Origin of the sequence: Paenibacillus sp. FSL R5-0908 (genome assembly GCF_038006245.1) — a bacterium.
GTDB lineage: Bacteria > Bacillota > Bacilli > Paenibacillales > Paenibacillaceae > Paenibacillus_AQ > Paenibacillus_AQ odorifer.
This window is the reverse complement of record NZ_JBBOUV010000001.1, coordinates 6746377-6861719: the sequence shown is the minus strand read 5'-3', so window position 1 is coordinate 6861719 and position 115343 is coordinate 6746377. Positions and strand designations below refer to the sequence as shown.

The following is a 115343-nucleotide window of genomic DNA, read 5'->3' as shown; positions in this document are numbered from 1 at the left end:
TCTTGATAAAAACAGGTCACTTTTGCTTATTACATATCATCCTGAAACACATGGAGATAGGGATGGAATTCATCCGTTATTAAGGGCTTTAAGTGAATATACAAATGTGAACTTGCTCTTTACAAAAGCGAATGCCGATAATGGTGGACGTTATATTAACGAAGAGATCGAAAAGTATACTAAACAAAATGAGACTGCCTTCTTGTTTGATTCGCTTGGGCAATTGCGGTACTTGAGTGCAGTTAAACATGCTGAATCTGTTATTGGTAATTCATCCAGTGGGCTTATTGAAGTCCCCTATCTACAAACGCCTACTGTAAATTGTGGTAATAGGCAGGCGGGGAGACAAAGACCGTCATCGGTTTTTGATGTTGAGTTAGATGAAGAATCTATTAAAAATGGCATTGAACAAGCTCTGCAATATGCTGGGCCGTATGAACAGCTCTTTGGTGATGGAAATGCTTCTCGCAAAATAGTGGAAATTCTTAAAGATATACCTTCCTATTTGATTCAGAAGGAGTTTTATGACTTATGAATAATCAAGTATATATAATCGCCGAAGCTGGTGTAAATCATAATGGTTCTCTTGATCTTGCTTTTAGACTAGTTGACGCAGCAGTGCAAGCTGGAGTAGATGCGGTAAAATTTCAAACCTATAAGACAGAAAATCTTGTCACCAAAAATGCAAAACAGGCAGAGTATCAAGTGGAGAACATTGGAGAAGAGACCTCACAATTTGCAATGTTAAAGAATCTAGAACTTTCGTATGAAGAGTTTTTTCGAATTAAGGCTTATTGCGATGAGAAAAAAATTGAATTTCTATCTACACCCTTTGATCGTGAAAGTATCGATTTTTTAGTAGATGAACTCGCGATTCGTACTGTGAAAATTTCGTCTGGTGAATTAACAAACACACCGTTCGTTCATTATATTGCTACAAAACGTAAACCAATAATTTTATCAACAGGTATGGCAACTATTGAAGATATACATGAATCTTTGTCCTTCATTGCCTACGGTCTGGCGTATCCAACATATGAAGTGAAAATAGAAGCTGTGCAAAAGTTTTACCCCTCCTCTGAGGCAAAGAAGTGGTTGAAGGATTATGTAACGGTATTGCACTGTACAACTGAATATCCAACTCCATACGGAGATATTAATTTGCAGGCGATTGATCATTTAACAAGGGAGACCCAATTAGACGTGGGGTTATCTGATCATTCAGAGGGGATATACGTGCCTGTAGCTGCGGTTGCCCGTGGTGCTCAGGTTATTGAAAAACATTTTACAACAAGTAGGCTGTTGCCCGGTCCAGACCACCTCGCATCCTTAGAGCCAGATGAATTACAAGAGATGGTGAAGGCAATCCGCATTATTGAACTCTCATTAGGAGATGGAAATAAAAAGCCAACTATTAAAGAGCAGACAAATCAAATCGCTGCTCGTAAAAGCTTAGTAGCTGCGAAGTCAATTATGATTGGAGATACTATTACTAAAGAAAATTTAACTGTCAAAAGACCGGGAAGTGGGATGGCTCCTTCGCAATATTGGTCACTAATCGGTAAAAAGGCATCGAAAAGCTATAGTGAAGATGAGCTAATTGATGAGTAAGCCTGTCATCCTTATTGGAAACGGTGGCCACGCAGCTGTTATAACTGATATTCTGTTACAGCAAAAACGGTCAATTATGGGTTTCACAGCACCGGAAAAACAAGAGAATCGTTTTGGACTTTCATATCTTGGCACAGATAAAGTCATTGACTCATACAATATTTCTGATATTGAACTTGTACTTTGTTTAGGTTCTATTGGAGTACCTTATATTAGAGCGGATATATTTCAGCAATTTAAAACAAAGGGTTATACATTTTCCTCAGTCATTCATCGAAATGCAATTATTTCTCCTTACTCAAAATTAGGAGAGGGTGTGCAAATTATGGCGAGTGCTGTTATTGAATCTTTTGCAAGTGTTGCCGATAATACTATTATAAACACATCTTCAAGTATCAACCACGACTGCTCAGTTGGAAGTAGTTCTCACATTGCGCCCGGAGTTACACTTTCTGGAAACGTGATAGTCGGTGATTTAACACATATTGGAGCAGGATCGACAATTATTCAAAACGTTCAGATTGGAAGTCAAGTAATAATTGGAGCAGGATCGCTAGTTTTGCAGACGATAAGGGATAGAAGCAAGGCATACGGAACTCCCGCTAAGGAAGTGTAGAATAATGACAAAGTGGAGAAAAATTTTGATAAGCCCTCAAGTAACGATTTTGCAAACTATGAAATTAATTGATGATTCTGCATTACAATTCGCAATAGTCGTAGATGAAAACAGGTGTTTACTTGGGACCGTTACAGATGGCGACATTCGCCGAGGACTCTTAAAGGGTTTATCTTTAGATACTTCAATTCAAAAAGTCATGAATGAAACTCCTATATACGAAAACGCTGGAAAGAAGCAGTTTTATTATAAAGAAGTAATGAAAAAGCTGAAATTAAAGCAGCTGCCGATTGTAAATCAAGAAAAGCAGATTCTTGATGTTATTTTTGTGGATAATATTGTAGAAACGTCGCAAAAAGAAAATACCGTTATATTAATGGCTGGCGGTCTTGGGACGAGACTTCGTCCTTTGACGGATCATGTGCCGAAACCTATGTTGAAAGTTGGAGACAAACCTATTTTAGAAACAATTATTGAAAGTTTTAAAGGTTTTGGATTTACTAATTTCATTTTGTCGGTAAATTATAAGAAGGAAATAATTAAAGATTATTTTCAAGATGGATCTCATCTCGATGTGAATATATCATATATAGAAGAAACAAAGAGGCTCGGTACAGCAGGTGCATTGTCACTTATAGTGGAGAAGCCCGACCATCCTTTTTTTGTGATGAATGGAGATCTTTTGACTAAAGTTAACTATGAGCAACTACTCAATTTTCATAGTGAAACCAATTCTGTTGCGACAATGTGTGTAAGGGAGTATGAGTATCAGATACCATATGGTGTTTTAGAGATGGAGAATCACCGCTTGTTATCGATTGAAGAAAAACCGATTCATAAAAGTTTTGTTAATGCAGGTATTTATGTGTTAAGTCCTGAGGTTTTAAGTGAGATTCCCCAAAATGAATTTTATGATATGCCAGATCTTTTTAAGAAATTGATGAATGAACAAATAGACGCGTCAGCTTTTCCCTTGAGAGAGTATTGGCTTGATATAGGACGATTGGATGATTATGAAAAGGCTAACTATGAATTTTATGGAGGCTTAGTATGATAAAAAATAAAAAAATACTAGCCATTATCCCCGCACGCGGTGGCTCAAAAGGGCTTCCAAGAAAAAATATTCGTGAATTAGCAGGGAAACCTTTGATTGCATGGACGATAGAGGCTGGGCGAAAATCTAAATATATAGATAGGTTAATTGTATCATCAGAAGACTCCGAAATAATCGAAGTAGCAAAGGAATATGGAGCAGAGATCCCTTTTGTTCGCCCGAAGCATCTTGCAGAGGATGAATCCTTAGGATTGGATCCGGTATTTCATGCATTGGGAGAGTTGCCTGGCTATGATATTGTAGTTCTACTACAACCGACATCACCGTTGCGCTTAACTGAGGATATTGATGCTTGTATTGAACAACTAATAGTTTCAGGGGTACCTGCATGCGTCAGTATGTCAGAGACAGAAATATTACCCTATTGGATGTATACTTTGCAAGATAGTGGATTAATGAAACCTATTATTACAAAAAAAGAAATCGGGATTAGGCGGCAAGATTTACCACCTGTTTATATTTTGAATGGTGCAGTTTATGTTGCAGAGATAGAATGGTTGTTTAGAGCAAAGTCATTTATAACAGAAGAAACTTCAGCATTTATTATGCCTAATAGCAGATCTTATGATATTGATACCGAAGAAGACTTCTTGTTGTGTGAGTGGAAGATGAACAAGGATTAGGTATATTGTTTTTTTTGAGAGCATTATGTTTAAGAATAATATATATCTAATCACCTTTTAAGGCTTCTCTACGGAGAGGCTTGTTTTGTTTTGCTCGTTTAGTTTGAAAAATAAGCTCGCGTAAAAAACTAATAACCTTAACAATGAAACTAATATTCAGACTAGGGTCTCGGAGGCTATAAGCATTTGAAGCATAATCGAGAGAAACTTATATTTCTTTATTCTCAAGGATAAGTCCTAAAGTATCCCAGAAATCAACCGATATATAGAGTATAATATGAGCGCTGTTGGAGGTCGGGGTATATGAATGTACAGTTTTCTTTATCTGCCAGTTCTATGTCTTTCGGACAAAGCAGACATGAGGTAACATCTGGAGCTTTACCGGAGAAGGTTCAAAGTAATACGGTTACTATTCGCGATGCTAAAGATATCAGTCTGAAAGAAAAGCAAGGTGAGAATATAACCGTTGCTGAGGAACAGCTTATTCGTACGATTGAGCGAGCAGTGAAATCTCTACAGGGTCCCCAAACCGCACTAGCAATCAGCATCCACGAGAAAACGCATGATATTATTGTAAAAGTGCTTAATAAGGAAACCGGAGAACTTATTCGTGAAGTACCACCAGAGAAGACTCTGGATTTAGTAGCTAAAATGATGGAAATTGCAGGTATTCTTGTAGACGAAAAAATATAATGTAGGGGGTACTAATTTGGTTACAAGAATTAATGGGTTTTCAGGGATGGACATAGATAGTATGGTCAAGAGTATGATGGCCGTCAAGCGTGTCCCACTGGACAAACTATACCAACAAAAAGAAATTTTGAATTGGACCAGAGATAGCTACCGTGAAATCAGTAGTAAACTATATGACTTTCGAATTAATAAGTTATCAGATAAATATAATTTATCATCTGCATTAAACTCAAATAAAGCTGTTGTTACTGGTAATACCAGTGCAGTCAAAGCCGAGTCGACATCCACCGCTAACGGAATAGATATGGATGTCACAGTAAAGCAGTTAGCAACCAGTACTACGTTAGAGACAAATGGAGTAGGGCTAAATAAAACTGGGAAAACAACACTGGCAGAACTTGTAACAGGTAAAGCTTTTAACGATCTTACTGATGCAGAAAAGGAAAAAGATTATACTCTAAATATTAACGGCGTCAGCTTCAGTAGCGTGAATGATGCAACGAAATCTTTATTTACTGGAGCTACGTCTATTTCTACTTTAGTATCAACAATTAATGCTGACAGTAAAGCCGGTGTTATCGCAAGTTTTGATGAGATCACAGGGAAATTGATTATTCGATCTAAGACAAGTGGTGCTCCGAGTAATGATCCGACAAGTATGGATGGTAAAATAGTATTAGGAGCAGATAACACCATACTAAGTAATGTTTTTAATGGTATTAAGCAATATACCAATTCAGATGGAAGTTTGTCGGACACAAAACCTGGAGTAGATGCTGTTATCAGCATAAATGGTTCTAGCGACATAAAACAAAAGAGTAATACGTTCACTATAAATGGAGTACAACTTACATTGCTTGCTGAAACTGGTGGGAACGGAACAACCAAGATCAGTAATCAATCTGATCCAGATAATGCTATCAAAAATATAAAAAGTTTTATCGAAGACTATAACAGTCTACTTGAATTGTTTAACAAGAAAGTGAATGAAGCTAAGTATAGTGATTTTACTCCTCTTACTGATGAGCAAAAGAAGGAAATGAAAGAAAGTGAAATTCTAACTTGGACTCAGAAGGCTCAAAGCGGGCTTCTTAAAAATGATGACATCTTAAGATCAACCATATCGTCCATGCGTATGGTTATCTCTGAAAAAATGGGTAAACTAAGTGAGTTGGGCATTACAACGGGGAATTATTCTGAGGGCGGAAAATTAATAATTAATGAAGCGAAACTCAAATTAGCGATTAGTAATAATCCTCAAAGTGTAATAGATGTATTCCAAGGTTCTGCTAGTGAACCAAATGAGGGGCTTTTTGATAAATTGGGAGATACATTGGCTAAACCATTGGAAAGTATCTCTATACGTGCAGGTACTAACAAGTATACTGCTGACGTCACTAGTACATTTAAAGAAGAGAGTGTTATGGGTAAAAAGCTCAAAGATTACAATACTCGAATAAACAATATGCTGACAATATTAACAAATGCTGAGACACGTTATTATAAACAGTTTTCAGCGATGGAGACAGCTATGAATAAGCTAACGACACAATCTTCCAGTCTGTTATCCAGTTAATACAATTATTATAAAGAGGGTGAGTTTTTTTGATTAGATCTCCATATGAGACATACCGCAAGTCTTCAGTCCAAACCTCAACCCCTGCGCAGTTGGTGATCATGCTGTACGACGGAGCGATCCGTTTTGTGAGAACAGCAATTGATGGACTTACAAAAAACGACTTTGAGAAAACAAATCTTAATTTTGGGAAGGCCCAGACAATTATGAGTGAACTAATGTCTACATTAGATCATTCTTATGAAGTTTCTAAGAATTTATTCTCACTTTATGAATATACTAATCATCTTTTAATTGAAGCCAATATTCGCAAAAGCCCAGAAAAAGCAGAAGAGGCTATTGGCTACTTAACTGAGCTTCGGGAAACTTGGTTACAAGCATCGAAGATCGCTGTGGGTCAGGGACAGGCTGATAGTGCTCATGGATGAATTAATCCGGAGTTTGGATCAACTCACCCGGGAGATCGAAGAGCGTCTTCAAGAGACCATCTATGAGGAGTTGGAGGCTTTTGTGGACGAGCGCCAGAAACTTGTCGATTCAATTGCAGAAGAAGCCAAAATTTGTCGAGCAACGCCTGCACAAAAGCAAGAAATTAATCGAATTTTGGAACATGATAATGTGATCTTAGAGAGAATGAACGCTCTTCGCTTCGAAGCTCAAGACTGGCTGCAGAAGCGGAATCAGGCCAAAACCCAACGCAACGCCTATGAGGCCGCCTACACCCCAGACAGTTTTCTTATGGATCGCAAAAAATAATTTATCAGTGTTTCACTATAGGAGTAGACGGGTATTAAATACCGTCTGCTCCTTTTTTTGATCTTTGTACCGAATCTATTTCTTGTTTATGGAAAATTTAATAGTTTATTTTACGTGGTAAATTATTGAATGTAAACATTTTCTTTTCCAATTGACAATAAAGAAGTTACGGTGGTATAGTCGAATTGTGAGCAAGACTCACGTTCATCTGATGACGAAGGGAATGTTTAATCAATGGAAGGTAAAGTAAAATGGTTTAACGCAGAAAAAGGTTATGGTTTTATCGAGACTGCAGACGGTGGCGACGTATTCGTACACTTTTCCGCGATTCAAACTGATGGTTTCAAGACATTGGATGAAGGTCAATCCGTAGAATTCGATATCGTTGAAGGTGCACGTGGACCACAAGCAGCTAACGTAATCAAATTATAATCATCCGGCGAAGCCGAACTACATATAAGTAGATGGTTAGCAATTTAGACAGCGCTAGCAGGGATCTTGGAATCTTCCAAGATCCTTTTTTTGTGCGTTCATATGTGTCTAGTATAGCCAATCCTAGTAAAGAAAATAGCCTATTTTGTAAATTCATTTTATGGAAAATGTTAGAACTCTGCAAAAGGTGGGTAATAGATATACGTTGAGCTGTTTATCTTACCTCGACACACACTATGTTAGCCTAGGTTACTACATTCACGAAGAAATTCAATATAGCCTAAGCTATCAAAACAATTAGGAGGGTGATTAGCAGGATGAAGAAGATGTGGCGCGGTCTTATGACCGGAATATTAGGTACTAGTATGTTATTGGGGTCTCTCGGCAGCGTATCTGCTGCAACTGTACCTAAGGATATTCAAGGCCACTGGGCGCAAGGTCAGCTGCAGGAATGGCTAGATAGAGGTTACCTTGGAGGCTACCCAGATGGAACGGTGAAACCAAACAAAGCAATTACGCGTGGTGAGTATGTGACTATGGTAAATCGCTTGTTAGGGTTTACAACTAAAGCAACAGTAACTTTCAAAGACATGAAGAGCACAAACTGGAATTACAGTGAAGTGGCTAAAGCCGTGGAAGCTGGATATATCGGAGGATACGAGGATAATACGTTCCGCCCTAATAATCCGCTTACAAGAGAAGAGGCAGCTGTAATTACTGCAAAATTACTTAAATTGAGCACTAATACAACTTCGAACAAATTTAAAGACAATGCACAAATTGCAGCATGGGCAAAAGGTGCTGTAGCAGCCGCAGTGGAAAAGAAGATTGTTAACGGTTATCCAGATGGAACCTTTGGTCCTAAGAGATCGTTAACACGTGCCGAGGCTGTAGGTATTATCAATACTTCAGCTATCTATTATCCTGGTAGTGGCACAGGTGGTGGTGTAACACCTACACCAACTCCAACGGCGACTCCGACACCAACAGCTACACCAACCCCAACTGCTGCTCCAGGTGGTAGTACGGGCGGAGGTTCTGGTGGTGGTAACGGTAGCGGCGGAAGTAGCACAGCGCCAACAGTAAGTGGGGCAACCTACGGTAATGTTGGTTCGGTCACAGCGGATGTATACCTGACACCTTCCGTAACTGGTGCAGTATACTATGTTGTAGCTCCTTATAATGCTGATGTAACTGCTCCAACTGCATTGCAGGTGGAAAAAGGACAAATTAGTAACGGGACTGCAAGTGGTATCCATGGTAGTGTTGCGACTGTAGCTAACACAACGGTTACATTTTCTGTTTACGGATTGAATCCTGGTACAGAATATGCAACATATATCACGCTGGCGGATGCAGCTGGTAACTTGTCTACTGTAACGACAGTTCGGTTGACTACTGCTCAAGCTACTGCTAGCTCGATTTCGCTTTTTGAGCCGGGACAAGTTAGTACAGTTACAGCAGATGTATATGTTAAATATGGTGTGACAGGTGGCACTACAACCCCAGTTAGATATGTAGTATTACCAGCAAATGATAAGGCACCTACTGCAGCGCAGATTGCTTTAGGTCAAAATGGTAGCGGTACTGCATTGGCTGCTCCATGGACTGACACACTTACGTTTGCTCCTGGTGTAAAACGTACACAGACCCTAACTGGTTTAGCAGCAAATACTGCCTATAAGGTATATGTTATTGCAGGATCGGGTTCTCAATGGTCCCCTGTAGAAATCATTCAAATTCATACCAAATAGCCTGACCTTATGTGATTTCATTCGGAGAATATAAGAGTGGAATCCGTACTATAATAACGACAGGTTTACTTTTGGTCCGGTAGGGCGATTGGTTGCTCTTACCGGACTTGTTTTATTTGTGAACGCTATGACAACATTTGTTATCTAAATGTAAGGGCTGTAAGGAATTGCTTTTTACTTAGCGCTTACAATTTGGTATAATGAAGGTGTAACTAAAGGAGGAGTGGCCATGCAATTCACCATTCGAGGTCAACAAATTGACGTGACCGACGCTTTGAGAGAGTATGTTGATAAGAAGCTCAGCAAACTTGAGAAGTATTTCGAAGCACCCCCTACCTCTGAAGGGTCTGTGACGCTTGGCGTAGTTCGCGGCCTTCATACGGTGGAAGTAACCATTCCGCTTGCTGGCGTGACGCTTCGTGCGGAAGATCGCAGCGATGACATGTATGCTTCCATAGACGCCGTTGTGGACAAGCTGGAACGCCAAATTCGCAAACACAAAACGAAGCTGAACCGGAAGTTCCGTCAAGAGGGACTCAAGACGCTGTTTGTGGATGGAGCTAGTGCCGCTGTTGCTGTAGAAGAACAAGATTATGATGATTTAGAAGTGGTTAGGAACAAACGCTTTACGATGAAGCCGATGGATGTGGAAGAAGCGATTCTTCAAATGAACATGGTAGGACATAATTTCTTTGTGTTTTCCAATATCGACACCTCGGAAGTTAGCGTAGTTTACAAACGTGATGATGGTAAATATGGACTGATTGAACAGGGCTAAGATACAATGATGCCAGTTATGCTCTAAGTATAAAGGGCCTCGAGAGTTAGTCAGAACCTAGGAAATTTAAACCGAGCCCCTATTCGCTTATAGCGAATAGGGCTCTTGTGCGTATATATGAAAAATGTGGCTGTTACACCTTGTATTGCGGCATCTCTTACAAACTGTTACAATTTATGAAGCAGCGGAATCGAATTTATAAATGGCCCTTTCAATTTTGTGAGGATGGGCTCGGTTCCACCATCTGTGTTGCATGAAAGGGGTTAACCATGCTAGGACTTGTAAAGAAAATATTCGGAGACACAAACGATCGTGACGTTAAACGTCTCATGAAGACAGTCGATGTAATTAATGGATTGGAGCCGGAATTTGTAGCACTATCCGATGAAGCTTTAAAAGCTAAGACGGAAGAGTTCCGCGCCCGTATTGAGAAAGGCGAAACCTTGGAAGAAATTCTTCCTGAGGCGTTTGCAACCGTACGTGAAGCTTCCAAACGGACGCTTGGCATGCGGCATTTTGATGTACAATTAATTGGTGGTATGGCTCTGCATGAAGGCCGAATCTCCGAGATGAAGACTGGTGAAGGTAAGACTCTAGTAGGAACATTGCCGGTTTACCTGAATGCTTTGCTTGGTAAAGGCGTACATGTAGTAACAGTCAATGACTATTTGGCTCAGCGCGACAGCGCACAAATGGCACAAATCTATAACTTCCTGGGCATGACGGTTGGGGTTAACCTAAGCGGTATGGACCATGCTGATAAACAAGATGCTTACGCCTGCGATATTACGTATGGCACGAACAACGAATTTGGTTTCGATTATTTGCGTGACAACATGGTGCTTTATAAAGAACAAATGGTTCAGCGCCCTCTTTATTTCTGTATTATTGATGAAGTGGACTCCATTCTTATTGATGAAGCCCGTACACCTCTTATCATTTCCGGACAAGCTGAGAAGTCTACTGAATTGTACTTTGCAGCAGACCGTTTTGTGAAAAAGCTTAAAGCTGAAGAAGACTACACAGTTGATATCAAAGTGAAGTCCGTAGCCTTGACTGAAAAAGGTGTAGCTACTGCTGAACGCGCTTTTGGTATTGAGAACTTGTATGATCACAGTCATGTAACCTTGAATCACCATATCGTCCAAGCCCTGAAAGCAAACGTAATTATGCGTCGTGACGTAGACTACGTTGTTAACGAGGGTGAGGTCGTTATTGTTGATGAATTTACGGGACGTTTAATGTCAGGCCGTCGTTATAGTGACGGTTTGCACCAAGCGATTGAAGCGAAGGAAGAAATCGAAGTACAGAATGAGAGCATGACGCTTGCTACGATTACTTTCCAGAACTATTTCCGTATGTATCGCAAATTGGGCGGTATGACAGGTACAGCTAAAACTGAGGAAGAAGAGTTCAAGAAGATTTATGGTCTTGAAGTTCTTCAAGTTCCTACGAATAAACCAAATCAGCGCATAGATATGCCAGATGTCGTCTACAAGAGTGAGAACGGTAAGTTCAACGCTGTTGTGGCAGAAATTGTAGAGCGTCACAAAAAGAACCAACCTGTACTTGTTGGTACAGTATCGATTGAGAATTCAGAGCTCGTATCTGAAATGCTGAAGCGCAAAGGCGTTAGACACCAAGTGCTTAACGCGAAGCATCACGCTGCTGAAGCTGAAATCATTACACATGCAGGTCAGCCAGGTACAGTTACGATTGCTACCAACATGGCAGGTCGTGGTACGGACATCGTTCTGGGCGAAGGTGTGACAGATCTTGGAGGTCTGCATATCATTGGTACAGAGCGTCATGAATCGCGCCGGATTGATAACCAGCTGCGTGGTCGTGCGGGTCGTCAAGGGGACCCAGGTTCTACACAATTCTACTTATCCCTTGGGGATGAGTTGATGAAGCGTTTTGGCGCTGACAACGTTTTGAGTATGATGGATCGCCTTGGGTTTGAGGAAGATCAGCCGATTGAGAGCCGCATGATTACGCGTGCTGTGGAATCTGCTCAGAAACGTGTTGAAGGTAATAACTTTGATATTCGTAAAGTCGTATTGCAATATGATGACGTGATGAATCAACAGCGTGAAATTATTTATAAACAACGCCGTGAGATTCTGGAGTCTGAAAATATTAAAGATATCGTACTTGAAATGATCAAGCCAGTTATTGAACGTATTGTTCACGCACACTGCAGTGACGATATTCCTGAGAACTGGGAGCTGCAAGAAGTTGCTGATTACGTAAACAGCAAGCTGCTTGAAGAAGGTGCTTTGACTCGCGATATTCTGTGGGGCAAGGAAGCAGAAGAGATCATTGAGTACATCTTTGAACGTGTACTTGAGAAATATGCTGCTCGTGAAGAACGCCTGGGTTCAGAATTGGTACGTGAATTCGAGAAGGTAATCGTGCTGCGCTCCGTAGATAGCAAGTGGATGGATCATATCGATGCGATGGATCAATTGCGTCAAGGGATTCACCTACGTGCTTACGGTGGTACTGATCCACTTCGCGAGTATCAATTCGAAGGTTTCGAAATGTTTAATACTATGACGGCTACGATTCAAGAAGAAGTAGCTACTTATATTATGAAGGCTCACATCGAGACAAATCAGGAGCGTCAATCCGTTGTAGAGGAAAATAAAATTTCCACTAACAGCGAACCTGCTGAGAAACGTCCGGTACATGTTGAGGCGGCAGCTGGTCGTAATGATCTTTGCCCTTGCGGAAGCGGCAAGAAGTACAAGAACTGCCACGGTCAAAACGCATAAGACAAACGTTTAGTAGCGCTCATATTCAGGTGTTGAAGATGTAAGTCTTTAACCCTGATCTCTATGGGTATACTAACCATAAAGAGCGGCTGGGCCCGGGGGGATCCCCCGTTTACGGCCCAGCCGCTTTTTTTGGGTATTTAGCACTTGAGTGAATGTGGAATGAAGAGAAGGTTTGGAACTGGAGAAACGGAGTGTTCACCTTAGTTTCGGGATTCCAACCACTATGCGGTTATCAATTCAAGGAATCTGGAAACAACAGCGATCGGAAGTCCAATCCTTCTCGGAATGGCTGAACATTCACTCATTACTAACTTTCCAATAGCGAAGACCGTAACAACCAATTTTGAAAGGTGAAGTGACCTATGATAGAACCAAATGTAAAGCAGGATCTGCGTGAAATAGGCAAGAAACTAACTGACCTTAGGGGGTCTCTTTGACTTAGATCTTAAGCAAGAGATGATCTCGAACTTTGAAGAAAAAATGGCTGCTCCAGGCTTCTGGGATAATCCAGAGCAGGCACAGAGCGTGATCGGCGAGATGAATGCCGTGAAATCGTCCGTGGATCAATACGAGAAGCTGCAACAAGAATACGACGATGCTGCGATGATGGCGGAGCTTGCGGATGAAGAGGGCGATGAAGATCTTGCGGCAGAGATTGGGGAGACGATCAGCAGTTTAGGCAGCAAAGTGGATGAATTCGAGCTGCAATTGCTACTTAACCAGCCGTATGACAAGCTGAATGCTATTCTTGAGCTCCATCCGGGTGCGGGCGGTACGGAATCCCAAGACTGGGGCCAGATGCTGCTGCGGATGTATACCCGTTGGGCTGAGAAACGAGGATTTAAGGTTGAGGTGCTGGATTATCTGCCGGGTGATGAAGCGGGAATCAAGAGTGTTACACTGCTCATCAAAGGCTTCAATGTATATGGATATCTGAAAGCTGAAAAGGGTGTACATCGGCTGGTGCGGATATCCCCGTTTGACTCTTCAGGCAGACGGCATACCTCTTTTGTATCCTGTGATGTAGTTCCGGAAATTACAGATGATGTAGAGGTTGAGATTCGTACGGAGGATCTTAAGATCGATACGTATCGTGCAAGTGGCGCCGGTGGACAGCATATTAATACCACAGACTCCGCGGTGCGGATTACTCACTTACCTACGGGTGTGGTGGTAACCTGTCAGAACGAACGTTCACAGATCAAAAACCGCGAACAAGCGATGAAAATGCTGCGTTCCAAGCTATATGAGCGCAAACTGCAAGAGCAGCAGCAGCATTTGGATGAGATTCGCGGCGAGCAATCCGATATTGCTTGGGGCAGTCAGATCCGTTCCTATGTATTCCATCCGTATAACATGGTTAAGGATCACCGTACTTCCGTGGAAACGGGGAATGTGGGCGCTGTGATGGACGGAGATATTGATGCATTCATTGATGGTTACTTGCGTAGCCAGATCAAGATTGAGGCAGAATAAAAGAGAGTTTCGGAGAAACGGATACCATTCAAGGATTAGGATGGGATGGCCGTTTCTTCTTTCGTAGAGCAAGATGACACTTTAAGGAGAGCCTTTGAAATGCAAAAAGTCAATTCACGTAATAAACCCCCACTGATTCCTCTGAATGGGCCACTCCGACATGGGGTGGATACGATGTTAATTTTGCTCGGATCGTTAGTTACAGCGCTGGGGTTTAATCTTTTTTTTCTGCCTAATCATATTGCTTCTGGTGGTGTATCCGGTCTGTCGGTATTGGCTGAAGCTTGGTTTGGGGCTGAACCGGCATTTACGCAATGGGCGCTTAATATTCCGTTGTTTGTACTCGGGGTAATCTTCTTGGGTAAACAATACGGAGTTCGCTCGCTGCTTGGGAGCTTTGTGTTACCACTCTTTATCTTGTTGACAAAAGATTTGCCTGCACCTACCACCAATCCACTCTTAGCCTCCATTTATGGCGGTATCTGTGTGGGGGTGGGGTTAGGTCTTGTGTTCCGCGGACGGGGCTCGACAGGTGGACTTACTATTTTGGCGCAGATTATTCAAAAGATATCCGGTCTCAGCTTCTCGATTTCCGTAGTGCTGCTGGACGGGACGGTCATTGTGCTGGCTGCTTTTATACTCGGTATGGAACAAGCACTATATGCACTGATCGGTCTGTTTGTTACAGGTAAGGCGATTAATGCGATAGAGGTAGGCTTCCGTTATACAAAGGTGGCTTACATAATCTCGAACAAGACGGAAGAAATATCTGAGGCGATTTTGAATGATCTGGATCGGGGTCTGACGAAGCTGGATGCACATGGCGGTTATACTGGTGATGAGCGTACGGTGCTAATGGTTGTAGTAGGCCAGAATGAGGTTTCCAGATTAAAAGCGATTGTTCAATCGGTAGATAATAGTGCTTTTGTGATTATAACTGAGGCGCATGAGGTGCTGGGTGAAGGCTTTAAAAGAGAAGTGTAATTTCTCCTAAAGGAGAAGCTACGCTTCTCTTTTTTTGTAAATACAATTATATTTAGGAATAAAGAAAGTTAACACTATGTGTTGTATTTATATTAATTGAGTCGTATAATAATACATATTTCTAAGACGGTATGCATTATATTATTTATTATAATTCATGATAAGCAGGAAGTGGGGATGACAGTGGAAGGCAAGCTGAGAGCGGCGATTGTTGGATCAACGGGTTATGGGGGCGTAGAGCTGATTCGGCTGCTACAAAGTCATCCTAAGGTAGAGATTACTTCGGTAATTTCCTCATCAAGTGCAGGGGATGCTATAGAGGAAGGTTTTCCGCATTTGACGGGGATCATTGATCGAAGGCTGGATGGCGTTGACCCGGCTCAGATGGCTGAGCGGGCGGATGTGGTATTTACGGCAACGCCGTCGGGTGTGAGCGCAAAGCTGGTACCGCAGCTGCTGGAAGCTGGACTTAAGGTCGTGGATCTGTCCGGTGATTTCCGATTGAAGGATGGTGCAGAGTATGAGCACTGGTATAAACATCCCGCTCCGGCTGATGAATATCTAGAGCAGGCTGTATACGGACTTTGCGAGGTGTTTGGAGAGCGTGCGGCTGGGGTTGATTTTGTATCTAATCCAGGCTGTTATCCTACAGCTACACTTCTTGGACTAATTCCTGCAATTCAGGCAGGTTGGATTAAGCACGACAGTATTATTATTGATGCGAAATCAGGAGTTACTGGAGCAGGACGCGGAACAAGCCTGATGGTGCACTATGCAGAGATTAATGAGAACTTTAAAGCTTATAAAATCAATAAGCATCAACATATACCAGAAATTGAGCAGACACTAACAGAGGTTGCTGGAGAAAAGGTAACGGTAACGTTCACCACACATCTCGTGCCGATGAGCCGGGGAATTATGAGTACGATGTATGCAGGGATGAAGGACAATTATACGGAGCAGGATTTTGTGAATTTATACCGTGAATATTATGCGGGCCGGCCATATGTGCGGGTGCGTGATGTAGGTGTGATTCCGGCGACAAAAGAAGTTAGCGGCTCTAATTATTGTGATATCGGATTTGCAACAGATGCTCGTACAGGGCGGGTGACCATAGTCTCCGTCATTGATAATGTTGTAAAAGGTGCGGCAGGGCAGGCAATACAGAACCTTAATTTGATGATGGGATGGGAGGAAACCCTTGGCCTCGGCTACACACCTGTGTATCCATAAGGATCAGCGGTACAAATAATATGAGCGAGATTGAGTTATTTACCACCTTGGAGGGTGGAAGCATCACTTCACCTAAGGGTTTTAAGTCCGGAGGATTGCATTGTGGATTAAAAAAAACAGATCGCAACGATCTCGGAGTGATTCTGTGTGAAGTTCCGGCAACGGCTGCGGCTGTGTATACGACGAATGTTTTTCAGGCGGCTCCGCTGAAAGTGACTCGGGAAAGCCTTTCGAACGGAGTATTGCAGGCGGTTATCGTGAACAGCGGGAATGCAAATGCCTGCACAGGCGAACAAGGTGAAGCAGATGCTTATGAGATGCGCGCTGCTGCGGCTCAGCATTTAGGTGTGGCAGTTAATGATGTGGCAGTTGCTTCGACTGGAGTTATCGGTGAACTGTTGAAGATGGACTGCGTACGTACCGGAATTACTGCAATACCAGAGAAGCTGGACGGAGGAGCTATTGGCGCGGAGGAATTCTGCCAAGCTATACTTACCACTGATTTAGTTAAAAAAGAGATCGCCGTGAAGGTGCTCATTGGCGGTGTAGAAGTTACAATTGCCGGAGCTGCAAAGGGCTCAGGGATGATCCATCCTAACATGGCTACCATGCTTGGCTTTATGACCACGGATGCTGATATTGCAGCGGAGGATTTACTTAGTCTTTTACGTTCAGCTACGAATGTTACTTTTAATATGATTACAGTCGATGGAGATACTAGCACCAATGATATGTTAGTGTCGATGGCGAGTGGGCTTGCCGGTAATGGGAAGCTGACACGGCTGCATCCGGATTGGGACGCTTTTGCTGCTGGATTCACTTATGTGTGCCAGACGCTTGCCAAAGCGATTGCTCGAGATGGCGAAGGTGCAACTCACCTGATTGAGGTTCAAGTGAATGGTGCTGTTCATGATGAGGCGGCGGCAGCGATTGCCAAGACAGTGGTTGGTTCTAGTCTAGTGAAATCTGCTATTTTTGGAGCGGATGCGAACTGGGGGCGGATTATTGCTGCGGTTGGACGCGCGGGTGTTCCGGTATCGCCGGAGCATGTGAACATTTCGTTAGGGGATATTGAGGTGCTTTTGCACTCGAAGCCAGTTGCTTTTGACGAGGAAAAGGCTTTGGCCTATTTGCAAAAAAGTGAAACTGTGCTGATCACTGTAGATCTGCATGATGGAAGCGGAAAAGCAACGGCTTGGGGCTGTGACCTAACTTACGATTATGTGCGTATTAACGCCGCATATCGCACTTGATTTATGGCGTGTTAAGCCCATAAGGGAAGGATATCGATTATATGACGCTAAATAGCGAGCTTGAACTTATAGATGCTTTAGATGGTAGTGGATTGTTTGTAATGAAATGCGGCGGCAGTACGCTTGCGGCTCTACCTGATTCTTTTTTTGAGGATTTGCGAGATTTGCAGGAGGAGGGCATTCAGCCAGTAATTGTTCATGGTGGAGGGCCAGCTATTTCCGAGAATCTAGCGAAACTGGGCATTGAAAGCAGCTTTGTGAATGGCCTGCGAGTAACCACCGAGGAAGTACTAGATGTTGTAGAGATGACGCTGGCAGGGAGTATAAACAAGGCGATTGTCCGGCGAATTCAAGGGAGCGGCGGTCTAGCTCTGGGGCTTTCGGGCATCGATGGCAATATGATTATTGCTAAACCAGTGGCGAACAGCGCCGAAGTAGGTTTGGTAGGAGAAGTAACGGAAGTTAAGGCTGAGATCATAACTGGTATTGTTGGGATGGGTTATATTCCTGTCATTGCACCTATCGGAGTAGATGCAGCAGGTCAGCGCTACAATATTAACGCAGATACGGCAGCAGGGGCAGTTGCTTCCTATGTGGAGTCTCCCAAAATGATCGTCGTCACAGATGTGCCAGGCATCATGAGTACAGTGGAAGGTGAAAAGATTGTGCTTCCCTCCGTTACTGTACAGGAAATCGAAGCCTTGATCGAAAGTGGGGAAATCTACGGTGGCATGATCCCCAAAGTGCGGGCAGCTATCGATTGCATTCAGGGCAGCGTATCAGAGGTTATCATTGTGGATGGAAAAGAACCACGGGTGCTTAGTCGAGTACTGCAAGGTGAAGCGATAGGTACACGTATTATTCGTTCGTAGAATCATAGATGAATACAAATTAGAGGCGCAGCCTGTTCACAGGAGCAGCCGATGGGAGAGTGACTTAGAATGAGCAAGCTTACACAAGCGGAGTTGGATTCGCAAGCAGGGGCACAGCAGACCGATACAGTAGGATCAGGTACACCGGATGTTGCAACAAGCAAGCTGAGTGCAGTGTTCCCTTCTTACGCCAGATATGATATCAGCTTAGTTAAAGGCAAGGGTACCTGGGTATGGGATGATAAAGGCAATAAGTATCTGGATTTCACCAGTGGATTGGCTGTGACCAGTCTAGGTCATGCTCCTGAAAAAGTCGGCGCTAAGCTGAAGGATCAGATTGATACGCTCTGGCATGTCTCGAATCTGTTCCATATTCCGGGACAAGATAAAGTTGCCAACCTTCTGACAGAGAATAGCTGCGCTGATCAAGTGTTTTTCTGCAATAGCGGGGCAGAAGCGAATGAGGCTGCTATTAAGCTGGCCCGCCGTTACCATCAGAAGATTAAAGGTGCCGACCGTTATGAGGTTATCACATTCGAACAATCCTTCCATGGACGTACACTGGCAACACTAACAGCTACAGGCCAGCAAAAGGTAAAAGAAGGCTTCCTGCCGCTTCCAGCAGGTTTCAAGACAGTACCCTTGCATGATCTCCCAGCGTTAGAAGCTGCTATCGGAGATCATACAGCTGCTATCATGCTGGAGATGGTACTTGCAGAGGGTGGCGTGCTTGAGGTAGAACCTGAGTTCTTGAACGCTGTAGTGGCCTTGTGTAAGAACCACGAATTGCTTCTGATTGTAGATGAGGTACAGACAGGTATGGGACGTACAGGTAAGCTGTTCGCTCATCAGCATTATGGAATTGAACCGGATATTTTCACCTTGGCTAAGGGGATTGCTAGCGGGTTCCCGGCAGGCTTAATGCTTGGCAAAGGTTATTTGCGTGAAGCCTTCTCAGCGGGCAGCCATGCGTCCACCTTCGGGGGAACACCGCTAGCAACAGCTGTTATGGCAGCGACGATTGAGACGATGCTGGAAGATGAGCTTCCACAGCGCGCCGAAGATATGGGTAAGTACCTGACAGGTCTTTTGAAAGAGAAGCTGGCGGACTGTTCTTTTGTGAAGGATATCCGTGGTAAAGGGCTGTTGATCGGGATTGAATGTCAATCCCCAGTAGGCGATATTGTACTGGCTGGACAAAAGAAAGGCCTGTTGTTCGTGACAGCCGGTCCTAATGTTCTTCGTCTGCTGCCTAATCTATATGTAAGCAAAGAGGAGATCGACCAAGCGGTGGACATCCTATGCGAACTCATTCATACTTATGCTAAACAAGCAAACGGGGAGGTAAGCTCATGAGTCAGGGCGTAAAGAGTAATAAACACACCATTGCGCAGCAACTGAAAGGCCGTGATTTACTGGAGCTGAACGACTACAGCCCGGAGGAAATTACGTATCTGATTGATTCGGCGATTGAGCTGAAGAAGAAACAGAAAAATGGCGAAGAATTTCAGCCGCTGAAGGGAAAGACGATTGGTCTTATTTTTGAAAAATCCTCTACACGTACGCGTGTGTCGTTTGAAGTTGGAATGTATCAGCTGGGAGGGCATGCCCTTTTCTTGAGCAAAAATGATATCCAGCTTGGACGCGGAGAGACTGTTGGTGATACAGCGCAAGTAATGTCGCGTTATCTCGATGGAATTATGATCCGTACCTTCGGTCATGACAAGGTCGAAGATCTCGCTCGTTATGCTTCTATTCCCGTAATCAACGGTCTAAGTGACCTGGCACATCCTTGCCAAGTGCTGGCGGATTATCAAACGATTTATGAGCACAAAGGAAAGCTCAAAGGCCTGAAGCTGGCTTACATCGGCGATGGCAACAATATGGCGCATTCCTTAATGATTGGCGGAGCTAAGCTGGGCGTGGACGTATCTATCGCCGGACCGGAAGGTTATGAGCCAGATGCCGCGGTTGTCGCAGAAGTTCGTGAGATCGCTAAAGAAACCGGAGCGAAGATTGTGGTCACTCGCAGCCCGCAAGAAGCTGTACAAGACGCTGACGTCATCTATACAGATGTATGGGCGAGTATGGGCTTCGAGGAGGAGCAAAAGGCACGTGAAGCGGCATTCAAGGACTATCAGGTCAATGAGGAGCTTGTAAAAGGCGCTAAGAGCGATTATCTCTTCCTGCACTGTCTGCCAGCCCACCGTGAGGAAGAAGTCAGCACAGGCGTGATTGACGGCCCTAACTCGGTGATCTTTGATCAGGCTGAGAACCGCCTGCATGCGCAAAAAGCTTTAATGGCTGCGTTGATGAGTTAAGGAATTATAGATAATTAGGATTGAACTTATATTGGTCTAAGGTTATATAAAATACTATATAAGATGAACTTAATAAGTAGCGCTGGAATTCCGGTGCGGAGCAATGAAGTGAAAGTTTGGAACTGTAGGAGCGTTAGCGTTCGCCTTTATAATCAGATTTCATCTGCGAAGGCAGACTACAATCATAGAAATCTGATTATAACAGCGACCGGAAGTCCAAACATTTCACGTAGTTGCGCTTTATCACCGGAGTTCTATAAGCGCATTTAAGCGAATCTTATACCCCCCCACACGAAAGGAAGTTGCCACACCATGGCTAAAGAAAAAATTGTACTCGCCTATTCCGGCGGATTGGATACATCTGTTATTTTAAAATGGCTTAAAGAAACTTATGACGCGGAGATCATCGCCTTCACAGCCGATATCGGCCAAAAAGAAGAGCTCGACGGTCTGGAGGAAAAAGCACTCGCTACTGGCGCATCGAAAGTATACATCGACGACCTGCGCGATGAGTTCGCTAGCGATTTCATCTACCCGATGTTCCAATCTGGCGCACTTTATGAAGGCCAATACTTGCTCGGAACTAGTATTGCTCGTCCATTGATCGCTAAGCGCATGGTAGATATCGCCATCGCTGAAGGCGCAACGGCTATCGCGCACGGCGCGACAGGCAAAGGGAACGACCAAGTCCGTTTCGAGCTTGGTGTAGCTGCATTGGCTCCGAACATCAAGGTGATCGCACCTTGGCGTCTGGAAGAGTTCCGCAATCAATTCCCAGGTCGTGCGGAAATGATCGCTTATGCGGAAGCTAATGATATTCCGGTACAAGCCTCTGCGGCGAAGCCGTATTCGATGGACCGTAACCTGCTGCATATCAGCTATGAGAGCGGCGTACTGGAAGATCCTTGGTTTGATCCAAGTGCACCAGAGAACAAAGGAATGTTCCTGCTGAGCAATGCTCCTGAGGATGCTCCGGATGAAGCGGAATATTTGGAGCTCGAATTCGTTAAGGGAGACTGCGTAGCCCTGAATGGGGAGTCTTTATCACCCCTTCAAGTTATGGAGAAACTGAATGATCTAGGTGGTAAACACGGCATCGGACGTGTAGATATGGTTGAGAACCGTTTTGTCGGCATGAAGAGCCGCGGCGTGTATGAGACTCCAGGTGGAACGATCCTGTTCGTCGCTCATCGCAAAATGGAATCCATCACGATGGACCGTGAAGTGATGAACCTGCGTGACAGCCTGATCACCCGTTACAGCACTTTGGTGTATAATGGTTTCTGGTTCGCTCCAGAGCGTATCGCACTGCAGGCTCTTGTAACACAGAGCCAACAAAATGTAACGGGTACTGTTCGTCTTAAACTGTACAAAGGCAACATCATAGGCGCTGGAGTGAAGAGCCCAGTCAGCCTGTACAATCCTGAGATTGCAACAATGGAAGCTGATCCTACACAAGCTTATGATCAAGGGGATGCAACTGGTTTTATCCACTTGAACGCATTGCGCCTTAAAGTTTCTACAGGTGTAAATGGTGCTTCTAAATAGTACGATAACATAAACTTAAACGGGCAACCCCGAAGGCCGTTCCTCCCGTCAGGATAGGAGCGGCCCTCTGGCGTCCAAGAGGAGGAAACAACAGGTGAGCAAGCTTTGGGGCGGACGGTTTACTAAAGGAACGAACAAGCTGGTGGAGGAATATACGGCTTCCATTGGCTTTGATAAGGCTTTGGCCAAAGAGGATGTGCAAGGCAGTCTGGCACATGTCACGATGCTGGGCAAATGCGGAATCCTTCCACAAGAAGACGTGGAAACAATCAAACAAGGCCTGAACAAAGTGCTGGACAAGGTCAATGCTGGAGAGGTTGTTTTCTCAGTATCGGATGAAGACATCCATATGAATATTGAAAAACATCTGATCGAGGAAATCGGTCCAGTTGGCGGTAAGCTGCACACAGGACGTAGCCGTAACGATCAAGTGGCGACGGACATGCACCTTTACTTACGTGGCCGTGTAGTTGAGCTAGTTAGTTTGCTGCATGAGCTGCAGGAAGCTTTGATCGAACAGGCAAAAGACAATGTGGAGACCATCATCCCTGGTTATACGCATTTGCAACGGGCACAGCCGATCCTGTTTGCTCATCACTTGCTAGCTTACGTATCGATGTTCCGCCGCGATGCAGAACGTCTGACGGACAGCTACAAACGGATCAACGTGCTGCCACTCGGAGCAGGAGCGCTTGCTGGAACGACCTTCCCGATTGACCGTCATTTTGTAGCGGAACAACTGGGTTTTGACAGTGTGTATGAGAACAGTCTGGATGCTGTCAGCGACCGCGATTTCATCGTGGAGTTTTTGGCGAATGCCTCCCTTATCATGACACATCTATCCAGACTCAGTGAGGAACTGGTGCTGTGGAGCAGCACAGAGTTCAGCTTTGTAGAACTGGATGATGCTTTCTGCACAGGCAGCAGCATTATGCCGCAGAAGAAGAACCCTGACGTACCAGAACTGGTACGGGGCAAAACAGGCCGCGTTTACGGCAACCTGATTGGCTTACTGACGGTGCTGAAATCATTGCCACTGGCGTACAACAAGGATATGCAGGAAGACAAAGAAGGCATGTTCGATACGGTTACTACGCTGACTGGTGCACTACAATTGTTCGCGCCGATGATCTCCACTATGAAGGTGAACAAAGGTCGTATGCGTGAAGCTGTGAACACGGATTTCTCGAATGCAACGGATATCGCCGACTTCTTGGTAGGCAAGGGTCTTCCTTTCCGCCAAGCGCATGAAGTAATCGGGAAAACGGTACTCTACTGTATCAATGAAGGCAAGTTCCTCTTGGATCTGACGCTGGAAGAGTTCAAGCAATTTTCACCGCTTTTCGACGAGAATATCTATGCTGTTCTTCAGCCGGAGGCTGTAGTTAACGCTCGTAACGTTTATGGCGGCACAGCAACCGTTCAGGTGAAGGCTGCAATTGAACGGGCGGAGCTGGCATTGCACGAAGCTAATGAATGGGTTGTACAACACGGGGATGCTATATTGTAAAAATACTATATAAATCCCGCCTAGCATTCTTAATAATGCGGGCGGGATTTTTTTGGAAATATCTTTCAGTTATTAATTAGTATAGCCATATATGCCATTGAGGTGTATTCATTTCTCTTAAGCAATTCAATAACCCCACGTAAGTACAAGGAATCATGCTCAACCGATTTGGCAAAGGATTGAATTAATTTAATTACGTGATCAACCCCGAAATCCTCCTTGTGATGTCCAGCCATGCCAATCAAATGTAATTTGATTGATGAATAGTGTACTACAAGCATAATATAAGATTCGAAAATATCTGTATCATCTGAGCTTGGAAATAGATTTTTGTAAACATAATTCACTAAATAGTTCTCTAATATATATTCGTTAGCTCTCATAAATGGATCATAGTAATCTGTGTAAGCAAGTTGGTATCTATCTGTAATTTCCTCAACTGTTGCATCTTTCGTATATTGAATGCCCTTAAGTACCTCTGCAAAACACTCCATATATCGTGTGCTCAGCACCCCCTGAGATACACGAATATCGGCCAGTGCTTTTAGAAGCTGCATTTGAATGGTTGTTGAGGTGGGGATAGCTGATAAACCTTCTCGGAAGCTACCGTCTTCTAACAAGGTATTATAGGAGGAGATTTGCTGAACAATTTCATCTAATTTTCCTTCTGAAAGGTATCCTTGTACTTTTTGATAGAACATTCCAAGCACAATTAATCTATGTGCTATGGTATAATTTCTATTTTGTAAGACTTGTATTGTGAAAATACGGAGATCCCAAAAATATTCATCAATTCTGTGCTTAGTCTTTTCACGATTAGTGTTTAATAGTCTACTCATGGGATATCTGATATTCATGGATTCTTCAATCTCATTAAATTGAATGCCGTCTGGGTTTAACAAAGCTAGACGAGCCGCTTCAGGACAAGATAATGTGGCGGATTTCTCTAAATTTCCATTTACCTGATTGGTTATACGAGGGTAAGAACTACAAATCTCAGATAAGTAGTCTTCTCCTAGAGACTTTTGTATAGAACACAATTTTTCTTCATTTAGAAGAGGACAAGAGGCATCGGATTTCATCGCTATTTTTGCATAACTAGCTTCTGATGGGTTAGAACGTTTGCGTTTTATATGTTTATTTAGTGATGATTTCATTTCTCTATCGCCTACATTTTTATACTTTTTATAGGTTTGCCGATCAATATCAACATTCCAGCCTATACAACATGTATCTTCACAATCTGATCCAATACAAGAGAATTTCTCCAAATAAGCAGGAATAAGAACGATTCGTTTTTTTTCTGTCATGATCTATTTCTCCTTACGGTGTAGAATGCTATGTAGATTTATTATCGGCAGATATCATGAACAAATGAATGCTTATCTCCTTCTTAAAGGTAGTTCATGTCAGTACATCACGGAATCTCAATTTATCGGTGTATGGGGATCTTTTGTGCTACAGCATTGGTATAGTGCTAGTTTTGGTCCCGTGGAGAGCTTAGCCCTCTCGAGCATACGGAGACGCTATATTGTAAACCGTATCCATATCAAATCTCGCCTCAGACCTTTATAGGTGGCAGGCGGGATTTTTTTTATTATCTAAATGAACTATGACTGGATTAGCAGTGTTCTTTACGGTTATCCTTAGGTTAGGGATAGGAGGGTTCGTAGGTATGAACAGAGAGCAAATCCTAGACGAGCTTAGATCGGAATTAAAAGTAGGCAATCATATTATTGGAGTAGCCACCGGTGCTGGTATAACGGCAAAGTATGCGAAGCAGGGTGGAGCTGATTTCATTCTGATGTTAAACTCGGGTAAATTTCGCCAGATGGGGAGGAGCTCTCTCGCTGGTATTTTACCATTTTGTAATAGCAATGATATGGTGATGGACTTTGCATCTAGAGAGATCATACCGTTGGTCAGAGATATCCCTATTATTTTTGGCCTCAATGCAACTGATCCGACAAAAGATATGGAATCCTATATAAGTGAAATAAAGAATAGAGGCTTCGCCGGCATTAATAATTACCCCACGGTTGGTTTAATAGATGGTCAATTTGGAGAAGCGCTCGAAGAAGAGGGGAATGGTTATCTACTCGAAGTAGAAGCCATAAGAATAGCCCATGAGAAGAATTTGTTTACCATTGCTTTTGTATTTGACGAAATCCAGGCAGCACAGATGATTGAGGCTGGAGCGGATATTATTTGTGCCCATCTAGGTCTAACAGAAGGCGGGTTATTAGGCGCTAAAAAAGTATTCTCTCTGGAAGCTGCCAAGGTTAAAGCGGACAAGATATTTAATACATGCAATGAGCTAAAGCCAGATTTAATTAAGCTGGTTTACGGTGGTCCGGTGAAAACGCCAATTGATGTGCAATATATGTACAGCAATAATCAAAACTTGATGGGATATATCGGGGGCTCTGCTTTTGAAAGAATTCCATCCGAGAAGTCCATTACGAATATAACCAAAGCTTTTAAAGTGTCGGGGACGCTGGATGAAGATGATTTTATGGTCAAAATGTTAGATGGCATCACAAAGCACTATGATTATGTTGAATTTGTAAAAGAATACGTAGCTCAAAATTATAGGAATGAGATCTTGTTTGCAGATTTAGCTAAGGTGGCACATGTATCCCGAAGTTACTTGAGTAGTTTGTTTACCAAAAAAGTAGGCTGTAGCTTTCAAACGTATCTCGTGCAATTTCGGATGGATAAGGCGGCGGAAATATTACATAGAGACCTTATCCAGTTATCTGAGCTAGCGCCATTAGTTGGATACCAGGATTATGCGCAGTTTAGCAAAATGTTCAAGAAGTATAAAGGGTTCTCTCCAAAACAATATAAATCTAACATAAACACAAAAACATAAGACATAAAAGCGTTTTCATCCATAAATCAAAGAAGTATGATTAACTCATAAGTTGATCATGCTTTTTTGAAATATAAGAAAGCATAAGTTTCACATTATACATTATCTTTATATTTCTTGTTGCAGATATTTGAAGAGGAGGTTGAAGAAATGAAGACGATTGCTATTGCCGGAACTTTTGACACCAAGGGTGAAGAATATCTCTACATTAAAAATTTACTGGAAAGCTTGGAGCTGGGTACGTTTACAATTCATACAGGTGTGTTTGAGCCCACTTTTACACCGGATATCTCTAATAGAGAAGTAGCAGCAGCCGCGGGTGTAAGTATAGATGAGCTCGTTGCCAAAAAAGATAGAGCACTAGCAACAGAATTATTAGCCAAAGGTATGGAAAAATTAGTGCCTGAATTATATAAGCAAGGCAAATTTGATGGAATTATCTCCTTTGGGGGCACTGGAGGCACTTCACTTGTAACCCCTGGTATGCGGGCATTGCCTATTGGTGTACCAAAAGTGATGGTTTCGACCGTAGCTTCAGGGAATACTGCTCCATATGTAGGCACTAGTGATATTGTCATGATGCCATCAGTTGTAGATGTTGCTGGTCTGAACTCCATTTCAACAAAGATTTTTACCAATGCAGCTTTCGCCATCGCCGGTATGCTTAAATTTGAGAATAAACAAGTGATAGAGAAAAAACCATTAGTAGCTACAACCATGTTTGGGGTAACAACCCCCTGTGTGACGGCAGCCCGTAACTATCTTGAAGCTAGAGGATATGAAGTGCTTGTATTCCATGCAACAGGTGTAGGTGGCCAGTCCATGGAAGCGCTAATCGAGGCTGGTTTTATTGAAGGTGTATTGGATCTGACCACAACAGAATGGGCGGACGAAATTATTGGTGGTGTGCTAAATGCTGGACCTCATCGGTTAGAAGCTGCTGGTAAACATCATATTCCACAGGTTGTCTCGGTAGGTGCGCTTGATATGTGCAACTTTGGCCCTTATGATACGGTACCAGCCAAATTTGCTGGACATAAGTTTTATAAACACAATCCAACAGTTACTCTGATGAGAACAACAGTAGAAGAAAATGAAGCCATCGGCAAAAAGCTTGTCGAGAAATTAAATATGGCCAAAGAGAAAACGGTGTTAATGCTGCCGCTTAAAGGGATATCTGGCATTGATGTTGCAGGGGAAGCTTTTTATGGCGTAGAGGAAGATCAAATGTTATTTGATACCTTAAGAAATGGTGTAAACAGAAATGTTGTCGAGGTTATCGAAATGGATTGTGCCATTAATGATGTGGAGTTTGCAGAAGCAGCAGCGCAGAAGCTAATAGATCTCATGAGCAAATAAGGCTTTTATAAGATAAATAAATATTTAAATGGAGGCGTTACACATGAACAAAAATACAAGAACTGAAATCATGGCGAAGTTTAGAGAAGAAGTGGCAAATGGAAAGATTCTTTTAGGCGTGGGAGCCGGCACAGGAATTACTGCGAAAAGCAGTGAAGCTGGCGGAGCAGATATGCTGATTGTTTATAATTCAGGAAGATACAGAATGGCAGGCCGTGGATCACTGGCAGGGTTATTATCTTATGGGGATGCCAACCAAATCGTAGTCGAAATGGGCTCTGAGGTATTGCCTGTTGTAAAAAACACCCCTGTATTGGCAGGCGTATGCGGAACGGACCCTTTTAGAGTAATGGAAGTTTATTTAAAACAACTTAAGGAACAAGGTTTTAGCGGCGTGCAAAACTTCCCAACCGTAGGTTTGATCGATGGCGTATTCAGACAGAATCTAGAAGAGACCGGCATGGGATATGGTTTAGAAGTAGATATGATTAGAGCTGCGCATGAATTGGATATGCTCACCACTCCTTATGTATTTGATCCTGAGCAAGCAAAAGCTATGGCAGAAGCGGGCGCAGATATTTTAGTGGCACATATGGGCTTGACTACCAAAGGTACAATTGGAGCTAAGACCGCACTGACATTGGATGATTGTGTAGAAAGAATCGAAGCGATTATTAAAGCAGGGAAAGCAGTAAATCCAGATATTATGGTGATTTGTCACGGTGGACCGATTGCAGAGCCGGAAGATGCGGCGTACGTAATTGAACGGACAGAAGGCATAGATGGATTCTTTGGTGCATCGAGTATTGAAAGATTTGCTGCTGAAAAAGGAATCACAGAACAGACTGGATTATTTAAAAATATCACCAAACAAGCATAATTGCCTTCGGCGTCCTTATATTTTAAAAGAACCCTCCGAAGAGGGCGATCTGAGTAGAACAGATATTAAGGTGCAGCTTATGGCTGCATCTTTTTTGTTGTCTATTAAGTAAAGCTAGTTACTTTTTAAAGGCAGCCATGCCAGCACATCGCGGATTTTGGCATCCCAGTATCCCCATTCATGTGTCCCCGGTCCTTCTTCATAGGTTAAAGAAAGTGAGGTTGCCTGGCAGGCATCGCGGAATCTCAAGTTATCGGTATATAGGAAATCTTCTGTGCCACAGCATTGATACAACGCTGGTTTTGGTCCCGTGGAGCGGTTCACTTCCTCAAGCAGCCAAAGAAGGTCTTCCGGCGTTCCAGCGGTATCTTCTTTTCCGAAGATCATTTCGTATTCTTTGCTTTTAGTGGTAGCACCTTCCCCGTTCAAGAAATTATGCGCCATATCAAGTGCTCCAGACAAACTCGCTGCTGCTGCAAAAGATTCCGGTTTACGCAGTCCCAGCTTAATCGCTCCATAACCACCCATCGACAACCCGGCTACAAAGTTCTCCTCGCGTTTATCGGAAAGCGGGAAAAATGAGCGCGCCAGCATCGGCAACTCCTCACTAATGAAGGTCCAGTAACGGCCCCCCATGGCCATATCTGTGTAGAAACTGCGGTGCACATTCGGCATTACCACAGCTATCCCCATCTCCGCTACATACCGTTCTATGGAAGTCCGGCGCAGCCAGATCGAATCATCGTCAGACAAGCCATGCAGTAAATACAAAGTAGGGTGAAGATCACCTCTTGTTACATTACTCATCCCGATTTGTGTAGTTGTTTTTTGCGGCAAAATTACAGTCATTGAGGTATTCAAACCTAGTACTTCAGAATAAAATTTGCACTCTATTAAAGCCATTTCATTCATCTCCTCTCTTTCCAAATCATAGCATAGACCAAAAGTGAGAGATATTGTAGAAATATCTGAATTATAAGGGTTTTGAGGATTGCTGTAGCTGGATATGAGAGAATATAATGGAAGTAGAAAATTTAGGAAAAACGTGCAAATACGAAAAGTATTTTCATAGGCGAGAGGCGGAAAGTAGGATGAAACCGGGCCTAAAGCAGGAAAAAGGATTTACATTAATCGAAGTGCTGGCAGCTATAGTTATTTTGTCGATAGTTTCTCTGGTGCTTACGTCTTACTTTACTAACGCCATGAGTTTCTCTAAATCGAACCAGAACAAAACGATTATGGTCAATCTGGCGCGGAATGCGCTGTTTTATGTGGAGAAGCAGGATTTTGAGGCGATGAAGGAATTTTTTATAAAGCAGAATCATGATTCGATAGAGGCGGTGAAATGCCAAAAGGATACGGATGATTCTCTGAAATGTGAGGATTACAAGGGGCTTGTTCAGGATACAGAAATCTTAAACCAGGTTTTGAATCCTGTAATAAATGGTGTGAACTATCAGATAGATATTAAATATCAGCGTGATCTACATAACCAAAGCTTGGAATCTAGTGATCCGGAGAAACAGAAGATGGCAGTATATTTGTTGCCTGTGTTGGTCAAAGTCAGCAGAGCGGATTCTTCTGGCGGACCCCAAAGTGAACCTGTTGTGGAGGGATATATCACCGATGAGAAAATTCGTTAATCTTCTTCGCAGAGAAGGCGGCTTTACATTAGTGGAGCTAATTGTGGCACTATCGTTGTTTACAGTTGCAGCGGGAATTATTTCGGGGATAACAATGCTGGGCTTACGAAGCTATCATAAAATATCGATTGAAAACTCATTAAGAGACGAAGGTGATTTGTTAATGTCCGCAATTATAACGGAGTTGTATACATTTGCTCCTGAGAAGGTCACTCCAACTATTCTCAAAAATGATGCAGGGACTATTATTGATAGCTACATTACGTTAGAACGTCAGGATGGAACTAAGTCTCAGATTCGTATTGTTAATGGTGCTCTTACAATAGCAAATCCTAATGTAGTCGATCCACCAGTAGATGCAAGAACTGAGACGATATCTAAATTAGAACAGGGTTCTGCTATAACTTTAGAGTGTCAGAATAGCATCCCTTGTGATAGCGGCTTGATATCTATAGATTTATCGCTAGTTCAGAGCTACGACGGAAGGGATTACCCATTGGAGTTGAAAAGTAAATTCGGATTCTAGGAGGAGCAGGAGGGATGAAGAATAATGAAAGAGGCTCAGCCCTAGTATTAGTTATGTTTGTTGCTCTTCTACTTACTATACTCGGAGTAGCTGTACTCGGGGCAACGATGGGTGGCGCACAACGAACGGAGACAAGGGAAAACGACGTGCAGAGCCTGCATCTGGCTCAAAAGGGGCTCGATGAAGCAGCGGCATACATACAGACGAAGTTGGATGGGCGTACGGATATTGATCCTGATCATATGGAAGATGAGATTAAAAGCATTGTTAATGAGGTGACCACCAAAGTTGTCGACGTTAACAATGGCGTAAGTACGGGGTTATCTGGAGCTGGCGGTACGATCAAAAGCATCACCTATGAGAAGCAGGATAAGCAAAAATATTATGTCGATATTGAAGCACAAGCCACAGTTAATGGCGTCATCAGACAGCTGAGACAAAAGATAGTCATTGATACCTATCCTGATTTTCTTAAATATGCTTTTGGATCGGAAAAAGTATTAACATTAAACGGAGCACCTGGTCTCCATGGCAATATATATGCGGGTGAAGAACTAAACATCAGCGATACGGCTGTTTATACGTATAAGAAAGTGAAAGATCTTAAAGAAAAGACTCAATATCCTAAAGTAGAATTACTAAAAGACCCTGCCAGTCTAGCATCTACGGAACCTCTTCCCGAGGTGCATGTGCAATCACTTGAAAGTATTAAATATTCCGGAAATGGAATTATTAATGCAGCAGTAAATAAAAACAACGCCTCAATTATTCTTCCTAACATACTGGGAGTTAATAAAGAGCAGGTGTTTATCAAACCGCAAAAAAAGTTCGTGCAGATTAATGTGCTGGAATCGTTTCTTGATAAAGTGGAGGAAGCGACAGGGTTGACCGGGAAAAGGTCTGAACTTGAGCAAGCTATTGTGGAAGGAAGATTGGGTGATTACTTAAGTGCAACAGCATTGGATAGACTACCCGATGAGAATCCACCCTACACTGAGCCAGTACTTGAAGATAATCCGACAAAAGAAGAAAAGGATAAGTATGAACTAGAGTGCAGCCAATACGAAGAACAATTGAGAATATATCAGAACTCCTTGTTGGATAAAGATTTAAATAATTCTACGATTTATAACGGTAATATGCTTATCGATGGAATTGATTACAAACAGTTAAAGTTTAGTGATGAAGCCAAAACAGGTAATCCTTCTAATAAGCCCAAATGGCTTATTGTTAATGGTGATCTGGAGGTAAATAACTATAGCCCAGATATAACTGAATTTTTGGAGATTCAAGCTAATATTCTAGTTACAGGTAATGTTACTATTAAAGGTCAGGTGAAATTCAACTCTACTATGTTTGTTTTAGGAGAAACGAAAGTCGAGGACGCCGTGATCCAAGGTTTAAGTAGTAAGGAGTTAGTCCTCATATCTCAAGGAGATGTGCTCATTAACCGGATTGATACTTTTACTAATCCACCTAAGAAAAAAGTTGAGCAGGATTCATTTTATATGAAAGCTTTTTTTTACACGGATAGTGACGCTGATTTGTACGGAGTGGGGTCAATCTTTTGGTTAAATGGTGGCTTCTTTGCCAAAGGGAATCTTACAGTAAACGCAGTACTAGGAGGAGTAACTGAGCCCTTAGATCCGGCTCTCGGCTTTAATTTTGTAAATCAGGATGCGGATCGATATAATTTGGGTCACCGTTTTCAGATTCAATATAATCAGGATGTTTTTACTCATCAGCAGTCTAGCCTCCCGCGTGTGCAGCAGGTGAATGTAACTGTAGGCCCTCTGGAGCTTGTGAGTCATTGAGACCAATTGAAAAAGGGTATCCTTAAGCGAGTTCTTAGGGATACCTTTTTTTCGTTGGAAGTTTCTTATTTTTAAATGTAAAGATTAGTAACGATCGTCATTCTGGGGTTCTACAACCTTAACCGTAATATCTGCTTCTGCTGTTGTGCCTGTGCTTCCGGTATAAGTCACTGTAATGGTGGTTGATCCCTTTTTGACACCTGTAACAATTCCTCTGCTATCAATATTGGTTCCATTATCGACACTGGCGATTCCAGAATTGTCGCTTACCCAACTCAAGTTACCTTTGATTTGCTCGATCGAGATGGAGGTAGGGAATGCCCATAAAATATTGGTTAACGGGAAAGTATGGCCCACTTCAATAGTAATGGACTGTTCTTTAAATCTTAACCCTTTCAAAGCATCAACGATGTTAACCTCGTGTGTTGAAGTCATATCTTTGAATGAAACCTCAATCAGCAGTCCTTCTTTAGCGGTATTACCAGCAGTCAATTTAGCGGTTGAGCCATCACTAGAAGGCGTAAGAGTAGCAATATGATCATTCGTAATAGTGTCATCCGTAATATTTTTATCCGTTGATTTCACGAATCTCCATCTTAGCGTTGCTGGATCAGCATCCGTAGGATTTCTACTTGCGCTTAGATCGATTTGCCCTCCAATCAATACCGTTGTTGGACCTGTAATCGACAATGAGGTTAGTGGGTTAGTAACTGTTATGGTTTTCTCTTGGGTAATTGGAACCGGGTTACTTGAATTTACAGTAAGACTTACTAGGTAAGTTCCTGACTGCGTCGCACTGAAAATCTTTTCGGTATCATCACCGGGATACTCTGGATTGGTATTAATTACAGCAGTGCTTGCCCCAGAGGTAATGTTTTTAACGGACCAGATATAGGTTATGTTGGTCTCAGGTTCTTTACTGTCTTGAACGTACGAGGCAGTTAACGAAATGGATTCATTGATTTGCCCTGTTTCATATCCTTTAATTGATAGAGAACGAGAATTACGTTTTTCTACAGTTATGAATGCAGTACCAGTAACTTCGCTACCATCAAGAGCCTTAACAGTGACTTGTGCTGATCCTTTGGCCAAACCGATAATATCGCCACTGTTGGAGTCTATTTGCACAACTGAAGCATTACTAGTTGTCCAGAGGAATGCAGAATTACTTAAATCTGAAGGCGTAACTATTGGGATTAGTCGAATCTCATCTCCTATATAAATAGTTTTGTCATCCAATTGCAGAGCGTTAATCTTATATTCGGCTGTAAAAGTTAAAGTCTCAAACGAAATTGTAGTCCGCGCTAAATTAGTCGATGAAGGATCTGTTGGGATTGGAACAGGTAGCGGATAGATTTCCGCTGGTAGGCTACCGGCAAAAGGGAAATGGTATAAAGTGGCACTACTCATATTCATTGAAGCTCCAATGATTGTTCCATACACCTGTCCTCCATCAAAGTTTATAGTAGATCGTGGTGCCAGAATGGTTCCGTATACGTTGGCTTGGGAAATTAGCAAAGGCTTGGCGTTAGGGAAGTTGTATAGCACACGGCTACCATCGCTCCCCAGTGGGAAATGTAAGAATGGTTCACTGTTACTGTCTTGTTGTACATTAACAAATACCGTTGATCCTGGCGGAACCTTAAGCTCGGAACTGTTAAGCGTATTTAACGCTGAACTAGAAATATTAACAATATTGATATCTGAGTTACCTGTGACCGTAAGTTTTCCGTATTCATGAGTCGCCGTGGCATTGGAAGGCAGCTTGGCAATAGCATCAGAGAGTCCAAGGAGATAACTCTCTTGCTTGCTGAAATCGAGAAGTTCTCCGTAATTGATGGTACCATTTTGGATAGAACCAGGACGTTGGTCTTTAACGGTGCCTTTAACCATTAGGTTTCCGTAAACTGTTCCTTCGGGAAGGGAAACATCTCCGCCCGTGACAATACCATATGGCACTTGGTCTTTAAATTGTTCATTTACTGTAATACCCGCGTTGTTGAAGTTGACTGTTCCCCCGGAAGCCAGTGGTCCCTTGATAGTGCCTCCACGAAGTGAAGTGGTATGAAGGATAAATGCGTTGTATTTACCTAAGATTCCTAGAGGTGGCAATGTGGCATGAATATCGACATAACTAAGTTTGGAATCATTTAAAATATAGGTTTGGGTCTCGGTCGGTTTAACTGTGATTTGGAACGTTATAGGCTGTTCAGAATCTGGTTTATAGATTTGGGCTCCGTTCACCGTTTTCAATGAATAGGTTATGTTATTTAGATTGCGTGTCAATCTAAACCCACTGGTTGCATTTCCAGTGACGATCGTACCGGCTGGTAATTCTCCTAAAATCTCCAGGTTAGGTGGGAGATTCTCGGTAAATACAATATCCGATATTAATTGTGTGTTAGAGGTCTGGTTAACCGTGCCGACTTTATCAAACGGTACAGATTTTGGGGTGATGGAATAACTAAGAGTGACCGGTTCTCCCTTTTCTATTTTGCCATTCACAACATTCTGAGAGAGAGATCGTGTTACACTCAAATTGGTGTTCGACGGCAGGACATTTACTCTGAGCGTTTTACTTGAGAGCGCCCCATTTTGATCCCAAGCTTTAATTTCGATGTCGAGTAGACCTCCGTTAGGAAGCGGATTGTCAACTGTTCTATATATATTTTGACCGGACTTGATGTCCATCTTGCTTATTTCAATCATAGGAAAGTATGTGTTCCCTGATTTGAAACGGACTTCAGTTGTTAGATCACGATCGTTAAAGTCCAGATCAGTTACTGTATAGTCGACAAGGAGTGTTTCTTGATAAGACGGAATCGATGAATCATTAGCCGGCGTATGCACGGTAATCTCTGGAGCATGATTGGCACCAATAAAAGCACGATACATAGTATTAACGAACAATTGTTGTTCCCAGACAGGGAATTTCTTTAGATTGGCAGGAATATCACTTACTCCAAAAAAGTGACCTGTACCTGAGTAGGTAATATTTCCTTTGGAATATGTGTAATATTGATTCCAGCTATCCTCTGCATCACGTTGGTATTGATTATATTCTCCATTTGGTTTTATCCTCGTACCTGATGCTTCACTTTGAATGTTATACCAAGATACTACTTCAGGATCTTCCAGATTAAGTGTGAAGTACTGGTTATGTGTTGGTGCAATTTGTGGTGTGGAAATATTGATTTGCTGGTTGCTGTCGTCCCTCTTGCTTAGATAAAAAGGATATTGCATCAAAAGCCCGTCATTCACCGGCTTAACTTTGGTGGAAAGATTGATGGCATTATGGCCTAAGTTGGTCTCAGGATTCACCTGACCAGTAATCCCCATGAAATTATTGATCCAGTTCTTTTTATTTGCGTCTAAATTAATGATGGTATCGTGAGTGAACAAGGCGCTTTGCTTGAAGGTACCAGTAAATTGTGTAATAGCGTTGATCGCATTAGTGTTTAAATTAGATTTTTTGTAGTATTCGTCTACAAATCCAAAGATGAGCATGTCATAGGTGCCATTTAGTCCGTAACTATGTGTTGCAGCATAGCTGTCATCGACATGTTTTTTAAATTCAGTCATCGTTTCGATTTTTATATTGAGCTTATAGTCAGATGTATCGAGAAAATTTGGATTCATATTACTAGTGTCCAGGAGGCTACTTTCCGTTAGAGTGTCCGGCATAACCTGAAGAATATTTACTATGGTTTTCTCGCCACGGTAACGAATTACACCGCTGTCGAAGTCTTTTAATTGTGTACTGTGGTAATCATTAACTTCTAGCTTCCAGTAGAGTAACCCAGAGTATGTTTTTGGCAAAGTGTATTCAATAGTTCCGCTGGATGTACTAATCTCAGTTTCAGCAACGACCTGTTTTTCTCCCATTTTGATGGATTTATCAAGACCAACGTACAGTTTGACTGAGAGTGGAGCACTATTTTGTGTAGAGGGTATGGTGACATTGAAATTAAAAGAAAGCTTCTCCCCAGGAACATAGATTTTGCTGTTAGTTGCATTAGGGTCATAGTTGGGAATTCTATTCGTAATTTGTAGACGAGGGCGTTTCTTCAAGTTGCTTATGTATTTGGAGTCTTGTTTTTTTAAATCGGCAAAAATATCCGCGAGTTCACTGTCATCTACAAACTTAACATTTGGGTTGGAGGTGGAAAGACGATAACTGTTAAAAGAGCTGTACAGTATACCTTGCTCAGTTTGGGGTTTTGTATCTTTGTCTTTAAAGGGCTGGTTATGAAAAAAAACATATAATCCCTTGTTGATAAATTCCTTCGTAATTTGATCAGCCTTCAGATGAGTAATGTCATTCTTCATACTTATGGTATTAAGGGCTCTGGCTCTATTTTCCTCCGAGGCGGGTTGTTGATTACTTACCTGTGCAGGATTGTAAGTCCCCCTCCCGATATATACCGCATCATATCTCCCGTCCAGATCATCCCGCAGCGCCACAAAACGCTTCATACTCATCGTGTCAATCGTAAGGTTAGATAACCCTGCTTTGAGAGATGCTAGCTCACTAACCCCATTTTCATTGACCTCCAGCATACGAATTTGGTATTCATTTGAACTGGCATCGACATTCATAAAGTGATTTTTGATCGGCAGAACAAGCAGAAGGAGAAGCAGGGTAGTTACTGTAAAAATAAAAACTTTTTTGTTGCTGGCAAGTTTCATTGTCATCTCTCCCTGATTGTTAACTATTGGCAGATATGGTCGTATTCCGTCTCGTATATGCTAGATTCCGACAGCCTTTTTCATTCCGTATCGTTGTAAAATTATCCAATCTATGTTATATACATTCTAGGACATTCAGCATTGATAGACAACATAAATCTATTGAAATATACCTATTAAATTATAACTAAAGTCCTAGTTAGATTGAAAAATACTCAAAATTGACAAATTTATGGAAGGTGTATTTATGGTAATTATATCTTTCGTTTTTGAGCGAATTTTGCTGGAAGTTTGATTTCTATTTCTATAAAAAATATCCATTATTTCAGCCGGCATAAATAACGGCATACGGAGATGAATAGACTTGGCTATCGCGAAAAAGAGACTGGGAGACTTGCTGGTAGAAAATAATATTATTTCGCAGGACCAGTTGCTTGAGGCTCTCGCAGAACAGCGTAAGAGCAAACGTAAGCTCGGCGATCTGCTAATCTCTCAAGGCTATATCACGGAGCAGCAGCTGATTGAAGTGCTTGAATTTCAACTCGGCATCCCGCATGTCAGTTTATTTAAATACCAGATAGATCCCGCAATCACGCAGATTATCCCTGAAAGTATGGCTAAGCGATATCAGGTGCTTCCTTTCTTAAAAGAGGGCGGCAAGCTGATGGTTGCGATGGCGGACCCGCTGGATTATTTTGCGATAGAAGATTTACGTATGAGTACTGGCTTCCGGATCGAACCCGCTATTTCTACGAGAGATGAGCTGCAGCGGGCGATTGCGCGCCACTATGGCATGCGCGATTCTATGAATCAGATGCTGGTAGAACTCCCGACACAGGAAGAAATAGAAGAGACCGAGATTACAGATGAGGACTCCCCAATCGTACGTTTGGTCAACCAGATGATTCAGCAGGCAGTTGCTCTGCGGGCGTCTGATATACATATGGATCCAGGTGAAAATAATTTAACCATCCGCTACCGCATTGACGGAACCTTACGGACAGAGCGGATTATTCCTAAGCAGATGCAGGGCTTTATCACCGCCCGTCTGAAAATAATGGCCCGCCTGAATATCGCAGAACGGCGTTTGCCGCAGGACGGGCGGATCAAAATGCAGTTCGATTACAAAATGGTAGATATTCGTGTGTCTTCATTACCAACGATGCACGGAGAGAAGATTGTGCTGCGGTTGCTAGATTTAAGCACAGGGGTCAAATCTGTAGATGCTTTGGGATTCAGTGAGGGAAATGCAGAAGCTTTTAAGGAGATGATAGCTCGTCCTTATGGGATTTTGCTGATCACAGGACCTACCGGTAGCGGAAAAACAACAACTTTATATTCAGCATTGAATCAACTTAATGTAGAAAGCGCAAATATTATCACAGTCGAAGATCCAGTGGAATACCAGCTTGAAGGAGTAAATCAGGTGCACGTAAACTCGGCTATTGGACTAACCTTTGCAGCTGGGCTACGTTCGATTCTTCGACAAGATCCGAATATCGTAATGGTTGGTGAAATACGGGATGCGGAAACTGCTGAAATTGCGGTTCGCGCCTCATTAACGGGTCATCTAGTGTTGTCTACTTTACATACAAACGATGCGATTAGCTCTGTCTCCCGATTGCGGGATATGGGGGTAGAACCATATTTGATCGCTTCTTCGCTGATTGGTGTGGTAGCACAGCGGCTGGTCCGCAAAATCTGCACTGACTGCAAAGAAACCTACAAACCATCTGAACAGGAAGCAATTATGCTACGTAGCTTAGGACTACCTGCGGAAGAATTACAGCGTGGACGCGGTTGTGGTAGCTGTAACAATTCTGGCTATCGTGGACGAATAGCGATTCATGAAGTACTCAGTATTGATGATCACTTACGAAAGCTCATAACAAACACTGCCTCAGTAGAAGAACTGCGTGCAGCAGGTAAAACGGCTGGGCTTGTTCAACTGATGGATGACGGACTGCTCAAGGTCAGTCAAGGAATTACAACGCTTCAAGAAGTCATGCGCGAGACGGTCTCACATTAGAGGTTAACAGGGATTTAGCATTCTAACTTAGGGGGAGCGGCTAATGCCAACGTATACGCGGGATATTAGACAACTATTACAAACGGCTTACTCCTCCAAAGCTTCTGACTTACATATTTCCGTAGGATCACCGCCGGTTATTCGGATGGATGGAAAGCTGCACTCGCTTGAGGGTGAGTCCGTGGTTGCTGAAGAAGCGGCAGATATGGCCAAAATGCTACTTGGTAATGAACGAATGGAAGCATTTCGGAATGCGGGCGAGTTGGATTTTTCATATCCGCTTGATGGTGGGGTAAGATTCCGGGTGAACGTTTATCGTCAGCGGGGCGAGGTTAGTATCGCCGCCCGGGCCATTCCTGCAGAGATTCCGAGTCTGAAACAGCTGTCGATGCCTTCAATTTTAACTACTTTGTCGCTTAAGCCACAAGGTCTAATTTTGGTTACAGGTCCCACAGGCAGCGGCAAATCTTCTACGCTTGCAGCTATGCTGAATTATATTAACCAGACGGAGAGCAAACATATAGTGACGTTGGAAGATCCGATAGAATTTCTACATAACCATGGAACCTGTCTAGTAGATCAACGTGAAGTGGGAAGTGATACGGCTAGTTTTGCTAATGGATTACGTGCTGCCTTACGTCAGGACCCCGATGTTATTCTCGTTGGTGAGATGCGGGATTTGGAGACCATTTCAGCAGCGGTTACGGCCGCAGAGACAGGTCATCTTGTGATGGCTACCTTACATACAACAGATGCACCACAGACAATTGACCGAATTATCGACGCTTTTCCGGGCCATCAACAGGGACAGATTCGTTCACAACTAGCATCAGTGCTGCTGGCAGTAGTCAGTCAGCGGTTGTTCCCAAGGGCTGGAGGTCGGGGGCGTTTATGCGCAACGGAAATTTTGGTCAATACACCAGCCGTAGCCAATCTTATTCGTACCGAAAAAACACATCAGATCAAAAATGTAATGCAAACCGGGCGCTCACAAGGCATGCACACCTTGGACATGAGCATCCGTGACTATTTATCGCAGGGGCTTATTGATCCAGCAGCAGCTAAGGCGTTTATGGCGGAGGTGAGCAGCTGATGCCTCTTTTTGAATATCAGGTGAAGACATCCGCGGGCAAATCTATCAAAGGGAAACTAACAGCAACCGATAAACCTACGGCGATGGAGGAGCTGCGCAAGCGGGGACTTACGGTATTTTCACTGATTGAACGCAAAACCACAATTTTATCGATGGACATCTATATTGGTAATCCCGTTAAGCCGCTTCATTTCATCATTTATTGCAGGCAGTTTGCCACGCTTATGCGGGCGGGAGTATCAATTGTGGATGCAACGCGTATTTTGGCAGAGCAGACCGAGAGTAAGCCACTGCGCAAAGCGTTAGTAGATGTTAATTCCAGCCTGATGCGCGGGATATCGTTCTCACAAGCCGTTCAGGATCATAAAAAAATCTTCCCGCAGCTATTTGTCAGCATGATCCGTGCCGGTGAGGAATCCGGTGATATTGAGGGGACGTTGGACAGGCTGGCTATGTTTTTTGAGAAACAGCATACCACGACAGAGAAGATAAAATCAGCGCTTACGTACCCGATTACTGTAGGGGTTATGGCGATTGCCGCGGTTATCTATCTACTTTGGGCGATTGTGCCGCAGTTTGTAACGATGTTTGAATCGATGGATGCCGAGCTTCCGGCAGTTACACAGATGGTCTTGGCACTTAGCAAAAGCATTCAAGGTCAATGGTATTTCTGGATACTCGGAGTACTTCTCCTAGTGATAGCTTTTCAGATTACAAAACGTACGGAGAAGGGTGCTTACGCTCTGGATTATGCCAAGCTTAAGATACCTGTGTTCGGTAAGCTGAATCAAAAAGGCTCGATTGCTCAGTTTACGCGTACTTTTTCTTCTCTTTATGCCAGCTCTGTACCGATCCTACAGTCCTTGGTGATTGTTGAGGAGGTAGCAGGAAATAAGGTCATCGGGAAATTCATCCGTAGTGCAGGGGATTCGCTGAGACAAGGTAATCCACTATCTGAGCCGCTAAAAAAAGCCTGGGTCTTCCCGCCACTAGTTACGCAGATGATAGCGATTGGCGAAGAGACAGGGGCGCTCGACACGATGTTGTCTAAGGTAGCTGATTTTTATGAGATGGACGTGGAGAATACCGTCGACCGTTTGAAGTCGCTGCTTGAACCATTATTGATTGCTTTTCTAGCCGCTGTTGTAGGTGTGATTGTGGCCGCCATTATGCTGCCAATGTTCAGTCTGTACGGTAATATGTGAACCTCTTGGTTCCTTGTATATATTGAGAGGGGTGACGCCGGGGAGGCGGGGCAAGATCCACGAACTTAAGCTGGCGATTAGACGACGATGGACGAGCTGTTTCCGTAAGCACAAGGAAGATGATGCTGGATTCACTGAAATGAAGAATATAGGTTTTATCACTCACACACCACTTAGAGGGGGAAATCAAATGTTAGCACAAGCGATTAAGAAAAGATTGAGCAAAGAGGAAAATCAAAAGGGGTTTACGCTGATTGAGTTGCTGGCGGTTATCGTTATTTTAGGGATTATTGCGGTTATTGCAATTCCTATGATTGGTGGAATTATTAATAATGCTAAAGAAGATTCTGATACAGCAACAGCTCGTCAAATTTATGATGCTACTCGTATGTTTATGATGAGTGAACATAATAGTGATTATTCAACAACAGGTGTAACTAATATAACATTGGCTAATCTACAGGCTGATGGTTATTTAGAAAACCCGCTTTATTTACCTAGTACGAAAACAGTGATATCTGCAATAACAGTTAATTTTAATACAACTGGTCAACTAATAAATAATACAGCAACAGTACCATTTGCTGTATCAATAACCGCTGGAGGTTCATCGACTCCATTTACCTTTACCGCTACTGAAGTATTGCAAGCTGAAAAGAAGAAATAATTTTTACTAGAATCTTCATAATCTCAATGTTTAATATCTATTAATTAATTTTTGATCATATATCCAGGAATATAAAATAAAAGGAATCGGACTTCCCGATTCCTTTTTTAAAATCCAGAAGCTAATAGAGGACAGCCATGACGATATTTATCGCAAGTTACATCACATTACTGGGCCTGATTCTAGGCTCCTTCTATAACGTAGTGGCGCTGCGGGTGCCGGCCAAGGAATCCTTGCTTAATCCGCCGTCACATTGTCCGAACTGCAATACGCGGCTGAAAGCGCGGGATTTGTTTCCGGTGCTAAGCTACCTGCTGTCAGGAGGCAAATGCCGATACTGCGGCACAAGGGTATCGCCATTATACCCGCTTGGAGAAGCGGCAACGGGTTTGCTTTTTTTATGGGTGTATTTGCAATTTGGCTTGACGGGTAAGGGAATCATCGGGTTCATTCTTGTGAGTTTAGCGGTTATCGTGACGGTTGCGGATTTGAAGTACATGCTGATTCCCAACAAGGTATTGTTGTTTTTTCTACCGCTGCTGCTGATTCTTGTACTGCTTTCTGCGGATGGGCCGATATGGCATCATCTGCTAGGAGCTGTGCTTGGGGGAGGGGTTCTTATCCCTTTTGTTCTGTTAGGTGGGATGGGGGCTGGAGATGTGAAGTTATTTGCGCTGCTGGGCTTGGTGATTGGCTTTCCGCATGTGATTTTGGCTTTTTTTGTGGCTTGTCTGTTTGGGAGCGTGGTGGGCGGACTGCTGATGCTGCTCGGTGTAATCAAACGTAAACAGCCGGTACCCTTCGGCCCATGGTTAGCTATAGGAGCTTTAATTAGTTTTGGATATGGTTCACACATCATAGGCGCGTATCTCTCGCTTATCGGATAGGAGGACATTGATCACATGCTTGGATTAGGCTCCAAAGTGGCCGGACTTTCAATTGAAGCTGCCGGAATCCGTTATATTAGTTTTAAGAATAAACAGTCATGGGAAGTCCGTAAAAAACGGTTTCTCCCGCTCCTTCCAGGCATGATCATTGAGAATCAGGTGGCGGATAGCGAGGCGCTTTATGATCGGGTAAGGCAGTGGGTGAAGAAGGAAGGGTTAAGGGGCAGTAAGGTTTCTTTGTCCATTCCACCCTCGCAGATCATTATCCGTAAAATGAGTATTCCTAGTACCAATGACAAACAGGTAGAACAACTCGTGAAGCTGGAAGTGGAGACGGGACTGCATTTACCTTTTGAAAATCCTGTCTACGATTATGTAACGCTCGAAGTGGATGAGGAGCAAAGCCATCTGCTCGTATTTGCTGCTCCGCGAAAATCGATTCAGGATTACGTAGAAATTCTGGAACGGGCGGGTCTTCGGATAAGCAGTGTCGAAATTTCGGCAACCGCCTTGGCGCGTGCTATAACCACTGGGCACGGGGAGAGCTTTGCGGAGACGATGCTGATTAATATGGAACCATCGGTAATGGACATTTATATGTTCAGAAACGGGAATCCGGTCTTTATTCGTACGATAAACTTACTTGATCTACATAAAGGAAGAAATTTAGCGGGAATGGATCTTTTGACAGACAGTGAAACCTTGGCTGAAACAGCTGTCGCTGTAGAAGAACATTTATCACCCGAGCAAATGGTGGAAATCACTGCGGAAATCTCCCGTATGCTCAGCTTTTATCAATACAGCTTGCATGACGGTTCCACTCGTATCAACAATTTAGTGATTACGGGCACTCCCTCGATTCGTAAACAACTGGACCTAGAACTCCAGCAGTCCCTAGCTGAACTTGAAATAACACCAATAAGTCTGGAACAGATGGCTAGTGCTGCTGTTTCTGACCCTGAACTAAATGATTACCGCGTAGCTGCCGGAACCGCTCTAAAAAATAGCATCAACACGGATACGATTGATCTATTGCCGAGAGAAGATCGGGAGACGTTGCTATTTCCTTATGTCACGATGGGGCTTGTAGCGATTTGGCTGCTGGGGATGATCGGAACGGGGATTTATTTTTCTGCCAATAAGGGTCAAATCTCTAACGGTAAAGAACAGCTGCAAGGCCTGCAGGATCGCAGTTTTATGCTTCAAGTAGAGCTCGCGAAGCTTAAGAACAGCGGACCAGGACAGCTAGATCGGAAAGCAGCCATCACAGTGCTTCAGGACAATAAGGTGATTGCAGTCCCTATCTTGGACGAATTAGTGGAAGGATTGCCTAAGGAGGCACTAATCCGTGATATTAACTATACCTACCGGACATCTATAGATCTGACTGTAAATGTATCCACTATGGAGGATGCTTCCAACTATTTAAGACAACTTCGCCAAATGTCTTTTACGGCTGATGCCTCTATTCAAAAGCTTACTGAAGGAGCCGCAGATGCCATTTCATACAATATGTATACGGCTATTTATAAAGTGAACTTAGCAGCGGCTAAGCAGCAAAACAGTGAAACGGATGCCAGCCAAGGGGAGGTGAGCAGCGATGGAACAGATCAATAAATATCGCTCTCCCATTGTACTAGGTGTGTTAATTCTATTCCTGATATTGTTTGCGTTCTATATGCTGGGTGTTCAGCCGGCCAATAAGGAAATTTCCGCACAGAGCAGCGAGATCAGTCAGTTGGAAAAGGAAGCAGAAATGCTCCAAACCAAAATCAATGAGCTGAAGGGCAGCGGCACTGAGGGAGATCTAGAACAGAAGGAATTACTGGGGGAACTCCCAAAGGGCGATGACAGCGAAGGTCTGATTGTTGATTTGCGGGAGGTTAGCACGTCCTCACAAGCGCGGCTAAAGGATCTTAGTTTTGTTTTGGATGAGGCTAACCCGATTCAGCAAATGACAGGTTCAGCTGAGGTGTCATTCCCGACGGTCAAACAGATCAAAATGACTGCAGTGGTGGAGGGGACATATTCGGGGATACGGCAATGGATGGATGAACTACAAGCCTTACCTCGTATTGTGAATGTGGACTCTTTCAATTTTCAGCAATCCTACGAGGATCGTACTAAGAACAATACGGAGAGCATTTTGACTGCTAACGTAGCTTTTACAGCGTATTTTGAGGCCACCGCAGCAGCATCCAATTAGATTTCTTGTACTACTTTATTTAACTATATTACTCCGCTTTTCCTGTGAATCAGGAGGGTGGAGTTTTTTTATATTTTCAAAAGAGTTGTAATACGTTTTCATTCCTCTGTTTATTGGGTATTTTAGCTTGCGGGGTGCATAAGCTGAAACAGTGGCGATCGCCTGTATTTTTTAGATGAAAGAGGAGGAACTTCAGATGAACAAAAAATGGATGCTTGGTTCGTTGGCCCTATCCTTAGGCCTTTTATCAGCAGGTAGCGGAGTTATGGCAGCTTCATCATCAGTGGGAAGCTCGGCAATAAAAAATGTGGCTGTGATTGGCACAGGAAAAGAAGGTCCAGCTACTATAAACAATTTGACGGTAAAAAGTGTGGTACCGCTTGTTGTACATGCCAGAGCGATCTATTTCTATACTAGCCGCGGGGGCAACTTTTTCCCGATGGAAACCTTCATGTATAAAGCGCAAGAGTACCGTTACCTTTCCAATGATATTGGGACAAAGGCGAAGCTGATGAATTACATAAAAAAAGCCTACACGCATAATGCAGCAGCTTATTATGTGCAGACTCAATTTTTGGAGCATGAAGGTAGAATGTCACAGGTGAATGCGGATCTTGGAAACTCATTAATGTTTGAAAAAGCCACCGCCCGAATGCTCTCCAAAACTGCAACAACCGCTGAATTTGACTTAACAGTTCCTTATTCGAGCGGGCAGGAAGGCAGTGAGTCGGTGTATGTGAAGCTGAAAAAGGTGAATGGATACTGGAGAATTGATACGTCACCGGATATTCTTTTTTGAGGAAGGTTTAGGGTAGAAGAGGAAGAGCAAATAGGCTCTACGCTTGGGCGCGGATAAGGTCAGAGGTATATGCAACACCAACGAATTTACCTTTGCGAGTGATAATGACACAATCATTTTTCATAGGGTCCGGGCGGTTCATAGCGAGGCTCAATACCATATCGAGTGGAGTGGAAATGTCAAGAATGAGCGGGGTTTTGTTCATAAGCTTCATGGCAGGTTCTCTGTAGAACAGATCTACTCCGGATCTTCCTGTAGCTTTCAAAAAGAAACGTTCGCTCATCAACATTCCTAGGGGTTCATTCATAGCATTGCAGACGACGATACATTTGGATTCTGGATGCTGAAACATGACGCGAAGGGCTTCTCTGCAAGTGCGTGAGGCAAAAATAGCAGGAGCACTGCGGACAATACCAGTAAGATCATTTACAAGAGCTGTTGTCATAGGATGTTCATCCTTTCTGATTATGGGTCTACTTCTAATGTACCCCTGAATCGTAAATTTCAAAGCCGGGTAACGTAAGCTACAGGTAAAATAGATTGCTGGCAAAAATAACCGATCAGACCTTAGGGGCTCTGACCGGTTATTTGTTGTTAGCTATTCACTACGGACGCCGTCCTCCACCAGCTGCTTTCGGGGGACATCCGGGATTATGGATTTGCTCACGCCTCCACGATTAATGGCGATTAATCGTTTTTGTGCGTAATATACGTCGCGGGACAGTTTATTCACCTCAGTGGATTTACCGTCAACATACTTTGTAATGTAGGTTTCAACAATATATCCGGTTTTCCCATTTTGAATAACGCGTGAGCTGCCACGAGGCAGTGAAGAATCGTTTACGTACTTATCGACTGGAGGGAGCACCTCTACTGTTTTTGAATGAACTTTGTAAGTGACATTTTGCGGAAACGTGCCGAACAGCTTTATGGTCAGTGATTTACCCTGCACAGCTGCTTTAATTATGAGATATTTGCCAGTCGTATTGCGAAAACGAAAGTTGATATAACCTTCAGCGAATGTTGCGTCCTGACCTTTGGGCAAGTAGTTGACGGGCAAGGAATGATTACGGCGTTCCACAATTTCTAGCCCTATACGCAGTGCGGCATTGTAAAGAGTGCTCGACACTTGGCAGATCCCTCCACCAACACCTGCTTGCAGCTTGCCGTTCACAATCACCGGCGCTTCACGGAAGCCGTAATTCACCTTTGCTTTTTCTATAGCTTTTCCATAATCAAAGACGGCTCCAGGCGGGAGAATGGTTCCATCCACAGCTTTGGCAGCAGCTTCCACGTTGTAGCTTCGTCCAGGTCCACTTGCACCTAGAGAGGTGCTGAACTGCATTACTTTTCGCTCGATACCTTGTTCCTTTAATTTCTTTAAAGTTATGTCAGGCTGCAGGATTAACAAAGGGACTTCCATCGTGATTCCCTTTTCCAGCAGGGTATTCAGATGATTAAAGCTGGTGGGGGCAGCTGCTCCTAAGGAAGTCTCCAGAGCTGTCCAATCAACCTCCAGGGAAGTTTTCTCAGAAGTATATACGATTCGATCATCGCCTGTAATTCGTCGCGTAGCGTCCACTGGTTCACCAAAGGACTCCTTCTCCCAAGTAGGACTTAGAATTTTTTGAAATTGTGCGATTTCCAGATGGGTTTCAAGCCTCCACTGCTGAGGGAAGTTATAGCGTGCCTTTACCCGCTCCCAAAGTGTTCCTTCGGCAAGCTCTTTTAAGCCCTGCTGAAAAGCAGAGGCTTCATAGCTCAATCCTGTCTTACTAAGAGTTAGGGGTAAATCTGCATTGCCTTCCACTTTTAGTACTAGAGGGACGGATTCAAGGGCATGCAGCCGTTTATCCAGCTGGGAGCGGACCTCGGTGAGGGTCATGCCTCCGACCTGCCAGCCGGCAAGGGTTGTACCCTTTGGAAGCGTGGTTTTGCTGCCATATAGATGAAGCCCTCCGTAAATACAGGAGCCGATAAGGACGAGTGCGATAACCACTATGAGGGCAGCATGGATTTTTTTCATGATTAATCTCCTTTTGGGGATTTGGATTGCGCTAAGCAGGCGCGGCCCTGTAACAGAACTTAAAGAACACTTCGTGGGATACCGATAATAAATTAGTAAGAAATAAGTAGTCTCTAATAAAGGGAGATACAACATCTGATAACAGGCACCGCTAGGTGCTTTTTTATATGTATATGTCCAGTCACTACAAAACTTTCGAATAGTCGTGCAGTTACGGGGTACTCAATCAGTTACAGATTTGTTACAATAGATACATTGCGGAAATATTGAAGTTTATGGAAACTTGAGGTGGACAATGTCGATTCGCACAAGTGGAAAATGTCATAATTGGGAAGTGAGAAAATGATTGAAATGCAAGATGTATGGAAAACGTACCCTAACGGAACTCACGCACTGCAAGGAGTTTCAGTGAAAATCGACCGCAATGAATTCGTGTACGTTGTCGGCCCTTCCGGCGCGGGTAAATCTACTTTTATGAAATTGATTTATAGAGAAGAAGTGCCTACCAAAGGACAGATTTCGGTGGGAGGTTTCAATATAGGAAAGCTAAAACCACGCAAAATCCCTTATGTCCGCCGTAATATCGGCGTTGTATTTCAAGATTTTCGGCTTTTGCCAAGAATGACGGCATACGAGAATGTAGCTTTTGCTATGGAAGTTATTGAAGCGCCGAAAAAAGTCATCAAGAAACGTGTGAATGAGGTTCTTGATTTGGTTGGGCTGAGAAGTAAAGCGAATCGTGAGCCCTCACAGCTTTCTGGTGGTGAGCAGCAACGGATCGCTATTGCACGGGCTATCGTCAACAATCCTTCTGTTATTATTGCGGACGAGCCTACAGGTAACTTAGACCCCGAGACTTCATGGGGCATTATGCAGCTGCTTGACGAGATTAATTTTCGTGGAACAACGATTGTAATGGCTACCCATAACAGAGATATTGTGAACAAAATGCGCAAACGGGTGCTTGCGATTGAGAATGGAAACATTGTCAGAGACCAAGCGAGAGGGGAATATGGTTATGAGTTTTAAAACCTTCTTGCGACATGTGCGGGAAGGCTTCAAAAGCGTATTCCGTAATGGCTGGATGTCGATCGCCTCAATCACTTCGATTGTTGTTTCTCTTTTTGTTCTAGGTGTATTTATTCTTCTTGTTCTTAACGTAAATTCTGTAGCTGATGAGGCAGACAGTCAGGTACAGATCAAAGTGCATCTAGCTTTGAATACAGATCAGAAGATGCGCGAGACCCTGCAGACTGAAATTGGCAATATGCCGGAGGTCAGCAAGATTACGTTCATCTCCAAGGAACAGGGACTTAAAGATCTCCGCGCAGATATGGGCGAGGAGGCAGCAGAGCTTCTGGAAGGGTTCGATGAAGACAATAACCCGCTTCCAGATACCCTTCAGGTAGAGGTTATTGAACCTACTACCGTTGCTTTTGTGGCTGAGAAGATTCAAGCCCTTAACAAGACACATACCGAGCAGCCTATCTACAAAGTGAAATATGGCAAAGGCTCGATAGAAACATTGTTTAAAATTACGCGTGCCGTACGCAACATTGGCTTTATTTTTGTAGCGGGGCTGGCACTTATGTCTATGTTCCTCATCTCCAATACTATTCGGGTAACGATTCTTGCCCGGCGTAAAGAGATTGGGATTATGAAGCTGGTAGGCGCGACAAATTATTTTATTCGTTGGCCTTTCTTTATAGAAGGGGCATTAATTGGACTCATTGGATCATTGATTACTTCGGGTGTTTTATATGCCGGTTACAACGGTTTGGAATCTTCGGTACAGGGAGATCCTATGCTCGGATTGCAGTTGATCCCTTTCAGTGATATTTGGCTGCTGCTCGTAGGTCTGTTAGTAGGACTAGGCGTGCTGATCGGCGTCTGGGGAAGTACGGTTTCTATTCGTAAGTTTTTGAAAGTTTAATTTAAGAGTGAAGGATGGGGAGTGCGAGTTGAAGAAGATTGCCGCCGGACTAGCCGTAATGTTACTAGCTGTCACTATATTCCAACCCTCTGATGGATATGCCAAAAAAACAAGTGTTGCCGAGATCGATAAGCAATTAAAGCAGCTGCAACAAGAGGTGCAGGAAGCTAAGGCGCAGCAAGAGAAAGCGGAGTCCCAAACGCAGGAAGCGCAGCACTATAAGAATAAGACAAATATTAATTTACAATATGTATTGCAGCAAGTGGATCAAGTTAAAGGCAAAATGACCGAAATCTCTAACAAAATTTCCGATACAGAAGAATCTCTTAACGTTACAGCAACGGAATTGGATGAAGCAGAGGCACGAGTGGCCTCAAGAGAAGAACTCTTAGGATCCCGTGTCCGGTTGATGTACACGGATGGAGCGGTATCTTACCTAGATGTTTTGCTCTCATCGACAAGCTTCTCTGATTTTCTGGGCCGCACCGATTCACTTAAGATGATTGTGGATCAGGATCAGGAGCTGTTAGTCCAACACAAGTTGGACAAGCAGACAGTTGTAGAGAAGAAGCAGGAGCTTGAGGGACAATATGCTCAAGCCAAGCAGTTATACACCTCCTTGGAAAATCAGAGAAGCCTGCTGAAAGAGAAGGAAGCGGAGAAGCAGGAGCTTATCGCATTTTATGATAAGCAGATTCAAGAAAGCGATGATCTAAGTGAAGAGCAGAATGAGAAGCTGGTTAAGCTGGCAAGCGAACGTTCTGCTTTGGAAACCCAAAAGGATAAGATTAAAGCTGAGGAAGCAGCGCGCAAAGCAGCAGCCGCCAAAGCAGAAGCGGCACGCCGGGCAGCAGCTGCTGCCAAGAAAGCCGCAGCCAGCAAGGCAAGCAGCAGTTCAAGCTCCAGCTCCTCAACCGCGTATGCTGGTGGAGATGGACCCTTCCTGCTCCCTGTAGGCTCGGCAAGAATCTCCTCCTCCTACGGACCACGGACACACCCTATTACGGGGGAGAAGGGGAAAGTACACACTGGAGTAGACTTTGCAGTTCCACAAGGAACCAATATTCATGCGGCTGATTCCGGAACGGTAATCGTAGCTGAATGGTATAGCGGCTATGGATATTGTGTAATTATTGATCATGGCGGCGGAGTTTGGACCCTCTACGGACATATCCGTAAAGGTGGTATCAAGGTTAGTCCTGGGGATAGAGTCAATCGTGGGGATGTGATTGCTGAATCCGGTTCTACAGGTAATTCGACGGGCCCCCATCTCCATTTTGAAGTTCGGATCGACGGCAAGACAGTAAATCCGATGCCTTATCTCTAATTTTTAAGAACTTATAACTCATATTATTTGAGCGTACGGCATATACTGGAAGAGATACCGTACCTTTCAGGACGGACTTATGGAGTTGTTTGCGAGATGGACAAGAAGGGACGGTGGGAACATCATGTTAAAAAAAAGCACAGCGGCGTTTATGATTATCGCCGCCCTGCTATGCGGTAGTCTGGTGACCTTGGGCGTGACGGGTTATAGCCATGTTATTGGACAAGCTGCAGGAGAAGGACTGGCCTCGGCATTGCAGGTTACTGGCCTTCAGCAGAAGGAATCCCAGAAGCTTGGAACTGCTCTCAGTCTGATTGAGAGCAATTACTACGAGACAGTAGATCGGGAGAAGCTGATAGACGGTGCTGTCAACGGTATGATGGAAGCGCTGGGCGATCCTTATTCCAACTATATGGGTAAAGAAACAGCTGAGAAATTCGAAGAAAGCATTGAGGGTTCCTTTTCAGGTATCGGTGCGGAGGTCTCTTCGGATAATGGCAAGGTAGTCGTGGTCTCTCCGATCAAGGGCTCACCTGCTGAGAAAGCTGGGATTCAGGCCAAAGATGTTATCTTGTCCGTTAACGGTGAATCGCTGGAAGGTATGGAGCTGAATGCAGCTGTTGCCAAGATTCGCGGTCCTAAGGGCAGTGAGGCCACTTTGAAAATACAACGTTCCGGCTCTGTAGAGCCACTTGAATTTGTTCTTACCCGGGATGATGTGAAGCTCGAAACAGTCTACGCTACCATGGAAAAGGACAATGTGGGCGTAATCGAGGTCACGCAGTTCTCCCTGAATACCGCAGAACGATTCAAGGAAGAGCTGGAGAAGCTGGAGAAGCAAGGCATGAAGGGACTTGTTATTGACGTCCGCAATGATCCAGGTGGTGTTCTTCCGATTGTTATTGAAATGGCAGAGCAATTCGTTCCAGCTGGCAAATCTATAGTGCAAATAGAATACAAAGACAAAAAACGCGAGGTTAGCACCTCTAAAGGATCGAGTAAAGCTTATCCAGTGGTCGTGCTGATGAATAAAGGCAGCGCAAGTGCTTCGGAAATATTGGCAGGTGCCTTGCAGCAGTCGGCAGGAGCTAAGCTAATCGGTGACAATTCTTTCGGTAAAGGCACCGTGCAGACGAGCTTTGACAAACAGCTTGGAGACGGCAGCTTGCTGAAAGTTACCATTGCCAAATGGCTTACGCCAGACGGCACATGGATCCACGGTAAGGGCATTAAACCGGATATCGCGGTAGCGCAGCCGGATTACTTCTCGGTGGCTCCAATTAACAAAAGCGTGGCGCTGCAATATAATATGAACAACGCTGATGTGAAGAGTGCACAGACGATGCTGGACGGTTTGGGTTACAAGCCTGGACGTAAAGATGGCTATTTCGATGCTGGCACTAAGGACGCAGTGAAGAAGTTCCAAAGTGCAGCAAAGCTCCAAGTCACAGGCATAATTGACTCCAAGACAGCGGAGGCGCTGGAAGCGGCGCTGATCAAGGTCATTCAAGACCCTGCTCACGACAACCAACGGAATAAAGGGATTGCTGAGATTCAGAAGGAAATTAAGGCGGCAGCGTCGAAAAAGTAAGAAGGCTGAATTCAGCCTTCTTTTTTTCTTTTAGATAAGAAAATGCCAACCGACGTAGAGGAATTAGAATATATACAAATCAGTCATCGGACGAAAAGGAGTGTGACGAACAGTTTGAATGTGATTCAGGAACTGTTAGGAAGCTTGGGCACTGCGTTCTTACACTTATTGATCCAGCCGTATTACTACATTGCTATTATATTTATTGCGTTATATTACCGTAGGCAGGTGGCATTAGAACGAAAGCTGATACATGTAAAATTACATAGCTGGGGTCAGGAAACGTGGCGGACGGTATGGAGTGGTCTAGTCATGGGCTTGGTCGTCTCTGTAGCAGCCGTTCTGCTAGGAATATCGTTATCAGGTACCGCTGTAGCCTGCATTTGGGTAGTTAGTCTCGTGTTGTCGCTACTGCGTGTGCGGTATTTGTGCTTTGCCTATTCTATAGGCTTGTTAGGTATCATTCAGTTTGTAATTTCTTTCTTTCCAGATGCTTTAGATAGTGGAACGGTAGGGAATATTACCACCGCCATACGGGAGATGGATATTCCTGCTTTGCTAGTGTTAGCTGCGCTGCTGCACATGGCGGAGGCACTGCTGGCCCGCAGACAAGGGGCCAAGCTTGCAACGCCGCTCTTCCTGAAGGGAAAGCGCGGCATGGTCGTCGGCGGCTATCAGCTGCAGGCCTTCTGGCCGCTGCCGCTGTTCCTGCTGCTCCCATCGGGAGCAGGAACGGATTTGCCATGGCACTCGCTGCTCGGCGGAAGCCTTGGCATCGTCTCTTTGCCCGTCATCATCGGCTTCAGCGAGATGACGCAGGGCATGCTGCCCGGGCGCAAGGCGGCCCGCACTGCAGGACGGCTGCTGATCTACAGCATCGTCCTGCTCGGCTTAAGCCTGCTTGCCGCTTGGTGGAGCCCGCTGACTCTGGTCGCGGCGCTCGCAGCCATTGTGCTGCACGAAGGGTTAAGCTGGTACAGCGCTCTGGAAGAGCGCAGCATCAGCCCCATCTTCGTGCATCCACCGCGCGGCCGCAAAGTGCTGGCCGTGCTGCCGGGCAGTCCCGCCCAGGAGCTGGGCATCCTGCCCGGTGAGATCTTACTGAAGGTCAACGGGGTCCTGTTGACCGATGCGGCGCAGCTACATGAGGCGCTGCGCATGAATCCAGCGTTCTGCAAGCTGGAAGTGCTGAACCGTGAAGGGGAGAGCAAATACCTTCAAAGCCCGATCTATGATGGGGATCACCATCAGCTCGGTATTATTTTGGTGCCGGAGACAGATGGGATGATTACCGCTGAGGCGAAGCCTTCCAGCATCTACAGCATCATCGGGATGAAGACAGGCATACGCAGTCGGAACCTTCCGGACGGCCAACTTAAACGAAAAAAAACCACTGAAGCCAAGCAGGAATCAGCGGAAGGATAACTAGAAGATGCCCCATAAGCCATGAAATGGTGAATGGGGCATCTTTGTTTTTGATTAGATGGTAGTTTCGCGTGCGAGAAGTTGCTATCGGACCCAGCTGACCCTAATCGCAGCATTTTCGCTTATTTAGAATGGTAACGGACCCCAAAGCCGCTATTGGCATTAAAAACATCCCAAATGAGCCTCTTTCTGAGGAATAACGTCGCTGGGGTCCGAAACTCTGCTCAAACGCCGATAAAATTGTAAATAGCGTCGCTGGAGTCCGAGCCCGAGCCCAAGGAGTAACGTCACTGGAGTCCGAACCCGCACACAAGGAGTAGTGTCGCTGGAGTCCGAGCCCCCGCCCAAGAAGCAGCGTCATTGAAGTCCGTAAGCCCCCTCGGCTGATTATCAGGGGTCATACGTAAGAAAAACCAACTTTGGCAATGGCCTACTCACAGGCTTTATGTTACTAGTTCAACCCCGCATGTTCTTCAAATAAAAAATTGCAATTTGCGTACGATCGCGGAGCTCTAATTTGCTTAATATATCCGTTATGTAATTTTTGACGGTACCCTCGCTTAAAAAAAGCTGTCCGGCGATTTCTTTGTTGCTATGCCCCTCAGCGATAGAAGCTACTACAGCCAGCTCTGTTTTGGTCAATCCGAATGATTCCAGTGGCTGTAACTGTGGCAATTCTTGCCGTGCCGTAGGCTGCAGAAAGGTTGCCAGCTTGCGGGCGATATCAGGGTGGATAAGCATGTTCCCTTCAAAAACCGTTTTAATGCCCTGGATGATCCGGTCTGGCGGTATGTTTTTAAGCAAATATCCACTAGCTCCGTTACGCAGTGCCTCAATGATATATTCATCGTCGTCGAAGGTGGTCAGCATCAATATCGCAATTTGCGGAAAAGCCTGCTTAATCTTCTCAGTTCCTTCAACGCCACCGCAGCCGGGCATGCGGATATCCATCAGAGCTACATCGGTCTTTAATCCTTTTTGAAGTAATTCCAAGGCCTCGTTACCTTCACAAGCTGCTCCGACAACTTCAATATCTGGGTCCATACCTAGCAATACTTGCAGACTTTGGCGAATAAAGGGGTCGTCATCAACAATCAACACTTTAATCATTAGCATTGGCTCCTTTCGTTATACAATCTCATCTTGCTTATATATGGGCAGCCGCGTGACGACTGTAAAATGTGGCTCCTGCCTTAGTTCGAGTGTTCCGCCGATCAGATGAGTGCGCTCGTACATGCCTTTCATCCCGTCCCCACCACTCCCCAATAATTTGCGGAGCTTCTCTTCTTCTGGAAGTGATCCATTGTTGCTAACCTCCATAGTGATTCCTGCTTGCGCGTAGTCAATTTTGATCCGGATGGAAGTTGCCTTTCCATGCCGCAAGGCGTTGGTTATAGCCTCACGGGCGTTTTTGTACAGGATCACTTGAATACTAGGATAGAGCGGATAAGGTATGCCCTGTACTTGGTATGAGGTCTCGATCCCCGTCTCTCGCCCAATCTCTTCGAGCAGCCGGTCTAATGCATAAGCTCCCTCAAGCTTCGGAGTGTAGTTGATACGTTTAACTGCGGACCGCATATCGTCCATGCTGGCCGACAGCTGGTCACGAATCAGTTCCATCATTTGCATTCCGCTCTCGGGAGAGGTGGGCAAGGTCTGGAGGGCGGCCTCCATCATCATTTTAATCCGGATTAGCCGGTGGCCGATATCGTCATGGAGCTGGCGTGAGATTCGGACGCGCTCTTTGGACTGGGCAGACTCTTCTACTTGCGCGCTGAACTCCAGCAGGCGGTTGCGAGCTTCATCAAGCTCGAAATGCTTTTTGCGCAACTCATCATATAGAAGAAGAGTGTCTTCGCGCCGCTGGCCAGCTTTCAATAATAGCTTATTTAGGTAGGCAGTGAGCAGAAATGAAAGGTTAATGTAAGTCACTACGAGCGATGGAGAATTCTGGAGTGCAACGTTCAAAGCTATCAGATGTACACCTGTGAACACATAAGGCACTGCTTTAGGCTGGAGTCTGGAATAATAAAGCAGTGCTGATATAGCGGGGAAAAGCATCATGCTGCCATATTGATAACATAACCAGGCTGTGAACAAGATTTCAATGATACTAATCAAAGCATGAATGGATCGAGGGAGCTTAGGCACCATGACCACAAGGAATAGAAGCATCAGGATATGCAGCGTGAAGATTCCATAATCGTTATATTGATAGACATAAATGGTAATAAACGCAGGGATTAAGATGAGGCCGTAACGCAATAAGTTTAGCTCTCTGGGCACGCCTTAGTCATCCTTTATGTTTTTTAATAATCTTAGCATATTATCCCACTACTTCAGGAGATGACTTTAGTCACCTTCAAAAAATGACCTTTCGTACATCCGTAAAAATTCAACCTAGAATAAAATTGAAAATATAGAAGCACACACGACAGGGGAGATAAAAGATGGCAATCGCGGTGTTGACCGATGTGGTGAAACGGTATGAGAACAAATTAACGGTAGATCATGTGAATGTTACGATTCAAGCAGGAGAGATCTTTGGCCTGCTAGGCCCGAACGGGGCAGGTAAAAGTACAACTATAAGTATGATTTGCGGCCTGCTAAAGATTGATAGTGGAGACATTGTTATTGATGGGTTATCAGTCTCTTCGTATGCACTGGAGGTTAAGAAAAAGATCGGCTTAGTTCCGCAGGATTTGGCTTTGTACAATACAATGACAGCAGCAGAAAATGTAACTTTTTTCGGAAGATTGTATGGTTTGCGGGGAAAATTGCTGAAAGAGCGGGTGGCGGAAGCTCTTGCTTTCACAGGACTTAGTGACCGGGCCAAAGAAAAACCAGCCACCTTCTCCGGAGGGATGAAAAGACGTTTGAATATCGCTTGTGCCATCATGCATCATCCAAAGCTGATTATTATGGATGAGCCGACCGTAGGGATTGATCCGCAGTCTCGTAATCATATCCTTGAGTCGGTCAAAGAGCTGAATCGGCTTGGCTCAACCGTCATCTACACTAGTCATTATATGGAAGAGGTTGCAGCCATTTGTGATCGTGTAGCGATTATGGATAAGGGACATATCATTGCTTGTGGCACGGAAAAGGAGCTGCGGGAACGGGTTTCTCAAGAAGAAAAAATAGTGGTCAAAGCAACGAACATCACTCCGGAGCTAATCAATGAGCTTAGTCTACACCCGCGGATCACGAGAGTGGAAAGTAAAGAGGGAACGGTAGAAATGTATCTTCCCTCCTCACAGGATGAGCTGCAGGATATCTTATTTATTTTTGCTAAACATGAAGGCGTTATTGGTTCTTTAAATATTGAGGAGCCGGATCTGGAGACACTATTCCTTAGTTTGACAGGACGGACATTGCGCGATTAAAGGAGGGAGAGAACGCTTTGAGAAATATTTGGACAATTATGATTTATGAGCTTCGCAGGCTGTTTATTTCACGCTCAATCATCATCAATATGTTTCTGCTACCGCTGCTTTTGATCTTTCTGCTGGGTGCTTCCCTCTCCAGTGTAATCGGTGATAAGTCAGCGTCTAAGATTGACCCTGTACGTGTTGGTGTAGTTAATCTTTCTGGAGAAGGGTATGAAAGCTCGGCGATGATAGACAGCTTTTTGAAGACGCCGGAGCTTAAGGATATCATTATTCCGGTCAAAGTAGGGAGCCGAGAGACAGCGGAAAGCGGCCTGCGCGCCGGGAAATATGGTTATGCGGTTATTATTCCCCTAGGCTTCGACAAGAAAGTACAAAGCGGTGAAACTGCACAGTTAGAGTTTGTTCTGGGCAAAGATCGGACAGATAATATGGTTGCGGGGACGGTATTCGATAACTTTTTAAACAATATTAACTATAAGCAATCCGTAGCTATGACGTTGGGTCCAGAAGCTTTGACCGCTACTGCACCAAGTTTGGGAGAGCGGCCTTCTGTTAAGGTTGGGGCGCTCAGTGAAGGTAGCCTATCCTATACAGCCTCCCAATTCTATGCGGTATCCATGATGCTGATGTTTCTGCTATATAGCGGTTTGACCGTCAGTAGCTCTCTTTTTAATGAAAAAGAAAATCACACCCTCTTCCGAATAACCTCAATGCCGGTAAAAGGTTCTGAGCTGTTTATTGGTAAAATGCTAGGCGTAGGGGTTGTAAGTGTAGTGCAGTGCGCAGCGATTATTATCCTGACTCACTTGTTGTTCGGCGTAAATTGGGGCAATCGTCCGGGCTTGCTGCTGCTCTTCTGTCTCTTAATGATCATAGCTTCCATGACGTTATCGATTGTTATTTCAATGTTTAGCAAAACTAAAGCAAGTGCAGGGAGTATTGTTAATGTCATCACTGTGGTCATGACCTTCATTAGTGGAGGGATGGCTCCACTTCCGGAATCATGGGTGAACTCGGTCGGGGCATTTACCCTGAATCACTGGGTGCTACAAGCTGTTCTAAAAATGATGCTGCATGCAGAGGTCTCAGAGATTTTGCCGAATCTGTTGGTTTTATCGATCATCTGTCTGGTTCTATTCAGTGCAGCGGTTATCTCGTACCGGAAGGTAGGTTACCATGGATAAGATCTTAACGATTGCTTGGAATATGGTGAAAAGAACGATCGGTTCTCGGAATGGGCTGCTTTCGTATATTCTTCTGCCATGTCTTGTCGTGGCCGGGGTAGTTGCAATTAGTGGAAGTATGGGTGAGAGACCGGCTACTATTTTATATTCGAATATGGACGATGGTGCAGCGGGCAAACATTTGCTTACCGAGCTGGAGAATACCGGTGATTATAAGCTTGTAGAGAAGACAGATGAGGCTAATTTGAGGGAGAGTATTATCGATCAGAACGGAGAAGCCGGTGTTTTGATACCGCAAAACTTCACCTCCGCTCTGCTTGCTGGAGAAGAGCCGCAAATTAGTGTGTATGAGCTTAAGGCTACGGAAACATCAATTATGGTAAAAATGAAAATCAGTGTAATTGCTGATGAAATGCGAAACACTGCTGGACTAATTGGAGCAGCTCGGGCTGAGGCTACTGGCTCGGACTCACAGTTTGCTGCCGTAATGCAGAGAGCAGAGCAACATAGTGTAGGCAGTATAAGAACAGATTATGATTTATATCCAAAAGAGGGCTTAAGCATCGTCACAGGATTTACTTTGATGTTCTTAATGGGGCTGGTTACAAGTTCAGTGTCACTTATTATGGATGATCGAAGAGAACGAACGATGAAACGTATGTTCAGTGCCCCGGTTCGTTCGTATGAGATTGCCCTCGGTAATTTTCTGGGAAGCTTCATCGTTGGGTTAATTCAAATCGTTGTAGTACTTGCCTTGGGCCGTTATGTACTGCAGTTTGACTTTGGATTACCGCTCTACTTGTATTTCTTGGTTCTTGCAGCATTTATGCTAGTTTCCATGGGTTTAGCTAGTACGGTAGCAGGTCTGATTCGCAATCCTAATAATACTGGCATGCTTAATTCGCTGATCCTGACCCCGACCTGTATGCTTGGAGGCTGCTTCTGGCCGTTATCCATTATGCCGGATTATATGCAGAAGGCAGCTAATTTTGTACCGCAAAAATGGGCGATCCAAGCGATCGATATCGCTGCTACAGGTGGAGGCTGGAATGAATTATGGCTGCCCTTTGCCATCTTGGGTCTTATGGCCGCGGTGCTGCTGGCGATTGGTTCTGCTATTCTACGTCCGAGTGAAGCTGGAATTAACGCTTAAGAAATTTGCAGAGTATATAGATATGCATAGCTTGGACTACTCTATTCAGGTACAATAATAGGTATCAAATGTCCCTGGTTCTTAATATGTACAAAAGAGGGGATTTCTAGGAGGATGAGCAGATGAGCAGCAATAAATTGGCTTGGACATGGCGGGTGAAGGAAGAATGTTTAGAGGAGTATGTAGCTATGCATTTAAATCCTTGGCCAGAAATTTTGGAGGAGCACAGTAAGGCTGGTATTTCTAACTATTCCATCTTTCAGAATGGCAATCAATTTTTTTACTGTTATGAGTGTGAGGATAGTAAGGCGGCTTTTGATTACATTGCCAAAAGTGATGCTTGCAACCGCTGGAATGCGATTACCTCTAAGATGGTTGAAGGGTCATTTGATTTCAATGATGAGGTGCCTATGCAGCCCTTACGTGAAGTGTTCTATCTGAAATAAGCAATCGCATTCTAGAACAAATCAAATGTGCATAATTTATATTATCGGCGCATCTGGTTTACAGTTATTTTAAATATAGGTATAATATAATTTATAAAGTTAAATTGAATAATTATTTGTTTTTTGGAGGAGCCTGTCAACAAGGGCTCCTCTTTGTCTTTTTTTGGCTTGGAGAAGCTCCTGGTTGGCAGTTCTTATATACAACAAGGGAGTGGATAGAAAGATGGAGTTTGTTTTATATCTTATGCTGATCATATTGTTCACCAAAGTAGCTGGTGATCTATCTGTGCGGCTTGGGCAACCAGCTGTGCTAGGCAAGCTTATTGTGGGAATCATACTGGGGCCTGCGGTACTGGGCTGGGTTCAGGATGGAGAGTTTATTCATTATATCTCTGAGATCGGTGTTCTACTGTTAATGTTCATAGCGGGGCTTGAGACGGATCTGGATCAATTGCGCAAGAACTGGAAATCAGCTTTTGCAGTAGCCGTCGGTGGAATTATATTACCCTTTTTGGGTGGGTTCGCCTTAGGAGAAATGTTTGGTTTTGCTTATCATAATGCCTTGTTTATGGGCGTTATTCTTAGTGCAACATCAGTTAGCATATCGGTGCAGGTGTTAAAAGATATGAATAAGCTGAACACACGTGAAGGCTCTACAATTCTGGGGGCTGCCGTAGTAGATGATATTCTGGTTGTTATTTTGCTCGCTGTTCTGATGAGCTTTTTCGGTACGGGGGCAGATGTTTCTATTGGTCTTCTAATTGGGAAAAAGGTGTTGTTCTTTGCCGTAGCGATTGTTGCCGGCTGGTTCATTGTTCCTCGGGTCATGAAATGGATGGCTCCGCTGAAGGTGACAGAGGCGGTCATTTCAGCAGCTTTAATGATTTGTTTCGCATTCGCCTATTTCGCTGAAATCATGGGGATGGCAGGAATCATTGGTGCCTTTGCGGCTGGGATTGCTATCTCGCAAACTTCCTTTAAGCATACGGTAGAATCCAAGCTCGAGCCGATTGCTTATTCGATTTTTGTGCCGGTCTTTTTTGTAAGTATCGGACTTAGTGTTTCCTTTGAAGGGGTAGGCAGTCAAATCGGCTTCGTGCTCTTGCTTACGGTGGTTGCCATTCTGACCAAGCTGTTTGGTGGCGGTCTGGGTGCGCGTCTTACAGGCTTTGATAACCACTCGTCTGCCATTATTGGGTCAGGGATGATTTCACGGGGGGAAGTTGCGTTGATCATTGCCGCCACAGGGCTGCAAAGTGGCTTGTTACAGCAACAGTATTTTACTTCGGTCATAATTGTTGTCATTGTAACTACACTTGTAACGCCGCCACTATTGAAATTTATGTTCCGTGATCCAGTACGTGCGGAAGGGAAATAAATCATAACAAAAGGGAGTCCTGTTGGCCATTTATATGGCTAACGGGGCTCTTTTTTTTATGCTCACGTTCAAGTTGCCATCATCAAGAAAAAGGACGGGGATCTGTCTGCAGAAGGGGAAAGTTCCCCGTCTTAAGACTGAGTACGAAACCAGCCGTAGGGCTGTTTTGACTTCAGCCAAAAATGACTAAACTAAATCTCGGGATGGAAATTAATACATAATCAAACAGACATAAGGGGAGTGCCAGAAATCATGTGGAGTGGAAGGGGAAAAAGAAAATGAAATGGTTAACAAAATGGTCGTTCGGTAACAAGGCTGCGGTGGGGCTTTTAGTAGTCATGGCTCTTGTGGTGGGAGGGATGAGCTACACTTCGCTACCGATGGAATTTATGCCAGAGGCGGATAATCCTCAAGTGACTGTAACTGTGCTGGGTCCTGGTCAGGATACACATGCTATGGAGACTAATGTAACGAAGCCGATAGAAGCTGGAGCAGCTTTTGTGAAAGGGAAGAAGGAAATACTGTCCACTTCCGGAGACGGATATGCGCAGGTGAATATTTTTTATGATTCGAAAACGAATATGAAGGATGCTGCGCAGGAGGTCCAGAAGGTCGTCGATTCATTAAAGTTCCCGGAAGGGGTAATGGCTCCTTTTGTACTTCAGTTGAATACCTCCATGATTCCTGTATCCCAGGTTACCCTTGCTTTTGACGAAGGCCTGACTAAAGAGAATCTTAAGCTTGCGGAAAAAACTATCATTCCAGAGATGCAAAAAGCTGAAGGGGTAGCAAACGTTGCTTTATATGGTAAGGTAACTCCGCAGGTAGGTGTTAAGCTGGACCCAAAGTTAATGGCTGAGAAGGGAGTCACGACTCCACAAGTATTAGGTTTACTTCAAGGACGTAATGTATCGGCATCCCTTGGGGAGCAAACGATTGGTGGGCAAACCGGCAATGTTAACGTAGTTTCTACGATAGATAGTATGGATACTTTAAAAAAGCTTCCTGTATCTGTGGGCGTAAAGCTGCAGGATATCGCTGCTGTCGAATTGAAGCAGGATCAGGAAAGTGTCAGCCGTTCGAACGGGAAAGACGTTCTATTCGCCATAGTGACCAAAGAGGCTAATGCGAATGCAGTCAGTGTCGGAGATAACATTCAGGCTGCCGTAGATCATATTAATAAAACCATTCCTAATGCAGAAGCAGCAGTGGTATTCAGTACATCGGATATGGTAGTTACCTCGGTGAACAGTATGATGCGTGAGGTATTGCTAGGTGCATTATTTGCGACGATTGTGATTCTGTTGTTCCTGCGTAACCTGCGGGCTACTCTGATTACGGCAGTATCCATTCCGCTTTCGTTAGCGGTCACCTTGTATCTGCTGAACATTTCCGGCATAAGCTTGAATATCATTACACTCGGGGGAGTCGCGGTTGCGGTAGGCCGCTTAGTCGATGATAGTATCGTGGTGATTGAGAACATTTACCGTAGGCTGCAAAAAGAACCTTTTTCCCGTGAAATGATTATTAGCGCAACTGGGGAAGTGGCTATAGCGATTACCTCATCAACCATTGCTACTGTAGCAGTATTTCTGCCGATGGGTCTCTTGCGTGGTAGTTTGCAAGCTTTCTTACTGCCGTTTGCTTTAACAGTGACCTATTCATTGCTTACTTCACTCGTAGTAGCTTTGACGGTTGTTCCTCTTTTAAGCTCATGGCTGCTGAGAAGAACATCAATGAAAGAACACGAACCTTCTAAATGGTTTATCCGCTTTCTGGACTGGAATCTTCGCCGTAAATGGGTTAGCTTATCGTTGGGTCTCCTGCTTCTGATTGGCTCCATTGCTGCTTATGTGACTATGCCCAAAGGGGCGCTCGATGCTTCGGATGCCAGCTATGTTTCTGTTCAGATGAATTATCCGAAGGATGTTCCTGTCAAAGATATTTTGGAAAAGGGAAAGCAGTTAGAACAAGATTTGATGAAGCAGCCACAAGCAGAAACGGTAATCATGCAATCAGGAAATAGTGCGGACGCCGCTAAGTGGGGGAGTGTTACCTCTGAAACCTTAGTGGACTATACCGTTGTTATGAAAAAAGGTGCAGATGCCCAGGCTTTTATTGATCATGTTCGTGAGGTAAAAGATTCATACACTGGAGCAACACTTGTTGCTAACCAAATGAGTATGATGGGATCCAGCTCTACCAGTGAATATATTGATATTGTCGGAGATAATCTTGCGGATATTACTACTGTAGCAACAGAAGTCACCGCTAAGCTGAAGACCGTAGAGGGAATTCAAAAAGTCAGCAGCAATATGGAGGACACGAAACCTGTATTTTCCTTTAAGGTAGATCCGGCGCAAAGTAATGCGCAAGAGATTTCAATGCAGCTGTCAGCGATGCTTAATCCGATTCCAATGGGGCAAATTGAGCTCGATGGTGACGCAGCAGGTGTAGTGTTAGATCCTATGGTTCAGCCGCAAACGGAGCAGGATTTAAAAGCGCTGACGCTAATGACGGCTGAGGGGCCGAAGCTACTGTCTCAGCTCGCAACTTACGAGGTTCGGAATGAACCGGCAATGTTGTTCCATAAAGATGGGAAGCCGTATGTACGAATTACAGCAGAGGTTGATCCGAAGAAGGTGTCTGAGATCGGTGCGAATATTAAAAAAGAAACCGATAGTCTTACACTTCCGAAAGGCGTGACCTTATTTGCAGGCGGAGCGTCAGTTGATCAGTCAGAGGATTTCAACGACCTGGGTATGACGGCATTGATCTCCATCGGGTTGGTGTATCTGATCATGGTACTCACCTTTAAAACCCTTCGGGCTCCACTGGCGATTATGTTCTCCTTGCCACTCGCGGCGATTGGTGCAATTGTTGGACTTATCGTGTCCGGTGTAACGCCTGACTTCACAGCTCTATTTGGGGCGTTGATGTTAATAGGTATTGTTGTTACGAATGCCATTGTGCTCATTGACCGGATTAAGCAAAATGAAGCCAATATGAGTATCCACGAGGCTATTCTAGAAGCTGCCGGAACACGGATGCGTCCGATTCTCATGACGGCGATTGCCACCATCTGCGCCATGACGCCGCTGCTGTTCGGCCATGCCGAGATGGGCAGCATCGTCTCGCAAAGCTTGGCGATTGTGGTCATTGGCGGCTTAACCGCAGCAACACTGCTTACGCTGATTGTAGTGCCGGCGATTTACGAGTTGTTCTACTTCCGTAAATCGGCAAAAGAGCGTAAAGGAGCAGAAAAAACTAATGCTCCGGCGCTTTAAATAAGCAAACGGCAAGCCTCCGGGTTAATGGGGCTTGCCGTTTTTTTTGTTTTGTTACAAATCCTTATAATTATGGAATCAGCTTGTCTACACATAGCCAAAACTTTGTTTAGGAAAGGCTGAAAGGCGCTTCGCTAGATTGCAATATCCCCTCTGAAATAAATATTTATTTTTTAATTTTAAATATTGCTATTTTTACAACAATGTACAGAGCATTTAACATAATTATTAAAAAAGATATTATTGGGAATATTCTATTTATCGCAGAAAATGCCAATATAAATAATGAAAACAAAAGTAAAAATGGAATAGACTTTGTATACTTTCTACTGAAAATCCCTACTAAACTCTTGATGAAATTCATTCCTTTCAGAGTAACAGATATAAATATGTTGAGCATGATTTCTCGCTAGTCTCAGACCCAATGTAAAATTTTTTTCTATTCAACGAATATCCCTATTTTCATAGAAAAAATGGATTTCGTATATATTCTAGGTAGGATATAGACAAGTGGTAATTGTTATGCTCTATTCTTTTTTGACGAAATTTAAAGAATACAGGACAGGTGAAAAGTTCTTATAAAATAATCGGCCATAGAAAAATAACCCAAACAATGTTATTTCAATTCTTACTAATCTCCCACAAACCTAACGACTTATGTCATTGTTTTCCTTTGAAGGGAGTGATATGATATGCCCTGTTTCATTAATACCATAAGTTGGGAGAATGGATTGTTTGAATATTCTTGAATGCGAATGAGCTTGGTTTACAGTAGATGATGTAGATAAAAATTTTAATAATTCCTTGTGTGAATTTTACCAACCCTGGAATAACCTCAAAACAGAAAAATCCTTTTCTATAGAAGAGCTGGTTCCCTACGAGATTTTGGTTGAAGTATTACATTCAGAATTGGCGAAAGTAACGGAATTTCTCTTATTGCCCTTTGTCTTTTTCTTAACAGATCGAGCCGGTAATATTATTAATATTGTCAGTCCATTCGAAACGTTTCAGGAGAAAGTAGATCATTATGGAATTAGGAGTGGAACTAATCTTTCGATGCAAGTCTCTGGAGTGAATGCAGTTTCTTTAGCGATGGAGGTTGAGTCAATTGCAGTAGTGCGTGGAGAAGAGCATAGTATGCCAATGTTTAAAGAGTGGAATTGTGTATGCGCTCCTATAATGATAAATGATTGTATATGTGGATATATAGACATCTCATTCGAAGCCGAGAGGCAACTTGGTTTTTCGATTCTCTTTATTAAACAATTATCCGAAAAGATTGTGTTGAAGTTGAAGGAACAAAGCCCGAAGTTAATTGAGTACAGATTTCAGGAGAAGTGTGACACATATGGATTATCTCCTAGAGAGAGAGAGGTAGCGTATCACTGGTCGCTAAGAAGAGGGGCACTGCAAATTTCCAACGATCTTAATGTGAAAGAGGGAACTGTGCGGAATATCGTTAAGAGTATTTACAGTAAGATGAATATCAGCGAGAGATGGGAATTGATAGAGATACTTAAGTTATAAATTTAGATAATAAACATCAAATATTCATTTGTACATAAGATGTAAAAGCCATCTTCCGAAATTATCAACAACGGAGGATGGCTTTTATCTGTCTAGAACATTTTTTGAAGAATGTTTACCCGCAAGAACAATTCAAAACTGGCTTGCGCGCGGCCTGTGTCTCATCCAAACGGCTAATCTCTGTGGTATGCGGTGCGTTGATTACGATTTCCGGTGTCTCCTGCGCTTCTTTCACAATCTGAATCATCGTATCGATGAAGCCGTCCAGTGTTTCTTTACTTTCGGTTTCCGTCGGCTCGATCATCATGCATTCCTCAACAGTCAGAGGGAAGTACACGGTTGGCGGGTGGTAGCCGAAGTCGAGCAATCGTTTAGCAACGTCTAAGGTGCGCACGCCATATTGCTTGAGGTTTTTGCCGGACATCACGAATTCATGCTTACATACACCCGGATATGGGATTTCAAAATACGGTGCCAGACGGTGCATCATATAGTTCGCATTCAACACGGCATTTTCGGATACCTCACGCAGTCCGTCTGGACCATAGGTGCGGATATAGGCATAGGCACGTACCAGAATACCAAAGTTTCCATAAAAAGCTTTCACGCGTCCAATGGATTCAGGACCACCGAAGTGAAGTGAGAAGCTGCTATCTTCATTCTTCACCACAGTAGGTTGTGGCAAGAATGGAATGAGGATAGATTTTACGCCGACTGGTCCGGCTCCAGGGCCGCCACCGCCATGTGGGGTACTCATTGTCTTATGCAAGTTCAGATGTACAACGTCAAAGCCCATGTCGCCAGGTCGGGTAATGCCCATAATGGCATTGGAGTTGGCTCCATCGTAATAGAGTAGGCCGCCTGCTTCATGCACGATCTCAGCAATCTCGACGATTTGGGTTTCGAACAAGCCGAGTGTGCTTGGATTAGTTAGCATTAGTGCGGCTGTGTCGCTACCGACGGCTGCTTTCAGTGCTTCAAGATCGACCATTCCTTTATCTGTGGAAGGGATCGTGATCGTTTCAAGTCCTGCTGCTGAGGCACTAGCAGGATTGGTTCCGTGCGAGGAATCCGGCACGATAACCTTAGTGCGGGTCTCACGGCGACTTTCATGGTAGGCGCGGATCATCATGAGGCCGGTCCATTCACCATGAGCACCTGCGGCAGGCTGTAAGGATACTGCATCCATGCCCGTCAGCGCGGACAGATCATTTTGCAGGGTATACATTAATTCCAGTGCGCCTTGAATACTTTCTTCTGGTTGGTAGGGATGAATTTTGGCGAAGCCGGAGAAGCGGGCAACATCTTCGTTAATCTTCGGATTGTATTTCATCGTGCATGAACCGAGTGGATAGAAGCCATTGTCTACACCAAAGTTGCGACGTGAAAGAGAAGTGTAGTGGCGAATGACATCCACTTCCGATACTTCTGGAAGTACGACGGGTTCGCTACGGAGTAAACCTGATGGAATCAGGGACTCCAAGGTTTCTTCCTGTGGCACATCGCATAGTGGCAAAGAATAGGCCGAACGGCCGGGACGGCTTAATTCAAAAATTAGACTTTGCTCCGGTTTCATAAACAGCCCTCCAGTGCGCTAGCGAATTGGTCGATTTCGGTTTTGCTTCTTTTTTCCGTTACGGCAACCAGCATATGTCCAGCAAGTTCAGGATAATCACGGCCCAGATCATAACCCCCAAGATAACCTTTCTTCAGCAGCTTCGAATTAATAGAGGTCACACTGCTGCCTTCAGGAAGCTTCACGACAAATTCGTTAAAGAATGGGGAGGAGAAGGCAAGTTCAGCACCTGTTAGTACGCTAAGTTTATTAGCAGCGTAATGGCTTTTGCGAATATTTAGCTCGCCTACTTCACGCATGCCTTCTTTGCCCATAACGGACAAGTAGACGGATGCGCAGAGAGCCAGCAGCGCCTGATTGGAGCAGATATTCGATGTCGCTTTTTCACGACGAATATGCTGTTCACGCGCTTGAAGTGTAAGAACGAAGCCACGTTTACCGTTACGGTCTACCGTTTGGCCAACGATCCGGCCTGGCATGCGGCGCATCAGGTGATCAGCTACGGCAAAGAATCCGCAAGTTGGACCCCCGAGAGCAGCTGGAATACCGAGTGGCTGAGCGTCACCGACTACGATGTCGGCTCCAAGTTTGCCCGGAGTTTCAAGTACACCAAGAGCTATTGGGTTCGCGCTGACTACAAGAAGACCTTTAACCGCGTGAATCAGCGGCTCAACCGAGCGAAGATCCTCGATGCTGCCGAAGAAGTTAGGCGATTGAATAAGCACTGCGGCAGTATCTTCATCGATAGCTTCAGCAAGTTTAGCTTGATCGGTAAGACCGTCTTTATAGTCAATCTCCACCACCTCCAGACCCCAAGCATTAGCCGAAGTACGTAGCACTTGGCGAGCCTCAGGATGAACGGTACGGGAGACGATTAATTTTTTGCGTTTGGTAGCGCCAGCCGCGAGAACCGCTGCTTCGGATAAAGCTGTAGCGCCATCATACATACTGGCATTGGCAACTTTCATACCGGTTAGTTCGCAAATGTAGGATTGGAATTCGAAGATCGCTTGCAGCTCACCTTGGCTGATCTCCGGTTGATACGGAGTGTAGGCAGTGTAGAATTCAGAACGGGAAATGACATGGTTGATGACCACAGGGATGTGATGATCGTATAATCCGGCGCCGAGGAAGCTGGCGTGAGAATCAAAGTCGGCATTTTGGTCAGCCAAACCTTTCATGTGGCGCAGCAGGGCGTATTCATCGAGTGGTTCAGACATCGGCATAGTGCCTTGGTAACGTACCGCTTCAGGAATATCGGAGAACAGCTCATCTAAAGACTGAATCCCGACGGCCTCCATCATCTCTACGCGGTCCTGTTCTGTCATGGGCAGATAACGGTGCTTCATTAAGGTTTCACTCCTTGGCTTTTTTAAAATATAAGAAAGTACAATTTTCACGCTATACTTTATTCTTCTATTTCTCGCTTAAAAGCTCACCGTCCTTATATGGACGCTAAAGGCGTTTATACTTGTAAAAAGGGGCCTTAATCACTACAGCCTTAAGCTGCTTACCGCGTATCTCCACGTAAACCTCTGTGCCTATTTCACTGTAATTAGCATCAAGCAAAGCCAACCCCAGGTTACGTTTCAGCGTAGGGGACTGTGTTCCGGTTGTGACCTCACCAATCTTAACGCCATCTGCCCAGACAGGATAATGGGAGCGTGGAATGCCTCGATCAATCATTTCTAGGCCGATAAGGCGTCGGGGAATGCCAGCTTCTTTTTGCTGTATTAGTGCATCGCGTCCGATAAAGTCTATTTTGTCCAGCTTCACGAAGAACTGTACTCCTGCTTCAAGCGGGGTGATGTCAGCGGATAGCTCCTGACCGTACAGTGGTAATTTTGCCTCAAAACGCAGGGTATCCCGTGCACCCAGTCCAGCAGGTGTTAATCCGTGGGGCGCGCCTGCTGCAAGCAGTCCGTTCCATAACGTTTCTGCACCTTCCAGCGGAGCGTAAATCTCGAAGCCATCTTCACCGGTATAACCCGTACGGGAGATAAGTACCTCTACACCGCAAACGGTGGCGCGTTCGATGAAATGGAAAGGCTTGAGTGTTGAAATAGGAGCATCAGTAACTTCCACGAGAATGGTTTCTGCCAGAGGACCCTGCAAGGCGAGCAAAAGCGTCTCGTCAGAGACATTAGTAAGCGTGACTTCGCCGAATTCAGAGGTCAAATGCTCTTGCAGCCACTGGAAGTCTTTGTCGATGTTGGAGGCATTAACGACGAGCATATAATGCTCTTCGCTTAGGCGATACACGAGTAGATCGTCGACAACTCCGCCATTTGGATAACACAGCAGCGTATATTGCGCAGCACCATCTGTGAGGCGGCTGACATCATTGGTTGTCATTTTTTGCAAAAAGGCTTCTGCACCGCTCCCAATCACCATGAATTCACCCATATGCGAGACATCGAACAGCCCAGCCTGCTGGCGAACGGCTTCATGCTCTTTTACGATACCTGTAAACTGTACTGGCAGCTCCCAGCCACCGAAGTCAATGCATCTGGACTCCGCATAAGCGGAATAGAGATCATAAAAAGGTGTTCTTCTCAAAGCATCCATGTCGTCACTCCCTTTGAACTGATTACATACGAAAAAAGGACAGGCAGAAGCAATCATGCATAAATGCACAAATCGCTTTCTGCTCTGTCCTTTGTACCTGAGAGTTACCCTGCCGTAACTAGCTTGCAGGTTTCCCCGTTGGTGATCTGACGCATCTAGCCTTGCGTCTGATGCTCTCCAGAGATACGTCCGACAAAGGTCCTTTTGCCTGAGAGATTCACCCCTGTTAGGGCTTACTCCTTCGGCGCCGTCTTCAAGTGAGACAGTCTCTCCCTATGCCATCATCCGCAACTATATTTATTTCAAATATAAGAAAGTATATGGTTCACATTATACATTATCCTTATATTTCTCCGAGAAACGGCGATTGCCTATAAAAAGACGACAACGTCGTTTCTTCTTGTATGTCTCCATTAAACGGGTATAGTCGGGCTCTGTCAACAAGAAAAAGTCGAAAAAATGACAAATTTTAATTTCCTGTTAGTAATATTGACATTGTGAGCCGGGATAACTTAGGCTATAACTAAATTTAGAACTCCAAATTGGAAATGAGGCGGCTTGAAATGAGTGAAGTATTAGACAACCTTCTTTACAGCGAAGAGCATGAATGGGCACAGCAAGTAGAAGGGCGAGTAGTACGTGTTGGGATTACGGACCATGCTCAGCATTTATTAGGCGACATCGTATTTGTTGAGTTTCCTGAGGTGGGATCGACCATTTCGGCCGGTGACAGCGTAGGCAGTATCGAATCCGTTAAGACGGTATCGGAATTGTATTCGCCCGTCTCTGGGACGGTTACCAAGGTGAATGATGGATTAGAAGCTAGTCCGGAGCTTATCAATGATCAGCCATATGGCGGGGGTTGGATTTTTGAGATTGAAGTTGATGGAGAATATGCTGATGCTGTAAAAGGTCTGTTAGATGCAGCTGGTTATAGCGCGTTAGTTGCTGAATAATTGGAAATTGGGGACGGGAAATAGTCTGATCAAGTGTGATGTTTTTAGCAGCAAGTTTCTGTGATTTGGGGACTTGCTGTTTGTGTTTCTTATGTAGATTGTGCGAGTATTCGTAAACCTAGTCGAGTGGTTTGAGGGTCTAGTGGAGTATGGAATTAGGGAAAACCTCCCTCATTTTAGACGATTATAGCGTGAGAGTTAGGGTATTAGGGAATTCCTCCCTAATCATCTCGGTAAAACCACTATTTCAGACTAAAAAGAGTAATAATCAGGGAGAAATCCCCTCATTCCGCGATTGGATACGATAATAGGTGAATAATCAGGGAGGTTTTCCCTAATTAAATTGGATGAAGCCCCTTGTTAGCTCAATGTGGTAATTGCAAAGGCCCCTACCGCCGAACTTAGCTCTGAGCGCAAACAACTATATTTTATTCCACCTCTTGAAGCTGTCGAAGGACAATGATCTCTACGCGTCGATTTTTCTGTTTGCCTGCTACTGTAGTATTATCTGCTGTTGGTCGGGTATCGGCATAACCTGCATATTGAAAAGTGTCCGGGTTCAGTCCTTCATTATCTAAGAAAAAGCGCAGCACAGAAAGCGCACGAGCACCCGATAGCTCCCAATTGTCGTTATAGCGGGAAGCTGATGACACTGGTGTATTATCCGTATGTCCTTCAATGCTGATCGTTGCCCCGATATCTTTAAATAAGCCAGACAACTGCTGAAGAGCAGGAAGGGCTGGTGACTTCACATCTGCTTTACCCACATCAAAAAGAAAACGGTCGCTGAGCGTGATTTCTATGCCCTGCGGTTTGTCGGCTACAAATATTTGTTCACCGAGATTATTCTCCTCCACATAGTGGGTGATCACACCCATTAACTCAGCAAGCTTCGCCTCTTGTTCTCGAAAAGCCAACTCCCGTGCTGAAGGTGTTTCATTCTCCGTTTGTTCATCAGAACCGTCATTTGGTTTTGCAGTTGCGTTCGCATTCCCATCTGTACTCTCTGGTTTGTTGTCAGGGGTCTGTCCAGCATCTAAAATACCATCTCCGCCTTCAAGAACAGTGCTGCTCGACTTGAAAGTCTGGGATAAAGAGCCGGTTACGATATTGTATTTGTCAGTGTCCAGGCTGCTCATCGCATACAATATAACGAAAAATATAAGTAAAAGCGTAATTAGATCTGCGTAAGTAATCATCCAACGATCACGGCTTTCTCGATTCTCTACCCGCCGTTTGCGCCGGTCTCTTTGTCTCATATAAAACCTCTTGCTTCTGCACGGTCATCTGTGGTGGTGTCTGAAATGAAGGAGTTCAGTTTTTTACGCACCAGCAGCGGATGATCCCCGTTCTGTAGAGAAAGAATGCCTACTAGCAGCATCTCCATGCTATGCAGCTCACTTTGGCTGCGGGATTTGATTTTGGAAGCAATGGGTAAAAATATTAGATTAGCGATGGCTACTCCGTATAGTGTTGCAGTGAACGCTACTGCGATAGAGGTACCTAGATTTGAGGGGTCTGTAAGGTTGCCCAGTACCCTAATGAGTCCCATAACTGTACCGATGATCCCCATCGTTGGAGCATATCCGCCAGCGGCTTCAAAAATCTTGGCGTAGCTTTCATGCTTCAATTCTTTCGCATCCATTTCCAATTCTAAAATCTGTCTTACCTGCTCAGGGTCAGTGCCATCGACGATAAGCAACAGTCCTTCGCGCGTAAAAGAATCGGGATGTGCTTCCGCTTGTTTTTCGAGCATTAAAACGCCGCCGCGGCGGGCCACTGTGGCCATTGCGATAAGCTCTTCTGCTTTCTCTTCATCACGTTCAGGATTGCGGCCAAAAGCCATGCGCAGAGCGGTGGGGATGGAGCGTAGCTTAGCTGCCGGGAAGCTGATCATTACGGCGGCAATCGTACCTCCAAATACAATCAAAGCTGCATTAAGCTGCAGCAGTCCGGAAAGGCTTCCGCCTTCCCAGAGGTAGCCGCCGATTAGCGCAGCCAGTCCGGCCACTAGGCCGATTATTGCGGTAATATCCATGCTTCAAGCTCCTAACATTTCTGTGTATTATGGTTTGCATCGATCTAAGCAACACTGTATAATGAACGGGAACACATATTCTTATCTTCCATATTTTTTACTGTCGTATGGAGAGAGAAGATTCAGACAACAATTATAATATATTAATCTAGTTTAGACGATAGAGGGGAGTCGGGCAAATGAGTGATATTGTCGTCAGTACGAAGACTTTTGAATTGGAGTCCGAGTATACACCCCAGGGCGATCAGCCTCATGCCATAGATGAATTACTACAAGGCATCCGGCAGGGTAAGAAGCACCAGACGCTGCTGGGAGCGACAGGTACAGGGAAGACCTTTACTGTCGCGCAAGTTATTTCCAAATTAAATCGCCCCACGCTGGTTATTGCGCATAACAAGACACTGGCTGCCCAGCTGGCAAGTGAGTTTAAGGAGTTTTTCCCGAATAATTCGGTAGACTATTTCGTCAGCTACTACGACTATTACCAACCAGAGGCGTACATTCCCTCCTCCGATACTTATATTGAGAAAGATTCCAGCATTAACGAAGAGATTGATAAACTTCGCCACTCCGCGACAAGCTCCTTGTTCGAACGGCGTGACGTTATTATTGTAGCGAGTGTGTCTTGTATTTACGGTCTCGGTTCACCAATGGAATACGGAAGCTTGCTATTGTCCTTGCGGGTTGGGATGGAGAAGCCGCGCAATGAGATTCTGAGCAGACTGGTGGATATTCAATACCAGCGCAATGATATCAATTTTGTACGCGGAACATTCCGTGTACGTGGTGATGTGGTTGAAATTTTCCCGGCCTCTCAGGGTGAACATGCGATTCGCGTTGAATTGTTTGGCGATGAGATTGAGCGGATCACTGAAATTGATGTTTTAACGGGTGAATTGATCGGTGAACGCGACCATGTCGCCATTTTTCCGGCTTCTCACTTTGTTACCAAGGAAGAAACGATGCGTGTAGCAATAGTCAATATTGAACGGGAGCTGGAAGAGCGGCTGACCGTGCTTCGTGACGCAGGCAAGCTTCTGGAAGCGCAACGTCTGGAACAACGGACACGTTACGACATTGAGATGATGAAGGAAGTGGGTTTCTGTTCGGGGATCGAGAACTATTCCGGGCCGCTAACCTTCAGGGAGCCAGGAGCAACTCCATATACGTTAATGGATTATTTTCCTGATGATATGTTAATCGTCGTAGATGAATCCCATGTTACCCTTCCGCAAATTCGGGCGATGTATAACGGTGACCGGGCGCGTAAGACAGTGTTGGTAGAGCATGGTTTCCGCTTGCCGTCTGCACTGGATAACCGTCCGCTTCAGTTCGAAGAGTTCGAAGATAAAGTGAATCAAATCATATATGTCTCCGCGACACCTGGACCTTATGAAATGGAACACTGCGAGACTATGGTGCAGCAGATTATCCGTCCGACTGGTCTATTGGATCCAATCATAGAGGTTCGGCCTACAGAAGGCCAGATCGATGATCTGATTAGCGAAATCCGTGACCGGGTTGAACGCGATGAACGTGTACTCGTTACCACTTTGACGAAGAAGATGTCGGAGGATCTGACAGACTACTTTAAGGAAATCGGTATTAAGGTTCGTTATATGCACTCTGACATCAAAACACTGGAACGGATGGCGATCTTGCGGGATCTTCGTCTCGGTACGTTCCATGTACTGGTAGGGATTAACCTTCTGAGAGAAGGTCTCGACCTACCGGAGGTATCTTTAGTTGCAATTCTCGATGCCGATAAAGAAGGGTTCCTTCGTTCCGAACGTTCACTAATTCAGACGATTGGCCGTGCGGCTCGTAACTCTGAGGGTCGTGTAATCATGTATGGTGATCGGATCACTGATTCGATGGAGAAAGCAATGAGCGAAACATCGCGCCGTCGCGCCATTCAGATTGCCCATAATGAGAAACATGGCATCACCCCAACCACTATTAATAAAAAAGTGCGTGACATCATCGAGGCAACGAAGGTTGCTGAGTCTAAAGCTGATTATCTCACAGGTGTTGGTGGCAAGATGAATAAGAAAGAAAAACAAAGTCTGATCCAGCGTCTGGAAGCTGAAATGAAGGACGCTGCCAAGAACCTGCAATTTGAACGCGCGGCAGAGCTACGCGACGCATTGCTGGAGCTTCGGGCTGAGTAATAAACCATCAATGCATCACCGATATTTAAAATAGGTATTGAACGGTGCTGTCCTAGACCGTTCTTTTTGAATCAATAGAGGGTCGCGTATCCCGCGATGTTTATCGCACTTAAGCGTATCCGCAGGGACAGCGCCCGAAATGCACTTGGCACTTATGCGTATCCCGCAGGGACAGCACCATGCAACGTCTATGACAGTTGCATGTACCTAGCTTTAGTTAGTGCGGTAACGTCCAAGTGGTCCCGTAGGGATAAGCGCTCTGAGCATTATAGTCACTAAGTTACGTCCCACCATACTCCTTCTCCAGAAAATGCGGGTGTCCAGAGGGTGCAACCCTTGGGGCCCTCCCTTGGAAGGGAGGGTTTGGGAGGGAGCGAAAGGCTTTGAAAAGGCTTTGAGAATATTTTGAAATAAAGTTGAAATAGTTTTTTAAAGGAGAGGTTCCGTTGGCGAACGAAAATATTGTAATTAAAGGCGCGAGGGCGCACAATCTCAAAAACATCGATGTGACGATTCCACGTGACCGTTTCGTCGTGCTGACGGGACTTAGCGGCTCAGGTAAATCATCGCTTGCATTTGATACGATTTATGCTGAAGGACAACGGCGTTATGTTGAATCTTTGTCGGCTTATGCACGTCAGTTTTTGGGACAAATGGAGAAACCAGATGTGGATTCAATTGATGGTTTGTCCCCGGCGATATCTATAGATCAGAAGACAACAAGCCGGAACCCACGCTCCACGGTAGGTACAGTTACGGAGATTTATGACTATTTGCGGTTGCTCTTTGCACGTATTGGTCATCCCCATTGCCCAGAGCATGGTATTGAGATTACCTCCCAGACCGTTGAACAGATGGTAGACCGGATTATGCAGTATCCGGAGAAAACCCGGTTGCAGATCCTGGCGCCAATCATTTCAGGACGTAAAGGTGAGCATAAAGGGCTCTTCACAGATATCTCCAAGCAAGGCTTCGTACGTGTGCGTGTGGACGGGGAGCTAAGAGATCTGTCTGAGGATATTGAACTAGAAAAGAATAAAAAACATACAATAGAAGTTGTGGTAGACCGGATCGTTGTTAAAGACGATGTGGAGACCCGACTGACGGATTCACTGGAGACGGCGCTTAAGCTTTCGGGCGGTAAAATCCTTGTGGATATCATCGGCCAGGAAGAGCTGCTTTTCAGTTCTAACTTTGCTTGTCCAATTTGTGGTTTTAGTATTGAAGAGTTGGCACCACGGATGTTCTCTTTCAACAGTCCGTTTGGAGCTTGTACAGAGTGCGATGGACTTGGCATGAAGATGGTGGTCGATCCAGATCTGCTTATTCCTGATGCTGAGAAATCCATTGAAGAAGGTGCTTTTTTAGCTTGGACTGGAAGTACTTCTAATTACTATCCGCAATTTCTGAAGTCGGTTTGTGAACACTTTAAAATTCCTCAGAACGTTCCGGTAAGCAGTCTGACACCTGATCATATGAATAAGTTACTGAACGGTACAGGCAGTGAGAAAGTCCGCTTCCGTTATGAGAATGATTTCGGTCAAAAGAAAGATGCGATGGTTGCTTTTGAAGGGATTATCCCTAACCTCGAGCGGCGTTACCGTGAAACTGCTTCGGATGGTATTCGTGAATTTATCGAAGGATTTATGAGTGCTAAGCCATGTCATGTATGTAAAGGTAAACGTCTGAAAAAAGAAATATTAGCTGTGACTATCAATGATCATAATATTTCTGATGTTACGGACCTTTCAATAGGAGACTGCCAGCATTGGTTTGAAGAGATAAAATTGAGCGAAAAAGAAACAGCCATCGCCAATCTCATTCTAAAAGAGATCTGCAATCGGCTTGGATTCCTTGTGAATGTGGGCTTGGATTATTTGACGCTTAGCCGTGCGGCGGGTTCTCTTTCCGGTGGTGAGGCGCAGCGTATTCGGTTGGCTACTCAGATTGGTTCAAGTCTCATGGGTGTATTGTACATTCTGGATGAGCCAAGTATTGGCTTGCATCAACGGGACAATGATCGCCTGATCTCTACGCTTGCGCATATGCGCGATCTAGGCAACACGCTAATTGTTGTAGAGCATGATGAAGATACGATGATGGCAGCAGATTATATTATTGATATTGGTCCGGGCGCAGGTATTCATGGTGGACAAGTTATGGCTCAAGGGACGCCAGAAGAGATTATGAAAGATCCGAATTCATTAACGGGTGAATATTTAAGCGGACGTAAATTTATTCCGGTTACTGCTAAACGCCGTCCTACCGATGATCGCTGGGTAGAAATACGTGGTGCTAAAGAGAATAACCTGAAAAATGTGAATGTGAAGATTCCATTAGGTGTATTTACAGCGGTGACAGGTGTATCGGGTTCCGGTAAATCCTCGCTTATCAACGAGATTCTTTACAAGAGTTTAGCACGGCAGCTGAATAAGGCTGTGAAGGTGCGTCCTGGTCAGCATAAAGAAATTCGAGGACTAGAAAATCTCGATAAAGTTATTGAAATCGATCAGTCGCCAATCGGGCGGACGCCGCGCTCCAACCCAGCAACCTATACAGGTGTATTCGATGACATCCGTGATCTGTTCTCCAAGACAAATGAGGCTAAGGTACGTGGTTTCCAAAAGGGACGCTTCAGCTTTAACGTAAAAGGCGGACGTTGTGAAGCTTGCCGTGGAGACGGGATCATTAAGATTGAGATGCACTTCTTGCCGGACGTATACGTCCCTTGCGAAGTATGTAAAGGCAAACGGTATAACCGGGAAACACTAGAAGTGAAATATAAAGGCAAAAACATTTCAGATGTGTTAGAGATGACGGTAGAGGACGCAACAGAGTTTTTTGTAAATATCCCGCGTATCCATCGTAAAATGCAAACACTGATGGATGTAGGCCTTGGTTATATTAAGATTGGTCAACCAGGAACCACTTTATCCGGTGGTGAAGCACAGCGGGTAAAATTGGCCTCTGAGCTCTATCGTCGCAGCACGGGTAAAACACTTTATATTTTGGATGAGCCTACGACAGGCCTGCATGTAGATGATATTGGTCGTCTGCTTGAGGTATTGCATCGTTTGGTGGATTCCGGAGAATCGGTTCTTGTTATTGAACATAATCTGGATGTAATCAAGACAGCGGATTATATCATCGATATGGGACCAGAAGGTGGTAGCGGTGGTGGTACCGTCCTGGCAACAGGGACACCGGAGAAGATCATTACAGTCACAGAGTCTTACACAGGTAAGTATCTGAAGCCGGTTCTGATTCGTGATACAGAGCGGACCGAAGCGCTTATGCTTGAGACGGCGGAAACCCTCTAAATAAACAGTAAGTAATATAACCTATGTATAATAAGGCCTCGGTATCTTGCCGGGGCTTTTATTGTAGGTTGTAAGCAATAATTTTCACAGGGGAAATATATAACAAATAACAACGAACAGCTAACCTTATCCTCTAGAATGGAGTCAAGGCCATTTAAGGCGTTGTAGGATTATCCGGTAATTTTACGAAAGACGGCTCATAGATATATGTTGTGATATTTCTAGCAAAAGTTATACGAATTCTATAGAAAAAATGGATTTAATAATAGGCAAGGTAGGCATATGTAGGACATGTTCGTAGTAAGATTCAATGAGGAGTATTCTGTTGATAGGGTTAGCGGGTAAATTGATTAACGTTAGGGTCAAAAGTTCCTTGAAAACCGAATAATTAATCATTCATATCACTCTATCAAATAACTGTTTATTAGATTAAGGAAAACCTCCCTGAAAATCCGAGTTTTTAGATCATAAAAGGTGAAATCCGGGAAAATGTCCCTAATTATTAGGTGGATTCATTCATATAGCCGGTTTTCTAATGATTTTTAGGGAGGAATTCCCTGATAACCACAAAATGAACTGTTAATCGGACAATTTTAGGGAGAATTTCCCTAATTCATTAAAAACCTAAATTCGAGCCCAGAATTCTAAGTTCTAAGTTCTAAGTTCTAAGTTCTAAGTTCTGTATTTCAATTTTAATTCCAATTCACTGCTCAATTTATTTCATCTCTAAAGCAGTTAACGGAGTTTCTATTGTAACCTTCATGACGATAGAGTTGATTGGGCTCACAGCACTTTTCACTAAGCTGCGCCTAATTGTCAGTGATTAATCTCATCGTTATTACGGATTTTGCAGGGATAAAATATATTTTTTACGACAAATACATAATTTTTCTACAAAACCTATTGCATCGCCCAAATGGTAGCGATAACATAGAAGGTGATATGGGGATTACTGGATCTTGCTTGACAACATTTTTGAGGAGGTAAGGTTATGCTGCTTGCAGAAGTTGCCGCGCAAGGACCGTCTAAATTTCATACCTTTGATGTGTTTATGATTTTATTCACCATCTTGATTTTGGTCGGGGTTGTTCGACTATTGAAAGCTCCCCAGAAGAACAAATTTGCCATTGGTTTTGGAGCCGTTAGCTTGCTGGTTTTTGTGATCTCTGACTATGCCATGGTGATGCATTGGTTAAGTTAATGAAAGAACTAAATTGAACAGCTTTGCACCAAAAGACTCCTTTAACGCCATGGGCGCATTGAAGGCGTCTTTTTTCAAATAATATAATGTAAAATTTATCCATGAGCAAAGAGAGGGTCTGGTGAGGAATGAGGAGTATTGGGGAGAAGCTGGCGAGGAAAGGACTAGGTCTATTACTATGCGGCGTAATGCTGTCAGGAGTATGGAGTCAGTCGGTGTTTGCTTTTGATAGTACTAGTAAGGTGGTCAGTAAAGCGGCGGCAGAAGATCCGATACCTGGAATTATTAAAAGTATCACTCCCTCTGTTGTGGGCATTATCGGCAAAGACGAGAGTGGCGGGAATAGTGGCCCGGATGATCGGTATAATCTGACGCATGGCTCCGGCATCATTGTGAAATCGAACGGATGGATTGTAACCAATGCTCATGTAATCAAGGATCTGCAAAATGCCATAGTAGTCACCTCGGACTCCAAAACCTACAGTGTTAAAGAAACATATCTGGATGAAGTTAGTGATCTTGCGCTGATCAAAATCAATGCCACCCATTTAAAGCCCGCCAAGTTTATTCCAGCGAGTGGCAAAACAGTGGTTGGGGAGAAGGTTATTGCTATCGGAACACCGATTAGCTTTTCTCTACGAAACTCAGCGACTGTAGGCGTTATAAGTGGTCTTAACCGTGAGGTAGATGCGGCTTATCGTCTTATCCAGAGTGACACTGCGATTAATCCCGGAAATAGCGGAGGGCCGCTTGTAAATATGAAAGGTGAGGTGCTGGGAATCAACAGCCTGAAATACTCAGCAGTGGGCGTGGAAAATATGGGGTTTTCGATTCCGGCGAATACTGTGCAGTATATTATGAACCAGCTTTTAAAATATGGTGAGGTGCAGCATCCGAGTCTGGGGCTAGAGCTGGAGGCAAGCTGGTCTACGATTGTGGGATTGCCAACGCTGGACCCGCTGTCCGTCACGAAGGTGGTGTCTTCAGAAGCGCTCAAGTCAGGGGTTGCTGAAGGGGACGTCTTGTATAGCATCGATGGGCATCGTGTGGTCTCACTAGTTGATATTAATGAATTGTTCAAAAGCTACCTGCCGGGAGCAACTGTGCGGCTGGTTATGCAAAGCGATGGGGATATCGTCGTCCGTAAACTCGTGCTCACTCAAGGTGATCCGTTGTTAACCGGAGATGATTATGAAACGGATGGGGACGAGCACGCGGAAGAGTGATTAGCAAACTGGAGAGGGGGACGGTAAATGGGCTTGAAAATTTTAAAACAAGGATTTTGTGCGATGCTGGCCTTATTACTGCTATTTTCTATATTACCCATACAAACAGCATTAGCTTCACAAGGAGATAAGCTACAGCTGAGTCTAAAAGTTGGCAGTACTTCAGCTACGGTGAATGGTAAGAAGGTGGTTATTGAGCGGCCTTATATGGAGAACGGAACGGTTATGGTCCCGCTTGGGGTTTTTAAAAAGACGTTTGGCAGCACTGTTTCCTTAGAGCAGAACAATGTGGTAAAAGTAACCTATGGTGCTCATTCAGGGGCGATGACGATTGGGAGCGATATCGCTTGGAAGGATGGAATCAAAGTTAAACTGGGTTCAGCGCCCCGGATGGTTTCAGATGTGCTGATGGTACCGCTTCGCTTTGTAGCTGATGTGTTAGGTGCGACACTCTCTCAAGGGAGTGGGGGTGAGCTAATGGTTACCCTAGTTCCTGTAGACAACGAAGAAGATACGCCAGAGGATACTGGGATTGACAGCGATGTTGGTAAGACTCAAATTGGAAACAGCTATTTTCAATGGACACTGAATTATCCCTCAGGGCTGATTGCTGGAAATAGTGGTGGAGATGAAAGTGTGGCTACCTTTTCAAGTGCGGACAATCTATATTATGTGGAGATTCATGTAAGTGACCAGGCGGTTGCGGTAGATGCGGAAGGGCTGCTGGAACAGCTGGTTCGGGAGGTCGAGGCAGGTGGGGAGTTGATATTGGATCGGGAGTCGTTCCCCAAAGCCGCGGTACCTTATGCTAGATTGATCAGTAAAGATTCCAGTGGAGCGCTCTGGGAAAGCAGACTGTTATATGCTGAAGGTCGACTCTACGAGATTTATTTGACGGATAACAAAGCAGTTAATTATAAGGATTTTGCTAAATATACAGGATTACTTAACACTTTCCAGCCTTCTTTTGACACTAAAAGCAAAAAAATCCGTGATCTTTCTACGGTGAAAAGTGGATTGCGTGACGCGTACAATGAGGACTATGGAATTTCACTACAGGTTCCCGCAGATTGGAGTAAGGACGATCAACATCTCTATTACGAGAGTAAGCAGGGAAGTCATCTGAGTGTGGCAGTGACATCGGCACCTACTGGTTCTACACTAGAGAGCTGGGCTGAAGATCTGAAAACGAAAACTAAAGAAAACTTTGTAGCGGATGCTTATGTTTTGAAAGACAGCAACAAGTCGGAGATCTCGGGCGTATCCGCACAAATTAATGAGCTACAGCTAAATTACGGCAACGGTGTTACTACAGAGTATCAAGCTCTCATACTCAAAAATGGGTATCGTTATTATTTTGAATATGTAACAGCTGCTGGGCAAGATGACGATAAGGCAAAATTCAAAGCCATCATATCCTCTATTGATATTGATTTTGCTCTGCTGAAGGAGAACTTCGGGCGACTCGCTAGTGATGATTATAAGACGCTCAAAAATAAGACATTAACCAAAGTATCCAAAACCTACGGTTATGCCATTGATATTCCAAGTTTATGGACACCTTATCAGGATATTTTTGAGACGCAGTCGATTGAATATCGGTTCAGCGGAGGACGTCTACAGATCAACTCAAAATCCGAGGGTTCAGTGGATTATACGGTGAATGCACTCAAGGATTCTTATCAAAATAAAAATAATGATCCCAAAGGCTCTCGTATAGAAAGTGTAGTGGAGTCTACCTTTGCGGATGTCCCTGCTACGATCATAACTGCACATCAAATCAAAAATGGCATCCCTCTTCGCAGTAAGCAGGTTGTGTTTGATAAAAATGATGTGGTCTACACGATTACCGTTACGCTGAATGATGCCAATGCCACTGCAGAACAGCAGGCTCTATTAGACAAGACGTTACAGTCGTTTCGGTTTACAGACAGCAAGTAGTTAAAAGAGTACGAAAATCGTAGCTGACACACGAATAGAGGCGTATAATTTAATCAGACGAAGAACGTCCCAGTTGCCGATTTGGCTTGGGGCGTTCTTTTTTGTATAAAGGGGGAAAAGTAATGATTAATTCGGATTTTGAAAATGAACATCGGTTGTTACTAGAGCGACATTTGAGTCTCAGAACGGGCGAACGGAAAGGAAGATTACTTAGGGGGCATCAATACGCTGAGAAACTATTACTTAAAAATGTCTGGTGGCCACTATTCGGCAACTTGAAGCATTTGCATCCGGAATATGAGGTGTACGATTGGAATCGCAAGTCACAATTTCTTGATGTCGCTTTCCTCCCACCTTTTGGCCGGTTTGGATTGGAATGCGACGGATTTCAGAGCCATGTTAAAGATATGGATCGGGAGAGGTTCAGCTACTCTTTAAACAGAGAAACTTTTTTAACAGGTATGGGGTGGAAAATCATCCATTTTTCTTTTGATGATGTTCAGAACCGCCCTGAGATTTGCCGAATGCTACTTCAAACTGTTATTGGACCTTCCTTAATCCAGAAAAGTCCGGCAAATTATACCTCTCCCTTAGAAAGAGAGATTATACGATTAGCGTGGAATTTAGGAAAAGGGATTCGACCCAAGGATGTTATGAACCATTATGATTTTAATTTTCGTACTGCTCGTAAATGGTTGCAGAGTTTAGTGGATAAGGGATACCTGCGACCTATTATTAAAAATACATATATTTGTTACTATGAACCGATAGAAGGTTTGTCGGAAGGGTTGTTTTAGGAGGTTTTGATCCAATGCTATCCAAGTTGGGCATAATGTGAATAACTAAAGGGTGGATTAGTGTATTTGATACAACATTTTATTGTATGTCACGGAATTCCTAGTGAATTGTTGTAAATGTTGCAACTTTTTGTGCCGGTTGTCGATACTAGAGTGTGAGAATGATGCTTTATGTACAACATTTAGTTGTCGAAGCGCTGGATTAGGCAATAAAGTTGCATGTTCTACAACATTCATGGGGTAAAGAGCAATAAGCAAGAAGTCAGCTTCCTGACAGCATTATGACTTTTATTCTATATAAATGTTGGTAAACGCATAGCGCTCAAGTGTGATATTTGATACAATTATCAAGTTAATCAACTAGAAATGACCCGTCAAATGGCGGTTTGGGAGGATATAAATGAAAGAGCAACAAATACGCAGAGAAGATGTGGAGCTATTGGCACCCGCAGGTGATTGGGACTGCATGCGTGCAGCGGTAGCAAACGGAGCGGATGCTATCTTTTTTGGCGTAGAGAAGTTTAATGCACGGGCCAGAGCGAACAACTTTCGCATGGACGAGCTGTCGGAAATTATGGCGTTTTTGCATAGCTATGGTGTGAAGGGCTTTTTGACCTTTAATATACTGGTTTTTGAAAATGAATTGTCTGATGCAAAAGAACTGATTGATGCGTGCGTGGATGCTGGCGTGGACGCAGTAATTGTACAAGATTTAGGTTTGGTCAAAATGATCCGCGAAATCTCACCGGATTTCCCGATTCACGGATCGACACAAATGACCATTACTTCGCCGGAAGCGGTCGAGTTTACTAAACCTTTCAGTTTGGAACGTGTGGTATTAGGTCGTGAGAACAATCTGAAACAAATTCGTACGATCGGAGAGCAAGCCCGCTTACCGATGGAAGTATTCGTACACGGTGCTTTGTGTGTTTCCTACTCAGGTCAATGTCTGACTTCTGAAATGTGGGGAGGACGTTCTGCCAACCGCGGTGAATGTGCGCAGGCTTGCCGCCTGCCTTATGATCTGATGGTGGATGGTGAGGTAAAACCTATGGGAGACGTAACTTATTTGCTCTCTCCTAAGGACCTGGCAGCAATTGATCTAATGCCTGAGCTGATCGAGGCGGGTGTGACTTCTTTTAAAATCGAAGGTCGCCTCAAAAGCCCGGAGTATGTAGCGAATGTAGTTAGTAAGTATCGTAAAGCGATTGATCGGTATTTTGAAGGTGATCTGTCCAAACCTTCGAAGGAGGAGGTGCGCGAGCTGCAACAAAGCTTCTCCCGCGGGTTTACACATGGTTTCCTGGATGGAACGAACAATAAGAAACTGGTAGACGGGACTTTTCCAAAAAGCCGTGGTGTATATTTGGGGACTGTAGAGCAAATTCTGCGTGACGGAGTGGTCTGCCGTATTCATGCACCGCTTAAGCGTGGGGACGGAATTGTTTTTGACGCTGGGGATCCGACGAAAAAAGAAGAAGGCGGTCGTGTCTACGACCTTCGTCGTAAAGGTGTGAAGCTGGAAGGCGAAGCCGGAGAAGGATGGATCATCGACATCGTAGCCGGTCGTAATGATGTGGATCTTCGTCGTCTAAATGTCGGTGACCGCATTTGGAAGACAAATGACCCTGCGTTAGATAAGGCGCTGCGTCAGACTTATGAAACTGAAAAGCCGTACCGGGTATTTCCGGTACATGTTAGAGTGCAAGGCTGCGTCGGCGAGAAGCTGACGACTTGGTGGACGGACGTTCAAAAGAACGTTACCGTCCGTGTGGATTCGGAGCTCGCGCTGGAAGCCGCGCAAAAGCGTCCGATGGATACCGCGCTGCTGGAAGAACAATTCGGCCGCCTGGGCGGGACCGTGTTCCAGCTTGACGCGTTGGAGTCGCATCTGCAAGGCGACGTCATCGTCCCTATGCGCGAGCTGAACAGCATCCGCCGCCAAGCGGTGGAGCTGCTTGCGGGCGAGCGCCCGAAACCGCCCGTCTACGTGAAACGGGCGATCGAGGTTTACGGCGACGCCACCCGCAGGGGTGTCGCTCCGCAGCGCGCTGGTGAAGCGGAGCTCACCGCGCTGTGCCGAAGCCTGCCGCAGGTGCAGGCTGCGCTCGAGGCCGGCGTGAGAAACATCTACGCCGACTTCGAGTTTATCAAGCAGTTCCCGGCAGCTGTAGATGCGGTACGGGCTGCAGGGGCCAGCATAGCGCTGGCCACGCCGCGCATTCATATGCCGGGCGAGAACGGCTACCACGCGAATATTCTTCGCTTGCAGCCGGATGCTGTGCTCGTGCGTAATACAGGCGCGTTATATTATTATCTGCGCCGCCGCCAGGAGCAGCCGGATGCTGTGCATCCACGCCTGATTGGTGATTTCTCACTGAATATCGCCAATCATAAAGCAGTGGATTTGTTCCTTGAGGCTGGCTGTGACATAGTAACGCCATCCTATGACTTGAACATTCAACAGATGGTCGATCTGCTTGAACACAGTGATACGTCCCGGATGGAGGTCGTTATCCATCAGCATTTGCCGATGTTCCATACTGAACACTGTGTGTACTGTACCTTTATGAGTGAAGGCACGGACTTTACGAACTGTGGTCGTCCTTGTGAAGAACACCGTGCTTCTTTGCAAGACCGTATTGGAATGTCACATCCAGTTCGTGTGGATGAAGGCTGCCGTAATACCGTCTATAACGCTGTTGAGCAGTCTGGTGCGGAGTATCTGAATAATTTCCGTGACCTAGGAGTATCTTCATACCGTGTGGAGTTCTTGGAAGAGACGCCAGAGCAAGTGGTAGAGGTAATCAGCCTCTACAGCCGCGCTCTGCGTGGTGAAATCTCTGGTACGCAGGTATGGAAGAGCCTAAAGGCCACTAACCAACTTGGCGTAACGCGTGGGCAATTGGTGAACGCGAAGTAATAAGAGTTAAGAGTTAAGAGTTAAAGATAAGGGCTAAGTAACTACCAGGTAGATGCTGGTATTGCTTAGCCCTTTTTTTAGAATTGATCTCGTCCTCATCCTAATTTGCATATACTAAATAGTAGTATATTATGGGGTCAGCAAAGTATTTAAAATAGTAATAAATGATTATAATTCCTGCCCTCTTATTTCATTGGAATAGATATACAAATATAACAAACACTCTGACATAAATGTGCTGTAACTGCTATAATTGAAAGAAATATGCCATTTTAGGGTACTTACAGATATGTAATTGAAAAGAGTATACGATAGAAGGAGTTAATGTGATGAAGATCCGTAAAGCGATTATTCCCGCCGCAGGTCTCGGCACTCGTTTTTTACCTGCAACTAAAGCAATGCCTAAAGAAATGCTACCGATTGTAGATAAACCAACGATCCAATATATTGTTGAAGAAGCAGTCGCTTCCGGGATCGAGGATATTATTATTGTAACGGGGAAAGGCAAACGTGCGATTGAAGACCACTTTGATAACTCATTTGAACTGGAATTTAACTTGGCTGAGAAGCAGAAGTGGGAGCTGCTTGAATCCGTTCGTAAATCTTCCGAAATGGCCGATATTCATTACATTCGCCAAAAAGAACCAAGAGGTCTCGGACATGCGATTTGGTGTGCACGTAAATTCATAGGAAACGAACCGTTTGCTGTACTACTCGGCGATGATATTGTTGAAGCGGACAAACCGTGCCTCAAACAGATGATTGACATATATGACGAGTATAAATCTTCTATCGTGGGTGTTCAGCCTGTTCCGTGGGAGGAAGTATCACGGTATGGTGTTGTAGATGGTTCTCCTTTGGCGGAACGTGTCTACAAGGCGAATCGTCTAGTAGAGAAGCCGAAGAGAGAAGAAGCTCCTTCTAATTTAGCGATTTTAGGACGATACATCTTAACCCCACGTATCTTCGATATGCTTGGAGAACAGCAGGTGGGTGTAGGTGGAGAGATCCAACTTACAGATGCGATAGCACGTCTAAGCGAGGTTGAACGAATTATTGCCTATGACTTTGAAGGTAAACGTCATGATGTGGGTGAGAAAATGGGCTTTATCCAGACTACCATTCATTATGCACTTCAACACGAGGAGCTTAAAGATGACTTGCTTCGTTATATGAAAGAGCTTGTCGAGAGCGAAGCAGCTAAGGTCGGGCTATAAGTAAATCTCATATAATCTAAAAAAAGGCGCGCCGCTGTTATTACAGTGGCGCGCCTTTATGGTTTCTTTACTTTTATTAAAATTGTGAATTTGTAATGGCCTCAACTTGTGCTGCTTCCGCAGGATCAGCTGCGATCAGCGAATCGTATAGTGCCTGATCCTCGCCACCAGTTTTCGCCAGTGCAGCAAGGTACCAACGAGCAATCTCACGATTGGTTGCATCAGCGAAATCTTGGCTTAAGGCTGTTTTTAAGATGGAGGCTGCAATTTGTATCTTTCCAGACATATATTGCATTTTCCCTACCTTCAGTGTCACATCCGGAGTAAATGTCTTCGAAGGATCATTATCCGCAAGTACATGATCGTAGGCCAAAAGCCCAATAACAAAGCCAGCTTTCATGTTGTCTATTCTATCTGGATTATCTTGTTGTGCATAAGCTGCCTGCCCCAAATCAAATGAACGGCTGATGAGCGAACTGTACCAATTTATATCCCACGGAGCTTCACTGTTCATAATATCCGTGTAATTACCATCTGAATTAAGCTTGAGAGTGGTCTTCGCCGCATCCTCTTGTCCGGATAAAAGTTGCATTTTGCCAACGTTTAAAGCGATAGTTGGCGTTACTGAGAAAGGACGCCCTTGCAGTTGTTCTGGTGGAAGAGTCTTCAGATGTTCAATCCCAGCTAGAACGTGGTTATATGCTTCAAGTTCTTCTGCGAAGTACTTTTCTTTCTTAACTTCATCCTTTTGATTAAGTGCTTGCTGACCTAATGCAAAAGAACGGCTGATGAGAGTATCATACCAACTAATATCCCAATTGAACTTATCAGCATTATCGAGGTAAACATTGTATGCAAGGTCACTTTGACCCTTTAAATCATAGTAGCCCGCCATTTGAGCTAAAAGATATTTGTTGTAAGGCTCATCTTTTAGCGCTCGAGTTAATACATTATTTGCTTCAACAAGAAATTGCTCATCTTGCGTTTGTTTGAATACCGTCATATCAATGGCAGATAAAGAGATAGCTGATTCAGGATGATTAGGGCGGGTTTTTAAAGCTTTAACCAACGGCGCTTTAATTTCTTCATAGGAAGTGCTCACTCTAATTAGATTCTTACCCTTTAGAGCAGCATTACTGGAGCCAATATAGCTGATCGAAAGGAATAACAAGAATACAGTACCTATTGTGAGAGCTGCGAAATACCCAAGCCGAATACCGGCTTTATTCCAATTTTTTCTTAACTTTTTACTGTCCATCACAACTGCCATCCCAGCCAGTCCAAGGAAGACGAGTATCCCCATAAAGGCATAACTCATGTTGAAATCAAGTAAACTGTGCACAAGAATCGATAAAGCAATGATTAGATAGAAGAAGCCATTCTCAAAATCATTTTTATCCCGTTTTACATACCCGCGAATATACTTATAGAAAATATACAGAATGAAACCCATAAATACGATAAAACCAAGAATCCCAACCTCGATTAAAAATTGAAGAAAGAAGTTGTGCACCTGGCGGCTAGTATAAGGGTTATTCTGATAATGTTCATATAGTGAGGACCAGCCTCCACCACCAGCACCAAGGATTGGATAATCCTTAACTACCTTCATGGCATCTTTATAAAAAGTAATCCGTTCGAGTACGCTATGTTGTTGGAAATTGATGTTCTCAAGACGAGTTTCCATATTATCAGGCAAGATGCTTTTTGCACTTGTACCGATAAGTAAGAAAGCTACAATAGCTACTAGAGCAACAGATCCGAGTGGGATCCAAAGACCTGTCCGTTTACGTGACGACCAATTCTCTAGTTTTGCATACAACCATGGAGCGACAAAACGCTGAATGATCCAAGATAGCCCAGCTACAACTAGTGAAGCTCCTAATAGATATGCCCAGCCTTTTAAAGCGGAAGAAGAAGTGAAATTTGCGTTTAACTCTATTCCTAGATTAGTTACGGGTGTCGTAATGATCAAAGATACAATTCCAGCAACTCCAAGATGCAGAATCCAAAGGATTTGCTGTGCAGGTTTTAGGAATAGAAGCAGAAGTATGAATACTACAGGTAGCAAGACTAAGCCACCGCGAGATAAGGTTAACAAAATCGACACAATGATGGGCACTAACATAAAGCCATGTGTCAAGGTTCCATACCATTTTTTAGAGCGAATAAGCGCGAATATTGCTACAAAGAGAAAAGCCATTAAGAATGCAGCGTATGTATTCGCATACTGAAAGATCGAAGTCAGACGAAGGCCATTAGAGTCAGTCATAACTGCATCTAAATAGATATCATTTCGTACGGTGTTTGAGAACCAGCCTACCAGAGCGCCAGCTAATTTACTGCTGCCTAGCCAATTTAAGAGTCCAAAACCTACTATAAAATACGCAATCGCCATTATAGCATTTTGAATGACAACATTTACTTGCTTTTGCTTCAAGAGATAAAAGGCTATAATGAAGACTGCAACATACATGCTCTGAATAAACAGCATATTCATCGACGTATAATGCGAAACTGCGACAAACAATGATAAAGCGTAAGTCAGGGGCAGTAATATAGAAGCAGAAGCTACTAAGTCCCTCTGTTCATCAATTTTGAATTTTTTGTAGTATAAGCCAAGGCATACTAGCAGCAAAAGGCCGCTTAGTAATGAAGATACATAAATTGGCTTCTCGAAGTCTAATTGCTGTCCGTTAAATAATCCCACTTGAAATGGGGCCCAACACAAAAATAAAATGAAAGCAACAACTAATGCCCATATCGGACTTGCTATCTTTTCAACATTTCTCGACTGAGCGGCGTTTTTACCGTATACTGGTTTCGACACGTTATAATCTCCTTTTCCTGTAGGTACGACAATATTTTAGCATATTAGATAATCATTGAGCTACTTTAATCAGATTCTATGATGTTAATTACTATAAGTGAATGAATAACTTTATCTAGATACTATATGTGGGCTATATTAAAAAAAGCGCCCCAGACTACAGCTATGTAGCCAGAACGCACTCCAAAAATTAGTATACAAAATTATGCGAAGAATTTTTGAACAGTGGGGCACCTTCATCTTTTGCAGAAAGCACTGGTTGAATATGAATTGGCCATTTGATGCCAATCTCAGGATCATTCCATAGGATACCGCCATCGCATTCCGGTGCGTACAGCTCATCGCATTTGTACTGAACTTCCACGTCATCTGTGAGAGTCATAAATCCATGAGCAAAGCCCTTGGGAATCAGCAATTGTTTCTTGTTATCAGCGGTAAGCTCAATGCCGAACCATTTTCCATATGACGGGCTTCCGCGTCGAATATCCACCGCTACATCAAAAATCGCCCCCTTAGTACAACGGACAAGTTTAGTTTGCGCTTTGGGATTAACTTGGTAATGAAGTCCACGTAGTGTGCCATTGGTGGCAGAAAAGGAATGATTGTCCTGCACAAATTGCAGTTGTAGTCCTTGTTCCTGAAATTTGGCTTCACTGAAGGTTTCCATAAACCAACCTCGATGGTCCCCAAAGACAGCGGGTTCTATAATAAGCACTCCTTCTAGTTCTGTTGGTGTGAATTTCATGGTTCACTCTCCGTTCTTTAATATTGAATTTTACCGATGGCTACTTTGATCAGGTATTGACCGTAACCAGTTTTACTCAGTTTTTGCCCGCACTCTAGCAGATGCTCCTTCGTAATCCATCCGTTAATATATGCGATTTCTTCCGGAGCGGAAATCTTAATTCCTTGATGATCCTCAATCGTACGGACAAAATTGGTCGCGTCGACCAGACTCTGATGAGTTCCGGTATCAAGCCAGGTGAAGCCACGTCCCAGTAATGCGACATCAAGTTCGCCTATTTTCAAGTAAGCTTCATTAATTGAGGTAATTTCAAGCTCTCCTCGACTGGAAGGCATTACTTCCTTAGCCAGCGAAACTACCCGGTTATCGTAAAAATACAAGCCAGTAATGGCATAGTTCGATTTAGGATGTTCCGGCTTTTCTTCCACACTCAGCACTTTGCCGTTTTCATCAAACTCAACAACGCCAAAACGCTCTGGATCTTGCACATGATATCCGAATACTGTTGCACCATGTTCCTTAGTAGCGGCTTGCTTTAAAAGCTTGGTCATTCCATTTCCATAATAAATGTTATCGCCCAAGACCATGGCAACGGAGTCGTCACCAATGAATTCTTCGCCCAAAATAAAGGCTTGAGCCAATCCATCAGGGCTAGGTTGTACAATGTATTGTAGAGAAATACCAAACTGTGATCCATCGCCGAGCAGATTTTGAAAACGTGGCGTATCCTCAGGGGTTGAGATGATTAGGATGTCTTTAATGCCTGCTAGCATTAATGTGGATAGAGGATAATAGATCATTGGCTTATCATAAATTGGCAACAGTTGTTTACTGGTTACCATTGTAAGCGGATAGAGGCGCGTACCGCTTCCTCCAGCGAGAATAATACCTTTCATGACTCGTATCGACTCTCCTTAGTATATATATAAATTGTAAAATATGAGATCTTTTTAGTATCTTGGACATTCCATTCTTATTGTACGCCGGAAATTCTTGATTTGTCTATTAAACAAGAAGTTATACATAATATCAAGCTTCAAAAGGAAGAAAGTGATTAAGTGGAATATGCTATTTGACAGGTGGATACTGTGATATTTGATAAAGTTAATCAGTTGAGCAAATGACAACGATCCGCCATCCAGCGGTTTAGGAGGATATAAATAAACAAATAAGGAATATGCAGGGTGGATGTAGAACTGCTGGCACCGGCAAGCGAATGGGATTGTAAGCGTACGGCGGTGGCCAATGGGGCGAATGAGATCTTTTTTTTTTGCGTAGAAAAATGTAATGCCCAGGCGAGAGGAAACAATTTCCGCATGGGACGAGTTGCCGGAGATTATGGCGTTCCTGCATAGCTATGTGTGAAAGGTTTCCGACCTTTAATATAGCGGTGTTTGAAAAAGAGCTTCCCGATGCCAAAGAACTGATCGAAGCTGGTGTGGATGCGGTTATCGTGTAGGATTTGGGTTTGATGCGCATGATTCATAAGATTTGGATTGACTTGACAATTCATGGATCTACTCAGATGACAATTCCTTCGCCGGAAGCATTTGAGTTTACCAAACCGTTCGACATAGAGCGCATAGTGCTTGGGCGTGAGGACAATCTGAAGCAGATTCGCACGATTGGCGAGCAGGCTCGTATGGCGATGGAAGTGTTTGTACACGGTGCACTTTGTGACTCTTATTCTGGACAGTGTCTGATTTCGGAATCGTGGGGCGGTCGTTCTGCGAATCGCTGGGAATGTGCGCAGGCCTACCGTTTGCCGTATGACCTGATGGTGGACGGTGAAGTGAATCCGACGGGCGATATTACTTGTCTGCTCTGTCCGAAGGCTCTGGCGGCGATTGATCTGATGTCGGAGTTAATTGAAGCAGGTGTGACCTCTTTTAAGATCGATGGCCGATTCAAGAGTCCGGAATATGTAGCCAATGGGCGACGCCTTCGAAGGAAGTGATGCGTGAGCTGCAGCAGAGTTTCTCGCGCAGATTTAGGCATAGTTTCCTGTAAGGGACGAATCACAAAGAACTCGTGGACGGCAGTTTCCCAAAAAGCCGGGGTGTAATACCTGGGCACAGTAGAGCGAATTTACGTGATGGCGTAGTCTGCCACATTCATGCCCCTTTGGAACGTGGGGATGGCATTTTGTTTGATGCTGGAGATCCGACGAAAAATGAAGAAGGTGGGCGCGTATACGATTTGCGCGGCAAAGGCGTGTATTGGCATATTAGAAAATAGAAGTCAAACGTAGGTCATTTGAGTTTGGCATAATAGGATCCTAATATTTTCTTTAATAACGGTATTAGAAAACCAGCCAACCAGACCACCGGCAAATTTCCAGCTACCAATCCAATTCAGTAGTCCAAAGCCGATAATGACATATACGATCGTAAGTACATCTTTCTGAGTGACAAAATTTAGTTGCTTTTGCTTCATGAGGTATAACGCTATAATGAATACTGTGGTATACGCACATTGCACAAACAGCAGATTTATCGCCATCTAGTGTGACGCCGCGTAGGTAACAGTTAGCAGCAAGAAAAAGAAGGGTAATAGGTCGCGTTTTTCCTCCTGCTTTATTTTATTGTAGTACAATCCCATACATACCAGCAGCATGACGCCGCTGAACAAGGTGGTGAGATAGATAGGTTTCTCATAGTCCACCTGCGTCCATTAAATAACCCTACCTGGAAGGGGTACCAGATTATTAACATAATAAAATCCAAACTAAAACCCATACGGAACTGGGGATTTTTTCAAACTTCCTCGACTGGGCAACGTTTTTACCGTATACTGGTTTCGACACGTTGATATTTCCTTTTCTTATAATTAACGACAATGTATTAACACTTTCAAATGATTCACTCTATATTTAGGTTAGTTAATCTCAGATTATTGGGTTGTTAATATAATATAAAATTTCAGAAAGGATGCAAATTCAGGTGTTCAATAGTAATTTTTTGATTGTATTTGCTAATAGTCACTTCATAAATATTAAATCGAAAAAATGTCGACACATAACACGGTATGCTTTGTAGTAATAATGTACTTTTAAACTGTCAGTATTATTATGTTGCTGATGGTAAAAACGGCTTTTTTGGCTGATTCTATTAATTAGGGATGGAATGAAACATGAAAATAAAGGCAATACACTCATTGAGTAAATATAATTTTCTTCTTGCGCAGTTAGTTCAAAGAGATTTCAAGACTAGATACAGGAGATCTATTTTAGGAATTTTGTGGAGTTTATTAAATCCGCTTTTAATTATGGTGGTACAGTACCTGGTGTTTTCGACGTTATTCCGGTTCGATATACCTAACTACTCTGTGTATTTGCTTAGTGGTATTGTAATATTTAATTACATGACAGAGGCAACCTCTCAATCTATGACATGTATAATCCAAAATGCATCATTGATTAACAAAGTATACGTACCGAAATTCATTTATCCATTTTCTCGGGTATTATCATCAGGTGTTAATTTTCTTTTTTCGTTATTAGCACTGTACCTAGTAATAATTTCAACTGGAATGAGTATAACATATTCGCATATTGCAATGCTCTTTGCTATCGCATGTCTATTTCTCTTTATCTGTGGAATATCTTTTATGTTGTCTTCAATTATGGTTTTCTTTCGAGATACGCAGTTCCTTTATAGTATTATAATTACTATTTGGTCATATCTAACTCCAATTTTTTATCCTGAGAGCATACTTCCAAATTACATGCTATATATTCTTAAATTTAACCCTATGTATCATTTTATAAGATTTATAAGATTTATTATTCTATCTGGGGGGATTCCTGATCTTAAGGCCTGGGTATTCTGTTTATTATTTGCTTTGGTATCATTCGTTTTAGGAGTACTTGTATTCAATAAAACTCAAGAAAAATTTATTCTGTATTTATAAGGAGAACTAAAGTGATCGATATAAAAAATGTTTCTATGAACTTTCGATTAGCTAACGATCGTATTCTTAGCTTGAAAGAATATGTCATTAAGAGAGTATCAAACAAATTAACATATAAGCATTTCCATGCACTAAGTGATGTGTCTTTTTCAATTCAAAAAGGAGAAGTCATAGGTATTATAGGTAATAATGGGGCGGGTAAAAGTACACTTTTGAAAATTATTTCAGGCATTCTAACGCCAACTAAAGGTAATGTGAAAGTTAGTGGAAATATAGCTCCTATGCTAGAACTTGGAGCTGGGTTTGATATGGACTTAACTGCAAGAGAAAATATTTTTCTGAATGGCGCAATACTTGGGTACTCAAAGCAATATTTGACTGAGAAGTTCAGTGAAATTGTCGATTTTTCAGAGCTTAATGATTTTTTAGATGTGCCAATTAGAAATTTTTCATCAGGTATGATAATGAGACTTGCTTTTTCAATTGCTACTCTTGTAGATCCAGATATTCTAATCGTTGATGAGATATTATCTGTTGGAGATGCAAAGTTTCAAAAAAAGAGCGCGAAAAGAATGTTCGAACTAATGAGTGGTGGTACTACGGTCATCATGGTCTCTCATAGTATAGAACAAATCCGGCAAATGTGTTCACGTGTTATTTGGTTAGATAAAGGCAGTATAAGAATGATTGGTAATTCCATTGAAGTTTGTAAAGCGTACTTAAGTGAGCAAACAGATACTCCCCCATCAAGTATGTCAAATAATAGTTATACCGAAAACTTATATTCGCCTACACAGATAACAAAGATAGATAATCAATATTTCATTGTGGATTGTTGGCATCACAGGGTTATCTATAACCCCAATATATCAGATACTATTGCTGGATGGACTATGCTTTGTGATAACGTACACACCCCTCACTCCATTGCTAGTGACGGTGAACTGCTGATTTTAGATGATACAGGTAATAATGCTGTACAAGTGTACAAGAAAAAATTGCAAACATATGAGTTTTCACAAACAATAAGAAATATTGGATACCAGCCTAATAAGATTATTTATGATAAAGATAAAAAACTTTTTTACGGTATATCTGCATCATCACAACAATTGTTTGTATTAAAAAACAATAATGGTGAGGTAGAAATAGATAATGTAGTACGATTGGATTACTTGAAAAATTCTTATGTCAGATCAATATCTCTCATCGAAAGTAAACTTTATTTTGTTTCCGGTCCAGGGGAGATTCTTGTTGCTAATACAGAAGATATGTCATTTAATCTAATAAATAAATACCCAGTCCCTTTCGAACTTCAGGGAATGAATGACTTGATTAAAATTGATTCATATTACTATATAAGTGTGTATCAAGACGGATCTGGGAACATCGCCCCAAAATTAGTTAGAACAAAAGATTTAAATCTACTAGGCGTTAATTATGAGGACCTTTATGATAAATTACAAATGAAAGGGGTCCCTTATAATTTTTCCCAAATTGAAGATAGAGTCTATGTCACTGAAATAGATTCATACTCTTCAATAAGATCTTTCAAATTAGTTGAGGATGAAATATATGACATTCAGGTTCACTATAATATAGGTGCCGCTGATGATGCGTCGATCCATAGAAGAGGATATTCATGATAGTGATGTAGCTGTGCTACAGAAAGGAGTAACATGACTAAACTTAACTTTGATTATTATAATCCTAGTATGGATGAGGTATATTCAGATGGGTCGATTGAATTAGAATTACTTAGGAAGGTGAAAAACAAGGATTTTGATTGGTATAATTCGAAAGAATGGCCTATAATTTACCATCTATCTCACCTCCGACAAAATATTTTAAATTGGTACTCTTTTGAAAAAGGATGTACTATCTTAGAAATCGGTGCTGGATGTGGTGCTATAACTGGACTCCTTTGTGAAAAAGCAAGTAGGGTTGTAGCTGTTGAGTTAACGAAAACAAGAGCAGAAATAAATTACTACCGTCATCAAAATATTGAAAATCTAGAAATAGTGGTTTGCGATTTTCAGAGTCTACCTCCTGACTGGAAGTTTGATTACATTATAATAAACGGTGTTCTTGAATATGCAGCATATATGTTTACAGGCAATCAACCATATAATCAATTTCTTGAAAAGGCTAAGCAACACTTAAGTTCATCCGGAAAGATGCTGCTTTCTATAGAAAATCGCATTGGTCTAAAATATATTTCAGGCTTTAGAGAAGACCATACTGGTGAGTTTTTTTCTGGAATAAATAACTACAATAATAATGAACGTGTTCGAACTTTTACAAAAGGCGAATTGACAAATTTACTAAATGAGACGAATCTTAGTGCAATTAAATTCTTTTATCCGTACCCTGATTATAAGTTCCCAACGGAAATATTTACGGATACGACTATAAATGGAATTGTGCCTTCTAGTTCTCATTTTCCGCTTGATATGCCAAGGGTGAAACTTTTTGATGAAAATAATCTACACAAAACTTTAATGGATTCTAATTCTATGGATATCTTCGCGAATTCTTTTTTAGTGGAAATAGCCGCTACACAACAAATACCTACTCAAATAGACTATGTGAAGATTAGTGCTAATAGATCTGAAGAGTTCAGAATATTCACCTACTTTGATTTAAACAACAATAAAGTCTATAAAAAAGGCCTTAATGCAAAAAGTCAGGATCACCTGAACCGAATGTTGCATTATAGTGACTATTCGTACGATTCTAATCAAATTAAGAATGCAACATGCTATAAAGAAGTGGATGGAATTAGTATGTTATTTTATACTATTGAAACTTTAGAGGATAGGTTGGTTTCTAAATGTACCGATACTAACACTGGAGATTTTATTCATGAGATAGTAAAGTTGCGAAATGCGCTGTATGAAGGCGTTCATCCTAGTGATTTTACATGCAATAATGATTTTGTAGGGATATTTGGTGGGGAAAAACCTGAACAAAAGTTACACTGGTCTTCAAACTCAAATCTCGACTTAATATCAGGAAATATCTTTTTAGAGGGAGATTTATATAAGGTTATTGATTATGAATGGCATATGCCATTTCAGATTCCTCTTGAGTTTACTCTTTGGAGGACTTTAAAGCAGTTTAAAGATAACCATAAAGATATCATTGATAGATCAATTGTTGATAACTTCATATACGATACTCTAAATATTACTCGTGCCACCGAGCAATGTTTTTTTTCATGGGAAGAAAATTTTATTCAAAACTTCGTGAAAATTCAAGATCTTTATATTTTTGCGAATGATGAGATACCTGTCGATCTTAATGCTGTTTCAACTCGTTACTTAAAAGATCATTCTATTGAAAGTACGCTATTTTATGATCATGGTGCCGGGTTTACTGATCATGATTTCGAACGCTGTGTAACTACATCTATTGATACTGGATTTTCAGTTACGTTCAAAGATAAATCTATAAATAATGCGGAAGCACTACGCTGGGATCCACTAGAAGGAAATCCCGCATTAATATATATACAGAGTATAGAAACAGATGGATCTATAAAAGAGATTACTGCTATCAATGCTGAGCGAGTTCTTAATAATTCTGAGTATGAATTCACAACATATGATCCTCAGTTTCTTTTGCAAGGTGATTTTACTAATGCAACATATATTAAGATCAATTTCACATGCGAAATACTTGATTGGACTATTGGCTATCAACTTCAAGAGAAAAAAATGTATGTAAATAATCAAAAAATAAATGAACTAGTGAATCACAAGGAAATCTCAAAGATAAATAAAAAAATACTAGAAGAAAAGTTGGAGGAAGTTTCAACACAACTTAATGTGACAGTTGATTCATTAACCAATTCTCAAAATGATTTGATTGAGACGCAAAAGAGTTTAGAAAGTGTACAAAAAACGTTAGAAATTAACCAAAATAAGTTAGCTAATACTCAAGAGGAGTTGAATATAAAAAGTAATAAGTTAAATAAAATACACTCACACTTGAAACATCATAGAATAAAATCCATAGTTAAAATATTGTTTTTTGGTGAGATTACTAGGGGGGAATAATTTGAGTAAAGTCAGTGTAATTATGCCTTGTTATAACGACGGTGAATATATTGAACAGGCAATAAATTCAATACGTTCACAAACTTATAACAATATTGAACTTATAATAATTGATGATGGTTCGACGGACCCTAATACAATTATTACACTGAATAAGTTCAATAATACTGATATTATTTTGTTGAGAACTGATAATACCAGACCTGCAGCTGCAAGAAATACAGGTATAGCTCATGCTACTGGTAAATATATAATGCCAGTTGATGCTGATGATATCATCGAACCAACCTACATCGAGAAAGCTGTCAAAATTATAGAATCAAATAAGAAAATTGGTGTGGTTTACTGCTATGCTGATTTATTTGGTGATAGAACTGGGAGATGGAGTCTTCCGAACTACTCACTAGATGCAATGCTGCTTGATAATGTTGTGTTTGTAACATCGCTCTTTTACAAAGAAGATTGGGAAAAAGTTGGGGGTTTTAAAACCACCATGTATCATGGTATGGAAGATTATGATTTTTGGCTTTCCATTATAGAACTAGACAAAGAAATCTATCAAATTCCAGAGGTACTGTTTAACTACCGAATTAAACCTAAATCGCGGACCACAGAGTTTATGTCTAACGCGGAAATTGTTAAACAGACCTATCGTTCAATTTATAACCAACATCCTAAACTTTATGAACAGTATACTAATGAGTACGCAGTTATACTAAGGGATGCTTTGATAGAGCAAATATTTCTTAATCGAGCTCTTCAAGAGGGCATAGCTATATTAGATAAATTAAAAAGCATACCATTATTAAAGTTAATAATAAAAAAATATATCATGAAGAGGTAAACGATGATCATATTCACTTCTATTTGTGCAAATTATTTGCATAAAGCCCGTACATTGGCAAAGTCAGTAAAGGATAATATACCAAATTGTAAGTTTATCATATGTCTAACTGAACAAGAGATGCTTCCTGAATTCAATTACGAGTATTTTGATGATATCGTACTATCGAAGGATGCTTGGGAAGGAAATTTCAATCGATTTATATTTAAACATACTATTGTTGAAGCTTCTACAGCTGTCAAAGGCCAATTTTTCAAATATCTTTATGCTAACTACGAGGATGAGACTCAATTTATTTATTTAGATCCAGATATATATGTGTATTCAGATTTTATTGAACTTAAGCAGCTATTGATAACTCGACCAATAGTACTTTGTCCGCATTTGCTTCAGCCAGGTAATATTGATATGGAACTCTCTAGCACATCTCATGGTGTTTATAACTTAGGATTTCTTGCTGTAAACAGAAGTGAAGAGGCCCAAAGCTTCATAAACTGGTGGGCAGAGAGATTATACTTATTTTGCTATGATGACATTGCGAGAGGAATTTTTACTGATCAAAAGTGGATTGATTTGGCACCGTGTTTTTTTGATGTGGAAATATTTAAACATCATGGATATGATTTTGCGCCGTGGTCACTATTGAATTGTGATATGACTGAACAAAGTGGACAATATTATGTAAAAGGGGACCCCCTAAGATTTATACACTACTCAGGATTTGGTAGTTCTGCTGAAAAATGCATGAATGATTGGCTTCCTAAAGGGCCTCACCCCTTCAAAGATTTGTATGATAAATATGCATATTATCACAATTTAAATAATTCTGATAATATCTCTAAAACAAAATGGACTTATGCATATTATAAGTCAGGCGAGAAAATAAATGATTTGGTAAGAATGGATTATCGTAAAGACTATGATTTGATGTTTAGTATTGAAAATCCTTTTGAAATGAGTAATGATTTTTTTAATAGTAAATTGAATTTAAATGTTAATTTTAAAAAATACAAATCATTATCATCGAAAGCAATAAGTATTATACGTTCAGAAGGCTTTGGTGCTTTCTTGAAAAAGTTGATTCGGAAAATTGCTAAATGATATTAGATCTTCAAAGTAGCTGAATGCATATTATAAGGAGTTTCTTCGGCGTAACGTAACAATTATAAAACCCGAGGTAACTCCTTATTCCATGTATTATGCCGGATATATTCACGTGGGTTGGGTTGGTTTAGTCTGCTTTTTTACGTAAATGGAAGGGTTCAGACGAACGAGAGTATGGGTAGAACAATCTACACATTGTAGCTCAAAGATACTAAAGGTTTTTTTACATGTGCTCATCCGAGGATGGCGACAATGGGTTGTGCTTATGATCAGCCGGAGACAGGGCAACAAACAACATTGTCATTCTGAGATGTGAACCAGGGAGCTCGATAGTTTTTTGAAATTACTCTTGCTATACTAAAGCGCGTTATCAAGAACGCAAACAATATATAACACAGGAGAATTTATGAAATATATAACTAAAACGCACAAAAAAGTTATTTTGTTTATTATATTAATAGTGCTAATGAATGTTGCTATATTCACATCCTTTAGACAATCAGTGAATTTATCCATTTACAGTGAAAATGATTCTAAAATTAGTTTTTTTTATGATAATGGTCACCCCGATTATCCCTTTGATGATTCCCATATGTCTCAAGAGTATTTTGTGAAAAGTAGCAAGGTGCAAAATGTGAAATTTCCATTAGATATAGTTAATTCTAATAAGCTGCGAATTGATTTTGGTGATACATCAGGAAATTTTAAGATATATTCTTTGTCTATTCAAAAATCTCCTCTATATGAATATGTTATTAGTGGAAAAGTGTTTTTGGATAAATTTAAATTTAAAAACGATATTTCTCAATATTCTTTTGAAGACGGAACCGTTAATATCGCTAGTTCTGGTCCTGATGGTCATATTTACTCTACAGACACATATTCAAATTTACCAATAAAGTTCAAAAATTCATTCTTAATCAAAGAGCTTTTTATAGCTTGTATAGCCTTATTCATATTGTTTATTAATAAATTGCTCTTGATATTTCGTAGTTTACCAAAATTGCCGATTTACTATAAAACAATTAAAGAGAAGTTTGTAATCAAAAATACTTTTTTAAAAAATGCATTTAATTTAATTATAATTATATGTATTTCGATCATATCAGCGGTTATATTGGATGTTGTTATATTACGAAGTATCGCAAAAGTATCAGGGTTCTTTAACTTCGACACTGCTCATCGTTATTTTCTAAATTCTTACGTTTTCTCATTTGATCGAATATACTTCTTTTCATCATTTATTTTCATTATAGGATTAATAGTTAGTTTAGGAAAATCTAAAGCACATAAGTATCGATATGTTTTGGCATTTATCTTGCTAATTCTTATGGTGTTAGGAAAATTCACCGGATCATCATTAGGGTTTTATGATGGAATGCTACAAGGCAATACTCCAAGCTATCAACAAAGCACATTACTAGGCAATCCCCAAGGAATCAGAGGTGATGAATGGGCCACAGAGAAACCCTATTACTTTGCCCAGACAAATGCAAATCCCACACTACAGTACTTCAATAAAAACTTGAGTTTTGCTGGTACTGACATGGTTATTTCTGCATTTGCACCAGTTAAAGACATAACTGTAATCGCTCGACCTGATCTTTGGGGATTTATGGTAATGCCTAATGATTATGCATTTTCTTTCTATTGGACATTGCGGTTAATTCTATTATTCATGGCATCATATGAAATGGGAGTTCTTCTCACAAAAAAACAACGGTTTGGAATCATTACTGCAATTGTTATTACATTTGCTCCGCCGGTCCAATGGTGGCTATCACAAGCACTAATGCTTATGCTTATGAGTGGGCAATTTGCAATAGTTTTATTTAATAAGTACTTAAATTCTAAAAAGTTATTTGGTAAATTTATCAGTTTATCCGGACTAGCTTTATTCGCTTTAGTTTATATATTGACTATGTATCCTGCAACTCAGGTTCCTTTGGGTTATGTGTTTTTGATGCTTTTCATATATGTATTAATTGAAAATAAAAAGAATAAACCGTTCGCCTTTTCTCGATTACTACAATATGCAGTGATGCTTATACCAATCGCACTGGTTTTATATCATTTTTATTCAAATTCAAAACCTGCTTTGCATGTTATTATGAATACGGTATACCCTGGTTCTGATAGACCATGGATTAAGCTTCCTTGGGACTTTGAATTATATCAGTTTGTAAATATTTTTACTGCAAGTATTAAACAACCGGATTTTTTAAATGCGAGTGAGATTAGCCAATTTTTCACTTTTACTCCATTCGTTATTATAGTTGCTACAACCCTAATATTCAAAAATAAAAAGAAGTCTCTATTAATGTCCCTGTTATTGAGTGTTTCTTTATTTTTAATGCTCGTCTCGTGGATTCCTGAAGTGCCATTCTTCAACAAGATAACTTTATTAAGTTTTACGTATCCTGTTAGGATCACATATGCTTATGGCTACAGTTTCACTTTATTAATTGTATGTCTTCTTGCTCATTTGGAGGACAAACGGGAAAATTTATTCACAGGGAGAATGCCACTTATTTTATCTAGCGTTATATGCTTTCTAACACTTTGCATAATGACAAATAGCATAAATATTTTTAGTTATTTCAAGTCATTTTCTATCGGTACTATATTGATGATTTTAGTAGTTGTCTTACTCTCATATATGGGATTTTTGCTAATGAAGGGTAATTATAACTCTGTACAATCTTTTATTGTTTTGTATTTACTTCTTTCAGTTTGTTCTACAATTATGGTAAATCCTATTACCAAAGGAACCGATTCTATGTTCGAGAAGACTACCATGGAGCAAATACGAAAAATCAATTCAGTGGATGCTGGCCGATGGATGGTTAGTGGTAGTCCCACTATATCGAATCTTGTAACGGCACAAGGAGTAGCAAGGACAACTGGAACATATTACTATCCGGATTGGGAAATGATGAGCATCATTGATAAAAAACATGAACATATCAATCTTTGGAATCAATTTGCTCATATTGATATGCGCTTAACTGATGGCGATTTAGAATTTTCACTTATAGATCATGAAAGGAGCCTAGAGGTAAATGGTACTAATCGTATCATTTATACTCCAATTGAAACTGCTAGGGACTTAAAAATTAAATATATATTCACAATGATTCCTATCCCACAAAGTATTATTGATAAAGGTGAAGTAACCTTATTATATAAAGACAGTGTAGATCCGTGGTCAATTTATCGTATCAATTACTGAGATATTATTAAATGAAGTGATGTCAAACTAAGTACGATAGATCATCCATAAAGGATTCGTGAGGTGACTTTCAGCGGAGACGCTTCGTACTCAGTGCTCCTGATGCGTTTCTTCGAGTGTGTAGGCCGTCATGTACTCTTTAATGAGGGCGGCCGGCCACAACTCAATTATCGTGCGTTGTAGAAGGATGACGACCAGTTCCCTAACCGATGTTCTGGCAAGACATGCCCTGAGAATATTTGCATGGACCTTATATCTTTTAGTTGGCGCACTTCATATTACTAATATCTGAAATGTTAGTCGGTACTTAAGAAAATATAGTGAGGTGAAAGATAGAAATGAAAGTGTTAGTGATAATTCCCGCTTTCAATGAAGAAGGTAATATAAGGAAGTTAGTGTTTGAATTAAATAAACTTAATGTTGATGTCATTGTTATCAATGATAAGTCTACTGATAATACTCTGAAAATTCTAAGTGAACTAAAAGTTAATTATATCGATCTACCATGTAATCTAGGTATTGGTGGTGCTGTGCAAACTGGATACACGTACGGTGTTAGAAATGGATATGATGTTGCTGTACAGGTAGATGGGGATGGTCAACACGATCCAAATTATCTACTACAGATAATAACTCCTGTTTTAAATGGAGAAGCCGATATGATAATTGGATCAAGATATATTGAGAAAGAAGGGTTTCAATCAAGTGTCGTGAGGAGAATCGGAATTAAATACTTTAGTTCGCTGATTAGATTACTTACAGGAATGAAAATAACCGATCCAACCTCAGGGTTTAGGGCGTGTAACTTGAAGGTTATGAATTACTTTGCTAATTATTATCCAACAGATTATCCTGAACCAGAATCTATAGTTGCTCTATTGAGACAAAATTATAGAATACTTGAAGTGCCGGTGATTATGTCAGAAAGACAATTTGGCTCATCTTCTATAAACTTAATGAGGTCAATCTATTACGTTATAAAAGTTTCATTAGCAATTCTTATTGATCGATTCAGAAAAAAGGAATTAATAGAGAGCTTAGAATTACTAGGAGATGACATATGATTCCATTTAATTTGCAACTCATCCTAATTGTACTCAGCATTTTAATATTTGTTTCTTTTATAGTAAGAATCAAAGCTTATAAAATAGAGTTAAAATACACCATTCTCTGGATTGGTATGACGGTTATTAATATACTCATCGCCATATTTCCTAATATTGTTCTTTTCGTTTCGAAATTGCTTTCAATCGAAACTCCTGTGAATACACTGTTTCTATTCGGAATAATGACTTGCTTAATGATACTTTATAATTTGACATCTGAAATATCTAAGAGTTCTATAAAAATACGCCAACTTTCCCAAGAAGTGGGGCTCTTGAAAAATGAATTAAAACAATTTGAAAATGAAAGAAAAATGGAGTGATTCTGTGAGGATTGCAAGAATAGAAATCATGAGACAATTTATTAAATATGCATTAGTTGGTGCTATTGGAACAATTCTTCATACTTCAATATTGGTATTTTTGGTTGAAAAAGAAGGGTTTCAACCTCTAATAGGTTCATCAGCAGGTTTTATTGCATCACTAATTGTTTCGTATTATATTAATTTAAAATGGACTTTTCAGTTGGAGAAAAAGAAATCATTTTTTTACAAATACGTAATCGTATCATTATCTGGTCTTGGCATTAACCTTTTAATTATGTTCCTGTTAGTTAACTTGTTGGAAGTTTGGTATATTTGGGCTCAGGTTATCGTTATTATTGTTGTACCTATCTCTAATTTCACTTTAAATCGTTACTGGGCTTTTGCATGAAACTTACTCTGAAAATCAGGATTGTGGCTAAGAGGCGATTCAGTAGGTGATTATCTACCCGACATTCAATGGCTGTTACATTCAATGGGAATGCCTTTTTATGAACGGGTGGATTGATGCTGGCTATGGAAGCGGTTAGTGTAATTATGTCGATCGTTTACTGCTGCGTTTGTCCATCGGTATCGAATGGAACATAGATTGAACTTGAGAACTTCATACTCGAAACAGCAGTAGTTAATCGTTTCAAGAGGATAATGATTGATCAGTTATGTGAAGGCAGTGACATGAGAGTAGATGATGTAAATAAGATTTTCAAGGTCTAAGTGTGTCTGAGTTCGAATCCAAGATTCCCACAGGTCCTTTCTTTGCAATCGTTACCTTGAGTCGTTCTTTTTGGTCGTCGGAACGTTTTGGATGTCTTTGGGATATTGGCCAAATTTTAGGACTGAAAGTACGTGCTTGCAATAATCATTTGAGTACCCACTAAATGTACGAGAAAACTTTCGAAAATATCTGCAATTTAGATTAACTTCTGGCCTTTTAAATGTAAACGGACTGCTAAATCTCTTTCGTACATGTTGGCGTTTTCTGTGTCTTTCGTTACCATTGTCAGTTGTTCAATCTCGTTTTCGTAATTTATTTCAATCCCCGTATTTGCTTCTATACTATTTTTCACCTCATGAAGATGATTTTTATATTTTAATTTTGAGTTCAATATATATAACTATATGTTGCAAATCGATATCGAACATCATAAACAAATAATATGAAGAAATAAATACAGAACTACAATCATTTCTGAAATTATCTTATATATATCATTAATGCTAAAAGCTCAAATATTGATTCAGGCGTACCAATCCCTGAAGTACATCTAGTTTCGGTAGGCCGGCAGCGAAAGTACCGACTATGGCTGCCATAACGGAGCCAAACTGTTTGGATCCTAAACTATGAGACTGGGCAAGTCCTTTACCGTAATGGCGAACGATATGACGCCCCGGCACTCCTCCTATTTCTTGATGCAGTCCAACGGGCCTATCCTGAGGGGGAATTGTGATGCTCCTAGATAATAGCCGAATTCAACACGCCACAAAAGAGCAGGCCTATTTGCAAAAGATACTTGGCTACAGTTTGTGCTCCTGCCGAAGTATTCTATGGAGCTCAACTTAGTTGAAGGGCTATGGAAATGGCTAAAAAGTGATATTGTCCACAATGTGTTTTACTAAAAAGCTCTTCACACCCGCGTAAAAACGTGTCAACATCAATCCTATGGAGGTCATTGATCGTCTTTGGTTTATGCATGTAATTCAAAATTTCGGTCTATATATAATAAATATTCTCTTGAAATAGTAATCGACATATCATGAATGGGTGACACGTGTGTTGGTGGGGTGTAGAGTTTATTTTTTTAAATACTTTTACAATGAATTAATAATTAATCCTTTCTGCGTGTTAGAATAATCATACAAATTATTAAACAAATCTAAAAAGGTGGTAACCACATGAAACTCCTCATCACCGGCGGAGCCGGATTTATCGGCAGCAACTTTGTATTATACATGCTGCAACAACATCCTGATTACCAGATCGTCAACGTGGATGCATTGACGTATGCAGGTAATCTAGAGAATCTGAAAGCAATTGAGAATAATCCTAATTACACTTTCGTGAAGGCCGACATTACAGATGTTACTGCGATGGATGAACTGATTAGCCAGGGTGTGGATGTCGTTGTTAATTTCGCGGCGGAGTCGCATGTGGATCGGAGTATTTTAGAGCCGGAAGTGTTTGTGAAGACGAACGTACTTGGAACACAAGTACTTTTGGATGCGGCGAAAAAATACAGTATCACTAAGTTTGTTCAAGTATCTACGGATGAGGTATATGGATCACTGGGTGCGACTGGATTATTCACCGAAGAAACTCCTTTGGCTCCTAACAGTCCATATTCAGCAAGCAAAGCAGGCGGAGACTTGCTAGTACGTGCATATCACGAAACGTTTGGACTGCCAGTGAATATTACCCGCTGCTCAAACAATTATGGCCCGTACCAATTCCCGGAAAAGCTTATTCCGCTGATGATCTCCCGCGCACTTGCTGATCAAGCGTTGCCCGTTTATGGCGATGGAATGAATATCCGCGACTGGTTGTATGTTGAGGATCATTGCAGCGCGATTGATCTGGTTATTCACAAGGGTGTGAACGGCGAAGTCTACAACATTGGTGGTAATAATGAACGTACGAATGTGCATATTGTAAACACGGTATTGCAGGAACTAGGCAAGCCTGATTCTTTGATTGCTTATGTTCAAGACCGTCCTGGTCATGATCGCCGTTATGGGATTGATCCAACTAAGATTATGAATGAACTGGGATGGAAACCGAAACATACGTTTGAAACAGGTATTAAAGAAACTATCCAATGGTATCTCAATAACCGCGAGTGGTGGACCCGTATTCAATCTGGGGAATACCAAAAATATGCTGAACAGCAATATGGTGATCGTTTAGGTGACTCATTGTAATTTTGATACGGGGGTAAAATAGCTATGAAGGTACTTGTTACAGGTGCGGCCGGACAACTAGGTCAGGACGTAGTTTTACTGCTCCAGCATCAAGCTCACGAAGTGTTGGCCTGCGATCGTCAGGAGATGGATATTACTGATCTGGATCAGTGTATCCAAGTTATTGGCGGTTTTGGACCGGATGCGGTTATTCACTGTGCTGCTCATACGGCAGTAGATGCGGCAGAAAGTGATATTGATGCAGCTTATTTAATTAATGCTACTGGCAGCCGAAATGTAGCGCTAGCTTCTGAAAAAGCTGGAGCCAAGCTGGTGTATATTAGCACGGATTATGTGTTTGATGGTATGGGAGCACAGCCTTACCATGAATATGATAATACAGACCCGAAGAGTATATATGGCAAATCGAAACGTGCGGGTGAGGTACTCGTTCAATCCCTCTCCTCTAAGTATTTCATCGTACGAACATCATGGGTGTACGGCAAATACGGGAATAACTTTGTCAAAACAATGCTAAAGCTTGGTCAAGAAAAGCCAATGCTTCAAGTTGTCGATGACCAAAAAGGTTCGCCTACTTATACAGTCGATTTAGCTCGATTCTTGCTTGAGCTTGTTCAAACTGAGAAGTATGGTGTATACCATGCGTCAAATAGCGACTCTTGTACCTGGTTTGAATTTACACAGGCGATCTTTGTAGAGGCAGAGGATATTTTGGGTTTCAAATTCACTGCTACGCTTGAACCGTGTGCCACGGAACAGTTTCCGAGACCTGCACCACGTCCTCGGAATTCGGTGATGGAGCATCTGTCTATACGTACGAATGGTTTTGAGGACATTCGGCCTTGGCGTGAAGGCTTGAGAGATTTCCTCTTAGAGCTAAAAGAATAGAATAACACCAATTGAAACTCCCAAATCGTTTATAACGATGCGGGAGTTTTTTGTGTTCTTTCGTTATAATAAGAAGGAAGCAGGTAGTTAATTAGAAATTACAAAGTCGAGGATACTCATGAATAACAAAACAGTTAGTGTACATATCGTCACCTACAACAGTACGGATGACATTAAAGATTGCTTAGAGGCAGTAATGGCACAGGATTATCCTATTGAGAAAATTGTTGTTGTAGACAATGCGTCTTCGGACGATTGTGCAGAAAAAGTGAACACATTTTTAAACGCGATCGATAAAGGGGCTTTTTCAAGTAATTCACTAGAGGATTTAGATCTGTTCAATTCACAAGCTAACATGGAAGCGCCCACGAGCCTGCTATTTATCCAAAATGAAAAAAATAAAGGCTTCGCCCCAGCTCATAACCAAGCTATAGCTGCTACAGAAGCAGATTATGTGCTTGTCCTCAATCCAGATTTGACGCTGGCCTCAGATTATATTTCCAGATTGATCGCACGGATGGAGGCTAACCCGCAAATCGGCAGCGCCACAGGAAAGCTTTTGTTAAAGGCTGATCACGAATTAGTGGATAGCACTGGTCTTCGGATGAACAAGACACGTCGTGCATTTGATCGCGGTGCGGGGGAGCCAGCAGAACTATGGACACAATCGGGGACAGTATTTGGTGTATCTGGGGCAGCGGCGATGTATACTCGGCGGATGATTGAAGACGTTAGTGTTGATGGGGAGTTTTTTGATGCAGATTTTTTTGCCTATAAGGAAGATGTGGATGTGGCTTGGAGGGCGGAGTTATTCGGCTGGCAGGGGTATTATGATGCTGAAGCAATTGGGTATCATGAACGTGGGTGGAAAACGTCTGGCCGCAGTACCAAACCGATGTTCATCCGGCGAATATCTTACATTAATCGCTACAAAATGATCTACAAGAATGAATCGGCTCGAACTATGCTGAAAACAATCTTGATATCTCTTCCCTATGAAATTGCCGCTCATGGTTATATGCTTCTGAGAGAGCCAAAGTTAATCGTAGCGTGGAAATCCTTTTTCACTCAGCTCCCAGCGTTGAAAAAGAAACGAAAATATATACAGACCATTGTAAAAGAGCGAAAGAAACCCGTAAATTAAACAGTATCTGGTAAAACCTCCCTGAAAGGTCATCTCCTCTCAGGGAGGTTTTATGTTATAATAATTGTCGGTAGATTACTATATTTGTCAGGAGCGTTACGCAGTGAATGTAGATGTAAGCATACTTATTGTCAATTACAACACGTGTCGCCTGACGATGGACTGTATCAGGTCGGTATATGACTCAGAAACGAACTATTCCTATGAGATTATTTTGATAGACAACAATTCCCATGATGATTCGGTAGAGATGATTGGTAGAGAGTTTCCAAGTGTCATGTTGATTGCAAATAACGACAATGTCGGTTTTGCCCGTGCAAATAACCAGGGGATGGAAGCTTCATCAGGACGGTATGTACTATTACTCAATTCAGATACGGTGGTACGCAGGGATACGCTGGAGACGATGATCTCCTTTATGGATGTTCGGTCCGATGTTGGGGCGTCAGGATGTAAGATTATTTTGCCAGATGGGTCGCTGGATAAAGCATGTAAGCGTGGATTTCCTACACCGTCAGCTTCCTTCTATTATGCTTTTGGTTTCAGTAAGTTGTTTCCAGATCGACCGAAGTTTAACGGTTACCAGTTAGGTTATCTGGACCCTGATCTTGATTACCCGATAGATTGTCTGGTGGGTGCGTTTATGCTGCTGCGGCGGGAGACGATTGATCAGGTCGGCGGATTAGATGAAGAATTTTTTATGTACGGTGAGGATTTAGACTGGTGCTATCGTATTAAAGAGGCTGGGTGGGAGGTTTATTATTATCCGAAAACTTCCATCGTACATCTTAAAGGCGGCAGTGCCAGACGTAGACCATTCAAGATCGTCTATGAATTTCACAGGGCAATGATTTTATTTCATCGTAAGCATTATAGTAGGAAGTACAACAGTATTATAAATGGAACAGTATATGCTGGTGTTGGTGTGAAATTTGCTCTGTCCCTTTTGCGGAATGCCCTAATCTTTCCTAAAGCAGTTCCATCACCTGCACAGAGTCTTAGCTCTGCTACGGAAACAGGCGCTCGTAACGATAAGAATACTGAGGTGAGATTATGATTCGGCGGAATCAGAAATTTTTGACACAGCTCTATATGGTTGCTGACTTTCTTGTCATCCAACTGTCCTTTTTAGCGGCTTGGTGGATCAAGTTCAAGAGCGGATGGATGGAATCCTATAACACGCTGCCTGTAGAGTCTTACGCTTATTGGAGTATGATTTATGGCGTAGTAGCTGTCTTAATTGGTATCCTTTTATCGCTTTATTTGCCTAAACGTAAGAAACGTTTTGTCGATGAATTTATTAAGATTTTCCAAGTGCATATCATGAGCATCTTCATCCTGCTCGGTCTAATGTTTTTCGTGAAAGAAATTGATATCTCCCGTACATATCTGGCTATTTATATGGGGTTTAATGTTCTTTCCATTATGCTTTATCGTTATGTGTTGAAGAAGATGCTTAAATCTTTGCGCGAAAAAGGATTGAACCGCCAGTTCGTACTTATCATCGGCGCAGGTACTCTTGGTAAAAGATTCTACAACAATTTGGAACAATATCCTGAGCTTGGATATGAAGCCATTGGCTTTTTAGACGATTACCATACTTGGGACGGGATTGAGGAGCAACGGTATAAACCGATCTTGGGAACGGTTGATCAGTTATCCGGAATGCTGGAGATGCTGCCTGTGGACGAGGTTATTCTAGCCTTGCCGCTCGATGCGCATTCTAAATATCCTTCGATTATTGCGGCCTGTGAAAAAGCAGGGGTACGCACATTGATTATTCCGGATTTCTTTGATTATTTACCGGCGCGCCCTTATTTTGATAACTTTGCAGGTATGCCAATGATTAATGTTCGTGATATTCCACTGGATATGACGGGGAATAAGATGGCAAAACGTTTGTTTGATATCGTGTTCTCTCTATTCGCGATTATTATGATATCTCCCGTGATGCTGATCGTAGCTCTCGGCGTACGTCTTACTTCTCCGGGACCGATTATATTCCGGCAGGAACGGGTGGGACTTAATCGGCGTAATTTTATGATGTATAAGTTCCGTTCAATGAAGATGCAGCAGGATGGGGAAGAGGATACAGGTTGGAGTACGCGGGAAGATCCGCGTAGAACTCGATTTGGAACCTTTATCCGTAAGACAAGTCTGGATGAGCTTCCGCAATTTTTTAATGTGTTACTGGGTCATATGAGTGTAGTTGGCCCACGGCCAGAACGACCATTTTATGTAGAACAATTCCGTGATGAAATTCCGAAGTATATGGTGAAGCACCATGTGCGTCCAGGAATTACGGGCTGGGCACAGAGCAATGGGCTGCGCGGGGACACTTCAATTGAGGAACGGATTAAGCACGATATTTTCTATATCGAGAACTGGTCCTTACTGTTCGACATTCGAATTATTTTCAAAACGATTCGCAACGGCTTCGTTAACAAAAACGCATATTGAGACCTGCACTTATTTAGATTTGTGAAATTTTAATAATACCCCGTTTTGCCACTGGCAGAGCGGGGTATTAATTTTCTAATCTAAACTTTGTAAAGGAAACTCACAACTATGAATAAGAAAAAGATTATTGCAACCGTAGTAATGATTGTCGCACTAATAATGATTCTTGTAATAACGTTGAACAAAGAGGAAGAGCAACCCGTGAGCGGTTTTGAAGCGCACAGAATCGTTGCACATGCCATGGGGGGAATTAACGGCTATACGTATACCAATGCTTGGGAGGCCTTTGTCGCTAACTATGAACGGGGAACTCGCGTATTTGAAGTTGATTTTTTGTTATCGAAGGATGATCAGTTGGTTGCTCGGCATGAATGGACAGGTAATATGAGCAAGCTTTTAGGTCAGTTGGAGGTTCTCCCTGCTAATAAACAGGGTGTGGCACTAGATTACGAGGAATTTATGGACAGCCCTATCCTGAATATATACTCTCCGCTTGATATTGAGAAGGTGCTTGATCTAATGCAGAATTATCCAGATGCTTATATCGTTACGGATACCAAAGAAATCCAACCGGAA

At 42.8% G+C, this 115343-nt stretch carries 89 protein-coding genes, 2 pseudogenes and 1 riboswitch (2 of these 92 only partly in view); of the genes and pseudogenes, 74 read left to right on the top strand and 17 right to left on the bottom strand.

Features of this window, described 5'->3' with window-relative positions; translation table 11 throughout:
• The 22 genes from neuC to argH all read left to right on the top strand — a co-directional run.
• Window positions 1–535, top strand: partial view of a UDP-N-acetylglucosamine 2-epimerase gene (gene neuC, locus MKZ09_RS31200; protein WP_076205620.1) — the end only. Its footprint begins 596 nt before the window's first position; the window shows 535 of its 1131 coding nt (coding positions 597–1131); its start codon lies beyond the left edge, outside the window; it ends in the stop codon at window positions 533–535.
• Window positions 532–1611, top strand: a complete 1080-nt coding sequence (neuB, locus tag MKZ09_RS31195) for an N-acetylneuraminate synthase (RefSeq protein ID WP_076205623.1) — start codon at window positions 532–534, stop codon at window positions 1609–1611. Before neuC ends, neuB begins: the two co-directional genes overlap by 4 nt.
• The gene (locus MKZ09_RS31190; protein ID WP_076182097.1) at window positions 1604–2227 is read left to right on the top strand and encodes an acetyltransferase; all 624 of its coding nucleotides are present in this window, start codon (window positions 1604–1606) and stop codon (window positions 2225–2227) included. The genes neuB and MKZ09_RS31190 overlap by 8 nt, the downstream gene beginning before the upstream one ends.
• Before the next feature lie 4 nt (window positions 2228–2231).
• Window positions 2232–3281: a nucleotidyltransferase family protein gene (locus MKZ09_RS31185; RefSeq protein WP_076205626.1), complete on the top strand. Its 1050-nt coding sequence runs from the start codon at window positions 2232–2234 to the stop codon at window positions 3279–3281.
• Entirely contained in the window at window positions 3278–3964 is a 687-nt protein-coding gene (locus tag MKZ09_RS31180; protein WP_076205629.1) for an acylneuraminate cytidylyltransferase family protein, read from the top strand. The genes MKZ09_RS31185 and MKZ09_RS31180 overlap by 4 nt, the downstream gene beginning before the upstream one ends.
• A gap of 303 nt (window positions 3965–4267) precedes the next feature.
• Complete coding sequence (locus MKZ09_RS31175; RefSeq protein ID WP_076205632.1) at window positions 4268–4657, top strand: flagellar protein FlaG; 390 nt, start codon at window positions 4268–4270, stop codon at window positions 4655–4657.
• A 16-nt stretch (window positions 4658–4673) separates the two neighbouring features.
• Complete coding sequence (fliD, locus tag MKZ09_RS31170; RefSeq protein ID WP_081394289.1) at window positions 4674–6233, top strand: flagellar filament capping protein FliD; 1560 nt, start codon at window positions 4674–4676, stop codon at window positions 6231–6233.
• Window positions 6234–6262: 29 nt separating this feature from the next.
• Window positions 6263–6661, top strand: a complete 399-nt coding sequence (fliS, locus tag MKZ09_RS31165) for a flagellar export chaperone FliS (protein WP_076205635.1) — start codon at window positions 6263–6265, stop codon at window positions 6659–6661.
• Window positions 6654–6989: a flagellar protein FliT gene (locus tag MKZ09_RS31160; protein WP_076205638.1), complete on the top strand. Its 336-nt coding sequence runs from the start codon at window positions 6654–6656 to the stop codon at window positions 6987–6989. The genes fliS and MKZ09_RS31160 overlap by 8 nt, the downstream gene beginning before the upstream one ends.
• A 234-nt stretch (window positions 6990–7223) precedes the next feature.
• Window positions 7224–7421, top strand: coding sequence for a cold shock domain-containing protein (locus MKZ09_RS31155; RefSeq protein ID WP_019915069.1), 198 nt, complete (start codon window positions 7224–7226; stop codon window positions 7419–7421).
• A gap of 317 nt (window positions 7422–7738) precedes the next feature.
• Entirely contained in the window at window positions 7739–9175 is a 1437-nt protein-coding gene (locus tag MKZ09_RS31150) for an S-layer homology domain-containing protein (RefSeq protein ID WP_076205641.1), read from the top strand.
• Window positions 9176–9404: 229 nt separating this feature from the next.
• Window positions 9405–9953 carry a ribosome hibernation-promoting factor, HPF/YfiA family gene (gene hpf, locus MKZ09_RS31145; protein WP_036678506.1) on the top strand — a complete coding sequence of 183 codons (549 nt, stop codon included), beginning with the start codon at window positions 9405–9407 and terminating at the stop codon, window positions 9951–9953.
• 269 nt (window positions 9954–10222) lie between these two features.
• Window positions 10223–12730, top strand: coding sequence for a preprotein translocase subunit SecA (gene secA / locus MKZ09_RS31140; RefSeq protein WP_036678509.1), 2508 nt, complete (start codon window positions 10223–10225; stop codon window positions 12728–12730).
• Window positions 12731–13095: 365 nt separating this feature from the next.
• Window positions 13096–14209 (top strand): peptide chain release factor 2 gene (prfB, locus tag MKZ09_RS31135; protein WP_111505793.1). Its coding sequence is split into 2 segments (ribosomal slippage): window positions 13096–13167 and window positions 13169–14209, totalling 1113 coding nucleotides; the frame shifts between segments, so codons are not numbered across the junction.
• A gap of 99 nt (window positions 14210–14308) precedes the next feature.
• Window positions 14309–15193, top strand: coding sequence for a YitT family protein (locus MKZ09_RS31130; protein ID WP_076205644.1), 885 nt, complete (start codon window positions 14309–14311; stop codon window positions 15191–15193).
• Between the two features lie 177 nt (window positions 15194–15370).
• Window positions 15371–16426, top strand: coding sequence for an N-acetyl-gamma-glutamyl-phosphate reductase (gene argC / locus MKZ09_RS31125; RefSeq protein ID WP_076205647.1), 1056 nt, complete (start codon window positions 15371–15373; stop codon window positions 16424–16426).
• A 20-nt stretch (window positions 16427–16446) separates the two neighbouring features.
• Entirely contained in the window at window positions 16447–17679 is a 1233-nt protein-coding gene (gene argJ, locus MKZ09_RS31120) for a bifunctional ornithine acetyltransferase/N-acetylglutamate synthase (protein ID WP_076205651.1), read from the top strand.
• Between the two features lie 41 nt (window positions 17680–17720).
• The gene (gene argB, locus MKZ09_RS31115) at window positions 17721–18551 is read left to right on the top strand and encodes an acetylglutamate kinase (protein WP_076205654.1); all 831 of its coding nucleotides are present in this window, start codon (window positions 17721–17723) and stop codon (window positions 18549–18551) included.
• A gap of 69 nt (window positions 18552–18620) precedes the next feature.
• Window positions 18621–19907, top strand: coding sequence for an aspartate aminotransferase family protein (locus tag MKZ09_RS31110; protein WP_076205657.1), 1287 nt, complete (start codon window positions 18621–18623; stop codon window positions 19905–19907).
• Window positions 19904–20872 carry an ornithine carbamoyltransferase gene (gene argF, locus MKZ09_RS31105; RefSeq protein ID WP_076205665.1) on the top strand — a complete coding sequence of 323 codons (969 nt, stop codon included), beginning with the start codon at window positions 19904–19906 and terminating at the stop codon, window positions 20870–20872. Before MKZ09_RS31110 ends, argF begins: the two co-directional genes overlap by 4 nt.
• A 312-nt stretch (window positions 20873–21184) precedes the next feature.
• On the top strand, window positions 21185–22420 hold the full coding sequence (locus MKZ09_RS31100; protein WP_036678522.1) for an argininosuccinate synthase: 1236 nt from the start codon (window positions 21185–21187) through the stop codon (window positions 22418–22420).
• Window positions 22421–22514: 94 nt separating this feature from the next.
• Complete coding sequence (gene argH / locus MKZ09_RS31095) at window positions 22515–23930, top strand: argininosuccinate lyase (RefSeq protein ID WP_036678523.1); 1416 nt, start codon at window positions 22515–22517, stop codon at window positions 23928–23930.
• Window positions 23931–23995: 65 nt separating this feature from the next.
• Here the strand turns inward: argH and fliB are convergent, their stop codons facing one another.
• A complete protein-coding gene (gene fliB, locus MKZ09_RS31090) occupies window positions 23996–25240 on the bottom strand; it encodes a flagellin lysine-N-methylase (RefSeq protein ID WP_076205669.1) in 1245 nt (414 codons plus the stop codon).
• A gap of 365 nt (window positions 25241–25605) precedes the next feature.
• Here fliB and MKZ09_RS31085 point away from each other — a divergent pair, with 365 nt between their 5' ends.
• The 3 genes from MKZ09_RS31085 (at window position 25606) to MKZ09_RS31075 (ending at window position 29044) form a co-directional block, all read left to right on the top strand.
• Window positions 25606–26805, top strand: coding sequence for a phosphoenolpyruvate hydrolase family protein (locus tag MKZ09_RS31085; protein ID WP_076205672.1), 1200 nt, complete (start codon window positions 25606–25608; stop codon window positions 26803–26805).
• A 150-nt stretch (window positions 26806–26955) separates the two neighbouring features.
• Entirely contained in the window at window positions 26956–28164 is a 1209-nt protein-coding gene (locus MKZ09_RS31080; RefSeq protein ID WP_076179797.1) for a Tm-1-like ATP-binding domain-containing protein, read from the top strand.
• A 43-nt stretch (window positions 28165–28207) separates the two neighbouring features.
• Window positions 28208–29044 carry a phosphoenolpyruvate hydrolase family protein gene (locus MKZ09_RS31075; protein WP_038573568.1) on the top strand — a complete coding sequence of 279 codons (837 nt, stop codon included), beginning with the start codon at window positions 28208–28210 and terminating at the stop codon, window positions 29042–29044.
• Between the two features lie 114 nt (window positions 29045–29158).
• Here MKZ09_RS31075 and MKZ09_RS31070 read toward each other — a convergent pair whose 3' ends face one another.
• Complete coding sequence (locus MKZ09_RS31070) at window positions 29159–29947, bottom strand: alpha/beta hydrolase (RefSeq protein WP_076123851.1); 789 nt, start codon at window positions 29945–29947, stop codon at window positions 29159–29161.
• Window positions 29948–30135: 188 nt separating this feature from the next.
• On the opposite strand from MKZ09_RS31070, the gene MKZ09_RS31065 reads away from it, so the two are divergent.
• From MKZ09_RS31065 to MKZ09_RS31055, 3 genes are read left to right on the top strand one after another with little or no spacing between them, the layout of a single operon-like run.
• Window positions 30136–30687: a type IV pilus modification PilV family protein gene (locus MKZ09_RS31065; protein WP_076205675.1), complete on the top strand. Its 552-nt coding sequence runs from the start codon at window positions 30136–30138 to the stop codon at window positions 30685–30687.
• Window positions 30671–31213 carry a type II secretion system protein gene (locus MKZ09_RS31060; RefSeq protein ID WP_076137271.1) on the top strand — a complete coding sequence of 181 codons (543 nt, stop codon included), beginning with the start codon at window positions 30671–30673 and terminating at the stop codon, window positions 31211–31213. The genes MKZ09_RS31065 and MKZ09_RS31060 overlap by 17 nt, the downstream gene beginning before the upstream one ends.
• Window positions 31214–31227: 14 nt before the next feature.
• On the top strand, window positions 31228–33027 hold the full coding sequence (locus MKZ09_RS31055; protein ID WP_076205679.1) for a hypothetical protein: 1800 nt from the start codon (window positions 31228–31230) through the stop codon (window positions 33025–33027).
• Window positions 33028–33111: 84 nt separating this feature from the next.
• Here the strand turns inward: MKZ09_RS31055 and MKZ09_RS31050 are convergent, their stop codons facing one another.
• On the bottom strand, window positions 33112–37716 hold the full coding sequence (locus tag MKZ09_RS31050) for a DUF5057 domain-containing protein (RefSeq protein WP_076205683.1): 4605 nt from the start codon (window positions 37714–37716) through the stop codon (window positions 33112–33114).
• A gap of 364 nt (window positions 37717–38080) precedes the next feature.
• On the opposite strand from MKZ09_RS31050, the gene MKZ09_RS31045 reads away from it, so the two are divergent.
• From MKZ09_RS31045 to MKZ09_RS31010, 8 genes are all read left to right on the top strand, one after another.
• Complete coding sequence (locus MKZ09_RS31045) at window positions 38081–39745, top strand: GspE/PulE family protein (RefSeq protein ID WP_076205687.1); 1665 nt, start codon at window positions 38081–38083, stop codon at window positions 39743–39745.
• A gap of 43 nt (window positions 39746–39788) precedes the next feature.
• Entirely contained in the window at window positions 39789–40838 is a 1050-nt protein-coding gene (locus MKZ09_RS31040; RefSeq protein WP_076205692.1) for a type IV pilus twitching motility protein PilT, read from the top strand.
• Complete coding sequence (locus tag MKZ09_RS31035) at window positions 40838–42043, top strand: type II secretion system F family protein (RefSeq protein ID WP_076205696.1); 1206 nt, start codon at window positions 40838–40840, stop codon at window positions 42041–42043. Before MKZ09_RS31040 ends, MKZ09_RS31035 begins: the two co-directional genes overlap by 1 nt.
• Window positions 42044–42233: 190 nt before the next feature.
• Window positions 42234–42710 (top strand): type II secretion system protein, encoded by a 477-nt coding sequence (locus tag MKZ09_RS31030; RefSeq protein ID WP_076205700.1) that lies wholly within the window; start codon window positions 42234–42236, stop codon window positions 42708–42710.
• A gap of 137 nt (window positions 42711–42847) precedes the next feature.
• Complete coding sequence (locus tag MKZ09_RS31025; RefSeq protein ID WP_076205704.1) at window positions 42848–43597, top strand: prepilin peptidase; 750 nt, start codon at window positions 42848–42850, stop codon at window positions 43595–43597.
• Between the two features lie 15 nt (window positions 43598–43612).
• Window positions 43613–45214, top strand: coding sequence for a pilus assembly protein PilM (pilM, locus tag MKZ09_RS31020; protein WP_076137284.1), 1602 nt, complete (start codon window positions 43613–43615; stop codon window positions 45212–45214).
• Window positions 45198–45803: a type 4a pilus biogenesis protein PilO gene (pilO, locus tag MKZ09_RS31015; protein WP_076137285.1), complete on the top strand. Its 606-nt coding sequence runs from the start codon at window positions 45198–45200 to the stop codon at window positions 45801–45803. The genes pilM and pilO overlap by 17 nt, the downstream gene beginning before the upstream one ends.
• A gap of 196 nt (window positions 45804–45999) precedes the next feature.
• Window positions 46000–46602: a DL-endopeptidase inhibitor IseA family protein gene (locus MKZ09_RS31010; RefSeq protein ID WP_051491029.1), complete on the top strand. Its 603-nt coding sequence runs from the start codon at window positions 46000–46002 to the stop codon at window positions 46600–46602.
• Window positions 46603–46639: 37 nt separating this feature from the next.
• Here the strand turns inward: MKZ09_RS31010 and MKZ09_RS31005 are convergent, their stop codons facing one another.
• Both MKZ09_RS31005 and MKZ09_RS31000 read right to left on the bottom strand, forming a co-directional pair.
• Window positions 46640–47047 carry a CBS domain-containing protein gene (locus MKZ09_RS31005; RefSeq protein ID WP_076137287.1) on the bottom strand — a complete coding sequence of 136 codons (408 nt, stop codon included), beginning with the start codon at window positions 47045–47047 and terminating at the stop codon, window positions 46640–46642.
• Between the two features lie 153 nt (window positions 47048–47200).
• On the bottom strand, window positions 47201–48628 hold the full coding sequence (locus tag MKZ09_RS31000; protein WP_076205709.1) for a VanW family protein: 1428 nt from the start codon (window positions 48626–48628) through the stop codon (window positions 47201–47203).
• Window positions 48629–48970: 342 nt separating this feature from the next.
• On the opposite strand from MKZ09_RS31000, the gene ftsE reads away from it, so the two are divergent.
• The 5 genes from ftsE (at window position 48971) to MKZ09_RS30975 (ending at window position 54904) form a co-directional block, all read left to right on the top strand.
• A complete protein-coding gene (gene ftsE, locus MKZ09_RS30995) occupies window positions 48971–49657 on the top strand; it encodes a cell division ATP-binding protein FtsE (protein WP_036678556.1) in 687 nt (228 codons plus the stop codon).
• On the top strand, window positions 49647–50561 hold the full coding sequence (gene ftsX, locus MKZ09_RS30990) for a permease-like cell division protein FtsX (protein ID WP_036678558.1): 915 nt from the start codon (window positions 49647–49649) through the stop codon (window positions 50559–50561). The genes ftsE and ftsX overlap by 11 nt, the downstream gene beginning before the upstream one ends.
• Before the next feature lie 28 nt (window positions 50562–50589).
• Window positions 50590–51888, top strand: a complete 1299-nt coding sequence (locus MKZ09_RS30985) for a murein hydrolase activator EnvC family protein (protein WP_076123826.1) — start codon at window positions 50590–50592, stop codon at window positions 51886–51888.
• 124 nt (window positions 51889–52012) lie between these two features.
• The gene (locus MKZ09_RS30980) at window positions 52013–53479 is read left to right on the top strand and encodes a S41 family peptidase (RefSeq protein ID WP_076205712.1); all 1467 of its coding nucleotides are present in this window, start codon (window positions 52013–52015) and stop codon (window positions 53477–53479) included.
• A 114-nt stretch (window positions 53480–53593) separates the two neighbouring features.
• The gene (locus tag MKZ09_RS30975) at window positions 53594–54904 is read left to right on the top strand and encodes a PDZ domain-containing protein (RefSeq protein WP_076205717.1); all 1311 of its coding nucleotides are present in this window, start codon (window positions 53594–53596) and stop codon (window positions 54902–54904) included.
• A 456-nt stretch (window positions 54905–55360) separates the two neighbouring features.
• Here MKZ09_RS30975 and MKZ09_RS30970 read toward each other — a convergent pair whose 3' ends face one another.
• Window positions 55361–56014, bottom strand: coding sequence for a response regulator transcription factor (locus MKZ09_RS30970; RefSeq protein WP_076137293.1), 654 nt, complete (start codon window positions 56012–56014; stop codon window positions 55361–55363).
• Window positions 56015–56032: 18 nt separating this feature from the next.
• The gene (locus tag MKZ09_RS30965) at window positions 56033–57190 is read right to left on the bottom strand and encodes a sensor histidine kinase (protein ID WP_076205722.1); all 1158 of its coding nucleotides are present in this window, start codon (window positions 57188–57190) and stop codon (window positions 56033–56035) included.
• 164 nt (window positions 57191–57354) lie between these two features.
• On the opposite strand from MKZ09_RS30965, the gene MKZ09_RS30960 reads away from it, so the two are divergent.
• The 7 genes from MKZ09_RS30960 to MKZ09_RS30930 all read left to right on the top strand — a co-directional run bounded on the left by MKZ09_RS30960 (window position 57355) and on the right by MKZ09_RS30930 (window position 67271).
• Window positions 57355–58290 (top strand): ABC transporter ATP-binding protein, encoded by a 936-nt coding sequence (locus MKZ09_RS30960; RefSeq protein WP_036678569.1) that lies wholly within the window; start codon window positions 57355–57357, stop codon window positions 58288–58290.
• Between the two features lie 17 nt (window positions 58291–58307).
• Window positions 58308–59480 carry an ABC transporter permease gene (locus MKZ09_RS30955; RefSeq protein ID WP_081394292.1) on the top strand — a complete coding sequence of 391 codons (1173 nt, stop codon included), beginning with the start codon at window positions 58308–58310 and terminating at the stop codon, window positions 59478–59480.
• Window positions 59473–60633 (top strand): ABC transporter permease, encoded by a 1161-nt coding sequence (locus tag MKZ09_RS30950; protein WP_076137299.1) that lies wholly within the window; start codon window positions 59473–59475, stop codon window positions 60631–60633. Before MKZ09_RS30955 ends, MKZ09_RS30950 begins: the two co-directional genes overlap by 8 nt.
• A gap of 122 nt (window positions 60634–60755) precedes the next feature.
• The gene (locus MKZ09_RS30945) at window positions 60756–61079 is read left to right on the top strand and encodes an L-rhamnose mutarotase (RefSeq protein WP_038573529.1); all 324 of its coding nucleotides are present in this window, start codon (window positions 60756–60758) and stop codon (window positions 61077–61079) included.
• Window positions 61080–61302: 223 nt separating this feature from the next.
• Window positions 61303–62457, top strand: coding sequence for a cation:proton antiporter (locus tag MKZ09_RS30940; RefSeq protein ID WP_076137364.1), 1155 nt, complete (start codon window positions 61303–61305; stop codon window positions 62455–62457).
• A 278-nt stretch (window positions 62458–62735) separates the two neighbouring features.
• The gene (locus MKZ09_RS30935; RefSeq protein ID WP_076205725.1) at window positions 62736–65744 is read left to right on the top strand and encodes an efflux RND transporter permease subunit; all 3009 of its coding nucleotides are present in this window, start codon (window positions 62736–62738) and stop codon (window positions 65742–65744) included.
• 885 nt (window positions 65745–66629) lie between these two features.
• On the top strand, window positions 66630–67271 hold the full coding sequence (locus tag MKZ09_RS30930) for a helix-turn-helix transcriptional regulator (RefSeq protein ID WP_143767333.1): 642 nt from the start codon (window positions 66630–66632) through the stop codon (window positions 67269–67271).
• A 115-nt stretch (window positions 67272–67386) separates the two neighbouring features.
• Here the strand turns inward: MKZ09_RS30930 and gcvPB are convergent, their stop codons facing one another.
• The 3 genes from gcvPB to gcvT all read right to left on the bottom strand — a co-directional run bounded on the left by gcvPB (window position 67387) and on the right by gcvT (window position 71415).
• The gene (gcvPB, locus tag MKZ09_RS30925) at window positions 67387–68847 is read right to left on the bottom strand and encodes an aminomethyl-transferring glycine dehydrogenase subunit GcvPB (RefSeq protein ID WP_076137303.1); all 1461 of its coding nucleotides are present in this window, start codon (window positions 68845–68847) and stop codon (window positions 67387–67389) included.
• Window positions 68844–70196 (bottom strand): aminomethyl-transferring glycine dehydrogenase subunit GcvPA, encoded by a 1353-nt coding sequence (gene gcvPA / locus MKZ09_RS30920; protein ID WP_076205731.1) that lies wholly within the window; start codon window positions 70194–70196, stop codon window positions 68844–68846. The genes gcvPB and gcvPA overlap by 4 nt, the downstream gene beginning before the upstream one ends.
• Window positions 70197–70302: 106 nt before the next feature.
• Window positions 70303–71415 carry a glycine cleavage system aminomethyltransferase GcvT gene (gene gcvT / locus MKZ09_RS30915; RefSeq protein ID WP_076205734.1) on the bottom strand — a complete coding sequence of 371 codons (1113 nt, stop codon included), beginning with the start codon at window positions 71413–71415 and terminating at the stop codon, window positions 70303–70305.
• A gap of 186 nt (window positions 71416–71601) precedes the next feature.
• Window positions 71602–71700, bottom strand: a riboswitch (glycine riboswitch).
• 278 nt (window positions 71701–71978) lie between these two features.
• Here gcvT and gcvH point away from each other — a divergent pair.
• Window positions 71979–72371, top strand: coding sequence for a glycine cleavage system protein GcvH (gcvH, locus tag MKZ09_RS30910; RefSeq protein ID WP_036678614.1), 393 nt, complete (start codon window positions 71979–71981; stop codon window positions 72369–72371).
• Between the two features lie 428 nt (window positions 72372–72799).
• Here gcvH and MKZ09_RS30905 read toward each other — a convergent pair whose 3' ends face one another.
• Together MKZ09_RS30905 and MKZ09_RS30900 are read right to left on the bottom strand one after the other, a co-directional pair.
• Window positions 72800–73630, bottom strand: coding sequence for a flagellar motor protein MotB (locus tag MKZ09_RS30905; RefSeq protein WP_076137309.1), 831 nt, complete (start codon window positions 73628–73630; stop codon window positions 72800–72802).
• Complete coding sequence (locus MKZ09_RS30900; protein ID WP_036678620.1) at window positions 73627–74409, bottom strand: flagellar motor protein; 783 nt, start codon at window positions 74407–74409, stop codon at window positions 73627–73629. Before MKZ09_RS30900 ends, MKZ09_RS30905 begins: the two co-directional genes overlap by 4 nt.
• Before the next feature lie 179 nt (window positions 74410–74588).
• Here MKZ09_RS30900 and uvrB point away from each other — a divergent pair, with 179 nt between their 5' ends.
• The 8 genes from uvrB to galU all read left to right on the top strand — a co-directional run bounded on the left by uvrB (window position 74589) and on the right by galU (window position 89205).
• Entirely contained in the window at window positions 74589–76580 is a 1992-nt protein-coding gene (gene uvrB, locus MKZ09_RS30895) for an excinuclease ABC subunit UvrB (protein WP_036678623.1), read from the top strand.
• A 446-nt stretch (window positions 76581–77026) separates the two neighbouring features.
• The gene (gene uvrA / locus MKZ09_RS30890) at window positions 77027–79900 is read left to right on the top strand and encodes an excinuclease ABC subunit UvrA (RefSeq protein ID WP_076137311.1); all 2874 of its coding nucleotides are present in this window, start codon (window positions 77027–77029) and stop codon (window positions 79898–79900) included.
• 991 nt (window positions 79901–80891) lie between these two features.
• Window positions 80892–81101 carry a DUF2759 family protein gene (locus MKZ09_RS30885; protein ID WP_036678627.1) on the top strand — a complete coding sequence of 70 codons (210 nt, stop codon included), beginning with the start codon at window positions 80892–80894 and terminating at the stop codon, window positions 81099–81101.
• Between the two features lie 128 nt (window positions 81102–81229).
• On the top strand, window positions 81230–82327 hold the full coding sequence (locus MKZ09_RS30880; RefSeq protein WP_076205738.1) for a S1C family serine protease: 1098 nt from the start codon (window positions 81230–81232) through the stop codon (window positions 82325–82327).
• Between the two features lie 27 nt (window positions 82328–82354).
• Window positions 82355–84268 carry a stalk domain-containing protein gene (locus MKZ09_RS30875; RefSeq protein ID WP_076205741.1) on the top strand — a complete coding sequence of 638 codons (1914 nt, stop codon included), beginning with the start codon at window positions 82355–82357 and terminating at the stop codon, window positions 84266–84268.
• Window positions 84269–84390: 122 nt separating this feature from the next.
• A complete protein-coding gene (locus MKZ09_RS30870; protein WP_076205745.1) occupies window positions 84391–85065 on the top strand; it encodes a hypothetical protein in 675 nt (224 codons plus the stop codon).
• Between the two features lie 400 nt (window positions 85066–85465).
• On the top strand, window positions 85466–87988 hold the full coding sequence (locus tag MKZ09_RS30865; protein ID WP_076137317.1) for a U32 family peptidase: 2523 nt from the start codon (window positions 85466–85468) through the stop codon (window positions 87986–87988).
• A 329-nt stretch (window positions 87989–88317) separates the two neighbouring features.
• Entirely contained in the window at window positions 88318–89205 is an 888-nt protein-coding gene (galU, locus tag MKZ09_RS30860; RefSeq protein WP_076099650.1) for a UTP--glucose-1-phosphate uridylyltransferase GalU, read from the top strand.
• A gap of 76 nt (window positions 89206–89281) precedes the next feature.
• Here the strand turns inward: galU and MKZ09_RS30855 are convergent, their stop codons facing one another.
• The 3 genes from MKZ09_RS30855 to rfbA all read right to left on the bottom strand — a co-directional run bounded on the left by MKZ09_RS30855 (window position 89282) and on the right by rfbA (window position 93676).
• Entirely contained in the window at window positions 89282–92035 is a 2754-nt protein-coding gene (locus MKZ09_RS30855; protein ID WP_076205749.1) for an O-antigen ligase family protein, read from the bottom strand.
• A gap of 190 nt (window positions 92036–92225) precedes the next feature.
• Window positions 92226–92780 (bottom strand): dTDP-4-dehydrorhamnose 3,5-epimerase, encoded by a 555-nt coding sequence (rfbC, locus tag MKZ09_RS30850; RefSeq protein WP_076205752.1) that lies wholly within the window; start codon window positions 92778–92780, stop codon window positions 92226–92228.
• Between the two features lie 17 nt (window positions 92781–92797).
• On the bottom strand, window positions 92798–93676 hold the full coding sequence (rfbA, locus tag MKZ09_RS30845; RefSeq protein WP_076205756.1) for a glucose-1-phosphate thymidylyltransferase RfbA: 879 nt from the start codon (window positions 93674–93676) through the stop codon (window positions 92798–92800).
• A gap of 279 nt (window positions 93677–93955) precedes the next feature.
• Here rfbA and MKZ09_RS30840 point away from each other — a divergent pair.
• Window positions 93956–94997, top strand: a pseudogene (locus MKZ09_RS30840) (peptidase U32 family protein); the annotation flags it as partial.
• Window positions 94998–95021: 24 nt separating this feature from the next.
• Here MKZ09_RS30840 and MKZ09_RS30835 read toward each other — a convergent pair.
• Complete coding sequence (locus MKZ09_RS30835) at window positions 95022–95282, bottom strand: hypothetical protein (protein WP_076205760.1); 261 nt, start codon at window positions 95280–95282, stop codon at window positions 95022–95024.
• Between the two features lie 630 nt (window positions 95283–95912).
• Here MKZ09_RS30835 and MKZ09_RS30830 point away from each other — a divergent pair.
• From MKZ09_RS30830 to MKZ09_RS30790, 9 genes are all read left to right on the top strand, one after another.
• Window positions 95913–96692, top strand: a complete 780-nt coding sequence (locus MKZ09_RS30830; protein ID WP_076205764.1) for an ABC transporter permease — start codon at window positions 95913–95915, stop codon at window positions 96690–96692.
• A gap of 11 nt (window positions 96693–96703) precedes the next feature.
• Complete coding sequence (locus MKZ09_RS30825) at window positions 96704–98338, top strand: ABC transporter ATP-binding protein (protein ID WP_081383987.1); 1635 nt, start codon at window positions 96704–96706, stop codon at window positions 98336–98338.
• Between the two features lie 33 nt (window positions 98339–98371).
• Entirely contained in the window at window positions 98372–100753 is a 2382-nt protein-coding gene (locus MKZ09_RS30820) for a class I SAM-dependent methyltransferase (RefSeq protein ID WP_076205768.1), read from the top strand.
• 1 nt (window position 100754) lies between these two features.
• The gene (locus MKZ09_RS30815; RefSeq protein ID WP_081394293.1) at window positions 100755–101597 is read left to right on the top strand and encodes a glycosyltransferase; all 843 of its coding nucleotides are present in this window, start codon (window positions 100755–100757) and stop codon (window positions 101595–101597) included.
• A 3-nt stretch (window positions 101598–101600) separates the two neighbouring features.
• Complete coding sequence (locus tag MKZ09_RS30810; RefSeq protein ID WP_076205773.1) at window positions 101601–102698, top strand: hypothetical protein; 1098 nt, start codon at window positions 101601–101603, stop codon at window positions 102696–102698.
• 409 nt (window positions 102699–103107) lie between these two features.
• Window positions 103108–105933, top strand: a complete 2826-nt coding sequence (locus MKZ09_RS30805; RefSeq protein WP_076205777.1) for a DUF7657 domain-containing protein — start codon at window positions 103108–103110, stop codon at window positions 105931–105933.
• Between the two features lie 338 nt (window positions 105934–106271).
• Window positions 106272–106997, top strand: a complete 726-nt coding sequence (locus MKZ09_RS30800) for a glycosyltransferase family 2 protein (protein ID WP_076205780.1) — start codon at window positions 106272–106274, stop codon at window positions 106995–106997.
• On the top strand, window positions 106994–107359 hold the full coding sequence (locus tag MKZ09_RS30795; RefSeq protein ID WP_076205782.1) for a DUF2304 domain-containing protein: 366 nt from the start codon (window positions 106994–106996) through the stop codon (window positions 107357–107359). The genes MKZ09_RS30800 and MKZ09_RS30795 overlap by 4 nt, the downstream gene beginning before the upstream one ends.
• A 4-nt stretch (window positions 107360–107363) precedes the next feature.
• The gene (locus MKZ09_RS30790) at window positions 107364–107750 is read left to right on the top strand and encodes a GtrA family protein (protein WP_341041664.1); all 387 of its coding nucleotides are present in this window, start codon (window positions 107364–107366) and stop codon (window positions 107748–107750) included.
• 827 nt (window positions 107751–108577) lie between these two features.
• Here the strand turns inward: MKZ09_RS30790 and MKZ09_RS30785 are convergent.
• Complete coding sequence (locus MKZ09_RS30785; RefSeq protein ID WP_179089576.1) at window positions 108578–108754, bottom strand: hypothetical protein; 177 nt, start codon at window positions 108752–108754, stop codon at window positions 108578–108580.
• A gap of 120 nt (window positions 108755–108874) precedes the next feature.
• Between MKZ09_RS30785 and MKZ09_RS34560 the strand changes: the two are divergent.
• The 7 genes and pseudogenes from MKZ09_RS34560 to MKZ09_RS30755 form a co-directional block, all read left to right on the top strand.
• Window positions 108875–108976, top strand: a pseudogene (locus tag MKZ09_RS34560) (transposase); the annotation flags it as partial.
• 276 nt (window positions 108977–109252) lie between these two features.
• A complete protein-coding gene (gene rfbB / locus MKZ09_RS30780; RefSeq protein ID WP_076205788.1) occupies window positions 109253–110275 on the top strand; it encodes a dTDP-glucose 4,6-dehydratase in 1023 nt (340 codons plus the stop codon).
• Between the two features lie 24 nt (window positions 110276–110299).
• Complete coding sequence (gene rfbD / locus MKZ09_RS30775; protein ID WP_076205791.1) at window positions 110300–111163, top strand: dTDP-4-dehydrorhamnose reductase; 864 nt, start codon at window positions 110300–110302, stop codon at window positions 111161–111163.
• A 118-nt stretch (window positions 111164–111281) separates the two neighbouring features.
• Window positions 111282–112307 (top strand): glycosyltransferase family 2 protein, encoded by a 1026-nt coding sequence (locus tag MKZ09_RS30770; RefSeq protein ID WP_076205794.1) that lies wholly within the window; start codon window positions 111282–111284, stop codon window positions 112305–112307.
• A 157-nt stretch (window positions 112308–112464) separates the two neighbouring features.
• On the top strand, window positions 112465–113364 hold the full coding sequence (locus tag MKZ09_RS30765) for a glycosyltransferase family 2 protein (protein ID WP_370511178.1): 900 nt from the start codon (window positions 112465–112467) through the stop codon (window positions 113362–113364).
• On the top strand, window positions 113361–114767 hold the full coding sequence (locus tag MKZ09_RS30760; protein WP_076205799.1) for an undecaprenyl-phosphate glucose phosphotransferase: 1407 nt from the start codon (window positions 113361–113363) through the stop codon (window positions 114765–114767). The genes MKZ09_RS30765 and MKZ09_RS30760 overlap by 4 nt, the downstream gene beginning before the upstream one ends.
• Window positions 114768–114875: 108 nt before the next feature.
• A protein-coding gene (locus MKZ09_RS30755) for a phosphatidylinositol-specific phospholipase C/glycerophosphodiester phosphodiesterase family protein (RefSeq protein WP_076205802.1) crosses the window boundary here: on the top strand, window positions 114876–115343 show its 5' portion. 399 nt of this gene lie beyond the right edge of the window; the window shows 468 of its 867 coding nt (coding positions 1–468); it begins with the start codon at window positions 114876–114878; its stop codon lies beyond the right edge, outside the window.

Bases quoted from the DNA above. Each gene is read 5' to 3' on its own strand.
- uvrB (WP_036678623.1), top strand. From the start codon at position 74,589: ATGAGTGATATTGTCGTCAGTACGAAGACTTTTGAATTGGAGTCCGAG.
- MKZ09_RS31085 (WP_076205672.1), top strand. From the start codon at position 25,606: ATGAACAGAGAGCAAATCCTAGACGAGCTTAGATCGGAATTAAAAGTA.
- ftsE (WP_036678556.1), top strand. From the start codon at position 48,971: ATGATTGAAATGCAAGATGTATGGAAAACGTACCCTAACGGAACTCAC.
- MKZ09_RS31180 (WP_076205629.1), top strand. From the start codon at position 3,278: ATGATAAAAAATAAAAAAATACTAGCCATTATCCCCGCACGCGGTGGC.
- pilO (WP_076137285.1), top strand. From the start codon at position 45,198: ATGGAACAGATCAATAAATATCGCTCTCCCATTGTACTAGGTGTGTTA.
- rfbA (WP_076205756.1), bottom strand. From the start codon at position 93,676: ATGAAAGGTATTATTCTCGCTGGAGGAAGCGGTACGCGCCTCTATCCG.
- gcvPB (WP_076137303.1), bottom strand. From the start codon at position 68,847: ATGAAACCGGAGCAAAGTCTAATTTTTGAATTAAGCCGTCCCGGCCGT.
- MKZ09_RS30830 (WP_076205764.1), top strand. From the start codon at position 95,913: ATGAAAATAAAGGCAATACACTCATTGAGTAAATATAATTTTCTTCTT.
- ftsX (WP_036678558.1), top strand. From the start codon at position 49,647: ATGAGTTTTAAAACCTTCTTGCGACATGTGCGGGAAGGCTTCAAAAGC.
- MKZ09_RS31185 (WP_076205626.1), top strand. From the start codon at position 2,232: ATGACAAAGTGGAGAAAAATTTTGATAAGCCCTCAAGTAACGATTTTG.
- MKZ09_RS30760 (WP_076205799.1), top strand. From the start codon at position 113,361: ATGATTCGGCGGAATCAGAAATTTTTGACACAGCTCTATATGGTTGCT.
- rfbC (WP_076205752.1), bottom strand. From the start codon at position 92,780: ATGAAATTCACACCAACAGAACTAGAAGGAGTGCTTATTATAGAACCC.
- MKZ09_RS31035 (WP_076205696.1), top strand. From the start codon at position 40,838: ATGCCTCTTTTTGAATATCAGGTGAAGACATCCGCGGGCAAATCTATC.
- MKZ09_RS30810 (WP_076205773.1), top strand. From the start codon at position 101,601: ATGATCATATTCACTTCTATTTGTGCAAATTATTTGCATAAAGCCCGT.
- MKZ09_RS30885 (WP_036678627.1), top strand. From the start codon at position 80,892: ATGCTGCTTGCAGAAGTTGCCGCGCAAGGACCGTCTAAATTTCATACC.
- MKZ09_RS30865 (WP_076137317.1), top strand. From the start codon at position 85,466: ATGAAAGAGCAACAAATACGCAGAGAAGATGTGGAGCTATTGGCACCC.
- MKZ09_RS30970 (WP_076137293.1), bottom strand. From the start codon at position 56,014: ATGATTAAAGTGTTGATTGTTGATGACGACCCCTTTATTCGCCAAAGT.
- gcvPA (WP_076205731.1), bottom strand. From the start codon at position 70,196: ATGAAGCACCGTTATCTGCCCATGACAGAACAGGACCGCGTAGAGATG.
- MKZ09_RS31110 (WP_076205657.1), top strand. From the start codon at position 18,621: ATGAGCAAGCTTACACAAGCGGAGTTGGATTCGCAAGCAGGGGCACAG.
- MKZ09_RS30900 (WP_036678620.1), bottom strand. From the start codon at position 74,409: ATGGATATTACCGCAATAATCGGCCTAGTGGCCGGACTGGCTGCGCTA.
- MKZ09_RS31175 (WP_076205632.1), top strand. From the start codon at position 4,268: ATGAATGTACAGTTTTCTTTATCTGCCAGTTCTATGTCTTTCGGACAA.
- MKZ09_RS31080 (WP_076179797.1), top strand. From the start codon at position 26,956: ATGAAGACGATTGCTATTGCCGGAACTTTTGACACCAAGGGTGAAGAA.
- MKZ09_RS30795 (WP_076205782.1), top strand. From the start codon at position 106,994: ATGATTCCATTTAATTTGCAACTCATCCTAATTGTACTCAGCATTTTA.
- MKZ09_RS31030 (WP_076205700.1), top strand. From the start codon at position 42,234: ATGTTAGCACAAGCGATTAAGAAAAGATTGAGCAAAGAGGAAAATCAA.
- MKZ09_RS31010 (WP_051491029.1), top strand. From the start codon at position 46,000: ATGAACAAAAAATGGATGCTTGGTTCGTTGGCCCTATCCTTAGGCCTT.
- argF (WP_076205665.1), top strand. From the start codon at position 19,904: ATGAGTCAGGGCGTAAAGAGTAATAAACACACCATTGCGCAGCAACTG.
- hpf (WP_036678506.1), top strand. From the start codon at position 9,405: ATGCAATTCACCATTCGAGGTCAACAAATTGACGTGACCGACGCTTTG.
- MKZ09_RS31040 (WP_076205692.1), top strand. From the start codon at position 39,789: ATGCCAACGTATACGCGGGATATTAGACAACTATTACAAACGGCTTAC.
- MKZ09_RS30835 (WP_076205760.1), bottom strand. From the start codon at position 95,282: ATGGCGATAAATCTGCTGTTTGTGCAATGTGCGTATACCACAGTATTC.
- rfbB (WP_076205788.1), top strand. From the start codon at position 109,253: ATGAAACTCCTCATCACCGGCGGAGCCGGATTTATCGGCAGCAACTTT.
- MKZ09_RS30960 (WP_036678569.1), top strand. From the start codon at position 57,355: ATGGCAATCGCGGTGTTGACCGATGTGGTGAAACGGTATGAGAACAAA.
- MKZ09_RS31000 (WP_076205709.1), bottom strand. From the start codon at position 48,628: ATGAAAAAAATCCATGCTGCCCTCATAGTGGTTATCGCACTCGTCCTT.
- neuB (WP_076205623.1), top strand. From the start codon at position 532: ATGAATAATCAAGTATATATAATCGCCGAAGCTGGTGTAAATCATAAT.
- MKZ09_RS31060 (WP_076137271.1), top strand. From the start codon at position 30,671: ATGAGAAAATTCGTTAATCTTCTTCGCAGAGAAGGCGGCTTTACATTA.
- argC (WP_076205647.1), top strand. From the start codon at position 15,371: ATGACAGTGGAAGGCAAGCTGAGAGCGGCGATTGTTGGATCAACGGGT.
- MKZ09_RS30945 (WP_038573529.1), top strand. From the start codon at position 60,756: ATGAGCAGCAATAAATTGGCTTGGACATGGCGGGTGAAGGAAGAATGT.
- MKZ09_RS31130 (WP_076205644.1), top strand. From the start codon at position 14,309: ATGCAAAAAGTCAATTCACGTAATAAACCCCCACTGATTCCTCTGAAT.
- galU (WP_076099650.1), top strand. From the start codon at position 88,318: ATGAAGATCCGTAAAGCGATTATTCCCGCCGCAGGTCTCGGCACTCGT.
- MKZ09_RS30800 (WP_076205780.1), top strand. From the start codon at position 106,272: ATGAAAGTGTTAGTGATAATTCCCGCTTTCAATGAAGAAGGTAATATA.
- MKZ09_RS30765 (WP_370511178.1), top strand. From the start codon at position 112,465: ATGGACTGTATCAGGTCGGTATATGACTCAGAAACGAACTATTCCTAT.
- MKZ09_RS31190 (WP_076182097.1), top strand. From the start codon at position 1,604: ATGAGTAAGCCTGTCATCCTTATTGGAAACGGTGGCCACGCAGCTGTT.
- MKZ09_RS30940 (WP_076137364.1), top strand. From the start codon at position 61,303: ATGGAGTTTGTTTTATATCTTATGCTGATCATATTGTTCACCAAAGTA.
- secA (WP_036678509.1), top strand. From the start codon at position 10,223: ATGCTAGGACTTGTAAAGAAAATATTCGGAGACACAAACGATCGTGAC.
- MKZ09_RS30875 (WP_076205741.1), top strand. From the start codon at position 82,355: ATGGGCTTGAAAATTTTAAAACAAGGATTTTGTGCGATGCTGGCCTTA.
- MKZ09_RS30770 (WP_076205794.1), top strand. From the start codon at position 111,282: ATGAATAACAAAACAGTTAGTGTACATATCGTCACCTACAACAGTACG.
- MKZ09_RS31160 (WP_076205638.1), top strand. From the start codon at position 6,654: ATGGATGAATTAATCCGGAGTTTGGATCAACTCACCCGGGAGATCGAA.
- MKZ09_RS31055 (WP_076205679.1), top strand. From the start codon at position 31,228: ATGAAGAATAATGAAAGAGGCTCAGCCCTAGTATTAGTTATGTTTGTT.
- gcvT (WP_076205734.1), bottom strand. From the start codon at position 71,415: ATGGATGCTTTGAGAAGAACACCTTTTTATGATCTCTATTCCGCTTAT.
- MKZ09_RS31065 (WP_076205675.1), top strand. From the start codon at position 30,136: ATGAAACCGGGCCTAAAGCAGGAAAAAGGATTTACATTAATCGAAGTG.
- MKZ09_RS30820 (WP_076205768.1), top strand. From the start codon at position 98,372: ATGACTAAACTTAACTTTGATTATTATAATCCTAGTATGGATGAGGTA.
- argJ (WP_076205651.1), top strand. From the start codon at position 16,447: ATGAGCGAGATTGAGTTATTTACCACCTTGGAGGGTGGAAGCATCACT.
- pilM (WP_076137284.1), top strand. From the start codon at position 43,613: ATGCTTGGATTAGGCTCCAAAGTGGCCGGACTTTCAATTGAAGCTGCC.
- MKZ09_RS30950 (WP_076137299.1), top strand. From the start codon at position 59,473: ATGGATAAGATCTTAACGATTGCTTGGAATATGGTGAAAAGAACGATC.
- MKZ09_RS30805 (WP_076205777.1), top strand. From the start codon at position 103,108: ATGAAATATATAACTAAAACGCACAAAAAAGTTATTTTGTTTATTATA.
- MKZ09_RS30980 (WP_076205712.1), top strand. From the start codon at position 52,013: ATGTTAAAAAAAAGCACAGCGGCGTTTATGATTATCGCCGCCCTGCTA.
- rfbD (WP_076205791.1), top strand. From the start codon at position 110,300: ATGAAGGTACTTGTTACAGGTGCGGCCGGACAACTAGGTCAGGACGTA.
- MKZ09_RS31150 (WP_076205641.1), top strand. From the start codon at position 7,739: ATGAAGAAGATGTGGCGCGGTCTTATGACCGGAATATTAGGTACTAGT.
- MKZ09_RS31070 (WP_076123851.1), bottom strand. From the start codon at position 29,947: ATGGCTTTAATAGAGTGCAAATTTTATTCTGAAGTACTAGGTTTGAAT.
- MKZ09_RS31100 (WP_036678522.1), top strand. From the start codon at position 21,185: ATGGCTAAAGAAAAAATTGTACTCGCCTATTCCGGCGGATTGGATACA.
- MKZ09_RS30905 (WP_076137309.1), bottom strand. From the start codon at position 73,630: ATGAGACAAAGAGACCGGCGCAAACGGCGGGTAGAGAATCGAGAAAGC.
- gcvH (WP_036678614.1), top strand. From the start codon at position 71,979: ATGAGTGAAGTATTAGACAACCTTCTTTACAGCGAAGAGCATGAATGG.
- MKZ09_RS31075 (WP_038573568.1), top strand. From the start codon at position 28,208: ATGAACAAAAATACAAGAACTGAAATCATGGCGAAGTTTAGAGAAGAA.
- MKZ09_RS31025 (WP_076205704.1), top strand. From the start codon at position 42,848: ATGACGATATTTATCGCAAGTTACATCACATTACTGGGCCTGATTCTA.
- MKZ09_RS31005 (WP_076137287.1), bottom strand. From the start codon at position 47,047: ATGACAACAGCTCTTGTAAATGATCTTACTGGTATTGTCCGCAGTGCT.
- fliB (WP_076205669.1), bottom strand. From the start codon at position 25,240: ATGACAGAAAAAAAACGAATCGTTCTTATTCCTGCTTATTTGGAGAAA.
- MKZ09_RS31050 (WP_076205683.1), bottom strand. From the start codon at position 37,716: ATGAAACTTGCCAGCAACAAAAAAGTTTTTATTTTTACAGTAACTACC.
- MKZ09_RS31155 (WP_019915069.1), top strand. From the start codon at position 7,224: ATGGAAGGTAAAGTAAAATGGTTTAACGCAGAAAAAGGTTATGGTTTT.
- MKZ09_RS30870 (WP_076205745.1), top strand. From the start codon at position 84,391: ATGATTAATTCGGATTTTGAAAATGAACATCGGTTGTTACTAGAGCGA.
- MKZ09_RS30880 (WP_076205738.1), top strand. From the start codon at position 81,230: ATGAGGAGTATTGGGGAGAAGCTGGCGAGGAAAGGACTAGGTCTATTA.
- argB (WP_076205654.1), top strand. From the start codon at position 17,721: ATGACGCTAAATAGCGAGCTTGAACTTATAGATGCTTTAGATGGTAGT.
- MKZ09_RS30935 (WP_076205725.1), top strand. From the start codon at position 62,736: ATGAAATGGTTAACAAAATGGTCGTTCGGTAACAAGGCTGCGGTGGGG.